General features: G+C 45.7%; 85 protein-coding genes. 61 read left to right on the forward strand and 24 right to left on the reverse strand.

From position 1 onward, the window contains the following. Positions 1–14 precede the first annotated feature (14 nt). The 6 genes from ACE1CM_RS02770 to ACE1CM_RS02795 all read left to right on the forward strand — a co-directional run bounded on the left by ACE1CM_RS02770 (position 15) and on the right by ACE1CM_RS02795 (position 6,734). Positions 15–998, forward strand: a complete 984-nt coding sequence (locus ACE1CM_RS02770; RefSeq protein ID WP_374875875.1) for an HMA2 domain-containing protein — start codon at positions 15–17, stop codon at positions 996–998. Between the two features lie 37 nt (positions 999–1,035). Then, positions 1,036–1,878 (forward strand): hypothetical protein, encoded by an 843-nt coding sequence (locus tag ACE1CM_RS02775; RefSeq protein WP_374875876.1) that lies wholly within the window; start codon positions 1,036–1,038, stop codon positions 1,876–1,878. Between the two features lie 7 nt (positions 1,879–1,885). Further along, the gene (locus ACE1CM_RS02780) at positions 1,886–4,189 is read left to right on the forward strand and encodes a heavy metal translocating P-type ATPase (protein ID WP_374875877.1); all 2,304 of its coding nucleotides are present in this window, start codon (positions 1,886–1,888) and stop codon (positions 4,187–4,189) included. Positions 4,190–4,303: 114 nt separating this feature from the next. Beyond that, positions 4,304–4,597 carry a DUF5132 domain-containing protein gene (locus tag ACE1CM_RS02785; RefSeq protein ID WP_374875878.1) on the forward strand — a complete coding sequence of 98 codons (294 nt, stop codon included), beginning with the start codon at positions 4,304–4,306 and terminating at the stop codon, positions 4,595–4,597. Positions 4,598–4,813: 216 nt separating this feature from the next. After that, complete coding sequence (locus ACE1CM_RS02790; RefSeq protein ID WP_374875879.1) at positions 4,814–5,353, forward strand: HMA2 domain-containing protein; 540 nt, start codon at positions 4,814–4,816, stop codon at positions 5,351–5,353. A gap of 1 nt (position 5,354) precedes the next feature. Beyond that, positions 5,355–6,734 carry a hypothetical protein gene (locus ACE1CM_RS02795; RefSeq protein ID WP_374875880.1) on the forward strand — a complete coding sequence of 460 codons (1,380 nt, stop codon included), beginning with the start codon at positions 5,355–5,357 and terminating at the stop codon, positions 6,732–6,734. Positions 6,735–7,132: 398 nt separating this feature from the next. Here the strand turns inward: ACE1CM_RS02795 and ACE1CM_RS02800 are convergent, their stop codons facing one another. Next, positions 7,133–8,407, reverse strand: a complete 1,275-nt coding sequence (locus ACE1CM_RS02800) for a serpin family protein (RefSeq protein WP_374875881.1) — start codon at positions 8,405–8,407, stop codon at positions 7,133–7,135. A 431-nt stretch (positions 8,408–8,838) separates the two neighbouring features. Beyond that, positions 8,839–9,624 (reverse strand): hypothetical protein, encoded by a 786-nt coding sequence (locus tag ACE1CM_RS02805; RefSeq protein WP_374875882.1) that lies wholly within the window; start codon positions 9,622–9,624, stop codon positions 8,839–8,841. A gap of 379 nt (positions 9,625–10,003) precedes the next feature. Here ACE1CM_RS02805 and ACE1CM_RS02810 point away from each other — a divergent pair, with 379 nt between their 5' ends. Next, positions 10,004–10,222, forward strand: a complete 219-nt coding sequence (locus ACE1CM_RS02810; RefSeq protein ID WP_374875883.1) for a hypothetical protein — start codon at positions 10,004–10,006, stop codon at positions 10,220–10,222. A 1-nt stretch (position 10,223) separates the two neighbouring features. Here the strand turns inward: ACE1CM_RS02810 and ACE1CM_RS02815 are convergent, their stop codons facing one another. Further along, positions 10,224–10,433 carry a hypothetical protein gene (locus tag ACE1CM_RS02815; protein ID WP_374875884.1) on the reverse strand — a complete coding sequence of 70 codons (210 nt, stop codon included), beginning with the start codon at positions 10,431–10,433 and terminating at the stop codon, positions 10,224–10,226. A gap of 572 nt (positions 10,434–11,005) precedes the next feature. On the opposite strand from ACE1CM_RS02815, the gene ACE1CM_RS02820 reads away from it, so the two are divergent. From ACE1CM_RS02820 to ACE1CM_RS02875, 12 genes are all read left to right on the forward strand, one after another. Further along, the gene (locus ACE1CM_RS02820) at positions 11,006–13,468 is read left to right on the forward strand and encodes an ATP-dependent Clp protease ATP-binding subunit (RefSeq protein ID WP_374875885.1); all 2,463 of its coding nucleotides are present in this window, start codon (positions 11,006–11,008) and stop codon (positions 13,466–13,468) included. Positions 13,469–13,471: 3 nt separating this feature from the next. Beyond that, positions 13,472–13,663, forward strand: a complete 192-nt coding sequence (locus tag ACE1CM_RS02825; protein WP_374875886.1) for a hypothetical protein — start codon at positions 13,472–13,474, stop codon at positions 13,661–13,663. Further along, positions 13,660–14,571: a sialate O-acetylesterase gene (locus tag ACE1CM_RS02830; protein WP_374875887.1), complete on the forward strand. Its 912-nt coding sequence runs from the start codon at positions 13,660–13,662 to the stop codon at positions 14,569–14,571. Before ACE1CM_RS02825 ends, ACE1CM_RS02830 begins: the two co-directional genes overlap by 4 nt. 117 nt (positions 14,572–14,688) lie before the next feature. Continuing rightward, positions 14,689–15,372, forward strand: a complete 684-nt coding sequence (locus ACE1CM_RS02835; RefSeq protein WP_374875888.1) for an RNA-guided endonuclease InsQ/TnpB family protein — start codon at positions 14,689–14,691, stop codon at positions 15,370–15,372. A gap of 7 nt (positions 15,373–15,379) precedes the next feature. Then, on the forward strand, positions 15,380–15,673 hold the full coding sequence (locus ACE1CM_RS02840) for a transposase (RefSeq protein ID WP_374875959.1): 294 nt from the start codon (positions 15,380–15,382) through the stop codon (positions 15,671–15,673). Then, complete coding sequence (locus tag ACE1CM_RS02845; RefSeq protein WP_374875889.1) at positions 15,555–15,950, forward strand: zinc ribbon domain-containing protein; 396 nt, start codon at positions 15,555–15,557, stop codon at positions 15,948–15,950. Before ACE1CM_RS02840 ends, ACE1CM_RS02845 begins: the two co-directional genes overlap by 119 nt. A 36-nt stretch (positions 15,951–15,986) precedes the next feature. Continuing rightward, a complete protein-coding gene (locus ACE1CM_RS02850) occupies positions 15,987–16,931 on the forward strand; it encodes a sialate O-acetylesterase (protein ID WP_374875890.1) in 945 nt (314 codons plus the stop codon). 406 nt (positions 16,932–17,337) lie between these two features. Beyond that, complete coding sequence (locus ACE1CM_RS02855) at positions 17,338–17,772, forward strand: protein kinase (RefSeq protein WP_374875891.1); 435 nt, start codon at positions 17,338–17,340, stop codon at positions 17,770–17,772. A gap of 31 nt (positions 17,773–17,803) precedes the next feature. Then, positions 17,804–19,840, forward strand: coding sequence for an AAA family ATPase (locus ACE1CM_RS02860; protein ID WP_374875892.1), 2,037 nt, complete (start codon positions 17,804–17,806; stop codon positions 19,838–19,840). Beyond that, entirely contained in the window at positions 19,822–20,067 is a 246-nt protein-coding gene (locus ACE1CM_RS02865; RefSeq protein ID WP_374875893.1) for a hypothetical protein, read from the forward strand. Before ACE1CM_RS02860 ends, ACE1CM_RS02865 begins: the two co-directional genes overlap by 19 nt. A gap of 4 nt (positions 20,068–20,071) precedes the next feature. Next, positions 20,072–21,046 (forward strand): hypothetical protein, encoded by a 975-nt coding sequence (locus ACE1CM_RS02870; RefSeq protein WP_374875894.1) that lies wholly within the window; start codon positions 20,072–20,074, stop codon positions 21,044–21,046. A gap of 33 nt (positions 21,047–21,079) precedes the next feature. Beyond that, a complete protein-coding gene (locus ACE1CM_RS02875; RefSeq protein ID WP_374875895.1) occupies positions 21,080–21,871 on the forward strand; it encodes a GAF domain-containing protein in 792 nt (263 codons plus the stop codon). Between the two features lie 468 nt (positions 21,872–22,339). On the opposite strand, the gene ACE1CM_RS02880 is transcribed toward ACE1CM_RS02875, so the two are convergent. Beyond that, positions 22,340–26,041: a PAS domain S-box protein gene (locus ACE1CM_RS02880; protein ID WP_374875896.1), complete on the reverse strand. Its 3,702-nt coding sequence runs from the start codon at positions 26,039–26,041 to the stop codon at positions 22,340–22,342. A 143-nt stretch (positions 26,042–26,184) separates the two neighbouring features. On the opposite strand from ACE1CM_RS02880, the gene ACE1CM_RS02885 reads away from it, so the two are divergent. The 16 genes from ACE1CM_RS02885 to ACE1CM_RS02960 all read left to right on the forward strand — a co-directional run bounded on the left by ACE1CM_RS02885 (position 26,185) and on the right by ACE1CM_RS02960 (position 47,513). Next, a complete protein-coding gene (locus tag ACE1CM_RS02885) occupies positions 26,185–27,108 on the forward strand; it encodes a nucleoside hydrolase (RefSeq protein WP_374875897.1) in 924 nt (307 codons plus the stop codon). 317 nt (positions 27,109–27,425) lie between these two features. Next, positions 27,426–28,136 carry a 4'-phosphopantetheinyl transferase family protein gene (locus ACE1CM_RS02890; RefSeq protein ID WP_374875898.1) on the forward strand — a complete coding sequence of 237 codons (711 nt, stop codon included), beginning with the start codon at positions 27,426–27,428 and terminating at the stop codon, positions 28,134–28,136. Positions 28,137–28,600: 464 nt separating this feature from the next. Continuing rightward, entirely contained in the window at positions 28,601–30,442 is a 1,842-nt protein-coding gene (locus ACE1CM_RS02895) for a fatty acyl-AMP ligase (RefSeq protein WP_374875899.1), read from the forward strand. An 82-nt stretch (positions 30,443–30,524) separates the two neighbouring features. Further along, entirely contained in the window at positions 30,525–32,336 is a 1,812-nt protein-coding gene (locus tag ACE1CM_RS02900; protein ID WP_374875900.1) for an acyl-CoA dehydrogenase, read from the forward strand. A gap of 4 nt (positions 32,337–32,340) precedes the next feature. Then, entirely contained in the window at positions 32,341–32,700 is a 360-nt protein-coding gene (locus ACE1CM_RS02905) for an acyl carrier protein (RefSeq protein ID WP_374875901.1), read from the forward strand. Between the two features lie 165 nt (positions 32,701–32,865). After that, positions 32,866–34,323: an MBOAT family O-acyltransferase gene (locus ACE1CM_RS02910; protein WP_374875902.1), complete on the forward strand. Its 1,458-nt coding sequence runs from the start codon at positions 32,866–32,868 to the stop codon at positions 34,321–34,323. Next, on the forward strand, positions 34,323–35,309 hold the full coding sequence (locus tag ACE1CM_RS02915) for a hypothetical protein (protein WP_374875903.1): 987 nt from the start codon (positions 34,323–34,325) through the stop codon (positions 35,307–35,309). Before ACE1CM_RS02910 ends, ACE1CM_RS02915 begins: the two co-directional genes overlap by 1 nt. A gap of 95 nt (positions 35,310–35,404) precedes the next feature. Beyond that, a complete protein-coding gene (locus tag ACE1CM_RS02920; RefSeq protein WP_374875904.1) occupies positions 35,405–36,661 on the forward strand; it encodes an NAD(P)/FAD-dependent oxidoreductase in 1,257 nt (418 codons plus the stop codon). 34 nt (positions 36,662–36,695) lie between these two features. Then, positions 36,696–38,576: a DCC1-like thiol-disulfide oxidoreductase family protein gene (locus tag ACE1CM_RS02925; RefSeq protein ID WP_374875905.1), complete on the forward strand. Its 1,881-nt coding sequence runs from the start codon at positions 36,696–36,698 to the stop codon at positions 38,574–38,576. A 223-nt stretch (positions 38,577–38,799) separates the two neighbouring features. Continuing rightward, positions 38,800–40,344 (forward strand): MBOAT family O-acyltransferase, encoded by a 1,545-nt coding sequence (locus ACE1CM_RS02930; RefSeq protein ID WP_374875906.1) that lies wholly within the window; start codon positions 38,800–38,802, stop codon positions 40,342–40,344. Positions 40,345–40,355: 11 nt separating this feature from the next. Then, positions 40,356–41,582: a hypothetical protein gene (locus ACE1CM_RS02935; protein WP_374875907.1), complete on the forward strand. Its 1,227-nt coding sequence runs from the start codon at positions 40,356–40,358 to the stop codon at positions 41,580–41,582. A gap of 79 nt (positions 41,583–41,661) precedes the next feature. Then, complete coding sequence (locus ACE1CM_RS02940) at positions 41,662–43,290, forward strand: glycosyltransferase family 39 protein (RefSeq protein WP_374875908.1); 1,629 nt, start codon at positions 41,662–41,664, stop codon at positions 43,288–43,290. A gap of 44 nt (positions 43,291–43,334) precedes the next feature. Then, positions 43,335–44,345 (forward strand): glycosyltransferase family 2 protein, encoded by a 1,011-nt coding sequence (locus ACE1CM_RS02945; RefSeq protein WP_374875909.1) that lies wholly within the window; start codon positions 43,335–43,337, stop codon positions 44,343–44,345. A 48-nt stretch (positions 44,346–44,393) separates the two neighbouring features. Next, positions 44,394–45,986 (forward strand): hypothetical protein, encoded by a 1,593-nt coding sequence (locus tag ACE1CM_RS02950; protein ID WP_374875910.1) that lies wholly within the window; start codon positions 44,394–44,396, stop codon positions 45,984–45,986. A gap of 22 nt (positions 45,987–46,008) precedes the next feature. After that, positions 46,009–46,341, forward strand: a complete 333-nt coding sequence (locus tag ACE1CM_RS02955) for an SMR family transporter (protein ID WP_374875911.1) — start codon at positions 46,009–46,011, stop codon at positions 46,339–46,341. A 170-nt stretch (positions 46,342–46,511) separates the two neighbouring features. Next, positions 46,512–47,513, forward strand: a complete 1,002-nt coding sequence (locus ACE1CM_RS02960) for a beta-ketoacyl-ACP synthase III (protein WP_374875912.1) — start codon at positions 46,512–46,514, stop codon at positions 47,511–47,513. A 213-nt stretch (positions 47,514–47,726) separates the two neighbouring features. Here the strand turns inward: ACE1CM_RS02960 and ACE1CM_RS02965 are convergent, their stop codons facing one another. Further along, positions 47,727–49,628 carry an ABC transporter ATP-binding protein gene (locus tag ACE1CM_RS02965; protein WP_374875913.1) on the reverse strand — a complete coding sequence of 634 codons (1,902 nt, stop codon included), beginning with the start codon at positions 49,626–49,628 and terminating at the stop codon, positions 47,727–47,729. 458 nt (positions 49,629–50,086) lie between these two features. Between ACE1CM_RS02965 and ACE1CM_RS02970 the strand changes: the two genes are divergently transcribed. The 5 genes from ACE1CM_RS02970 to ACE1CM_RS02990 all read left to right on the forward strand — a co-directional run bounded on the left by ACE1CM_RS02970 (position 50,087) and on the right by ACE1CM_RS02990 (position 55,307). After that, positions 50,087–50,461, forward strand: coding sequence for a hypothetical protein (locus ACE1CM_RS02970; protein ID WP_374875914.1), 375 nt, complete (start codon positions 50,087–50,089; stop codon positions 50,459–50,461). 27 nt (positions 50,462–50,488) lie between these two features. After that, positions 50,489–51,409 carry a CHAT domain-containing protein gene (locus ACE1CM_RS02975; protein WP_374875915.1) on the forward strand — a complete coding sequence of 307 codons (921 nt, stop codon included), beginning with the start codon at positions 50,489–50,491 and terminating at the stop codon, positions 51,407–51,409. Positions 51,410–51,435: 26 nt separating this feature from the next. Further along, positions 51,436–52,656 carry an RNA-guided endonuclease InsQ/TnpB family protein gene (locus ACE1CM_RS02980; RefSeq protein WP_374875916.1) on the forward strand — a complete coding sequence of 407 codons (1,221 nt, stop codon included), beginning with the start codon at positions 51,436–51,438 and terminating at the stop codon, positions 52,654–52,656. Between the two features lie 85 nt (positions 52,657–52,741). Continuing rightward, the gene (locus tag ACE1CM_RS02985; RefSeq protein WP_374875917.1) at positions 52,742–54,814 is read left to right on the forward strand and encodes a tetratricopeptide repeat protein; all 2,073 of its coding nucleotides are present in this window, start codon (positions 52,742–52,744) and stop codon (positions 54,812–54,814) included. A 31-nt stretch (positions 54,815–54,845) separates the two neighbouring features. Then, positions 54,846–55,307: a hypothetical protein gene (locus ACE1CM_RS02990; RefSeq protein WP_374875918.1), complete on the forward strand. Its 462-nt coding sequence runs from the start codon at positions 54,846–54,848 to the stop codon at positions 55,305–55,307. 123 nt (positions 55,308–55,430) lie between these two features. Here ACE1CM_RS02990 and ACE1CM_RS02995 read toward each other — a convergent pair whose 3' ends face one another. Next, a complete protein-coding gene (locus tag ACE1CM_RS02995; RefSeq protein WP_374875919.1) occupies positions 55,431–55,703 on the reverse strand; it encodes a hypothetical protein in 273 nt (90 codons plus the stop codon). A 711-nt stretch (positions 55,704–56,414) separates the two neighbouring features. Here ACE1CM_RS02995 and ACE1CM_RS03000 point away from each other — a divergent pair. Next, positions 56,415–57,209: a DUF4058 family protein gene (locus ACE1CM_RS03000; protein ID WP_374875920.1), complete on the forward strand. Its 795-nt coding sequence runs from the start codon at positions 56,415–56,417 to the stop codon at positions 57,207–57,209. A gap of 141 nt (positions 57,210–57,350) precedes the next feature. Here ACE1CM_RS03000 and hisG read toward each other — a convergent pair whose 3' ends face one another. Then, entirely contained in the window at positions 57,351–57,995 is a 645-nt protein-coding gene (gene hisG, locus ACE1CM_RS03005; protein ID WP_374875921.1) for an ATP phosphoribosyltransferase, read from the reverse strand. Positions 57,996–58,068: 73 nt separating this feature from the next. Between hisG and rppA the strand changes: the two genes are divergently transcribed. After that, a complete protein-coding gene (gene rppA, locus ACE1CM_RS03010) occupies positions 58,069–58,764 on the forward strand; it encodes a two-component system response regulator RppA (RefSeq protein WP_374875922.1) in 696 nt (231 codons plus the stop codon). Positions 58,765–58,939: 175 nt separating this feature from the next. Here the strand turns inward: rppA and ACE1CM_RS03015 are convergent, their stop codons facing one another. From ACE1CM_RS03015 to ACE1CM_RS03050, 8 genes are all read right to left on the reverse strand, one after another. Then, positions 58,940–59,698, reverse strand: a complete 759-nt coding sequence (locus ACE1CM_RS03015; RefSeq protein WP_374875923.1) for a GUN4 domain-containing protein — start codon at positions 59,696–59,698, stop codon at positions 58,940–58,942. Between the two features lie 48 nt (positions 59,699–59,746). Next, entirely contained in the window at positions 59,747–60,943 is a 1,197-nt protein-coding gene (locus ACE1CM_RS03020; protein ID WP_374875924.1) for a WD40 repeat domain-containing protein, read from the reverse strand. A gap of 356 nt (positions 60,944–61,299) precedes the next feature. Further along, complete coding sequence (locus ACE1CM_RS03025; protein ID WP_374875925.1) at positions 61,300–62,271, reverse strand: 1-acyl-sn-glycerol-3-phosphate acyltransferase; 972 nt, start codon at positions 62,269–62,271, stop codon at positions 61,300–61,302. A gap of 130 nt (positions 62,272–62,401) precedes the next feature. After that, positions 62,402–62,728, reverse strand: coding sequence for a ferredoxin (locus ACE1CM_RS03030; protein ID WP_374875926.1), 327 nt, complete (start codon positions 62,726–62,728; stop codon positions 62,402–62,404). A gap of 38 nt (positions 62,729–62,766) precedes the next feature. Further along, a complete protein-coding gene (locus ACE1CM_RS03035) occupies positions 62,767–63,966 on the reverse strand; it encodes an aspartate aminotransferase (RefSeq protein ID WP_374875927.1) in 1,200 nt (399 codons plus the stop codon). Positions 63,967–64,279: 313 nt separating this feature from the next. After that, positions 64,280–65,473, reverse strand: a complete 1,194-nt coding sequence (locus ACE1CM_RS03040) for an iron-containing alcohol dehydrogenase family protein (protein WP_374875928.1) — start codon at positions 65,471–65,473, stop codon at positions 64,280–64,282. 319 nt (positions 65,474–65,792) lie between these two features. Further along, positions 65,793–66,710, reverse strand: a complete 918-nt coding sequence (locus tag ACE1CM_RS03045; RefSeq protein ID WP_374875929.1) for a branched-chain amino acid transaminase — start codon at positions 66,708–66,710, stop codon at positions 65,793–65,795. A 92-nt stretch (positions 66,711–66,802) separates the two neighbouring features. Then, complete coding sequence (locus ACE1CM_RS03050; protein WP_374875930.1) at positions 66,803–67,315, reverse strand: Ycf51 family protein; 513 nt, start codon at positions 67,313–67,315, stop codon at positions 66,803–66,805. A gap of 325 nt (positions 67,316–67,640) precedes the next feature. On the opposite strand from ACE1CM_RS03050, the gene ACE1CM_RS03055 reads away from it, so the two are divergent. Both ACE1CM_RS03055 and ACE1CM_RS03060 read left to right on the forward strand, forming a co-directional pair. Next, complete coding sequence (locus ACE1CM_RS03055; protein WP_374875931.1) at positions 67,641–70,070, forward strand: MASE1 domain-containing protein; 2,430 nt, start codon at positions 67,641–67,643, stop codon at positions 70,068–70,070. Between the two features lie 3 nt (positions 70,071–70,073). Further along, positions 70,074–71,366 (forward strand): response regulator, encoded by a 1,293-nt coding sequence (locus tag ACE1CM_RS03060; RefSeq protein ID WP_374875932.1) that lies wholly within the window; start codon positions 70,074–70,076, stop codon positions 71,364–71,366. Here the strand turns inward: ACE1CM_RS03060 and ACE1CM_RS03065 are convergent. Together ACE1CM_RS03065 and dnaK are read right to left on the reverse strand one after the other, a co-directional pair. Then, positions 71,363–72,352 (reverse strand): DnaJ C-terminal domain-containing protein, encoded by a 990-nt coding sequence (locus ACE1CM_RS03065; protein WP_374875960.1) that lies wholly within the window; start codon positions 72,350–72,352, stop codon positions 71,363–71,365. The two genes, ACE1CM_RS03060 and ACE1CM_RS03065, sit on opposite strands and share 4 nt — an antisense overlap. Before the next feature lie 187 nt (positions 72,353–72,539). Then, the gene (dnaK, locus tag ACE1CM_RS03070; protein WP_374875933.1) at positions 72,540–74,648 is read right to left on the reverse strand and encodes a molecular chaperone DnaK; all 2,109 of its coding nucleotides are present in this window, start codon (positions 74,646–74,648) and stop codon (positions 72,540–72,542) included. Between the two features lie 148 nt (positions 74,649–74,796). On the opposite strand from dnaK, the gene ACE1CM_RS03075 reads away from it, so the two are divergent. Beyond that, positions 74,797–75,495, forward strand: a complete 699-nt coding sequence (locus ACE1CM_RS03075) for an ATP-dependent Zn protease (RefSeq protein WP_374875934.1) — start codon at positions 74,797–74,799, stop codon at positions 75,493–75,495. Between the two features lie 117 nt (positions 75,496–75,612). Here ACE1CM_RS03075 and ACE1CM_RS03080 read toward each other — a convergent pair whose 3' ends face one another. Further along, positions 75,613–76,602: a diguanylate cyclase gene (locus ACE1CM_RS03080; protein ID WP_374875935.1), complete on the reverse strand. Its 990-nt coding sequence runs from the start codon at positions 76,600–76,602 to the stop codon at positions 75,613–75,615. Positions 76,603–78,097: 1,495 nt separating this feature from the next. On the opposite strand from ACE1CM_RS03080, the gene alaS reads away from it, so the two are divergent. The 4 genes from alaS to ACE1CM_RS03100 all read left to right on the forward strand — a co-directional run bounded on the left by alaS (position 78,098) and on the right by ACE1CM_RS03100 (position 85,466). Further along, on the forward strand, positions 78,098–80,740 hold the full coding sequence (gene alaS, locus ACE1CM_RS03085; protein WP_374875936.1) for an alanine--tRNA ligase: 2,643 nt from the start codon (positions 78,098–78,100) through the stop codon (positions 80,738–80,740). Between the two features lie 83 nt (positions 80,741–80,823). Beyond that, entirely contained in the window at positions 80,824–81,627 is an 804-nt protein-coding gene (locus ACE1CM_RS03090) for a Uma2 family endonuclease (protein ID WP_374875937.1), read from the forward strand. Positions 81,628–81,670: 43 nt separating this feature from the next. After that, positions 81,671–83,425, forward strand: coding sequence for an adenylate/guanylate cyclase domain-containing protein (locus ACE1CM_RS03095; RefSeq protein WP_374875938.1), 1,755 nt, complete (start codon positions 81,671–81,673; stop codon positions 83,423–83,425). Positions 83,426–83,753: 328 nt separating this feature from the next. Continuing rightward, positions 83,754–85,466, forward strand: a complete 1,713-nt coding sequence (locus ACE1CM_RS03100; RefSeq protein WP_374875939.1) for an adenylate/guanylate cyclase domain-containing protein — start codon at positions 83,754–83,756, stop codon at positions 85,464–85,466. 88 nt (positions 85,467–85,554) lie between these two features. Here the strand turns inward: ACE1CM_RS03100 and ACE1CM_RS03105 are convergent, their stop codons facing one another. Continuing rightward, complete coding sequence (locus ACE1CM_RS03105) at positions 85,555–85,845, reverse strand: hypothetical protein (RefSeq protein ID WP_374875940.1); 291 nt, start codon at positions 85,843–85,845, stop codon at positions 85,555–85,557. Between the two features lie 351 nt (positions 85,846–86,196). On the opposite strand from ACE1CM_RS03105, the gene ACE1CM_RS03110 reads away from it, so the two are divergent. Continuing rightward, a complete protein-coding gene (locus tag ACE1CM_RS03110; protein WP_374875941.1) occupies positions 86,197–86,598 on the forward strand; it encodes a VanZ family protein in 402 nt (133 codons plus the stop codon). Positions 86,599–86,622: 24 nt separating this feature from the next. On the opposite strand, the gene ACE1CM_RS03115 is transcribed toward ACE1CM_RS03110, so the two are convergent. Continuing rightward, a complete protein-coding gene (locus ACE1CM_RS03115; protein ID WP_374875942.1) occupies positions 86,623–87,453 on the reverse strand; it encodes a pentapeptide repeat-containing protein in 831 nt (276 codons plus the stop codon). A 29-nt stretch (positions 87,454–87,482) separates the two neighbouring features. On the opposite strand from ACE1CM_RS03115, the gene ACE1CM_RS03120 reads away from it, so the two are divergent. The 10 genes from ACE1CM_RS03120 (at position 87,483) to ACE1CM_RS03165 (ending at position 94,054) form a co-directional block, all read left to right on the forward strand. Further along, positions 87,483–87,656: a hypothetical protein gene (locus tag ACE1CM_RS03120; RefSeq protein WP_374875943.1), complete on the forward strand. Its 174-nt coding sequence runs from the start codon at positions 87,483–87,485 to the stop codon at positions 87,654–87,656. Positions 87,657–87,724: 68 nt separating this feature from the next. After that, positions 87,725–87,916 (forward strand): hypothetical protein, encoded by a 192-nt coding sequence (locus ACE1CM_RS03125; protein ID WP_374875944.1) that lies wholly within the window; start codon positions 87,725–87,727, stop codon positions 87,914–87,916. Then, entirely contained in the window at positions 87,894–88,637 is a 744-nt protein-coding gene (locus ACE1CM_RS03130) for a phosphodiester glycosidase family protein (RefSeq protein WP_374875945.1), read from the forward strand. The genes ACE1CM_RS03125 and ACE1CM_RS03130 overlap by 23 nt, the downstream gene beginning before the upstream one ends. A 30-nt stretch (positions 88,638–88,667) precedes the next feature. Continuing rightward, positions 88,668–90,134, forward strand: a complete 1,467-nt coding sequence (gatB, locus tag ACE1CM_RS03135) for an Asp-tRNA(Asn)/Glu-tRNA(Gln) amidotransferase subunit GatB (RefSeq protein WP_374875946.1) — start codon at positions 88,668–88,670, stop codon at positions 90,132–90,134. A gap of 634 nt (positions 90,135–90,768) precedes the next feature. Then, entirely contained in the window at positions 90,769–92,010 is a 1,242-nt protein-coding gene (argJ, locus tag ACE1CM_RS03140; RefSeq protein ID WP_374875947.1) for a bifunctional ornithine acetyltransferase/N-acetylglutamate synthase, read from the forward strand. Positions 92,011–92,241: 231 nt separating this feature from the next. Then, positions 92,242–92,451, forward strand: a complete 210-nt coding sequence (locus ACE1CM_RS03145; RefSeq protein WP_374875961.1) for a DUF2283 domain-containing protein — start codon at positions 92,242–92,244, stop codon at positions 92,449–92,451. Between the two features lie 179 nt (positions 92,452–92,630). Next, entirely contained in the window at positions 92,631–92,780 is a 150-nt protein-coding gene (locus ACE1CM_RS03150) for a hypothetical protein (RefSeq protein WP_374875948.1), read from the forward strand. Between the two features lie 31 nt (positions 92,781–92,811). Then, positions 92,812–93,147 (forward strand): DUF433 domain-containing protein, encoded by a 336-nt coding sequence (locus tag ACE1CM_RS03155; RefSeq protein WP_374875949.1) that lies wholly within the window; start codon positions 92,812–92,814, stop codon positions 93,145–93,147. Positions 93,148–93,155: 8 nt separating this feature from the next. Further along, a complete protein-coding gene (locus ACE1CM_RS03160; RefSeq protein ID WP_374875950.1) occupies positions 93,156–93,518 on the forward strand; it encodes a DUF5615 family PIN-like protein in 363 nt (120 codons plus the stop codon). Between the two features lie 14 nt (positions 93,519–93,532). Further along, on the forward strand, positions 93,533–94,054 hold the full coding sequence (locus ACE1CM_RS03165; RefSeq protein ID WP_374875951.1) for an AAA family ATPase: 522 nt from the start codon (positions 93,533–93,535) through the stop codon (positions 94,052–94,054). Here the strand turns inward: ACE1CM_RS03165 and ACE1CM_RS03170 are convergent. Beyond that, complete coding sequence (locus tag ACE1CM_RS03170; protein ID WP_374875953.1) at positions 94,049–94,570, reverse strand: DUF29 family protein; 522 nt, start codon at positions 94,568–94,570, stop codon at positions 94,049–94,051. The two genes, ACE1CM_RS03165 and ACE1CM_RS03170, sit on opposite strands and share 6 nt — an antisense overlap. Positions 94,571–94,807: 237 nt before the next feature. On the opposite strand from ACE1CM_RS03170, the gene ACE1CM_RS03175 reads away from it, so the two are divergent. Further along, positions 94,808–95,713, forward strand: coding sequence for an endonuclease I family protein (locus ACE1CM_RS03175; RefSeq protein WP_374875954.1), 906 nt, complete (start codon positions 94,808–94,810; stop codon positions 95,711–95,713). A 200-nt stretch (positions 95,714–95,913) separates the two neighbouring features. Here ACE1CM_RS03175 and ACE1CM_RS03180 read toward each other — a convergent pair whose 3' ends face one another. From ACE1CM_RS03180 to ACE1CM_RS03190, 3 genes are all read right to left on the reverse strand, one after another. Further along, positions 95,914–96,750 (reverse strand): Tab2/Atab2 family RNA-binding protein, encoded by an 837-nt coding sequence (locus ACE1CM_RS03180; RefSeq protein ID WP_374875955.1) that lies wholly within the window; start codon positions 96,748–96,750, stop codon positions 95,914–95,916. A 129-nt stretch (positions 96,751–96,879) separates the two neighbouring features. After that, complete coding sequence (locus ACE1CM_RS03185; RefSeq protein ID WP_374875956.1) at positions 96,880–97,353, reverse strand: hypothetical protein; 474 nt, start codon at positions 97,351–97,353, stop codon at positions 96,880–96,882. Between the two features lie 78 nt (positions 97,354–97,431). Next, positions 97,432–98,803 (reverse strand): RNA-guided endonuclease InsQ/TnpB family protein (locus ACE1CM_RS03190; RefSeq protein ID WP_374875957.1); only part of this gene is annotated, 1,372 nt, incomplete at its 5' end.

The raw sequence follows: 98,803 nt of genomic DNA on the forward strand, positions 1-98,803 counted from the left end.
GAGAAAAACAAAAAATGACTGGGAACACTGTACAGTCCGCTGAGAGTGGGCTAGAAGTTGTACATGCTATGCCTGGTCGAGTGCGACTGCGTGCATCTGGCAGCAGTTTGCTCTTGGCTGATTATTGGGAAAATCGACTGGAAGACTTTGCACAACGACTGCGACAAGAAGAGGGCGTCTGCAACGTCAACGCGAATATACAAACTGGCAGCTTGGTCGTTACGTTTGATGAAAATACGCTGTCTTATTCGCAGATGTTTGCAGTGCTGAAAAAATGCGGCGTTGCAGCAGCGACAGAATTTCCAGATGAAGAAGATGGGACAAATGGGTTTTGGCTGGATTCGACTCAGCTGGAGTCGGTCATCCCTTTAATTGCCGGGGCGCTGATTACTGGCGGTTTGGGAATTGGCGGCTTACCAGCGATTCCAGTTTACCTGCTGGCTGCGGGTACAACTCGTCAGTTGATCGAACAGTTTGAGGAAGGGGAGAAAGAGGAGGACGCGGGGACGCGGGGACGCGGGGACGCGGGGACGATTTCGCTGGTCAAGCAAAAGATTGCTTTCAGCGTTGTTCATGCGGTGCGGGGACGGATACGGTTTCAGGTGTCGCGGCTATTTCAGGACGGTATTTATGCTAGCCGACTGGAAAAACTTGCCGCAGCTGATAGCAATATTACCAGCGTGCGCGTGAATCGAGCGGCGGCTTCGGTGACTTTCACCTACGATGCCAAAGCGGTTGCGGAAACTGAAATCCGTTCTCGTTTGGTCGAGTTAATTCAGCGTGCGGGGGAAGCGTTTAAGCCGACTTCTTATACTGCGACACCTGCTGTGGCAGAAAATACCAACAGCCAAAGCCTTCAGGCGCGTGTAAAGGCAAAATCTCCTCCCATCCGCCCACTTGCCCACCTGCCCCATAACCCCCCAAAAATTACCTATTTAACTGGGCTGAAGCCGCCAGCGCTCAATTTAATTTTGAACTTCATGGCGCACGTTTACTGACAAGCTTGAGTCAGCGTCTTGCATGGGAGGCCAAGCTATGCTAAGAGCGAAGATTAAATCGACGAAACAGACACAACCAATTCTGGATTCGCTTTGGCAAGCGCTTTTATGGTTGTGGCGTGCTTGGAGCAAGACACTAAAGCCAGAGGCGGGGACTAAACGCCAAGTTGCACCGCTGTTCTTTTCTCCTAGCGAGCAAGTAGCCTACAGCGTTGTCCATGCAATTCCCGGACGAGTTCGGTTTCGGGTATCAAGGCTTGTCCACGATGCAGAATATGCCCATCGCTTGCAAATGTTGGCTGAATCTGACAGCAACATTACCGGCGTGCGGATTAACCGCAACGCAGCATCGGTGGCGTTCGATTATCAATCCCCCCCATTGGAAATATCCGATCTTGTGAGTTTGATTCAGTCTGCTGGGAAATATATTGAGAAAGATTGGCTGACTCAACGGCGGAAAGGAGAAACTTTGCAATGGAGAGATGGGGAGATTTTCTCTGTCTCATACCAAAGCCACGGTCACCCTGAAGGGTGGGGCTACACAGGCGAAGCCCGCCGGCGCGGGCTGGAGAATGGCGGCGATCGCTGCCCTCACCCTGAAGGGTGGGGCTATACAGGCGAAGCCCGCCGGCGCGGGCTGAAGAAGAATGAGGGGGAAATATTGCCGGGTTTGGTAATATCTGATGACAGACAAAGTTCAGAAAAAAATTTACTTGAGCCGATTGCTAAGTTGATTATTCTGGCTTGTTCGTTGGAGGTACGAAAAGCTGAAATTCCATCAAGTTGCTGTTTGCTCAAAAGTCAAGCTGGAAAACCGCTTTATGGCGGGGCGAAAGCTTCCCGGATCGTTAAACTTCGCAAACTTCACGTTTTAATTTGAGGGAAAAATGGAAGAAACTTCACAGGTCATGACACTGCATCCGCCACCAGTTGCCCTACATTCGGCGAACGGAAATGGCTTGGCTAACGGTCACAAAAATGGGCATGGTAAGGGGAAAACTTACGCCCTTGCTAAGCAAGAAATAGCGTGTAGCGTTACCCATGCAGTCAAGGGACGGGTGCGGTTTCGAGTCCCTCGACTCGGTTACGATGCAGATTATGCCCAACGGTTGGAAAGTTTAGTCGCATTAGATACTCGAATAAAAACGATACGGATAAACCGCGCGGCGGCTTCGGTGGCATTCACATACGAAAACAAAGGAGTTTCGGATGGAGAAATGGGAAGTCAACTACAAAGGTTGATCGAGTTAGCGAAGACAGCAATTGTATCGGAACATACTCCTGTTCAACAGGCAAAAGCGGAACCGTCAGAGGAGAGCAGCTGCTGGGCGGGGATGAAATTACCAGCGATCGCTTCAACTTTAGCACTCCTGGGCGGGCCGTTGGGTTTACCAATTCCAGCTGCAATTATCGCCGGGACAATTGCAATTACTGCATTGCCAGTGGCAAAACGCGCCTGGGAAAGCATCACCCAAGAACGGCGATTAAATATCGACTTTTTAGACTTATCGGCAATTGTGATTACCACTTGCCAAGGTCACTTTATTACCCCGGCGCTGATGTTGAGTTTAGTCGAATTTGGCGAAGCAATTCGAGAGCGGACGGCGCGAGCTTCTAAGAAACAAACCCTCGATTTACTCGACTCTTTGGGACAATTTGTCTGGGTGGAACGAGACGGGAAAAAACAAGAAATTTCCATCAAAGAAGTGGTGCGGGGCGATACGGTTATTGTTTACCCCGGCGAACAAATTCCCGTGGACGGTCACATTATCCAAGGGAAAGCATTAATTGACCAGCAAAAGCTCACCGGCGAGTCGATGCCGGTAATGCGAGAAACTGGGGAAGAAGTTTATGCTTCAACCTTGGTGCGGGAAGGGCAAATTTATATTCTGGCAGAACGAGTCGGTGCAGATACTAGGGCGGGACAAAGCATCCGGTTAATGCAAGAAGCACCGATTCACGATACCAAGATTGAAAATTACGCGGCGAAAGTTGCCAACCAAGCGGTAATTCCGACATTATTATTAGGCGGGATTGTGTTTGCTGGAACTCGCAACTTGGCGCGGGCAGCTTCAGTTCTCACCCTCGACTTTGCAACGGGGATAAGGGTTTCAGTTCCCACAACTGTTTTGGCAGCGCTGAGTTATGCCGCGCGACGGGGGATTTTAATCCGCAGCGGACGTGCTTTAGAACAGTTAGCTAAAGTCGATGCGGTTGTGTTCGATAAAACAGGCACTCTGACTCAAGGGGATGTGGCAGTTATTGGGGTGAGAACTGTATCTTCGGCGCTGAAAGATTGGGCAAATCCAGAAATGCGGTTGTTAGAACTCGCCGCAGCTGCTGAAAAACGTTTAACTCACCCGGTTGCATCGGCAATTGTGCGCTACGCTGAAGATAAAGGCGTTAATAACCTGACTCGCGGCGAGTGGGAGTATCAAGTGGGTCTGGGCGTCAGGGCAGAAATAGACGGGCAGGTCGTGTTGGTAGGCAGCGATCGCTTCCTGCGCCTTGACCGTGTGAGTACGGAACCTCTGTACGCAGAGCATCCAGAAATCAAAACCAACGGGGTATCGTCGATCTTCGTCGCCAGCAACGGCGAATGTTTGGGGATTGTGGAATATACAGATCCCCTACGGAAAGAAACCCCGGAAGTGATTCGGGCGCTAGCAACGGCAGCAGGTATGGAAATACACATGCTCACCGGGGATAGTCGCCAACGCGCCAACGCCGTAGCTGCCCAATTGGGTATCCCGCCAGCGCAAACCCACGCCGAGGCATTTCCAGAAGATAAAGCAGCTGTAATTAAACAGTTGCACGCAGCAGGCAGAACAGTTGCCTTTGTCGGCGATGGGATTAACGACTCCGCCGCCTTAGCTTATGCCGATGCTTCGGTTTCCTTTGCTGATGGATCGGATGTAGCGCGGGAAACCGCCGATGTGGTGTTGATGAGTAACGATCTGCGGGGTTTGGTGGAAGCTGTTGCGATCGCTAAACAAGCGATGCGATTGATCCATCAAAATACTAGCATCGTGATTGCACCAAACCTGGTTGCCCTCATCGCCGCAGCAGCGGTTGGGATTAGCCCCTTAGCGGCAACTATCGTGAATAATGGAACCAGCGTCGTCGCTGGGGTGAACGGTTTGCGCCCGCTGATGAACGGGAAAAAAAAGCCAAAGTCGTCGCTTGTCTGACGACTGACGGAGGGCGGGTTTAAATAAATTGTGGATAATTGCATCAATAGTAGGTAAAACCCGCCCCTACACCACTGAACCCTTGAAAGATTTGTAACTGTAAGGAGAAACACAATGGCATTTAAACCAATTGAATTAGTCGAAGATATGGGGACCCCCGGTATCGTTGCGGGCGTGGGAGCGATCTTTTTAGCCCCATTACTGATTCCAGCAGTCGCTAAAATTGGCAAACCAATTGCCAAAACAATTATTAAAGGCGGAATTGTCGCCTACGAAAAAAGCAAAGGCGCTTTTGCTGAAGCTGGGGAAGTTTTCGGCGATATCATAGCCGAAGCTAAGTCTGAACTGGCGCTGGACGAGCAAAAGGTACTGGAAACAAATTCTCATCCTGAAGCGCCGAATACGTAAGGTTACTAGGGGTAGGGCAGGGGAAAGTTGTTGATGCCTTGCCCCTATACCGAAAAGATTTTTTAATGAACCACAGAGGCACAGAGTACGCAGAGAGAAGAGGGAAGAAGAGAAAAAAAGAGTTGATTTCAATGGTTAGGGATTTAAGAATTAAGATTTAAAATTAGTTCAATCTAAAGTTTGAAGTTAGATAGTAGGCAGAGAGAATCAAGAGCAATGAATGCAACAGCTTTAGTAAAGAGAGCGACACCAATTGAAAGCCGCATGGTCAGTTCTACCCCTGGGCGGATGCGGTTTAAAGTAGCTCATCAATACCGCAATTCTAAGGCGCTGGAACCGATTACTCAAGCGTTAAAGTCTCAACTGGGGATTTATGATGTGAGGACAAATCCCCAAACCGGCAGCATTACTATTATGCACGCGCCTGAGCATGTTAGCGGTGAAGATGTTTACGCTATGTTGCGAGATTTAGGCGTAATTTTCGCCGATATCGCTGGCGGCAGATCCGAGGTAGCATCGAATATTACGTCTGCTGTTTATGACCTGAATCGGCGAGTGAGAAAAGGAACAAATGGTGTGGTGGATCTGCGGATATTAATGCCCCTGGCACTGGGGGCGCTGTCGATACGACAGTTACTGGTTAGAGGTCTGCAATTAGAGATTATTCCTTGGTACGTTTTAGCATGGTATTCTTTTGATAGCTTTATCAAACTCCACTATACCAGCGAGCCGCAACCGCGCAGGGAGAATGAGTAAAATGGCTCTAAAATCTGGTTTAAAAGTATTACATGCAATGCCGGGGCGGGTGCGTCTTGGCGTTACAGGCGGCAGTAAAACAGATGCATATTTATTGTCTGACCAATTGGATGCCCTGGCGCAACGATTGCAGCAGCAAGAAGGTATCCGCAATGTCAGCGCCAATGCAAAAACTGGCAGTCTGACGGTTAATTTCGATCCCTCGACGCTGTCTTTATCCCGTTTGTTGGAACGACTTCAACAATGGGGTGTTTTGGCAAGTGCTGCGCTACCTTCCCAGCAACCGAAACAAGATTTTTCATTCTTGCAGTCTGGTGATTTTTGGCAAGAGCAACTGACTACAATTATCCCGATTGTGGCGGGATTGCTGATAGTCCGGGCGCTGAAATTACAGGGTTTGTGGACAATTCCTGTTTACGTGATAGCGGCAAGTTTCACCCGCAAGCTGATGCAGCAGGTGGAAAGAGATATTATCATGCCTTTGGCAGTTGGGGAAACTCAAGCAAAATCAAAAGTAAAAGTTTCCCAATCTGAAAATAAGGTTAATCAAAATGGGGATGAACCTGCCTCGATTCAGCCAGAGATAATCCCAGCATCTCAACCGCTACAATTCGATAATGATGGACATTTGGGAAATGCGATCGCTTACCGCCTCGCCCACGCCATTCCCGGAAGGTTGCGCTTCCAGGTAGATCGAGTTGCTACGGATTCCGAGTATGCGCGTCGCCTCGAACTGTTAGCACAAGAAGATCCTTGGGTTACGAGTTTGAGAATCAACCGCAAAGCTGCTTCTGTCACCTTGACTTACGCCGCAGGTGCTTCCAAAGATACTAAGGGTGCAGTTGCCCGCGGGGCAAATTTAATTCAAGCCGCTGGCGAGGTCGCCGTGCCAAGTTTAATGGCACCATTTATACCAACACCACCACCGCCAACAAAGGCAGAAGAGATAGACGCTTCCTCAACGCTTGCAGATCCGGATGCTGGGGAAGAAGCTGTATTAGCTTCTCCCGAATCGACAGCAGCCGAAACTGGGGGCGCTTTAGCGCCTACTACGAACGGTGAAGAAGACGGGGGCGCTAAAGCGCCTACTACGAACGGGGCGATCGCTGATTCACACCCGAGAACAGAAGTATCGGAAAGTACTGATGATGACCGGGATATTACTGAAGCAACAGCAGCGGAAGTCGAACCGCCAACCGAGTCATCAGACAACGAAAGCACAAACTCAAACGAACTCACGGAAGAAGAACCATCGATATTAGCTCCAGCCGTAGCAAAATTTTACTCTCGGTTGAAGCAATGTATCGCCAAGATAGTTAGTCGTTTATCATCCGTTGAATGGTTTCAAGTTCATCCCAGAGATGCACCCAACGCCATTTAATCGCAACAAATAACTGAAATTATTGTGGGGTGGGCCGGAAAGCCCGCCCTATTTTTATTTAAAATTGAACGATAGCTTGAATAGTGTTAATCGCTCAAAATGGATAACGATTTACTAGCATTTATCGCGGGTGTAGGTTTACTGATTCTGTATCTAATCTTTTCTGCCATAACCGAAATGGGAACAAAATTACCTTGGAAAAAATAGGCTATTTAACAATACCTTCGCCAAAATCCGACACCCTTAAGGGTGTCGCTATACAAACAAAGGCTGCCTCCGCAGCCTGTAGGAATTCTAGCCTGCGGAGGCAGGCTTTGTTTGTGTAGCCACATGCTTTCTTCTTGTGGGCGCTTCAGAAAATTGGCGAAGGTATTATTAGAAAAACCGGGTTTCTGATGTTATTGCTGCGGTTCTACAATCGAACCCATAAATAACAAAGTACCCGTTTGATTATCTCGAATTGCCACAAAGAACGGACGATCTACAACCATGTTAAATGGTTCATCTACCGGCATTGCAGATGTTGTCCTAATTTCAACAGAAGTCACCGCTGCGGCTTCGGTTCCTTCTTCATTTATCTCGACAAATGTTTTGTGTTTGACCTCATTAATATTGACAGGAGTCGAGGTCATCCCGGTAAAATTAGCTCGGTCTTGAAACGCGATACCCATCCCCAATGCTGCCAAAGTTTGTTTCAGACTAATGTCATACTCTAATTTAAAGCGGGGTAAAACAATCGAACCTTCTCTATTCCTAAATTGTTTAATCCATTGTTCCCAGTTTTCTAGTGTCAGGTTGCTGTAAAAAGATTGCAGCGTCACGTTAGGTTTGGGTAGAAAAACATACATGCTCATCCGCCGCGATCCGTAGGGCAGACTAATTGCCTGAAACGATTCATTTTCGTAATAGCGAAATCTGCCAAACTGGGACATTAACGGGTGCTGTTTGCGCGTTCCGTTGAGCAAGGTAAAAGGACGTTCTTTAGTGGCGTTTTTGGGGAATTCATCAGTCCAACTGCCTTTAAAGTAAATTGCGTTGATCAGATAAAGCACTGCATTGGGACTAATTCGGTCGATAATGGTAGGAATTTTGCCCTTGGTATTCTGGTTTACCCAATTGTTGATTGTCGATACCGCATTGGGCTTGTTGAAATTTAGATTGGTAATTTGTGCTTTGTAGAAATCTTTGTTTCTTTGGAGGAAATCTGGCTTAAAGTTGATTCCTTCTCGCGCCCAGAGGGAATTGGCAATAGTTAGCTGAACTTTGGGGTCTGGATTGGTTAAAATTTGGCTTAAAGCGAGCTGTGCTTGGTTAATTTCATCCAAACTCATGCCTTGGAATTCTAAAGTTTGAGCTATTGCTTGCTGGGTAGAACCGTTGGCGCCGTTGTAGGTCATGGCGAGAGCGATCGCAACGCTGGTAGGCGAAACAAAAATGTTCTGGCTGCTGTTTTGCTGGAAAATTTCCGAAAACAGTTTAAAGCCAAACTTAGTATTCGCTGCAACTAGCTTTTCATTCATAGTACTTGCCTGCTTAACCAAAGTGGTATTCGTAACATCAGCAGATGCTGGCATTGGTTTTGTCATCGATAACCCTGCAATCGAGCCCAGCGCCGCTAAAGTGATAATAGCCGCAAGCACGATGCCCCTGGGATTGAGTAATTGCTTTTTCATTGCTCAAATATAAAACTTTTTCTGCCAAAGTTGGATAAATAATCAGGCGAATATTGATTCAGGAAAGTTCCCCTCTGTCTTAGAACTGTCAGAAACCGGGTTTCTTGCTTAGCTACATCATTAGATCTATTGCAAAAATATTTGAGGCGGGCGAGACGCCCACCCCACAAGAAATGTATTGCCCGCCCACTCCATAAGAAATGTTGGTCGATTTGTGGGGTGGGTAGTATTGCCCGCCCACTCCATAAGAAATGTTGGTCGATTTGTGGGGTGGGTAGTATTGCCCGCCCACTCCATAAGAAATGTTGGTCGATTTGTGGGGTGGGTAGTATTGCCCGCCCTTGCCAGAAGAATGTGAGTGAATTTGTGGGGTGGGCGTCTCGCCCGCCCTTGCCATCTTCTGAAAAGGACTTTTGCCAGAGGTCTATTGTCTAATCGCTTTCACCTACCCCAAGAGGTATCTTAATCTCAACATCTTCCTGCCTCAAACTTAACCAAGGATGACTGGTAATATCCAACGGGGTGCCAAGTCCTAAGTCGTAGCGGGTTGTGGTTTCTCCTGTTTCCAGGTTTTTGATAAACGGTTTTCCCGTCCAAATTTGGCAACTGCACATCGGTTTTTGTTCCACAAGTTCAAACCCTCCCTCTATGGGTTGTAATGGGAAAAATTCGATGTGCCAATGACCGGGTTCAACTACTACATAGTTTGGGGTTTTTCCTTCTGCTATTGGTACTGGTAATTGGTCGTAGGGATGGGATAAGTTTACTTGCGCGATCGCTGTCGGCATAAAATCAATATCCATCACCTCAGTACTCATCCCCATATTTCGGGCAAATTCCATTACCTGCTGCCAATCATGAACCGACTCGGTATCCCCGTACAAACAAGAGTTTTCCCCAAAACAGTGTCCTCCCAACAACCAAATTAGTTTGGCGAGGATGGTTTCGACTCGTTGGCGATCGCATCGTATAATTTCCACATCTTCCGGTAACAGCATCCGTCCCGGTACGCACCACCAGTACTCCCAAACCGTAGTAGAATTGAGCGGAATCAACCGCCTGACGATACCGGGAATGCGTGAGCGCCGCTGTATCCCCCTAATTTCTTCCGGCGATGCTACTCTGATATCTGGCAGGGGACGCTCCAAGTTCTGCTCTAAGGGATGTTCCGGCGCCAACGCCAATTCCTCTGAAATAAAACTATTGAATTCCAACATAGACTATCTGCTGCTCCTATTTGATAACCCCGCCTATTACCTTTGTTTAGTGTTATTTTCAAGGGGTTAATTGCCCCTTCTTTTCAGTTCAGAATTGTTTTTGTTGTTACAATACGCGCTCCCTCCGAATTAAAACTGCCGTAACTTACGACACTTCCACCCATACATTTTTTCAGCCAACCAGCCACATTTTACTGTCGTTGCGAGCATTTATAGCCAAGAAGCTATTTCATAACTATGTATCAAAATTTACTCATTATAGTTTTAAGTTTTACTACGATTGTTCACAATAAGTTAATTTTAACCTCACATCTTCTTCATAATTTTATCGTATTCTCACAATCAAGCTTTAGACTCTTCGATTCCACGAGAGGTTGCCATGAATACTTGTCCTTGTTGCTCTAATCAACTACTCCGGCACGCTCGACGAAGTGGTGTATACTGGTTTTGCCCCAGATGCTGGCAAGAAATGCCTGTGGTTTCGGAACATATCGCCAATAGCGATCGCGGCTTGCTACCCAAGTCGCGCTTTGGTAATATTTCGGCCTCACTTGGCAGTAATTTATACAAAGAAGTGGCTGCACTTTCGGTAAGCTAATTTAACCATCTTCGTCTTCAATTAGCTCTAATAAAGCAGACAAAGTTTGTTCAAAATCAGCTTCTAACTGTTCTTTGATAGGATTAAATTCGTGAGCGAAAGGTCGATTTTCAATTGGCTCGTTAAAGACTTCAAGCATAGTTTTAATTGCTTGAAGTCTTGCTGCAAGCACTTTAATTTGTTGCCATTTATCATCAGAAAAATTAGTCACTGCTTCTCTATCAAGGGAGGAATAAGGAGGAAATTCGTATCATTCCCTGAATCCAAAATCCAAGTTTATATTTGAAATGCCGCATTTTATTTAAGGATAGTTTAAGAAGAAATTAAGCTAGTTTAAAAACAAAAATGATATCGTTGCCGGTGGCATCGGAATTACGACCTGTAGGGGCAATTAGCAATTAGCAATTAGCAATTACCAATTACCAAGAAAGGCCAATCATTCCGATGCAACCGGATTTGATATTACCGGAGTTTCCCTGACAATTTAGCTCAAAAATACACCCTACTTTTGCGCGTTTCTTTCCCTTGTTGGGGGCGGGTTTATGTAGATTAGTATCGCCATAGATAATCGGTGAAAACCGCCCGCGACATCCCTCTTGCTCTGGCTTTAACCTGTATAAATACTTAGGAAAAAGTGCGGCAACTACCCCCAAGGGCTTACGGGTTTCCTCACTGCAACACGCGCCGGGAAAGGATAAATTAGCAGAAAGTAAACAAAAGTTCATAGAGCGGTTGAAAGACATTCACCCGTTTCAAAGAACCGCTCGGCGAGGTAAACCCACCATGTTTGAATACTTTACAGACAAATCAGTTAAAGCGGTGATGCTAGCCCAGGAAGAAACACGCCGCCTGGGACACAATCTCGTGGGAACCGAGCAAATTCTCTTGGGGTTGATTGCGGAAGGGACGGGTATTGCTGCTAAAGCGCTGTCTAACTCCGGCGTGACGCTGGAAGCGGCGCGCAAAGAGGTACAAAAGATTATAGGTCGGGGGACGGGCTACGTGCCGATGGAAATTCCGTTTACCCCCAAAGTGAAGCGCGTATTCGAGCTATCTTTTGAGGAAGCGCGTCAATTAGGACATAATTACATCGGGCCAGAACACCTGCTGTTAGGATTAATCCGGACTGGGGAAGGCGTCGCCATCAGAGTGTTAGAAAACTTGGGCGTTGACTTATCTAACCTCCGGACGCAGGTGATTAGGATGTTGGGAGAAGTCGCGGCGGTACCTGCGGGTGGTGCGAGGGCGTCGCAAGCAAGCAAAAACAAAACCGCAAAGTTAGACGAGTTTGGAACCAATCTCACCCAACAAGCACTCGAAGGTAAACTCGATCCAGTTGTGGGGCGAGAAAAAGAAATCTCCCGCGCCATCCAAATATTAGGTCGCCGCACCAAGAATAACCCGGTTTTGATTGGCGAACCCGGTGTGGGTAAAACTGCGATCGCAGAAGGATTAGCCCAGCGCATTGCTGATAAAAACATCCCCGATCTGTTAGAAGACAAGCAGGTTTATAGCTTGGATATGGGATTGTTAATCGCAGGGACGCGCTTCCGGGGTGAATTTGAAGAACGCCTGAAAGCGATTGTGGATGAAATCCGTAAAGCTGGAAATATCATCCTAGTCATCGATGAACTCCATACCTTAATTGGTACGGGTGCATCAGAAGGCGGAATGGATGCTGCTAACATGCTCAAACCGGCATTAGCACGGGGCGAATTGCAGTGTATGGGGATGACCACCCTCGATGAATACCGCAAACACATCGAACGGGATGCAGCATTAGAGCGTCGCTTCCAACCGATAATGGTAGGCGAACCCAGCGTTGAAGAAACAATTGAGATTTTGTTTGGGTTGCGAGATCGCTACGAGCAGCACCACAAAGTTAAAATATCAGATGCTGCTTTACATGCGGCTGCTAATCTGTCAGATCGATATATTAGCGATCGATTCTTACCCGATAAAGCGATTGACCTGATTGACGAAGCAGGTTCGAGAGTGCGCTTGAAAAATACGCCAGCTTCTGCTACCAAGGAACTCAAGCAACAACTGCATAAAGTTACCAAAGAGAAAGAAGCAGCAGTCAAAGTGCAGGACTTTGATAGCGCTGGAAAATTGCGCGATCGCGAGTTAGAACTAGAAGGGGAAATTGCCGCAATCCAAAACAATTCTCAACGCCCATCAATTACCCCTGAAGTCACCGAAGAAGACATCGCCCACATTGTCGCATCTTGGACAGGAGTACCAGTCAACAAAATTACCGAAACCGAATCCGCAGTGCTGTTGCATTTAGAAGATACCTTGCACCAGCGCGTCATCGGACAAGATGAAGCAGTCAAAGCCGTTTCTCGCGCCATTCGTCGCGCCAGAGTTGGATTAAAGAGTCCCAACCGACCGATAGCCAGCTTTATTTTCTCCGGCCCTACCGGCGTTGGCAAGACCGAATTAGCCAAAGCACTCGCGGCTCATTTCTTCGGTTCAGAAGAAGCCATGATTCGGTTAGATATGTCCGAATTTATGGAATCTCACACGGTTTCTAAATTAATCGGTTCGCCTCCCGGATACGTAGGTTACGAAGAAGGCGGACAACTAACAGAAGCCGTGCGTCGCAAACCATACTCGGTCATCCTGTTCGACGAAGTTGAAAAAGCTCACCCCGATGTGTTCAACACCCTGTTGCAACTGTTAGACGACGGTCGCTTAACCGACGCCAAAGGTCGCGTGGTAGACTTCAAGAATACCTTACTAATCATGACCTCGAACATCGGTTCTAAAGCGATTGAAAAAGGCGGCGGTGGTTTAGGTTTTGACTTCTCCGACGACAAAACCGAAGCGACTTATCACCGCATTCGCGACCGAGTCAACGACGAACTCAAACAATACTTCCGACCCGAATTCCTCAACCGAGTTGATGAAATTATCGTCTTCCGTCAGTTGGCAAAAGACGAAATCGTGCAAATTGCCGACCTGATGTTGCGCGAAGTTTCTCATCGCTTAACCGAACAAGAAATTAGCCTCGAATTCACCCAACCGTTCAAAGAATTAGTAGTCAAAGAAGGCTACAATCCCAGCTACGGTGCAAGGGAACTGCGGCGAGTAATTATGCGACGTTTAGAAGATAGCTTAGCCGAAGCCATGCTATCAGGTCGCATCCAAAACGGAGATACAGCCATTGTAGATATTGACGAGAGTGGCTCAGTCAAAATTATGGCAAAACAACGAGAGTTGCTGCCTCAATTGGTTGGATAAAATGTGACGCATTCTTCCCCTGGTAGCGATACCGGGGGATTTTTTTATTTACCCCTCGTTACCAGGCTCTTGCCTGGTAACGTAGATCGGCGAGGCAAGAGCCTCAGATTAGTAGGGTGCGTTAACGAAGTAACGCACCGCCGCTGGGTAAGTCCGGCAAAAGATGCACCTAAAAAGCGAGAAGTACAGCAATGAAAGTTTATGCTTTATTATTCAGCGTCCTGCTGTTTTGCCTGTTCGCTTTAACTTCCCGTACCAAGATAGAATCTGGGCTAGTTTTACCGTCCATCATCGGGAATAACATGATTCTTCAGCAACAGATGGACGCGGCTATCTGGGGATGGGATAAACCAGGTACAACGGTTACCGTTACCTTTCGGGAAAACAAGGTATCCACCCACGCCGATTTGGATGGAAAGTGGATGGCGAGGGTAGCGACTGGTGAGGCGGGAGGGCCATTCACGCTGAAAATTGAAGGCACAAACGCTGTCAATTTGGAAAATGTGGCGGTAGGTGAGGTATGGATTGCTGGGGGACAGAGCAATATGTGGTCGCGGGTGAGTCAGAGCAAAGATGCCAATCGGGAAATCGCTAGCGCTAATTATCCCGATATTCGGGTTTGGGATGCTAATACGTCACCGCAGGAAGCGGGTTGGCCAGCAGATACACCCCAGAGAACAGTTCCAGCACAATGGACAATCACCATACCTCAAACCGTTGGGGAATTTCCAGGTACAGCCTACTTCTTCGCGAGGGAACTCCATAAACGATTGCAGGTTCCGGTTGGCATTGTCCACGTCGCTGTGCCGGGACAAGAAATTGAAACATTCCTCAGTAAAGAGTTCATGCAAACTCATTTTGCTCAAACATTGGAGGTTTGGGAAGCTAGGAAAAAACTGTATCCCGAAGCGATGAAGAGATATAAGGCCGAACTGCAAGCCTGGGAAGCGCAAAGGGCGAAAAACGAAGCACAAGGACTGAAACCCTTAGAACCACCTAGAGAACCGATTAATCCTGATACATTTGCCAAGCCGGGAGAGTTGTTTAATGGCATGATTTATCTTTTGTGGGGGTCTGGGGGAGCTATAAGACCCACACTGTAATCTCTGATTCAGTGTGGGATACATGGACTCCCCCAGGTTAATTTTACGGGACTCAATGTCCCTAAAATTAACATTTATACTTTTGCTTGTTACCAGTAAATCCTTTATAATAAAGGAATGCTGACACTCACTCACCGTTACCGAATCTATCCTAATGCCACTCAACAACAGATATTGGTTGAGTGGATGGAAATCTGCCGTGGCGCATTCAATTATGCACTGCGGGAGATAAAAGATTGGTGCGACAGCAGAAAGTGTTTGATTGATAGATGTTCGTTGGAGAAAGAATATATTCTCCCTCCTGACCTGAAATTTCCTAACGAAATTCAGCAGCTTAATAACTTGCCACGAGCCAAGAAAGAATTTCCCAAGTTGGGTAAGGTTCCTTCTCAAGTGCTTCAGCAAGTCATCAAGCAGTTGCATCGCGGTTGGGAATATTTCCTTCATCGGGGATTTGGCTTTCCTCGATTCAAGAAGTACGGGCATTTTAAGTCGCTGCTGTTTCCTCAATTCAAAGAGAATCCAGTAACAAACCTGCATATTAAGTTGCCCAAGATTGGAGCAATTCCCATTAACTTGCACCGACCTATCCCCACGGGATTTGTGGTCAAGCAAGTCAGAATATTGAGGAAAGCGGATATTTGGTATGTGTCTATCTCCCTGCAATGTGATGTCAGCATTCCCGACCGCACTCCTCACGGTCACGCAATAGGGGTTGACGTGGGGTTGGAAAAGTTCTTGGCAACCAGCGACGGCGTTCTCGTAAAACCTCCCAAGTTTTTTAAGCAACTGCTTGCGTAGGCTGAAAGTGCTGCAACGCAGGCTGAGCAGAAAACAGAAGAGGTCGAAAAACTATGAGAAACAACGTCTCAAGGTAGCAAGACTTCACCACAAAACCGACAACACCAGGAAGGACTTTCATTACAAACAAGCTCACATTCTTTGTGATGCTGGAGATATGGTCTTCATGGAAGACCTGGACTATGGAACTAGCGCCAAAGGAATGTTTGGGAAACATATGCTCGACGCTGCGTTCGGACAATTTAGAAGCATCGTTAAGTATGTGTGTTGGAAGCGTGGAAAGTTCTTCGCGCTCAGTTGATGCTAGGGGGACTTCTCAACAGTGTCCTGAATGTGGGGAAGAAGTCAAAAAAGACCTGAGTGTGAGAATCCATGATTGCATCAATTGTGGGTACAAAACAGATAGAGATGTAGCAGCAGGTCAAAATATCAGAAACCGAGGGATAGCTCTCATTAGTACGCTGGGACACAGCGGAATGGAAACTGCCTGTGCAGACGATCTACCGGGGATTGAAGAAACTCAATCTAGGCAAGTGTCGAAAGCCCGTAAGGGAAAAACCAGGAAACCAAGGAAGTGATTCTTTGGAAGCCCACACTGTAATCTTTGATTCAGTGTGGGAGGATGTCACCCCATCATCCCTTTCAGCATCAAGGGTTTTATTTGGTGGCAAGGGGAGGGAAATGCGGAGCGATCGCTACAGTACAAGGTTCTATTTCCCAGTTTAATTGAAGAGTGGCGGCATCTATGGAAACGTAACAATGCTCCCTTTATTTTCGTGGAGTTAGCCAACTTCCTCCCTCAACAGACGCAACCTTCTGAGGATGATTTGTGGCCGGCGGTACGCGATGCCCAGGGCGAAGCCTTGCGACTTCCCGAAACTTATCGGGTTTCTACGATCGATATCTTGGGTGAACAAGAAGATGTTTCCAATATTCATCCTCTCAACAAACAACTTGCAGGGCATCGCCTTTACCTAGCAGCAATGGCAAATGTCTACGGCGATCGCCAATTAGTTGCCAGTGGCCCTGTCTACAAATCGGTTCAGTTTGAGGGAAATCAAGCGATTGTTACCTTTGATAATATCGGCAGCGGACTTACGGTTAAAGATGGGGGGGAATTGAAAGGCTTTGCCCTGGCAGGAAGCGAGCGCAAATTTTTCTGGGCGAAGGGGGAAATTCAAGGCGAGCGAGTCATTTTGACGAGTAAGGATGTGAATCAACCCATTGCCATTCGTTACGCTTGGGCTAACAATCCGATTGGCAACCTCTACAACAAAGAAGGATTACCTGCCTTTCCCTTTCGCAGCGACAACTGGATTTTGGTACTCAAAGCGCCAGATTTTAAAGCGATGGATAGGGCTGAACTTGCTGCCTATATTCAACGGGAATTGATTCCTATAGATCAAACCATTCGGCTTTTGTGGGACAAAACATACAGAGCGATCGCTGAAGGTAAAAATAGCGAGGCAAGGGAAATGATCGAGACGTTGCTCAAGGAACATGTCAAAGAGAAGATATTAACAAAAGCATTGAAAACATTACACGAAAAAATGTCGTGATACCCTGTTCGGTTAAACACCCCTAATATGTGTAGGGGCAAGTTTAGGGATTAATTTGGTCAGGACTTACGCAACTGTCATATGCGATCTGCGATCGAACAAAAAGGGCTAGGTGGTAAAAGCCATATCTGGTGGGTTCTCCAGCTATCTAATTCAACAGCTTAAGCGCCCTGCCCTCCCCATGTTCTTGCTCCAGTTTTGACGCGCGATCGCATGTGACAGTTGCGTAAGTCCCGATCAAGTTGCTCCCCTCAGTATTTTTGCCTAGCTTCCCCTACTGTTAAGCCGGTTTGCGAAAACGATTCATAATTACGCAATTTATCAACAGACTTCACAAAATCTTCACAAGCAGTCACTAAACTCAGGGAACGAGGTTTAAGCGATCGCACAGTCGATCGAGTGAAAAATGCTATTTAATCTCCCCGACTATCTACTCAGCGAATGCCTTTACGAAGGTAGAGATACCATTATTTATCGTGTCCGCAAGAAAACAGACTTTTCCAGCGCGATTGTCAAGAAGATTAACGCCGAGTATCCCACTCTAGAAGAGATCGCTCGTCTACGCCACGAATATAAAATTCTGCGGATTTTGGAGCAGGTGCCTGGAATTATTAAAACCTATGGTTTAGAAAATAACCAGAATGATTTTGCCCTAATTCTGTCAGATGGTGGCGGAATTTCGCTTCAGCAGATATTGGATGCTGATAAAATCCCAGTTCGCACATTTTTACACATAGGGATTCAGCTAGTTGAAATCATCGGAGAAATTCACAAACATAACATTATCCACAAAGATATTAATCCTCAAAATATTCTGATAGATTTAGAAACAGCTAATTGACTTCAGCATTGCTTCTCGACTGTCAAAAGAAGTGCCTGCGATTGGCAATCCGGAAAATCTAGAAGGTACGCTTGCCTACATTTCCCCAGAGCAAACTGGAAGAATGAATCGCGCAGTAGATTATCGCACCGACTTCTACTCGTTGGGAGCTACATTTTACCAGATGCTCACAGGCAAATTACCCTTTACAACAAGCGATGCGCTGGAATTGGTGCATTGTCATATTGCCAAAAATCCCGTTCCGCCCCATCAAGTATGTGCAGAAATTCCCATCGCGGTGTCAGACATCGTGATGAAGCTGATGGCAAAAACCGCTGAAGATCGCTATCAAAGTGCTTTAGGATTGAAGCACGATTTAGAAATTTGCTTGCACCAACTGGAATCCAACGGTGAAATTGCTCATTTTACTCCTGGTAAACTAGATAAATCGGGTCAATTTCTGATTACACAAAAATTATACGGACGTGTAAATGAAGTGCGAAATCTTCTAGAAGCCTTCGATCGCGTCAGTGCTGGCAGTAGCGAACTAATGCTAGTTTCGGGTTACTCTGGGATTGGGAAAACCAGCGTTGTAAACGAGGTTCACAAAGCAATTGTACAACAACGCGGGTACTTTATTGCCGGTAAATTTGACCAGTTAAAACGCAATATTCCCTATGCCGCTCTGATTCAAGCATGTCAAACTATGCTCGAGCAGTTATTAACAGAAACCGATGAGGAAATTGAGCGTTGGAAACAAGCACTTTTAGCAGCATTAGAACAGAATGGACAAGCGATCGTCGATGTGATTCCCGAAGTTGAACACATTATTGGTTCTCAGCCATCTATACCCCAACTCGACGCAGCGGCAACTCAAAATCGCTTCAATCGCGTCTTTCAACAATTTATTGGCGTGTTGGCGAAAGAAGAACATCCCCTAGTTGTATTTTTGGATGATTTGCAGTGGGCAGATTCGGCATCTCTCAAGTTGATTCAGAATATTTTGTGCGATGGGGATACCCATCATTTATTGCTGATTGGTGCGTATCGAGATAATGAAGTTAGTCCGACACATCCTACGGTTATTACTATCAAGAATATTCAGCAAGCCGGGGCTGTTGTAAATCAGATTGTGCTTCAGCCACTCAGCCTTGCTCACGCGAGCGAACTGATCTGCGATACCTTGGGTGAAAGCCTAAAGTTTGAGGGTTCTTCATCACCGGATGGACTTGGTGTCAGGATGCGAAGTCTCATGCGCCTTGCTTACAATAAAACTCAGGGAAACCCATTTTTCCTCACCCAATTGTTGCAAACTCTCCACAGCGAACAACTGCTGCATTTCGACTTTGATCGGGGGGAATGGACGTGGGAACTTGAGCAAATTCAGGCAGTTGGCATTACAGATATCAATGTTGTTGAATTGGTAGCGAGAAATATTCAAAGGCTATCAGAAGAAACGCAGCAATTTCTGAAATTAGCCGCGTGTATGGGAAACCAGTTTAATCTCGACACCCTCACCATTATCAGCGAAAAATCTATTATTAATACCGCCGATAAACTATGGGACGCCCTAGAAGCTGGACTGATTTTGCCACTGTCTCAGGCATACAAAATTCCCATGTTTGTAGATGATGCAGAACAACAAAAATGGCAGTTTGATGCGTTAGGAGTTACCTACAAATTTTTACACGATCGCATCCAACAAGCCGCCTATTCTCTCATCCCAGATGAAGATAAGAAAACCACTCACCTCAAGATTGGTCAATTGCTGTTGCAGAAAACGCCAGAAAGCGCAATTGAAGACAATATCTTTGATATCGTCAATCAACTCAATATAGGCGTTGAACTGATTACTAATTCCGCCGAAAAAGAACAATTGGCAGCCCTAAATTTAATCGCTGGGCGCAAAGCAAAAGCGGCAACTGCCTACGAAGCCGCTGTGCGATATTTATCAGTAGGACTGGGATTGCTAACGGCATCGAGTTGGCAATCTAACTACGATATAACGCTGAATTTGCACGTTGAAGCCGTCGAAGCAGAATATATTACCACCCCGATCGCGCAAAACACTTGGCAGATATCGTTCTAGAAAACGCCAGAGATCCGCTAGAAAAAGTCAAAGTATACGAGACAATCGTTCAGTTTTATATCGCTCAAAACAGGATGCCAGAAGCGATTAAAACAGCGATCGCTGCCTTAAAACTGTTGGGAGTTTCCTTGTCAGAACAACCGAGCAAACTGGGAATTTTGGCAGATTCAATGCGAACGAAATTGACGATTAATAGCGTTCCCACAGAGCCGTGGGAACGAGCGTGAGGAATTGGCAAACCTGCCAGAAATGACCGATCCGTATAAAATTGCGGCAATGCGGTTGTTAATTACCGTTCTTGTACCGGCATTTCTATCAGCCCCCAATTTATTCCCAATCGTCACCTTTAAGATGGTAAATCTCAGCATAAAATATGGCAATTCACCACAGGCAGCTTACGGGTATGCCCTCTATGGCTGGTTGCTGTGCGGAGGATTGGGAGATATTGCCACCGGGTATCGATTTGGACAACTGGCACTCAAGTTGGTGTCACAATTTGATACCAGAGAATTGAAATGCAAAGTTATTAACATCGTGAATGCATTTATCCGGCATTGGAAGGAACATGGGTCACAGACAATTCCAGCATTTGTGGAAGCATTGCAGTCAAGTTTGTCAACCGGAAATATCGAATATGCCGGTTATAGCAGCATTAATTACTGCCACTATACTTTTTTAATTGGGGAAGAACTGGAACAAGTCAGCACTGCCCAACAACCCTACATCGATTTGATGCAAAAACTCAAACAAGAATATGCTTTGCACTCGGTTAGTACGGTGGGGCAAACAGTATTGAACTTGTTAGGAGAGTCGGCGCATCCATGTCAATTGGTGGGCGATCGCTTTGATGAAGCAACAATGCTGCCTGCGATTCAGTCAGCGAATGTCATGACCTCTCTGTTCATGATTTACTTCTATAAATCGATGCTGCTTTACTTGTTCAAGCAATACAACGCTGCGGTAGAGAATGCAGCATTGGCAGAGAAATATACGCCGAGCATTCTCGGTTTCATGACATTGGCGGTTCACAATTTTTACTATTCTCTCGCCTTACTCGCCCAATGTCGCCAGTTTGCCAGCCAAGGCGATCTCGCCGCTCAAAAACAAGCGCTGAAACAGGTGGAATCAAACCAAAAAATTATGAAAAACTGGGCGACTCACGCTCCAGAGAACTATCAGCATAAATCCGACATTGTAGAAGCATAAAAAGCGCGAAGTTTGGGTCGATAACTTCAGGCAATGGAATATTACGATCGCGCGTTCAAAGGAGCTATAAACGCCAAATACACCCAGGAAGAAGCCTTAGCCAACGAACTAGCAGCCGAGTTTTATTTCTCATGCGATCGCAACTCAACCGCAGAAGTTTACCTACTTCAGTCCTACTACAGTTACATTCGTTGGGGAGCCAAAGCAAAAGCCAAAGATCTCGAAACCCGATACGCAGAATTCTTCTCAAAAGTATTGCAGCGAGAACAACGGGAAATCGATATAACTCAAATTTCCACCTTGTCTAAAACGACGGGAAGTATTGCTGCAATAGATTTAGCCACAGTTGCCAGAGCTTTGCAAGCCATTTCTTCTGAAACAAATTCTGACAGACTGCTTTCCCGCCTGATGCACATCGCAGTTCAAGCTGCTGGAGCATCCAAAGGATTGCTTTTCTTGATGGATGGAGGGCGTTTGCAGTTAGTAGCAGAAGGTTCCGTCGATGCTGCAACGCGCTTGGTGTCTCCGGTGGCGATCGTGACGCTGTCAAATTTGCCCATTTCGCTGATTCGCTATGTGGAAAGAACGCGAAAAACTGTAGTGTTAAACCATGCCGCAACCGAGGGAATTTTTACCAACGATTCCTATATCCGCAATACTCAAAGGAAGTCTATTTTCTGCTACCCGCTGCTCCACCAAGAAAAATTTGCTGGCGTTCTTTATTTGGAAAATAACTTGACTACTGGATCGTTTACGCGCACAAATCTAGAAGTGTTGCAACTTTTGGCTTCTCAAGTGTCCGTCTCGCTGTTTTATGTTGCTTGAGCGGGATATCGCATTCGCCTAGCATCACCCTTTTTAGCCCTCACCCTGAAGGGCTTTTCGTTACCCACATCTCACGTTACCCATAAAACCCGCCCTGCAATAAATTCCAAGGGCTTTTAGCCAAAGTCCACTTAAGTGGACTGCTAGAAAATATTAGTCCGTTTTAACGGACTTTCGCTATTAGCCTGGGATTTGAATCCCAGGCGGACTAACGCCGAAACCATTAATCAAACTGGTGAGAAAATGTGGGTAACGACAAGCCCTCAAGCGTGAGGCTACACAAACAAAGACAGCCTGCGCGGTCTATAAAATAAGGGGGTTATCAGAGCGGATTTCGTATCATATCTCTTGCACAAAACGAGGTATAACCTCGAATATCTCGTTCCCATGTAGAACCTGGTAACGAATTAAACCTCGAATATCTCGTTCCCAGGTAGAACCTGGTAACGAATTAATATTACGCGGTTTCTAACTGCTTTTAATCGGCAAATAAATTAAAAACTCCGCACCTTGAACCGGCGAAGAAATACATTTCAATTGACCGCCATGCTTCTCGATAATTTGATAACTGATAGACATTCCCAATCCCGTACCCGAACCCACTGGTTTAGTCGTAAAAAACGGCTCGAATAGCCGCCGCTGCACCTCTTCTGTCATCCCTGGGCCATTGTCAGCAATTTGAATTAAAACTTGATTACCCTCTACAACAGAAGTGCGAATCCGAATTGTAGGTAATTGGTAATTGGTAATTGGTAATTGGTAATTTGAGTTTTGTTCATCTTTACAGTTTACCGTCGTGACCACGGCTCTGCCTGGGAACGCTATTACCTCTTCTAAAGCATCAATCCCATTAACCAGGATATTCATAAACACCTGATTGAGTTGTCCGGCATAACACTCGACTAAGGGTAAATTTCCATACTCTTTGATAATTTGAATACCTGAGAAGCTTCCGACTTTTTTCAAGCGATGTTCTAAAATCATCAAAGTGCTATCGATGCCTTCATGAATATCTATCTCTTTCATATCGGCTTCATCTAGGCGAGAAAACGTTCGCAAGCTACGCACGATGTCTCGGATGCGGGCGGCTCCCACCTGCATCGAATTTAGCAATTTAGGTAAATCTTTGACTAAAAAATCTAAGTCAATGGTTTCTATTTGAACGCGGATTTCCACCGCTGGATCGGGATAATTTTTTTGATACAGTTCCAGCAAGTTAAACAAGTCCTTGATATATTGGCTAGCGGGTTCAATATTACTGTAAATAAAGCTCGTAGGATTGTTGATTTCGTGAGCGATTCCTGCTACCATTTGTCCTAAAGAAGACATTTTTTCGCTTTGAATTAGCTGCGCTTGGGTTTGTTGCAGTTCTTGCAAAGTAACTTCGAGTTGCTTAGCTTTTTCTTGGGCAATACGGGCAGAATTTTGAGTTTGGGCGTAAAGTTCCGCTTGAGAGATTGCGATCAAAAGCTGCACGGCGATCGCTTGCAGCAGTTCTACTTCATCATCTTTCCACCCGCGCCAGTCTATACAAGAACCACAGGCAATCATACCAATTGCACCGCTCTTGGTTTGCAGCGGCACATTCAGTAAAGATTTGTAGCCCAAAGTTAAAAAGAATTGCCGCTCAACTGGATTGGTTACGGCTTCGATATCATCGATGCGGATAATTTCTAAATTAGCGATCGCTCGAAAGCACCTTTTAGTTGCATCAGTCAAGTAGTAACCCAAAAGCGTTGGCAAATCGGAATTCTTAGCTTCATGCACCACATGCCAAGCGGGTAGCTTAGAGCGATCATCTTTGCCATTCGGAAGATACCAGATAAACAAACAGCTATCTAGTTGCAGCAGAGAGCGAATCTCTTGCACCGTAGTTTCTAAAATCGTATTGATATCAAGGGAATTGCGAATCTGGTTTGCTAAGCGATTCAACAGTGCTTCCCGTTCCGCTAATTGTCGGAACTGCGCTTCCGATTTTTGTAGCGCCTCTTCTGCCAATTTGCGAGCAGTAATATCAGTCGCCGCGCCAATACGCTGCTTCGGTTTACCATCAACAGTTCTGCTAAATACGCTTTCCCGACTTACTAACCACCGCCAAGAACCATCTTTGTGCTTCATGCGGTACTCAATCTCAAAAATCTCACCATCTTTTGCCTTCTCAAATTGTTTCCAGTATTCGCCAAGTTGGGCGAAATCATCTGGATGGATCAGATTTGCCAAAACCTGCGTTCCCATTTTTTGCAACTCATCACTCGTGTAGCCAAGAGTCCCATTGAGTTCGCCATTGGCATAAACATTCCGCTGATCGATCATGTCATAGAGATATAAAAAACTAGGGCTTGCTTCGGCAATCTGTTGAATAAAATGCTGGCTTTCCCGCAGTGCTTCCTCGGCTTGTTTGCGAGGTGTAACATTAAGCGTCATGCCGATAATTCTATAGATTCTTCCCTGGAGATCGCGCAACGGGGTTAAAGTTGTATTCCACCAAGTTTCTACACCAAAGAAAAACATCCGTTCCTCATAGGAAATCGAAGCACCTGCTTTTAAACAATCTGTGTAGTGTTGTCGAATTGATGCGGCAATTGGCTCTGGGTAAACTTGTTCTGGAGTCTTGCCGCAAAGTTGCTCGATGGAGGTGCTGCTGACGCTCAATCCCGCTGGGTTCATCCCAGCGAAGCGGAAGTCGCCATCTTCGAGTACATCAATCACAAAAATGGGGTGTTCAACGCCATCGTAAATACTGGCTAAAAACTGTTCGCGCTCTTGCAAAGCTAGTTCGGCTTGTTTGCGATCGCTTATATCCCGCGATATACCAACCACGCCGATAACAGTTCCTTCTGCATCCCGCCAAGGGCATTTCGTTGTCAGCAACGTCCGCATTACTCCGTTTTCCGGTACATCTTCCTCATAAGTCAAAGTTTCGCCCGCGAGCATCATTTTCTGATCCGCTTCCATCAGTTGAAGGGCTATTTCAGGCGGGAATAATTCTGAGTCATCCTTGCCGATAATTTCCTCAATCGCTTTTTCCAGCCAGCGACATCCCGTCGAGTTAATTATTACATACCGCCCCCCAATATCCTTGACAAAAACTACATCGGTTGTACTTTCAATCACCGATCGCAAGATGTTATTGCTTTGCTTTTGTGCCGCTTCAGCTTGTTTGCGCCCGTTAATGTCTTCTACAACGCTAATAAAATACTTCGGTTCCCCAGACACCTCGCGCACTAGCGATACTGTTAAATTCACCCATTGCAGCGACCTATCTTTACGGATATAACGCTTCTCCATAGAGTAAGTAGCAATCTCACCCGCTAAAACTTGACGCAAGTAATCCAAGTCAGCACTCAAATCCTCCGGGTGAGTAATATCTTGGAAAGTTAGCGACAGCATTTCCTCACGGGTGTATCCCACAATCTCGCAAAACTTTTGGTTGAGTTCTAAAAATGTGCCATCCGCTGCTACGCGGGCAATTCCCACAGCAGCTTGCTCAAAAGTAGCGCGAAATAACTCTTCGCTTTCTCGCAGTTTCTTCTCTGCTTCCTGCCTTCGTTTATCGTTGCGATGAGCGGCGATAACATAACTACAACTTAAAAGAAACGGTTGGAGATAAGTTATCATTAACTCATCGTAGCCCCCAGGACTATTGGCAATCCCCACCATGCCAACCAATTGTTTATCTCTGTCAAACAAAGGCAATCCCAAAAATGAATTTAGGGGGGGATGACCATCTGGTAATCCCCCTCGTCGCCCATCGGTCGCCGGGTTGTTTGCTATGACGGGTTCACCTGTTACAATTACAGCCCCAAATAAAGTTTTTAAGTTATAAAATTCCATGACTTTTGACGCCTTTTCTTCAGAGAAATTGCGCGGTGAATCGTTCCAGGCAATATTTGTGAGTGCGTGAGTTTTACAATCAGGATTTCCCCGTAATTTCATGTGAGCTTCGATCTGAGGCTCGCTCTTATCTGCATAGTTAATTTCACCAATAAAGCCGTATTCGCTTTGCGTCAATTCCAAAATAGTTTCAAGTACCCCATCAAATAAATTTCGGGGGTTAGCATCAACAATAAACTGGGATTGGGCTTGAGCTATCGCTTTTAATAACTTGTTACTTGCTTCTAGCTGTTGCACAACGTCTTCCATATTCCCCACTACAGCAATTTGAGGCATTTTTTTCAATTTAACTTGACTTTATGTCACCATCTACTTTATACTTTAATTTCTCAACATTTCATTCAGTAAAACTACTGAACATTGGACATATTTAACACACAAATTCTAGGTTCAATCAGATTCGGGACTGAGTTAGAAAAATGTCAAAACAACTCGTACTAATGGATGGCGACGGCGGCATAGATGATTATCTCTCCACCATACTGCTGATGACGATGGAACATATCCAACCCCTTGGCGTCATAGTCACCCCTGCCGACTGCTATATCCAACCCGCTGTTAGCGCTACGCGCAAAATTCTCGATCTGATGGGTTGTGCTTCAATTCCCGTAGCAGAAAGTACCGTGCGCGGGATTAACCCATTCCCCAGACTTTACCGACGAGATTCTTTTATTGTCGATCATTTACCTATTCTTAACGAAAGGGAAACAATTTCGACACCATTAGTTGAAGAACCCGGTCAAAATTTCATGGTGCGCGCCCTGCAGCAAGCACCAGAACCCGTTACCCTACTTGTTACTGGCCCGATGACAACAGTAGCAACTGCACTAGATATCGCGCCAGAAATTGAAGCAAAAATTAAACAAATTGTCTGGATGGGAGGTGCGTTGAACGTTCCCGGTAATGTGGAAAAATCTATCGAAGCGGGACAAGATGGTTCGGCAGAATGGAATGTATATTGGGATGCTGTTTCTGCTCACCGAGTCTGGCAAACTAACATTCCCATCGTCTTGTGTCCGTTAGATATTACCAACAACGTCCCCGTCACATCGGAATTTGTGCAACGAATTGGCAAACAGCGTCGCTATCCATTATCCGATTTGGCGGGACAATGTTATGCATTAGTAATTCCCCAAGATTATTATTTCTGGGATATCCTAGCAACCGCTTATTTAGCCCACCCGGAATTCTATCAATTGCGAGAATGGGAAACCGCTATCGTCACAGAGGGTAAAAGTCAAGGACGCACAAAAATTCAGCCAGGTGGACGCAAAATTATGGCAATGGATAAGGTAGATACAGAAAGTTTTTATAGCTATATTTTGGAACAATTGAAGCGGTGAAAATGTAGGCGCGGAACGGATTGCACTATGAGTGAGGTATAGCCTTTTGGCGCAAGTTTGTCAAGCGCGCAATTAAAGGGATGGGAATGCCGCAACCAACATTAGAGCAGAAGGAATCAGAATCCTCGCATACGGATGGAACAGCCGTTTCTGCCTTTGGAGGGGAAGTAAGACCAAAACTAGGGCGTAAGTCCAAGTTGAGGCATTCCCCTGTGAGTAAGGAAGCTCTGCCCTCTTACAGGGCAAAGTAGTTCACTTGTCGCTTTTTGTCGAAAATTATTGGTATAACCCGCCCCTACGCTGTTTAAATAAAATCAATGTGGTTACCAGCTGCTGAAAATTTGGTTTTGTCGCAAGATGTCCATATCTGGCGTGCCGATCTCGACCAACCAGAATCGTGTCAGACCCAACTTGCTGCAACGCTTTCTACAGATGAGCAAGCTAGAGCGCAACGGTTTCACTTTGACGTGCATCGGCAGCGCTTTATCGTCGGACGGGGGATACTGAGAAATATTCTGGGGCGCTATTTGGGGAAAGAACCTCGCGAGTTAGAGTTTTGTTATAGCGATCGCGGCAAACCCTCCCTAGGTGGACCTCATACTTCTGTTTGTTTTAACTTGTCGCACTCCCAATCCCTGGCATTGTATGCGATCGCTCGCCGCCCCATCGGCATCGACTTGGAATATATCCGTCCCCTCGACGATGCCTTAAAACTTGCCCAGCGTTTCTTTTCTCCCCGGGAATATGCATTTATTGCAGCACTCCCCCCAGACCAAAAGCAAAAGGCATTTTTCCAGCTTTGGACTTGTAAGGAAGCTTATCTCAAAGCCACTGGTGAGGGATTGGCGGGGTTAGGACAGGTGGAAGTATCCCTCACGTCCGGCGGTGCTGCTCGACTTATTGCCGACAACAAGAGTCAAGAGCAGAATTGCTGGTTTCTCCAACCCTTGACACCCGACCCAAACTATGCTGCTGCTGTGGCAGTAGAAGGACAATCCCAGCTAAGTTGTTGGCACTTCCGGATCTAGACAAAACCTTTACCCAGTTCCCGAGCAAAAAGATGCGGTAATCAAGTCCAAGCTGTTGCACATCAGTATAATTACGCAAAATCAAAATTATTTATGTGATGATTGTCATTTGAGTTACAAATTCATAAAAGTTTAAAGATAGCATAAAGAACTTCGGTGAAATCCCTTAGGTGTAAAATCATATAGAAGTTGCTTATTATAAGGATTTCCACCGAGCTGAGCCTTGGATTTAGCACCAAGCTAAGCAGAATTATTTATAGTTTTGGTGAAAACCTATATTGAACACTTTCCAGTTCCAGACAACCTATGTCAAGATGGTCTAGAAAACAAACGATTAGGAATACTCTAGACCTTCTCCTTAGAGCAGAACAACATAAAATCCTGTGGTAGAGCCACACTGTATTGATCCGTAGCGCCATCTTTGGACGCATCAAACTGAAATTTACCCTTCTCTAGTTACAAAAATGACTCAATGCCTTCCCCAGCAAAGTATTTTAAGCAGTGAACCTGCTACGCTGGTCGATCTTTTACGCCAAAGAGCATTACAGGAGCCGGACAAGCTGGCCTATACCTTTCTGATTGATGGTAAGGTAGAAGGGCCAAAGCTGACCTACGCCGAACTCGATCGCATTGCCAGAGCCATCGGAGCGTTGCTGCAACAGCACGGGGCTAAAGGCGATCGCGCTCTGCTGCTGTATCCTCAAGGATTAGAGGTGATGGCGGCTTTTATCGGTAGCTTGTATGCCGGGACGATCGCGATTCCCGTACCGCCCCCCGAAGCGAATCGCTTGAAGCGAAACCTGCCCAGATTGGTAGCGATCGCTAAAGACGCAGAAGCTTCGTTTGTACTCACCACAGGCAGCATTCTTGCCCTGCTAGACGAATTCCGCGCAGAAATTCCCGAATTTGGCGCGATGCGCTGGATAGACACCGAACAGGTGAATCTGGAACTGGCAGAAACATGGAAAGATCCCGAAGTCACCGGGGATGCGCTGGCTTATCTTCAATACACATCGGGTTCTACTTCGACGCCCAAAGGCGTAACGATCAGTCACTATAATATATTGTTCCACTGCGGCAACCTACAAAAAGCCTGCGGCTACGACTCCGACAGCGTCACCGTCACCTGGATGCCTTACTTCCACGACTACGGACTCGTAGAAGGATTGACGGTTCCCCTCTACAACGGTCATCCCTGCTACGTGATGTCGCCGTTTGCCTTTATTAAACGTCCCTTCCATTGGCTAAACGCAATTTCGCGCTACAAAGGCACTCACAGCCAAGCCCCCAACTTCGCTTACGATCAGTGCGTGCGCCGCGTTACCCCAGATCAATTAGCCCAATTAGATTTAAGCAGTTGGCAAGCAGCAGGTAACGCCGCCGAACCGATTAACCCCAAAGTAATGGAAGCATTCTGCGAAAAATTTGCCCCCGCAGGGTTTAGTTGGAGTAGCTTCGCCCCCGCTTACGGACTAGCAGAAGCGACTCTGTTGGTTTCGACTACGCCCAAAGGCGAAGAACCCGTATTCTTAAAAGTAGACGCAGCAGCACTGGAACAAAATCGCGTCGTTCCCACAACCAAAGACGACGAGATGGTGCGGATGCTACCCGGATGCGGACGCTTGGTATGCGATACCAAAGTCGTCATCGCTAACCCAGAAACCATGACCGAATGCGCCCCAGATCGAGTCGGCGAAATTTGGGTATCCGATCCCAGCGTCGCGGGAGGATACTGGAACCGTACCGAAGAAAGCGACAACACCTTCCGTGCCTATTTAAAAGATACGGGGGAAGGTCCATTTCTGCGGACGGGAGACTTGGGGTTCATGCACGACGGTCAACTTTATATTGGTGGTCGCATCAAAGATCTAATCATTATCCGAGGCACCAATCATTACCCCCAAGACATAGAATGGACGGTACAACAGGTGCATCCAGCACTGCGTCCGGACTACGGGGCAGCATTTTCAGTCGAAATCAACGGCGAAGAAAGATTGGTGGTAGTGCAGGAAGTTGAGCGTCAGCAGCAACAAAACCTGGACTGCGATGAGGTAATAGCGTCGATACGGCAAGCGATCGCCGAACAGCACGAGTTGCAAGTATACGGCGTAGTCCTCGCCAAACCGGGCAATATCCTCAAAACTTCTTCCGGCAAAATCCAGCGCCGCGCTTGCAAAGCAAGTTGGTTGTCGGGAGAATTAGAAGTCTTGGCAGATTGGAGCGAAAATCCCACCCTCACCGCCAAGTACAGAAATTTACAAGCAGAAGTCAATTCGCTTCTCAAACAAGTGCAAACGCCTAAATGAGGAATTGCAGATTTTAGATGGCAGATTGCAAATTTAATCTGAAATCTGAAATCTCAAATCTAAAATTTTCCTGGAGAATCCAATGCAGCAATTAAAACAGTACTGGGTCGCCGAAGCACTCGAACGGGATTTGGGAGATCCTGGCAATCCAGATAATATGATGTCCTGGAAACAGGTGATCGATCTCGATGAGCGCGAAGCATTCCCCCACGAAATTATTGAATGGCTCTATAACTGGAAATTAAGTCATTATTATGTCCCCGAATGGGTAGGCGGCGAGTTTACCTCATTTGAGGAATTCGTTTCGATTGTGCGAGTTTTGTGTCGCCGCGATCAAACCGCAGGCATTGCCTTTACTACTCTGTTTTGGTCTTTCCTGTGCTGGATGGCAGGTACGGAAGAACAAAAACAGAAACTGGCAAGCTTTATTAAAGATCAAAACGGTGCGATGTGCCTTGCCTATTCGGAAAGGGCGCACGGTAGCGATTTGATTGCGGGTGACGTCACTGCGACCAAAGTTCCCGGCGGCTATTTGCTCAACGGGGAAAAATGGCCGATTAACCGCGCCACGATTTCGGGAGTTTCCTTTGTTATCGCTAAAACCGATGCATCGGCAGGCAGTCGCGGCTTATCTTTATTCATGGTAGAGAAAGCTCGACTCGACTCAGCAACTTATTACAATCTGCCCAAAACACTTACTCACGGCGTTCGCGGTTCCGATATCAGCGGGATAGGATTCAAAGATTGCTTTGTCCCCGATGACATGCTGTTAGGAAAAGAGGGAGCGGGTTTAGAATTAGCGCTTAAAGGATTCCAAATTACCCGCCCATTGTGTGCGGCATTTTCTCACGGCGCGGCGGATACCGCCCTGAGAACGACGCTAAAATTTGCCATGGGTCGCGAACTTTACGGCAAAACGGTTTTTGACATTCCTCAACCTAAGAGAACCCTGGTTGATGCTTTCTTGGATATCCTGATCTGCGATTGCGAAACGATTGGCGTCGCCAGAGGATTCCACGTCGTCCCAGAACAATTTAGCGTCTGGGGTGCGGTGGTGAAATATCAGGTAACCGTGGCGCTGGAAAAGATGATTCAAGACGTTTCAGTCGTACTTGGATCGCGTTTTTACATGCGCGACGAACACGATTTCGGCATCTTCCAAAAGCAACTGCGGGATAATGCGATTATCAGCATGTTCGACGGTAGCAGCATCGTCAACTTGCACGCGCTGATTTTGCAAATGCGAAGTCTCGCCAAACACCGCGCCAAACGCAATGACAAGACGATGGAGGCGTTGCAGTCTCGTCTCGAAGTCAACTTCTCGCTAGACAAACCAGTACCGCGTTATGCGCCGGAAAAAATGGATTTGTTCAGTCGCGGTGCAGACGACTCGCTGCAAGGGTTGGAGATTGCAATCGCTCAATTGCACGACCTCAAAGATCAAAGCGATGTGAACGCAGAAGTACTAGAGCAAATTATCACTTTTGCCTCCTGCGCGTTAGAAGAACTTAACGCCCAGGATGAATATTTAGCCACATCCGCGTTTGAATTCGGTCACGACCAATCCCCGGAATTATTTGAGCTAGCGAAGAAGTATTGTGCATTGCACGCAGTGGCAACCTGCTTGCACATGTGGATTTACAACCGGAAAAACTTAGGCGAATTTTTCGCTAAAGGTGAATGGTTGGTACTGAGTCTCGCAAGACTCTTGCGGTCATTCCGACCCTGGCATAACTTGACAATTTCGCCGGTTTATGTTGAAAACGTAGCCCAAGAATTAGTCAAGCTTTACAATGAGGACAAAATGTTCTCGATCGTTCCGTTCCAACTAGCAAAAACCGAAACACAAAAGGATAAAACGAATGCAGCTTCAGAACTCCAGCTCCAAGCCTAGCGATATGGTAACCTCTCCTGTAGAAGCTATTCAAACTTGGCTCGTTGATAAAATTGCCCAAAATCTTTCCCTCGATCCCAAGTCGATTAACGTCAGCGAACCTTTGACCCGCTACGGACTAGATTCGATCGATGCAGTCACCCTCGTTGGCGACTTGGAAGACTGGCTTTCTGCCGAATTTCCCGATACCTTGTTCTGGGATCATCCTACGATTGAAAAAGCCGCTGAATACTTGGTTAACGAGTGCGATGTTTCCGCTTTAAACCTGGGTGGTTCAGCAGAAAAAGTTGAAGCAACTGCTAGCACCAAATCCGAAGAACCCGCTAAAAAAGGTTGGGGTGGTTTCTTCAAAGCTGGTCGTTAGAATTGGCTGATTAAATCAGATAATGGAGGCAGAGCCTCCCATTCGTCGTACCCAGGCTAGAGCCTGGGTACGAGAGCAAGTTCCTCGTACCCAGGCTCCAGCCTGGGTACGATCTCCTAGAGGCTCTGCCTCGATTATTTTCGCTCGGATAAGGGAGGAAGTTAATTGAACTTCTCGGATTTTTCCTTTTGGTGGGTATTGCTGCTGGTTGGCATCCCATTTTTTACGATCAGGTATATCGCCCAGTCGTTGAATCTGTGGCGCAACTTTTTTGACAGCATCGGCTTGATGGCAATCTCGCTGATGCTGTTTGTTAATGCTAGCCGCACCAGCTTTGCTGTCTTCTGCTTTGAAATTATCTTCAACTACGTGATGGTGTACTTTATGTTACGCCGTCAGGGGTGGCAAGCCAAAGCGATCGCTACCGCTGTAGTTGTAATTGATATTGCAATTCTAGCTTATTTTAAGTACGTCAACTTCTTTGTAGAAAGCGTTGTCGGATTGGTGCTTCCGGGAGTAGCCCAAAGTTGGAAAGGAATTCCAGGTTCGGGGGCAATTCCGCCAGGGATTTCTTTCTACACGTTCCAGATGGTTGCCTTTGTCGTCGATTCATTCACCAGCAAGAAAAAGCAACCAATTGGCCCGATTGATTATATCAATTTTGTCTCATTCTTCCCTCAAGTGGTAGCGGGGCCAATCGAACGACGGTCAGATCTGTTCCCGCAAATTCAATCGTTTCGGTTTAAATTCAGTTGGGAAAATTTTGAGATGGGGTTCCAATGGTTGTCATTGGGACTGTTCATGAAATTTGTTCTAGCTGATAACCTGTCACCTTTTATCGACTTAAAAGAAGCAACGAATGCTTGGTTAGTTTGGTTCCACGCTTTCTTATTCACGCTGCGAATTTATTTTGACTTTGGCGGTTACAGCTTTATGGCTGTGGGACTGGGCAGAATTATGGGCGTGAAATTAACCCTAAACTTCCTCGCACCTTACACTTCCCAAAGTATCCAAGAATTTTGGCGTCGGTGGCACGTTACTTTAAGTACTTGGTTCCGCGACTACGTGTTTTTGCCAATGATGGGTGCAAATAAGCGGTTGGCGGAATTTTATCTGTTTCTCACGTTTACCTTATCGGGTTTTTGGCACGGTGCGGCCTGGAATTTTATCCTCTGGGGCGCTTACCACGGCGCTTTATTGTTGTTGCTGCGCTACTTAACCAGACAAAGACAAGCGCCTATAGGAAAGTATGTGGCTCAAATGCCGCCAGTGCTATCTTGGGCGCTGACATTTGGGTCGGTGACTTTGGGCTGTTTGTTCTTCATGGAGACGAATATCGGGCGCTTGGGGCAAAAAATAGTTACCCTGGTGACGCCTTGGGCATATTCCCTTTCTAATTTGACGAGTGCATTCGGCGAGTTCAGCGTCAACCAGCTGTGGACTTTAGGTTTTACCTTGTTTCTTTCTTGTGGGTTGTTGCTGTTAGAACACATGGCAATTTGGCAAAAACGCAAGTCCGAATATGACTTGCTGCTATCGCCTTGGGTGTCTCGCGTTTTACTGGCTTTAACCGTCTTGCTGGCGGCAAATGAACCTTCTAAGTTTATTTACTTCGAGTTCTGATGAAGAAAGTATTACAGTTAGGGAGTTGGTTCGCGATCGCGGGCTTAGCTTGGGGAGCGGGTTATCTTTACAATGCTCGCTACGGCGGCGAGTTAAGCTGGTTGCGAATGATGTACGAACGCAAAATGGCGTTTGCGTCTTTCGTCCAAGCACCTCACCGCCTGCTGATAACCGGCGGCTCGGGGGCGCATTATACCATTAATTCAAAAGTAATTCAAGAGGGATTGGGCATTCCAGTCATCAACTTGGGATTGGATGGCCCGGTGGGTTTAGATGTAATATTGCCCAGCATTCTGCCTCAAGTTCGCAAAGGCGACGTGGTGCTGTTAGTGCCAGAATACCTAATATTGTGGGCCGATGATGGATTAGGCGATCGCTCCGGACAATTCGGCGTCGCCATCGGACGCCCCGGTTTGGGAAACATACCGCCCAAGCGCTTCGCCCAAGACATGTTGATGCTGGGTAACCCCACCCTCAGAGGCGTCACCAAATCAACCATAGACCTATTTGAAAAAGGAAAATTCACCGGGTATTACTCAGATCCGGTAGACGAACGGGGCGACCCTACGGTAACAAAATATCGCACGTCGGCTAAGTGGTGGGAACTGCCCATCGGCGAACCAGCTTCAAAACATGCGATCAACCGAATTGCTAAATTCAAGCAAGAGGTGGAAGCAAGAGGCGGAACGCTGATTTTATCCTTGCCCTGGGTTTATGCCCGCCGGGATGAAAAATCGATTAAGAACGTGAAAAAGACAGCAGCAGAGTTAGCCAAAATTGCGCCAACGATCTACGACAAAGACACGTTGAACATGAAGAATGACTCGAATTTATTTGCCGATACCCACTACCACCTCAAACCAGAAGCCAGAATAATTAGGTCAAAACAGATAGTTGAAGAGCTAAAGGCAGTTCCCCAGCTAAAACCAATACTGGCATCACAACAAAAAGAAACAAAACCAGCCCAAAAGCAGGTGAGCAATTGAGCAGGTGAGCAATGACCAATGACCGATGACCAATTAGCAATTAGCAATTAGCAATTAGCAATGACCAATTAGCAATTAGCAATTAGCAATGACCAATGACTAAAATTTGCATTCTTGGTGGCGGCTTTGGCGGACTTTATACGGCTTTGTACTTGCGGCGGTTTCCCTGGCTGAAATCACCCGATTGCCAAATTACTTTAGTCGATCAAAAAGAGCGTTTCCTGTTTACGCCATTACTCTATGAATTGGTAACGGATGAACTGAAACCTTGGGAAATTGCGCCCTCTTTTGAGAAGTTGCTGGCTAATAAAGATATCCAATTTTGTCAGGCAACAATTGAGGGAGTGGATTTAAAAGCGCGCCAGGTAAAACTATTAGGCGGAGATAGACTCGCTTACGACTACCTGGTTTTAGCTGTGGGGGGAAAGACGCGCACCGATGGCGTACCGGGTGCTGCCGAATACGCGCTGCCATTCCGCACGTTAGCAGATGCGCGGTATCTGGATGAAAGACTGCGCTCGCTGGAAGCTACCGACTTACCCCAAATTCGCGTTGCCACGATCGGCGGTGGCGCTTCTGGGGTAGAGTTAGCTTGTAAAGTCGCGGATCGTTTGGGTAAAAGGGGACACATCTTGCTCGTCGAACGGGGCGATCAAATTCTCAAACCCTTTCCTAGTGGGATTCGCCGGGGGGCTTACCGCGCCTTGCAAGCGCGTCAGATACAGGTAGAATTGCGAACGGGTGTAGATGCGATCGCTCCCAATCAAATTACCTTAGTTCGCGACAATCGCTTTACCCCATTGGCGGTAGATCTAGTGCTTTGGACTGCGGGAACTAAATCAATTGATTGGGTATCCCAGCTGGATTGTCAGCAAAACGATCTAGGACAATTACTGACTTTACCAACATTACAGTTAGTCGATTATCCAGAAGTTTTAGCCTTGGGAGATATGGCAGAAATCCAATATCCCAAAGCGCAACGGATACCAGCAACGGCACAGGTAGCTTATCAACAAGCAGACTGCGCCGCCCACAATCTCAAAGCATTAATGAAGCGTCGCCCATTACGACACTTCCGCTATTTGCACTTGGGAGATATGCTGACATTGGGCGTCAATGCCGCCGTGGTATCGAGTTTTGGCATCAATTTAGAAGGAAGTTTGGCAAGCATCACCAGACAAATGGTTTACCTCCAACGTCTGCCAACGCTGCGCCATCGCCTCCAAGTCTTGTGGCATTGGATTGTTAGCGGATGCAAGAATCTATTGCAGTTATTGTCAAATCGGTTTTCTAGTCAGGGTAAAAGGAGTGCAAATTACTCGCAGGGAGTGAAGAAACTATCCCAAAAGTAGGTTTTTAAACGCAGATAATTAAGGTCTATGGTTTATGGCTCCTAGTCAACAAAAAGGTAAACTAGCTCTCGGTGAAAAACTGGAGCAATTATTTGGACTCGACTTGCGATCGCTTGCAGCATTTCGCATCGGTGTAGCGCTGATTATTATCGCCGATTTAATTATCCGGTTTGGAGATATTCAATCGCTTTATAGCGACGCTGGTGTATTGCCCCTCGCCGCACGCAGAGAAATCGTCAATCCTTTGTATTGGTCGCTACATGCGATTAGCGGTTTGCCTGTAGTCCAAGCAATTTTGTTCGTTTTGGCGATGTTGATCGCCTTGGCGTTTCTGGTAGGGTATCGTACCCGATTGGCAGCGATCGCATCGTGGGCGTTGCTGATATCGTTGCAAAACCGCAACCCCTTCTTGCTATTTGCTGGCGATGACATGTTGCGCGCTTTAATGTTTTGGGCGATGTTTTTACCTCTAGGTGCAGCGTATTCAATCGATAGCGCCCTCAATACATCCACCAAACCTTTACCAAAGCGCATCCTTACCGGGGCTACAATTGCGCTAACGTTACAAGTTTTCTACGTCTACATCTTCTCGGCTGCCTATAAAACCACTAGCACGGTTTGGTGGCCCGATTTAACTGCGGTTTATTATGCGCTAAGTTTCGATCAATACGCCGCCCCGTTGGGTAAATTCTTGCTCAACTTCCCGCCGCTGCTGACAATTTCTACCTTGTTTACCTTGATACTGGAGTGGATCGGGCCGCTGTTGATTTTAGTGCCATTCCGCACAGTATTCTTCCGTACTGCTACGGTGATTACGTTTATCCTGTTACACGTCGGGTTTGGATTAACGCTGCAAATCGGGTTGTTTCCAGCGTTGGGAATCTTTACCTGGTTGGTGTTTATCCCCAGCGAAGTTTGGGATGGAATATATCAGCGAATTTATACCCCGCAGCGGTCAGGACTGAGAATTTATTACGATGCCGATTGCGGTTTTTGTAAGAAAGTCGTCCACCTAATTCGCACGTTCCTGATTTTACCCAAGACGCCCTTGCTGATGGCGCAGGAGGACGAATCGATTTATGCCGACATGCGGGAGAAAAATTCTTGGGTGGTAGTGGATTGGCAGCAAAATCGGCACTATAAATGGGAAGGAATCGCTTATGTGGTCAGTCTATCTCCCATATTATGGTTCCTCGCACCAGTCCTGAGATTACCGCCGTTGATGGCGGTCGGGAATAAATTCTACGAAAAGATTGCAACGAATCGTCGAATAGCCGGTAACTTTACCAAACCTTTGAAATGGCGTCCTCTGGAGGTGAATAATTCGCAAATACTCAATATCGTCACCTTGCTGTTGCTAGCTTACGTCACGGTATGGAATTTTAGAAATTTTGTTGAGTTAACCTCGCAACGAGGTACTCTAAAATCTAAGGCTATACTCTCTACCCAGAGAGTTCTCAAATCTAAGACTTTCAATTCGATAGATTGGATCAGTCGCGTTTTACGCATAGACCAATCTTGGAGTATTTTCGCACCCGCGCCACCCGTAGATGATGGTTGGTACGTAATACCAGGCAAACTTAAGGATGGAAAGCAGGTCGATGTTCTCCAAAATAGCGATAAGGTCAACTGGGAAAAGCCAAGCATTAGCGCCAGGGATGCGCTTTATCGCAATATGCAATGGCGCGGTTATTTTATCAATCTCAATCGTGCGATTGGTAAGAAACTTTTCCCCTACTACGCAAAGTATATCTGTCGCGATTGGAACGCGAGGCATCAGGGTGACAAACAACTCAAGAGTTTTGAAATCTACTTAATGGATGAAGAAACCGTCCCACCCGGTCAAACCCAGACTGTGAAAAAAGAGCGCAAGTGGCCTAAATCCAAAGGGTCGCAATCTTGCGAGAAACTTTAACTGGGAACTCATTCAGATTGGATAGCGGTCCGACGATCCTATCACCTTTGTTTCTACGTATATCTCTAGTTCCAAAGCAAAGATTTTTCACAGAAACAAAGGTGATTTGCGTAACCTATCCCCCTAAATTTCGCTCCTATCACCTTTGTTTCTGGATGCGTTCGCGTAGCGTGCCGGAGGCATATCTCTAGTTCCAAAGCAACGATGTTTCACAGAAACAAAGGTGATTTGCGTAACCTATCCCCCTAAATTTGGCATCACCCCCACTGCTGCACCCATGCTTTTCAACTCTTACATCTTTATCTTTATCTTTTTACCCATTACTCTGGTAGGTTTTTTTAGCTTCTCCAGATTTCGCAAAACTCACCTAGCAGTTGCGTGGTTAACCCTCTGTTCGGTGATTTTTTATGGGTACTGGAATCCCGCCTACCTGCCGATTATCCTGATTTCGATGGCGGTTAATTACCAAGTGGGGTTGCGGATTAGTAACGCTAGACAGACGAGTAAAAAAGCCCAAATCCTGCTGTGGTTAGGGCTGTTTTTTAATTTAGCGTTGCTGGGATATTACAAATACGCCAACTTCTTTGTGTCTAATCTGCCTTTTCCTGCGATCGCTAACTTCATCGAAGCGCAACTCAACACGAAAAGTATCGTTCTCCCCCTGGCAATTTCCTTCTTCACCTTCCAACAAATTGCCTATCTAGTAGACGCCTATCGCGGCGAAACCAAAGAATATAACTTGGTCGATTACTGCTTATTCGTCACCTTTTTCCCCCAGTTAATTGCAGGTCCCATCGTCCATCACAAAGAAGTTATTCCCCAGTTTCGCAAGGCGCGAACCTTCCTATTATCCCACAAAAACCTGGCCTTGGGTATCGCCATGTTTACCTTGGGATTATCCAAAAAAGTCTTAATTGCAGATAATTTATCTCCCTGGGTAGCCCCCGCTTTTAACCATGCTAGCGATCTGAATTTTATCGAAGCATGGGTGGGTGCGTTGAGCTATACCTATCAGCTTTATTTTGATTTTTCCGGTTACTCGGATATGGCGATCGGTTTGGGTTTAATGTTCAACGTCCGTCTATCGATGAATTTTAACTCGCCTTACAAAGCAACTTCCATCAGCGACTTTTGGCGACGCTGGCACATCACTTTATCCAACTTTCTGCGCGACTATTTATACATTCCTTTGGGTGGAAGTCGCCGGGGAGAAATCCGCCGCTACACCAATCTTTTCATCACCATGTTATTAGGCGGACTGTGGCACGGTGCGGGTTGGACTTTTGTCATCTGGGGCGGACTTCACGGGGTGTATCTTTGCATCAACCATGGGTGGCGACAGTTGAATAAACCATTGCCTAAATTTTTAGCATGGACGATAACATTTTTAGCCGTCATCGCTGCTTGGGTATTATTTAGAGCGAAAAACGTGCCAGATGCAATGGAAATTTTGCAGGCAATGGCGGGAATGAAGGGAATAGTATTCCCGGGAGAAGCGCAAGGTAGGTTAGGGATATTAACCCAATTTGGCATCCAGGTTCAGAGTTGGAAAGACATGGTATACGTCCCCGAAGTAAACGGAAATAAAGCCTTGACTTTAGTTGTTTTAGCCGTGGTAACTGTATGCGCTACTAAGTTACCAAATAGCGAGGAAATGCTCAAAAAATTAAAGCCAAACTGGGGATGGGCAATCTGGATAGGTGCTTTAGCCAGTCTGTCTTTACTTTCACTCAACCGCGTGTCTGAATTCCTTTACTTCCAGTTTTAATTTATCCCAATATGACTACAGAACGTCGATTCAATTTAGGTTTCTTAGGTTTCTCCAACCAAAAAAAGCCTCGGGTTTGGGGGAGTAAATACCGTAAGTTTAACTTACTTGTATTAATAGCGGCATTCACTCCGATGGCGGCGGTAGGTTTATTCAATGTCGCCCTCGATCCCTACGGAGTTTTTGATAGTCCGAAAATCGCGGGAATCAATCAATCAAAACCGAGAAAGGGAAACAACGATAGGTTATTCAAAGCTACCGATATTATTCGGATTAAACCGGCGACGCTTTTGTTTGGTTCGTCTAGAACCAGACAAGGTTTAGATCCAAATTATGCGGCTTTAAAGGATAAACAACCAGCGTATAACTTGGGACTAAATGGCGCGAATCCTTACGAACAACTGCGGTATTTGGAACATGCGATCGCTAACAACAAAAACCTGAAGACCGTCATCATCGGCATTGATTTCTTTATGTTCAATGCCTACAACCAAAATCAACCGGGTTTTACGGAAGAAAGATTGGAAAAGCAAAGCATTAGTTTACCAGACACCATGAATGTTGTCTTTTCCATCGATGCCCTTTTTTCCAGTCTAGAAACCCTGGATTCGAGTAAAAATCCCCAAAATAAAGAAGGGGATAGCCTCAAAGGATTTATGCCTTATAAGAACATCGATTTAGGCAAAAAGGTAACTGATTGGAGGTTTGTTAATTCTTATAAGGTTTATTTCAAAAACCATGCCAAGTATCAGCTATCGGAGAAATATTTAGCTGATTTTAAAACATTTGTCGAAACCTGCAAAAAACACGGCATAACCTTAAAAGTCTATATCTCTCCAGGACATGCCACAGATAACGAAGCAATTCGATCAACTGGACATTGGTCAACCCAAGAAAAGTGGAAACGCGAGATTGTAAAAATAGTCCCGGTTTGGGATTTTTCTGGCTATAACAGCATTACGTCCGAACCGATTAAAGCAGGCATGAAAAATTACGCCGACAGTTCCCACTATCGGGAAAATATCGGCAATTTAATCCTGAATCGGGTGCTAAATTATCAATCGAATACAGTGCCTAAAGACTTCGGAGTCCTCATTACTCCAGAAAATCTCGAATCCCATCTAGCTAAAATTAACGCTAACCGGGAAAATTGGTTCGTAAAAAACCAGAAAGAAGCCAAGTTAGTGGAAAATATAAAGCGCGATTATGACAAACTAATTGCCGAAGAAAATAAATAGCAAATTCAACCAATATATAGTCATGAAACAACCCCGGATCTTCGAGATGCTAAATTTGATAAAAAATCAGAAGCTTATTATGACAAGCTGGCAAATTTTGCTCGTTATTATATTAGTCTTAGGGTTGTTTTTCCGATTCGCGAATCTCGACCGTAAAGTCTACTGGAGCGATGAAACTTTTACTTCCATAAGAGTTTCTGGCTACACAGCAGAAGCATATACAAATAAAATTTTGGAGGGGAATGAATTAGGAATAAAAGACTTTCACAAATATCAGCATCTCAATTCAGAAAAGAGTTTGCCTGACTTAGTTAATGGATTGGCAGTAGAAGAACCCCAAAACCCACCCCTTTATTTTATGATGGTGCGATTTTGGGTGCAGTGGTTTGGTGAATCAGCGGCAATTACAAGAAGTTTTTCTGCCGCAATTAGTTTGCTATCATTGCCTTGCATTTATTGGCTATGCCACGAATTATTTGGATTACCTTTAGCTGGTGCGATCGCAATGGCACTACTAGCAAGTTCACCATTGCACGTCTTGTACGCACAGGAAGCGCGACCCCATAGTTTGTGGACGCTGACAATTTTACTATCCGGTGCAGCACTGCTGCGAGCAATTCGCCTGGGAACAAAGCTCAACTGGAGTATTTATGCAGTCGCTCTAGCTTTGAGCCTTTATACTTATATGTTTTCGGCGTTGGTGGCGATTGGACATGGCATTTATGTAGTTGTAAACTCAGGCTTTCGATTCACCAAAACAGTTAAGGATTACTTAATTGCTTCTCTGGCGGGTATTTTACTTTTCTCACCTTGGATATTCGCTATTGTAACCAGCGTTTCAAAAACCCAGGAAACAACTAGCTGGACTAAGTTAAAAGTGTCTTTAATATTGCTAATAAGGACGTGGCTGCTTAACCTGAGTCGGGTTTTTATTGATTTAGATTATAACTTCCTGACGCGCAATGATTTGATGTATTTAGTCATCCCATTAGTGGCAATTTTGTTCTGTTATTCTATTTATTTTTTAGTGAAGATCGCGCCGATAAAAATTTGGTTATTTATTTTAACGTTGATGGGAGTGACGGCGATGGCTTTAATCCTGCCGGATTTAATTGTAGGCGGGAGACGCTCTAGTGTAGTGCGATATGTCATCCCCTGTTATTTGGGAATTCAGTTAGCGATCGCATACCTTTTCGCTGCTAAGATATCTATGTCTTTTCAAATCTGGCAACAGAGGTTATGGCGGATTGCTATGGTCGCACTGATTTCGGGTGGAATTGTCTCTTGTGCAGTCAGTTTTCAAGCACAAAGTTGGTGGAATAAATACAACAGCTTCCATATACCCGATGTCGCTAGCATTATTAATCAATCCGAACGCCCACTTGTTCTCTGGTCGGGTGTACCTCCTCTAGATTTAACTTATTTACTAAATCCAAATGTAAAACTTCAGCCAGTGATGCGTCAAACCATTGATCTGCCCGATGGGGAGAGAGTCCAAAAACATTCATTAAAACCTATTGCTGAAGGATTCAGCGATATTTTTGCCTTCGGTCATAACGACCCGAATTCCCACCTAGTTCAAGAATTTTTGCAGCAACAGCAGTATAAGCTAAAAGAAGTTCATCGCTCGAAGCGATGGATAGATCCGGTTTATGAAACGAAACTCGTACTTTGGAGGGTGTCAAAGGCACAAAAAACCAATAAATAAATTGGCGATAATTCAAAATATAGTTATTAGCAGCAGGTAAAGACATGCTAGACCGCTTACAAGAAATCAAAACACCCTCGCTGAAAAACCAGCGCATTGCCGTTTTGCTACCTTGTCGCAACGAGGGTTTAACTATTGCCCAAGTAGTGGCAGGTTTTCAAGCGGCGCTACCAGAGGCGAAAATCTACGTGTACGATAACCGCTCCACCGATAATACAGCAGAACAGGCAGCGGCGGCGGGTGCGATCGTGCGGTACGAACGCATTCCAGGTAAAGGAAACGTCGTTCGGCGAATGTTTGCCGATATCGAGGCGGATATCTACGTCATGGCAGATGGGGACAACACCTACGAAGCAGCGGCAGTCCGCAGACTGATCCAGTTTTTGTTAGTTGAACGACTGGACATGGTAGTAGGTGCGAGACGCGAGATAGCCAAAGATAGCGAAGCTTACCGTCCCGGTCACCGCTTCGGTAATATATTTCTCAAAACCTGCGTTCAATTACTATTTGGAGCGCGCCTAGTCGATATGCTTTCTGGATATCGGGTCTTCTCCCGTCGATACGTCAAATCTTTTCCCGCACTATCGAATGGGTTCGAGATTGAAACCGAGTTTACAGTACACGCCCTTGAACTGAAAATGCCGTTTATTGAAGAACCGACGTTATATGGTTCGCGTCCGCCCGGTTCAACTAGCAAACTCAGGACATTTCAAGATGGTTGGCGAGTTTTAGGGACGGCAATTTTGTTATTTAAAGAAGCGCGACCTTTTCTATTTTTTGGCATTATCTTTCTGCTGCTGGCAGCATTTTCCATCCTTTTAGGTATTCCCGTTGTCGAAGATTTTTTCCAAACTGGATTAGTACCGCGATTTCCCACTGCAATTTTAGCAGCGTCCACAATGTTGCTCGCTTTTCTCAGCCTCACCTGCGGGATGATTTTAGATTCAGTAGCGCGCGGGCGGCGAGAAACCAAACGCATGGTTTATCTTTCCTATCCCGCACCCGAAGCGGGGATTTATGAAAGTGCAACTGATGAAAGTCATCCCCTCAATTAACAGCCTAATCATCTCTTACGCACCTTATTTAAACCATAGCGAGGCAGGATGAAGACCGTTACAAAAATAGCCCTAATTGCCTTATTATGGCTAACCGTCATCAACTCAGGTAGTCTGGGAAGTTTAGATACCGACCTGAGATTGCAGATGGCTAACGCCTGGTGGACGGGAACTGAAGAAGTAAGAATTCCCCCTGGATATAAACTCAAGGTGCGGGGAGATATCGTCGCCGGAATTATGGGAGTTGGGGGTAAGCGTTACATCGCTTACGAACAAGGACAGTCGGTGCTGATGCTTCCTGGAGATTGGTTGGGAACTCAACTGCATCGCTGGTTTCCCGCAATTCCCGAAAAAGATATGCGGGATTTAGTCGTTAATTTCTTAATTTTTATCCCGTTAAATATCGCTGCTGTAGTTGCTTGTTTTTGGTTGCTGACGCTGTTTAATTTTAGCGAGAGAGTCTCTGGTTTAGCCAGCCTTCTATTATTACTCGGTACGACGTTTTTGCACTACGCCCAAGTGCATCAACATAACAATCAAGTGCTGCTGTTTGTCACGATTGGTTACGCTGGTGCTTTAGCTTGCACGCTGCGGGGAAATCTGCGGATGGCTGCTATTAGCGGGTTGGCTTTGGGTGGGACGGTTTTGCTCAGAATTACCAGCACGATTCATGGCTTTACCATACTAACTTTTCTCGTCGGTTGTATGGCTTATAAAACCCGCGACAAGGATAAAACTATCAAGGCGGCGGGACTTTGGATCGCTGGTTTTATTCCCGTTGCTTTGGTAGGAAGAATTTTTGATTTCATCCGCTACGGCAGCTTTTTTGCCACGGGTAAAAGTGTAGAAAAACAGCAATTAGCCACCGATCCAATGTGGACGGGATTGCCCGATTTACCCGCAAATTATCCCTTGGTAAATGAACCGCATGTCGGGATTTTAGGGGCGCTGATTACACCGGCAAAAAGTATTTTTATTTACGATCCGTTACTGATACCTTGCATAATCTTGGGAATTATTTTCTGGAAACGACTTTCCCCTTATATTCAGTGGTATCTGATTACCGGGTTTTTTAACCTGGGTTTACATTTAGCTGCTTATAGTCGATTCATTTTCTGGCACGGTGATTCAGCTTGGGGTGCAAGGTATCAAGTTACCACGGTTCAGATGATACTGATTCCGCTGCTGGGATTGTTCGTGCATCAAATTTTATCGGAACGGGGGTTAAGGGCTTGGCTGATGCGTGGTATTGTAACGATAGCCATCATGGTGCAAATTGCCTCTGTGACCATGCCAATGAATCTGGAGATCTTTCAAACCCAGGTGGGAATGCCAGGGAGTCGCTTGGACTTCCGGTTAGCTCAACGTTTGACTAATATGGTTTGCTTGGTCAACAGTTCTTTTTCTAGGGGGTGCGTTGAAAGAAATCCTGATAAAAAGCGTTTTGTACAAGAGTGGAATCACATCTATTTTCTGCCGTTTAATTTCAGCCATAAAGCGGCGGAGAATCCAAATTTAGTTAATTTTACCAGGATTTTGTATGGGTTATGGGGATTAGTTTTAGTCGGCGCGATCGCTGCCACTCTCTGGTTCGTTTTTTGGTCATCTGGTCAAGCACCAGAGTTGATGAAATTGAGTTAATTAATGTAAGTAAGGGGTTGAGATGAATAACGTATTAATTCTGATAGCTCTAGTTCCATTCTCGGTTGTCCTGAATACAATGGGTCAGATTTTACTAAAATCAGGCTCGGGTCAAGGAATGGTAAATCTCAACGTGTTCTTGGGACTTGTTGCTTATGCTGTCAGTACTGTTTCCTATATTTTAATCTTAAAAAGACTGAACGTATCGGTGGCTTATCCTTTGGTTTTTGGTTTGACGATTGTTGCCACAACTTTGGCGGGATCCAATATTTTAAAGGAGTCAGTGACGGTGCAACAGTGGATGGGTGTCGGGTTGGTAATTAGCGGAATTTGTGCAATTAGTTTTGGTAAATAAGATAGGGGAATTGGTAATTGGAAATTGGTAATGGCTAATTGCTAATTGCTTAATAAACAGTGTGGAAAATTCAGGCATGATTCCTGAAAAAACTTATGGTAGTTTGAATAAATTGAATAAGATACCAGGGTGAATAGGTTAAGAAACTGATTAATTTGAAAGGAAGAATAATGTTGCAACAACCGATGACAGGAATTGCTATTACGGGTAGTGGTTCGGCTACACCAAGGCTGGCTGTAGATAATTATATGCTCTCGCAGGTGGTCGAAACATCAGATGAATGGATTGCTTCGCGCACGGGGATTAAGCAGCGACGATTGGCAGATCCTCAAACCAGTTTAAGCGCGATCGCAACTATTGCAGCACAGAATGCGATCGCTATGGCAGGCATTACGCCAATGGATATCGATTTAATTATTCTGGCAACATCCAGCGCCGACGATTTATTTGGTAGCGCTTGTCAAGTTCAGGCAGAATTAGGAGCTTCTCGAGCTGTTGCTTTCGACCTCACTGCCGCCTGTTCGGGATTTGTTTTTGGTTTGGTGACCGCAGCACAATATATCAGAACCGGCGTTTATCAAAATATATTGTTAATTGGCGCCGATATGCTTTCTCGCTGGGTAGATTGGTCAGACCGTAGCACTTGTGTATTATTCGGCGATGGAGCGGGTGCTGTAGTACTTCAAGCAAGCGAAAAAGATCGCCTGCTTGGTTTTGAACTCCGCAGCGATGGAACGCAAAATAAATCCCTCAATCTCGCTTATCAAGGACAAGCGAAAGAATTATTTGAAGGCACAACAATTAGTCAGGGAAATTATCACCCGGTTACCATGAACGGTCAAGAAGTGTATCGCTTTGCCGTGCAGAAAGTTCCCGAAGTAATTGAAAAAGCTTTACATCGGGCAAATTTAAGCGTCGAGGGGGTAGACTGGTTACTGTTGCATCAAGCAAATCAACGGATATTGGATGCAATCGCCAACCGTCTCAAAATACCTACCGAAAAAGTTATCAGCAATCTTGCTAACTACGGCAATACTTCCGCCGCTTCTATTCCCCTCGCTTTGGATGAACAAGTAAGACAGGGAAAAATTAAACCAAACGACACAATTGTAACTTCAGGTTTTGGTGCCGGACTGACTTGGGGTGCAGCAATTTTCCAATGGGGAAGGTGACTTGAGCAGGTGAGCAATGCTAGTTATAAACTCGCTAATTGCTAATTGCTAATTGCTAATACAGCATTTCTCCTAACACTAGCCATTAGCCATTAGCCATTAGCTCCAGGTTTGAAATAACTAGCAACTTGAGTTAATAGGTAATTGGTAATTGGATTCATTCGTGCTGGAACCGTGACAATTACCAATTACCAATTACCCATTACCTATTACCTAATTCCCCAACATTTGCAACTTGTACAAACTAGCATAAAGTCCGCCTTGTTGTAGCAATTCCTGATGACTACCCGACTCGATTAATTGCCCCCGCTTTAATACTAAAATCCGATCTACATTGCGAATAGTAGAAAGGCGGTGGGCAATAATAATTGCCGTGCGTCCTACTAAAAGTCGGTCTAAAGCATCTTGAATTAATGCTTCCGTTCGCACATCTAAACTCGCGGTTGCTTCATCTAGCACTAAAATTCTCGGAGCGCGGATCGCAGCACGAGCAAAGGCTAAAAGTTGTTTTTGACCGCCAGATAAATTCGTTCCCCTTTCTCTAAGTTGGGTGTCGTAACCTTGGGGTAATTGTTCGATAAATTGGGCGACATTTGTGTTTTCTGCAGCAGCAACAACTTGCTCAAAAGCATAAGTTTCCCCCAAGGTTATGTTACTTTTCACATCTCCAGCAAACAGAAATCCGTCTTGCAGAATAACGCCCATATAGCGGCGTAATTCCGTCTGCGGTACGTCTCGGATATCGACGCCATCCAAAAGAATCCGACCTTTTGTAGGTTCGTAGAGGCGGCATAATAGCCGGATTATAGAACTTTTACCAGCACCCGTGGGGCCAACTAATGCGACTTTTTCACCCGGATGAATCGTAAAGTCTAAGTCTTGAATAACGTATTCGTCTTGTTTGTAAGCAAACCAAACATGTTCAAATTTGATTTCGCCTGGTAATGGGTAATGGGTAATTGGTAATTGGTAATTCTCATCTGTGCCTCTGCTCTCCCGCTGTCGCGATCCTCTGCTATCCATCTCGAATGGTAATGATTTAGGATTTTCGGGGTCGCGAATTTCGATCGGTTCGTTGAGGATGTCAGCTATGCGTTCTACGGCGGTGAATCCTGCTTGAATTGAGGTGAATTTTTCGGCAAATTGTCTTAAGGGGTCGAAGAGACGTTGGGCATATAAAATAAAGGCAGATAGAGTACCGAAACTGAGTTTATCTTGCAGAATCTGAAGTCCACCTAACCATAAAACGCCTGCGATCGCTACCAACGAAATCCACTCCAGCGTGGCAGATACCGCTGAGTCGTGAAAGATGGTTGCATCTACTTCTTTGATATAGCGTTTGTTGATAGTTCGGAACAGTTCGGCATTGAACTTTTCCCGCCGGAATAGCTGAACGACATTAATCCCCAAAATATTTTCTTGCAGCGTCGCGTTAAGCGCAGAAAGTTCTTCCCTGGCAAAATAATTCGCTTGGCGGTACTGCTGTTGAAAATAAATAATTACACCCGTTACGGGAATCAGCATTAGTACTAGCATTGTCGCCAGTTGCCATTGCAGGGAAAACATAGCGATCGCAATCACCAAAATCGAAAACAAATCGCTCACAATACCGATAGCACCCGTGGTAAACACATCTCCCAACGCTTCCACATCGCTAGTGAGGCGGGTAATCAATTTTCCTACTGGAGTCCGGTCAAAAAATCTGACCGCCAAAGAGGTAACGTGGTCGAACAAATCCTCGCGAATGGCGTTGGTAATTTGTTGTCCCACCTTCTGCACGGTATAACTTTGGGTAGATACAAGCACCAACCGCCCTAATACCGTTAACAGCAGTAAACCGGCTAAAATATTTAACCCGGTTGATAAATCTCTACCTTGGAGAATCGACCAAGTTTGCTCTTTGCGAATTAAAGAAATTGCCTGTCCGATGATTAGGGGTTGAATTGCCCCAGATACCGCCACCGGCACCAATAATATCATCGAAAGCAAAAGCAGGCGTCCGCTACGACGCGCATAAGGGATTAACCGCAGGAATAAACGCCAGTCGCTTTCCCGCCGTTGGCGCTGCGATCGCTTATAATCGAGTTCTTCTGTCTCCCGCGATGACCCCGTCATGTGTATCCCACCCTACAGCACGCTTTCCAACTGTAGCGCAGGAGCGCCCCCAGGGGTGCTACCTCCAGACATAAGTAGGGACGTGGTATTAAGTTATCGATTCCTGGGATAGCATCGCCCTGTTGCTATTTAAACTTTGCTGGAAATTCCTTTAAGCTGGCAGGAACCTTACATCTATCATTGCAATTTTAAAAGCAAAACTTGCCCGATTTCTACAGCCCTAACTGCTCGTTTATCTATATACTTACGATCAAAAGCTTTCTTTGAGTCCACTTGAGTGGACTTGAGCTATTAGCCAGGGAATTTATTCCCTGGCGGGGTAAAACGGCAGGTGCAAGATCTGAGTATTGCAATGCTTCCCCATGCGCGCTATTGATCCCATGTATCCGGACTCCACCCCAATCTGCGTGAATCACTGAGTTAAGATAACAACAACCCGCATAACCACCAAAGCAGACATGGCGAGAAATTGGTTGCGCGTCAATCATGTAGCAAATACGATCCAAATTTCCTGGCAACGCGGACAATCAACCCCTCGATCTGCTCCAGAAGTAGCATTTCAACACCCTTTTGACGAGCAAGCACTGACAGATTTGCGGTGGTATTTAGAACAATACCTGCGCTTTCCCTACGGACTTGAACCCCAAAAAGCAGAACAGATAGAACAGAAATTGCAAGCTTGGGGACAGCAACTATTTGACATCATCTTCCGCAGCAGCGAGGAAGCGCGGACATTTTTTCAGGAGGCGACGCGAGAAGGGCTAGATCGATGCGAACTCAGTATTATTTCGGATGAACCGGAGATACTTAATTTACCTGGGGAATTGCTGTAATCGCCGGATTACCAATTTCTCGCGCCGTTGCTGGCTGGAACTTACCGCAGTCTCAGCAGTTATGCCGTGCGGGCAGAAATGGGGGCAATGTCGGATGAGAAGTTAAATATTTTACTCGTTATCGCGCGACCTTATGGTGAGCAGGATATTAATTTTCAAACGATTGCCCGTCCGGTGCTAGAAGCGCTGCAACCGATTCGGCAGCAGGTGAATCTCAAGGTATTGCGTCCCCCTAGTTTAAAGCAGTTTGAGGCAGAACTTCAGGCGCATAAAGGGTTTTATCAAATCGTCCATTTTGACGGACATGGGGATTTTGAAGCGAATAGCAAAACCGTTCAAACTCAATATGGAAAATTGGGACAAGGGATTTTAGTCTTTGAAGATGCAGAAGGCAACCCGGAAATTGTCACCGCTAGGGAGATTGCCCAATATTTAACCGATTGTCGCGTCCCGATTTTTCTGCTGAATGCTTGCAAATCGGGACAAGCGGGAGAAGAACCCTTTTCATCGGTGGCGGGACAGTTGGTGAAATTGGGTGCCAAAGGCGTGGTAGCAATGGCTTATTCTGTCTACGCGGAAGGGGCGAAACACTTCATGGCACGCCTGTATGGGGAATTGGTGCGGGGGGAAAGCATCGCCAGTGCTGTAGCGGCGGGGCGGAAATCCATGTCCATCCAGAAGCTGCGCCCCAGTCCCAAGGGCGATTTACCGTTGCAAGATTGGCTGGTGCCGGTATTGTATCAGCAAGAACCTTGCACGCCGTTTACTCCTAACACTGCACCGCCCAGCTTTTTAGACTTAATCAACGCCGCAGAAAACGCCCAATCCAAAATCGGCGTTCCCAGGCAGGAGCCAGGGAACGAGTTAAAATCCATCTTGGTTGATTTACCGAAAATTTTGGGTTTAAAGCCCCGCACTTCAGGGCGGCTTTTAGAATCTATGCTATAATCTTATCAGAGGATAAAACGATAAGAATGATTGTCTACGAAAGCAAATTAGAAGGAGAACAAAACCAGTATGAAAAGCTCGACGGGGCTATTCGTACTGGTCGTTTTGTTCGTAATTCTATTATTCGTGCTTGGATGGATAATCTAATCAAAAGTCGTAATGATGCTTATGCCTACTGTAAAACTCTAGGGGATAATCCTAAATTCCCTTGGGCTAAACAATTAAACTCTCAAGCCAGACAAGCTCATGCTGAGAGGGCTTGGGCTTCAATTGAGCGTTTTTATCATAATTGTAGAGCAAAAACACAAGGGAAAAAAGGATACCCGAAGTTTAAAAAATATCAAGTTAGAGACTCGGTTGAATACAAAGTAAGCGGTTGGAAATTATCAGAAGACCTCCGCTACTTAACATTCACCGATGGATTCAAAGCTGGAACTTTTAAACTTTGGGGAAGTAGAAACCTTCACTATTATCAACTAGAACAAATTAAGAGAGTTAGAGTTGTTAGAAGACATGATGGTTATTATGCACAATTTATAATCGACCATAAACGGGAGGAAAGTAAAGAATTAACGGGTAGGCAAATTGGCTTAGACGTTGGGTTAAATCATTTCTATACTGATAGTTTTGGTCAGAAAGTTGATAATCCTAGATTTCTGAGAAAAGACGAACATAGAATCAAAAAACTACAGCGTCGTCTCTCTAAGACAGAAAAAGGTAGTAAAAATAGAGCCAAAGCGAGAACTAAATTAGGTAGAGCGCATCTCAAGGTATCACGCAGACGTAACGACTGGGTTTGTAAATTAGCTCAGCACGTCATACGGTTTAACGACTTAGTAGCAGTTGAGAACCTAAAAGTGCGTAATATGATTAAAAACCACTGTCTAGCTAAATCAATATCTGATGCTGCATGGTATCGTTTTCGAGAGTGGTTAGAGTATTTTGGCGTTGTGTATGGAGTTCCAGTAATAACTGTTAATCCAAAATATACAAGTCAGAATTGCTCTAATTGCGGACAGATAGTGGTTAAAACACTAAGTACCCGTACCCATAAATGTCCTGATTGTGGTTATGTGGCGGACAGGGACGAAAATGCAGCATTGAATATTTTAAAAGCAGCCTTGAAAGAATGGGCAAATACCGTGGGGCGCACGGAATTTGAAGTCTCTGGAGAGATTCCCCTCTGTTTGAATCTGGAAACAGAAACAAATAAGGGAACTCGAAGAAAGAGAAAACCTAAGAAGTGATTCTTAGAATCTCCGCGCGTTCACGCCGGAGAGTACGTCAACGGAAGTCAGCGCCTATGGCTTTATCGGGCGAGGTTACGACATTTTGCGCTTAGAACGCGCTTTTCGCCAAAATTATGTGGTGCTGTTGCAGGGGATGGGCGGGGTTGGCAAAACCGAGTTAGTAGGGGGATTTGCTCGCTGGTTGGATGACACCCAGGGACGCACGGGGGGCATTTTCTTCACTAGCTTTGAGCGCGGTGCGGGGTTGAGTCAGGTGGTGAATCAAATTGGCAGAAGCTTGGGGGGTGAGAAATTCGCCCAGTTAAAGCCAGAACAACAGCAGGCGGTGGTGCGACAATACTTGCAAACCCATCCTTGTCTGCTGATTTGGGATAACTTTGAACCCGTCAATGGGTTTCCCGCCGGAAATCTGCCATTGTTACCCGCCGCCGAAAGAGAAGAATTGAAGCGGTTTCTCAAAGAATTGCGCGGGGGGCAAACTTGGGTACTAATTACCAGTCGGCGGGAAGAAGGTTGGTTAGATTGCGGTTACGCGCTGCTGAGTTTGAAGGGACTGGTAAAACAGGATGGGGAAGAGTTAGCGGCGAAGATTCTGCAATCAGCGGAGATAAACCGGGCGAAACTGCCAAAAGAATATCTGGAGTTGCTGAAACTATTGGGGGGACATCCCCTGTCCTTGCGGGTGGTACTGCCTCACCTGAAAACCCAGACACCCGTGCAGTTAATCGAGGCATTGCGGCGGGGATTGGATACGTTCAAGGGTGCAGAGGAGGAAGGTAGAGAGAAATCTTTGCTGGTGTCGCTGGATTATTCGTTTGCGAAGTTGTCGGAACGGGCGCGGCAGCATTTGCCGTTTTTAGCGCTATTTTCTGAGCGAGTGGATGCAGGTTTCCTCCATCTTTTGTCGGAAAGTTCTGATAATCAGTTTGGACAGGCATATTGGGCGGTGTTTGGAGAAAACTTGCAGAAGCCCGATTGGATGGGATTGCTCAAGGAAGCCGCCGCCGCAGGGATTGTAGAACATTTGATGGGAACTATCTACAAAATTCACCCAGCACTGCCTTGGTATTTGCGACAACAGTTAGATACAAAAGGTTCGCAGGAGGTAATCAATAGCCTAGAAAAAAAGTTGCTACTTTTCTACGCAGAGTTGGCAGATATCTACCATGAGGAACTCATCAGCAATGCGGAATTGGCAACCTTTGCGCTGCGAGTAGAAGAGCCGAACCTATTGCAGCATTTACGACTGGCAGAACAGCAGCAGGATTGGGGTAATGCCAAATTTATTCTGACAGCCTTGGCAGAGGTATATACACGATGGGGGCGCAAACCAGAATTTAAGTCCCTGCGAGAACGGGCGCTGAACCAAATTGGTATCCACTTGGCACAAGCAAAGGCAAAGGGACGAAATGCCTTTGATTTCTGGATTTATCTGCGGGGAGTAGATGCAAATGAAGCTTTTAAAAGTGCCGACTTGGAAACAGCAAGAGCCTTTTATCAAGAAATTCTGGATGAATTGACAGCTTTAAATGACCCCTCCGTCAATGGCAATATCGCCTCTTTTAATCACAATCTTGGCTATATTGCCCAAAGGCAACGACGGTTTGACGATGCGATCGCTTTTTACAATAAAGCTCTCCAAATTAAAGAAGATGCGGGGGCTTTCTACAGTGCTGCTAGCGACTATCACCATCTAGGAATGGTAGCCGAAGATCAACGGCGGTTTGACGATGCGATCGCTTTTTACAATAAATATCTCCAAATTTATGAAGCTGCGGGGGATGCTTACATGGCTGCATATCCCTGTAAGCTTTTAGGAGAAATTGCCAAAGATCAAGGAGATTTTGAGACTGCTGTTGCCTATTTCCAAAAAGCATTTGAAGCCTTAAGTTCAGCAAATGATTGGCACAACGCATCTTTAACCCTAGTTGCATGGGGCGAAACCCTGGAAGCCCAATCAAATTGGACTGAAGCCGCGAAAATTTACATCCACGGCTTGGTCATCGAGGTTAAGCATAATAAAGAGTGGATTGGCTGGTATCTCAAAAATTTAAGGCGAATGCTCAAACAGTTGGGAGACAGCCAATTTGCCACAATTTGGCGCGAGGTAATAGGCGAAGAATTGCCAGAAGAATGGCGTTCAGTTATTCAATAAGCCAGCGAAACAAACGAGGAGTGAAATCGACGTGGAAACCCAATTAACCACCCCCGAAGTCAACGAAAAACGGCAGCTATTGCAAGATTACGAACCCGCTGCCGAGGCATTCGCCATCCTGGAAGAACAGCAAGGCAGACTCGATCTTAGTTTTGACGAACTGTGGGCAAAAAAAACAGGTCAAGTGTTTGAAGATCCCAGCAAACGCCAATCCCTCTGGCAAACCACGCTGCAAGTCCTGCGCCAAGAACTCTGCGGCGATGAAGGCTTTCGCGCCCAATTCAAAGAATATACCAAAAACCCAGGCAGCGCCCCTTTACTCACCGGTTTAATTGTTTCCCTCACCACCCTATCCGGCTTGCCCCTCGACCCGGCAATTTCGACGATTATTGTGTTGTATCTGCTCAAAATTGGCTTGAATATCTTTTGCGAATATACGGAATCTGCGAGTAATTCTGATGGGTCTGGGAGTGCTGATTCACAGGGGAAATGAGGAGAGAATTAACCAAGTTGCTAGGGAAAACGATCCCCCCAAACCCCCCTTGCCAAGGGGGGCTTAAGAGAGTAGTATGTAGGGTGCGTTAGCGATCGCGTAACGCACCATGCTAACTACACGTTACCGTCCCGATTTCCTGGTCGATGAATCGGTGGCAGGTTGCTTCCGGTAGCGAATGAGAATTGTCATCACCAAATCGGTTTTGGGTAATGGCGTCAAGGGACTCCATTCATCCACCTGGGCAAATCCGATAGCGTAAAAATTCTTGATTTCTTCGATTACTCCTTCGCGGGTACCGATAATCAGAAACCGAATCGGTTCGCGTTCGGGCATTTCTGGCGAGGAATTTTCACGCACAGATCCGATAGCATCAGACAAAAACTCTTGTGCCATGATATTTTCTCCTATTTTTTGGATGGGAAACCAAAAAATCTAGCCACCCCGCAAGCAGCGCAAAGCAGGGTGGCTACAGAGAGGTGTTAAAATGCTCTGTTAGCCTCCAGACTGATTTTGGCAGTGTGGGGGTCAAGCTGTCCTTTGCCGCTTCCAACGGCATAGGGCAGCGTACTAGATTTTTAGGCGGACACGGGTTGCTGTGGTTGAACTCAACCAACCTTAAAGAGAGAGCATAGCCCGATTGGGGACAACAGTCAAGATAATAGTTGATTTCGTTACGAAACTTTAGATGGTGGGGCGAATTGCTCGAATTGCAACAAGTTTGAGTTTGCAGTAATACAACATTATTGCCGGGACACGGCAGTCGAAGAATTTTCGCTGACAACAAAACTTACTTTAGCCTTTAGTCCCTACCTGGCGTTGATTTGAATGAAGAAAGAAGGAAGGGATGCGATCGCTTTAATTTCATACACCATATTTTACTATATTTGGGTAATTTATAATTCAAAAGCTTTTTTCAGTAAAATATTGCGTCATATTTATGTATTTCAGTTGATGGTTTCGCTTCGTTGATAGCCCGCCCGCAAATAAATCATCAACCAGAATATGATTGGCAACAGCATCATATTGTTGACGTTCCCTACGAGGAACCATCGGGAATTAATTGGATATGATATAACAAGTAGATAACCAACAGCGAGGATTACTATGCCATCCCCATTTCCCGGCATGAACCCTTATTTAGAAGCTCCTCAATTATGGCCCGATGTCCATCACCGACTCATTACAGCCATTGCTGACTTGTTAGCCCCTCAATTGGAACCTAAATATATTGTCGCAATTGAACGCCGAATTTATGAAGTTATAGACGAAACACCTCTATTAGTAGGACTGCCCGATGTCATGGTGCAGCGTTCTACAACTACTCCAGAGCAAACAAATACTAATGTCGCTACTTTATCACCTCCAGCCCAACCAATTACAGTAACAGTTCCCATACCCGAAACTGTGGGACAAGGTTATTTAGAAATCCGCCTAGTGGGAAGCAATCAAGTCATCACCGCTATAGAAATTCTCTCGCCTGTGAACAAGCGACCGGGGAAAGGGCGGGAAACTTACGAAGCAAAACGGCAAAATGTTCTGACTAGCTTAACCCATTTAGTAGAAATTGATTTACTGCGCCAGTGGCAACCAATGCCAATTTTAGAAACCAATATTAAAAGCCATTATCGCATTTTAGTTAGCCGCAGACAACGCCGACCGCTAGCAGATTTATATGCGTTTAATTTACAAAATTCAATTCCAACATTTCCCTTACCTTTATTACCAGGCGATGCCGAACCTATCATCGATTTGAAAGCATTATTAGATTCAATTTACGACCGCGCCGTTTATCGCTTGCAAATCAACTATAACAACGAACCCATACCCGCCTTGACCGAAGCAGATGCAACCTGGGCAGATCCACTATTAAAAGAACAGGGAAACAGAATTGCAGATTGAAGAAAATTGCAGATTTTAGATCTCAGATGGCAGATTTAATATCAAATCAGTTAACCTCTCTTTTCTTTCTCTGCGTCCTCTGCGCCTGGAGCGGTTCATTCAGATAGCTCAAATCTAAAACCTGCAATCTTCAATCTAAAATCAAACCGCAGATAGAGATTGTTCTCGCAATTGTTCAACCAATGAGTGCAGATTATAACTATCGAGACGATAACTCAAAGGATTGGCAATTAATCGCGCCGTACTTTGATACAAAACCTCAATTTCAACCAAACCATTTTCGCGCAAAGTTTTACCCGTGGAAACTAAGTCTACAATCGCTTCCGACATGCCGGTAATTGGCCCTAATTCCACCGAGCCGTATAAAGGTACAATCTCTACAGGCATATCCAAATTTTGAAAGTATTCGCGGGCGCAGTTAACAAACTTAGACGCAACTCTACCGTGGGGCGGCAATTCCAACGCCGATCGATATGGACTTGATTGCTTCACCGCTACCGACAGGCGACAGCTACCAAACCCCAAATCAGCTAAATGGGCAACTTTAGGTTGTTTTTCCCGCAACACGTCGTAACCGACAATTCCCAGTTGCGCTTGTCCGTATTCTACATAAACCGGGACGTCATGAGTCCGGACTAGCAAAGCTTTGGCGGTATTGGTGGGGTCGGTAATTTGCAGTTGGCGATTGGAGGAGTCGAGAAAGGCGCTAAAGTCTAGTCCTACCGCAGAAAGCAGGCGAATACTATCTTTAAGTAGGGCACCTTTTGGTAATGCAACAGTCAGCATCAGGATTTTAGATTTGAGATTTTAGATTTTTGATTTTAGATTAAATTTGAAGCGAAAATCTAAAACGATCGAGATGCAGATTCTTTTGGTTGACGATGAAGTTGAACTAACCGATCCCCTGAGTCGCGTCTTGACTCGCGAGGGTTATCGGGTTGATGTCGCTTATGATGGCACATCTGGTACTCAAATGGCGTTGCAAGGCGATTATGACTTGCTGATTTTAGATTGGATGCTACCGCAGATGTCCGGGTTAGAGATTTGTCAGAGAGTCCGATCGCACGGACTATCCACACCCGTCCTGTTTCTCACCGCTAAAGATACTTTAGACGATCGCGTGCAAGGTTTAGACGCCGGTGCAGATGATTATCTGATCAAACCCTTTGAACTGCGGGAATTACTAGCGCGAGTCAGGGCGCTATTGCGGCGAAAAACTGTCTCAGACTCAGAAAAATGGCAAAAACGCCTGCGCGTTGGCGATTTAGAACTAGATTGCGACAACCAGCTTGCCTATCGTCGCTTACGCCCCATCGAGTTATCGGAAAAAGAAACCCAACTACTGGAATATTTTATGCGCCATCCCGGTCAATTATTAACCCACGCCCAAATTCACGAACATTTGTGGGGCGAAGGCGAACAACCCAGCAGCAACGTTTTAGCAGCATTAATTCGCCTGCTGCGCCGCAAAATCGAGGGGAAAAATGAAAGTCAGCTAATTCATACAGTTTATGGTAAAGGTTATCGCTTTGGAGAGGTAATGGGTAATGGGTAATTGCTAATTGCCATCAGACCCTGAATTACTCCCTTCTCTCTCCAAAATTACCTACCTCTCCTTTTCTCTTACCTCTGCGTTCTCTGCGTCTCTGCGTTTCAATAAAAGGATTAGATAGAGTAACCCATGCGCATTTTTATCGTCCAAACTGCCATTGATGGAAATAGAGATCAGATCAACTGTTCAATTTGAACAGACTTTCTAAACAAACAACCACGCCAAACCCACCTACAGGTAAAAATGGCAAGTGTCCTGGAGGCGCATTTAAATTGAACTTGAGACGATCGTATTCAACCCAACAATGCTTCACCCGCCATCCGACGCGATCGCAAAACCGATACCAAGTACTATAATCTGCTTTACCATTACCTCCAAGGCTTTTCCAAATCGATGCTTGAACCTGCAAACCAAACTTGCCGTTACTGCATCCATCCCACAACCGATCGATTTTCTTGATTAACTTACCAGACAATCTTTCAATATCTTGCAGTTTGAGGCAAGTTCCATTTTCCCTTCCACCTGCTTTTAGCATGATTGCCGCTGTTTCTTTATCTGCTTCTTGCCAATTTCCCACCGCCAATAAACCCCCCAACCGACTACAGTCGATTTCTCCTGGATAAATTGCCGGTAAATATTCTGTTAAAACCTGCTGAATTCTGGGTTCTGCTTGTTCTAGCAAAATTGCATAAGCTTGCCAACGAACTTGTTCTGAATAGTCTCCTAAAGCTTGAATAACTAAATCTAACCCTGCTTCTCCATAGGTTATAGCTTTTGAGAGAGTTTCTATTTTCTGTTCTGCTGTACAACGCGAGAACCGATGCTTTAGTCCGGCAATTCCGCCTAAAACTGCGCCATCTACCGGCGGTAAAGCTAAAACTTGACCGCCTCCCAAAACAGCATCGTATTCTCTTGGTTGGTTAGGTATATCTGTCACCGCTATTTGACCTTATTTGAATTTAGTATTGACTACAACACCAGTTTCCTAAATTCCCCAAATCTTGATAGTTTTATCATTACTGCCAGCACTCAAACTTTGACCATCCGAACTAAAAGCAAGGCAATTTGGCAAAATATCATCTCCGGTTAAACTATGCATTAATTTACCCGTTCTTACATTCCAAAAATTGATTGATTTTTGATAACCATCCCCGATAACAAGAGTTGTTCCATCTGGACTGAAAGCACTACAACGAAATAGGTAATGTAACAAGTGGGGATGTGGATCTAAAGTTTGAATTATTTTCCCATCCGGTGTTAAAATTGTAATGGTGCCTTTGAAACAACCAGCAGCAAGCATTTGTCCATCTGGACTAATAGCAAGCGAATAACCAACCATATTTAACGTGTGGGGTTCGCTTCTATTTTGCCAGTTCCATAACTTAATCGTTCGACTTATATCGTTACTGATAAGTGTTTTTCCATCTGGGCTAAATGCTAGGCGAATAATGCTTTCTTTATGGGTTCCCCACATCAGTAAAGGACTGATATTTAAAATTAACTTGCCGCTGGTAATATCCCAAATTTTGATACATCTATCGTCGCCGCCAGTGGCAAGGGTTTTAGAGTCATGACTTAGTGCGATCGCTCGAATTTCCCCTTGATGTCCGTAGAGGGTATGCTGTAATTCTCCCTCCACCCAAATTTCCACAAAACTCTTAGCAGCTTTGATGTTTCTTACCAAAATTTCCCCATCATCGCTGATAATAAAAGATTGCTGGTTCCTGGGATATTTAGGAATCGCGTAAAGCAATTCCATCGCGTTCAAATCTACAACTTTTATCGTTCTATTACTCGCTAAAAATGCTGCTTTATCCCCGGTTGAATTTAATGCAATCTGTTCCCCAGCTTTAACGGTGCGGAGGCATTCAAAAAAACGATAATAATTGATTTTGCTCAATGCCTGCTTTACTTCTTCTTCTTTCCTTCTTCGCAATTGTAAATAAGCCGTTTTTTGCACCAATTCCGATTCATCTTCTAAAGCTTTAATCCCTATTTCTAATCCAGCTTTGCCATATTTTTTTGCTTCTTTAACTGCCGCGACTCTGTGTTCCGCAACCGCACTCGCAAAGCGTCTCTTAACTCCAGCAATTCCTCCCAAAACAGCCCCCGTCGCGGGGATTATATTTTGTCCGCCAAGTACAACATCGTACTCTCTAGGTTCCTGGGTATTCTGTGTCATTTCCTCAATTACTGGATTTTAAATCTACGTATTATTATAAATCATCGGTTGACGCTGGTAATAGGTAATGGGTAATGGGTAATTGTCCGTTAAATTGCCAATAATAAAAAAGCCTCACCCCGTTGTTGCGTAGGGACTAAGGCTAAAGAGATATCTCGGACAAACAGATAACGTTAATAATGCCGTGTCCCGGCTTCTAATTATGGGTAATCGACCGGACATGATATTACCAGCCATTCTGTGAAAAGAAACCGGGTTTCTGTGAAAAATGGTTTAGCAAGTAAAGATAGCTACAAAGAAACCCGATTTCTGATTTCGTTAACCCCACCCCTGCTGCCAATCAATCCCATTAACAATTAGCAATTAGCAATTAGCAAGGTATTAATTGTATTTTGCATCTTTTCTCGCAATCTTTGTGCTTGAACGTAATCATTTGAACGATTGCTATCTAAATCAACTGCTGTTTCTGAGTCTGGTTGAATAAAGTAACGCAGGCGAGTTTTCATTGCCCAAACTCCCATTGATGGAAATAGGATAAAGAAAATCATTAAAGGGGAAATTGGCAAGAAAGGCAAGTTTAATCTTTTAGCCAATTTCCGCAAATGCACGGTGAAAGGATGTAAGTATTCATTCCCAATGCAAACAATTGGTAAAATAGGAATTTGATAGATATTGCTCAAGCGAATAAAACTCGGATGAAATGTTTCTAGTTGATAGCGGTTTTGCCAAGCTTTACCGGGTCCGCGCAAACCTTCTGGGGCGTAGAGTAAAATGGTTTTTTGCGCTAATGCTGCTGCAAATTCCTCTTTTTCTGCCCTGACTGCACCCAAAACCTGCGACCATCCAGGTGGTAACCACCAAATCACCCAAGGATGGTCAAATAATGATACTCCAGCTAGGGGTTGCGTTGCCCATCCTCGTGCTTTTCCTAACAAATAAGCCAATATCATAAAATCCCAGGGAAAACACATCCCGGCATGGTTCATCGCCACAATTAACGGACCGTTTTGGGGTAAATTTTCCATTTGTTGCAGTTCGGCGCGATAATAATATTGGGCAATCGGCGCTAAAACTTCTTCCCGGAAAGCTTGCTGATAATTTGGCTCGAATTTAGCCGTTTCTTGGCGCGGTAAACGACAACCAAGGCGCAACCAACGGATTAACAATGCCACATAAAAACCACCGGGAATCAGAAATAGCGGATATTCCAGCCAAGTCCAACCATCGGGGTCGCTATGATAATGTTGCCAGTGGCGGTTAAATAAAATCAACCACCCTGGAGGATACCACAGGCAAAATCTATCAAACCAGCTAAACCGATAGGACATAGGGAATTTCAGATTTTAGATTTTAGATTTTAGATTTGGGATTTGGGATTGAATACAATCTGCCATCTAGAATCCGAAATTGGCAATCGATCTAATTACCTATTACCCATTACCCATTACCCATTACCATTCAAGGAGAAAACATCTCCCAAGATAGATGAACTCTCCGGTTGAGTTTGGCTTCTACAGGTTTTCCACAGCGCAAATGCTGTTCGATGATAACAGGTACGTCATTCGGTTTGACTTGCCAATACCAAGTTTCCTCTGGCAGAATTCGCACGGTAGGGCCAGAACTGCACTGACCCTGACAACCGCTGCTTTCTACCTGCACTCCCGGAATTTTAACAGCACCAAACGCTTCCAGCACCTTGGCGGAGCCGTTTTTTAAGCAAGTTTGGTGCTGACAAACTAACACGCAACGTTCATTAGGTTCGTGGCAGGGGTTGTTGTTTGCCATGAGTTAAGAAATGTTAACGAGCAACGCTGTTTTTATTGTTACCCCAAAACTCCTGCCTCTGCCTGATAGCGAATATTAGCTTGTTTTAAGCGTTTGAGAGCTTCGCCTAAGCGATCGCACTCTGCAATCAAGCTTACCCGCACGTACCCCTCACCGGCAACGCCAAAGGCATTCCCAGGGGTCACCACCACACCCGTCTGCTGCAAAACCGACAGAGCAAAATCCGTCGATCCGACACCGGGAGGCGTTGGTACCCATACATACATCGTAGCCTTGGGTTTGGGAATGCTCCAACCAAGTTGTGCCAATCCATCAATTAAAAAATCCCGCCGCGTGCGATAGCGTTGTTGCACCTGTTGCAAATAACTATCGGGTAACTGAAGTGCGGTTTCCGCCGCGCATTGCAATGCGGCAAATAAACCGTAATCTAAATTAGTTTTTAACGTCCGCAACCCTTGCACGATGCGGCGGTTACCCACAACAAAACCCACGCGCCACCCTGCCATATTGTAAGTTTTGGACATCGTATGAAATTCCACGCCAATATCTTTGGCACCTGGAATTTCTAGCAAGCTGGTAGGTTGATAACCATCAAATGCCAATTCTGCGTAACACAAGTCGTGAACGAGTAATATTTCATACTTGCGGGCAAAGGCGACAATTTCCTCAAAAAATTCGCGGGGGGCGGTGGCGGCGGTAGGATTGCTGGGATAGTTGAAATAGAGTATCTTGGCTTGTTGGGCAACTTCGTCGGGAATTGCCGCTAAATCGATTACCCAGTCGTTTTCCGGTTTTAAAATTAAGCTGTGAACCTTGCCGCCAGCGATCGCCGGACCGCGAAAATGGGGAGGATAGGCAGGAGTTGGCACTAAAATTACATCCCCTGGGTTGATATAAGCAAGTGCCAGATGGGTTAAACCTTCTTTAGAACCCAATAAAGGCAACGCTTCGCTATCCGGATCGAGTTCAACCTCGTAGCGACGCTTGTACCAATTAGTTATAGCGCGGCGGAAGCTAGCGGTGCCTTCAAACGGCGGATAACCGTGATTGGCGGGGTTTTTTAGCGCCGCGATCGCTGCCTCGATCACTGGTTCCGGTGCCGATCCATCCGGGTTGCCCATCCCCAAATCTATTAAATCAAGTCCTTGCTCGCGGGCGCGAGCTTTCAATTCGTCCAAACGGGCAAATACGTAAGGCGGTAGTGCTTGCAGTCGCTCAGCGGGACTAATCCAATCCATTTTATATTTCAGATTTCAGATTTTAGATTTTAGATTGAAACATGGGTAATTGGTAATTGGTAATTGGTAATTGCTAATTGGTCAGGACTTAGGCAACTTCTATATGTAGGGTGCTCTCTTCGCAGTAACGCACCATTTCCACTATATCTGGAGTTGGCTGCCTAAGTACTGTTGGTAATTTTGACGGGAAAGTTATTGCGGGCAAGTTTTGTTCTAGTTGAACCATTGTCGATCAAAATCGCTAACCGGGGCGGGTTTAGTCAAATTGTCTGTTTTTCCCAAATTTTATGGGTAAAACCCGCCCCTACATCTCTCACGCGCTCACTTGCTCCTCTACTCGCCTGCTTCCCTCCCCGCGTCTCCCCGTCTCCCCGTCTCCCCGTCTCCCCACCCCGGATTCAATCGGCGTTGTGGTAGACACCATTGCTGCCATTAGCTGTTCGGGTACGACTTTAAACGGTAGGCGGTGGATATCGGAATTAGGATTGCAGGCAATTTCAGCTGCTTGCCGCAATTCTTTTAAGGTAATATTCCCCAGTGCCAAATCGTCTAAGGTTTGAGGTAAGCCGATTTCGGCATAAAATTTCAACAGTTGCTGTCTGGCAGTTGCTGCTAGTTGATTGCCCTGCACCATTTCTTCCAATCGCAGTTGCACGAGGATACCGTAGGCGACTTTTTCCCCGTGTAAGGCATCGTGGGCGGCGGGGATATGAGTTAATCCATTATGAACCGCGTGGGCGGCGACGGTGCGACACTGGGCGCCTCCCAATCCGCCAATCACTCCCGCCAGCAATACCGTTGCATCCACGACTTCGCGCCAAACTTCGCCCCCCGGTTCTTTAAGGGCATCTGCGGATTTTTGGAACAGGATATCTCGTAAAATTCTGGCTTGTTGTACCGCAGCAATAATCAAAGTTTGCTCTGAAGTGCCGCTGCTTACCGATGCTTCGTACCACTTCGCCAAAGCATCGCCAATTCCAGCGACTAAGGTACGTTGGGGGGCAGTTTGAATCAAACTGTAATCGAGTACCAGCAAGTCGGGACAGCGGTCTAAGGGTACGTCGTAGAGGAATGCGCCCTGTGGGGAATAGACGTTAGAAAGCGCGGTCCAAGCGGCACAGGTAGCGCCAGAAGTGGGGATGGTGACGATGGGTAGGTGGCACTGATGGGCGAGTAATTTAGCGGTATCGAGGGCTTTGCCGCCGCCAACACCGATAATAAAGTCGGCTTGGTGCTGTTCGATTTGCGATCGCAACATCGCCAAACTATCCTCGCTACAATCTGGACTGTAGGATGCCCAAGCCGCAGACAGTTGTTGGCAGGCAATCGCTGGCTGTAATCTAGGATGAACGACAGCTAGCGTCCGATCGCCTCCCACCACCAAAGGACGGTTGCCCATGCGGGCAAGATCGACATTCTCCAATGCCAAGTTCCCCCGTACAACTTGCGCGGGGGCAACGGTCAAAGTCAGCGAACCAGTAGCAGTTAAAGATGACACGTTAGACAAAGTTTAACTGGGACTATAACAATACCATGTTAGCTGCACAACAACAGACTTTTTGCCAAACAAGATTTCACATCAAGTCCCCCCCATCGTTATCGTATCGGTTCGAGCGGGTTTATCTAGAATGAATTTCTGGTTGTAGGGGCACGGCATAGAATAACTTTTGGTTTATCCCAAAGGTTTTAAAATGCCGTGCCCCTACTACAAACATTTTTGGAGATAACATAACCCGTTTTAACGGGTTTTAGATGTAGAGACGTTACATGTAACGTCTCTACATCGTGAAATTTATTTCACCGCTCTTTCACCGTTCCCACCCAATCTAATCCTTAAGCGAAATTGAATAAACCCAACTAGCGTAATTCGGATCGCGGTTTTCTGTAATCGCTGTCAGTTTTTCCCGCAGCTTTTCCGTAATCGGACGGTTATTAGAGAATTCGTACCCTTCAATCCGTTTTACCGGCGTTATTTTTGCCGCCGTCCCGCTTAAGAAGACCTCATCAGCGATGTACAATTCTGATTTATCCACTGGTCTTTCTATCGTTTTAATTCCCATATCTTTAGCCAGGGTCAGGATACTATCGCGCGTAATTCCTTCTAAGATATCCTGTTCGAATCCTGGCGTAATCAGTTGTCCGTTTCGCACCAAAAAGATATTCATTCCCGAAGCTTCGCTGACTTTCCCTTGGGAATTCATTAAAATTGCTTCATCGAATCCCGATTCTACCGCTTCAGTTTTAGCTAAAGAAGAAGTAATGTAAGCGCCGCTGACTTTTCCTCGTAGCGGTAAACTGCGGTCTTCTTGACGATACCAGGAACTGATGCGACAACTCACCCCTTCTGCCGCTAAATAATCTCCTAACTCTAACCCATACACAAAAAAGTCTTTTTCGATTTTATGCAATCTGGGGGCAATTCCCAAATCCGACGTATAAACAAAAGGTCTAATATAAAAAGACGTTTTCGGCTGATTTTTTTTCACCCATGTTACTATAATTTCTTCGATTTTTTCCGCTGGTAAATCGTACCGCAGCAATCTAGCGCTATCGCTTAATCGTTTGCAATGCCGGTCTAATCTAAACAGTAAAATATTGTCTTTATTTTGCGGTTCTGGAATGCCTCGCAATCCGCCAAACGCTGCTGTTCCGTAATGTAAAGCATGGGTAGCGATCGATATTTTAGCGTCTTCAAAATTCACAAATTGATTTTGAAAGTAAGCGATTGGCAGGAAATTGTACATGATTGCAGATTTCTGATTTGAGAATAATTGCAGATTTCTGATTTTATATTGCAGATTTTTTACTTGAAAATCTGCAATCTGAAATCTAAAATCTAAAATTTTGGTATTTGAGCCAACTTTTCCGAATAAATTTCGATATCTAGATTTTGGTCTTCGCGACTGGCGAGACTGCGTTTGACCTGACCCAAATAAAGTGGTTGAGAAACCCCAGGTTTGGGATGGGTAATAGTACGCGCCCGAATCAGCAATTGAGCGTTGGCAGAACCCGCTCTACCGTAGGAAAATAAGTCACCGGCAGCTTGGCGGAGGGTAGCATCCAATTCGGATTGAGTAATTTGATTGGGAACGGCGATCGCAGCCAGGGTCGCCCCATTATCATAAATCACCGAGTAGCGCACTGCACCGGGAATCGCCGTGCGGGTAAACAATCCCAATCCCAAGGCAAACAAACCCGCCGTCAGGACACCCATAAAACTGGTAGCGCCCACCAGCCGAAAGCGGATACCCCATTTTAAAATAAATCCCATCAGGGTGATGGCAGCGCCGACTAAAGTCAGGATACCCGCCCACTGGGAAGCTTGGAAAAAATCAGTTGTTGCTGGCATTGGCGATCTGGCTAATGGCTAATGGATCATGGCGGTGCAAGACAAAACTTACTCAAAGCGAGCATTTCGCGCGCTTTGAGGTTTGCTTCCTGCAACTGCGGCTCTGAGTCGGATCCTAACCTGTCCACAGGCGTAAATTCCGCGCTTGCCGCACGTACTTAGTCTTTGTCATTATCAGTCAAAAGTTGTTTGTCCAGCAAGCTTTCTCGCTCAAAGTTTGAGCGAGATTTGATTGCGTTGCGGTGTTTGCTGCATAATTTTGGCGGGAATCCTTTAAATACAAGGGTAAACTGCCCAATGCCATACTGGGGGTAAAGTACCAACCATGCAAATCAGTCAAATCGCCCGAAAATCCAGATTCGTTCTAGATGGAACGGTACTGATAGCGTTATTAATTTTACCTGGGATTCACTACAGCCTTGCTATTTTATGCCGAGATCTGTACTTCCAGGATGGTACGACCGCTATTTGGCCTTCAACAGCTGTATATTTGGCGGCAGTGCTGCTGTTGGGATATCGCATCTGGCCTGCTATCCTGGTGAGCGAACTGATTGCCAATCACTTAATTTTTTATCAAAATAATATATTGTTCGGCACTAGCCAAGCTTTGATTGCTCTGATCGACCCGCTAGTAGCTGGTTTTCTGATTAATCGCTTTACCCTTCGCCGCCCTATCCTGGAGAAAACTGGAGATGTTTTCCAATTCGTTGTCCTCCTGATGCCGAGTTTGGTGGTTAGTACCACGCTTTGCATTACTAGCTTGTGTTTGGTGGGTAAAATGGCTTGGGCAGAATATGGTGACAATTGGTGGGGTTGGTACACTGCCACCTATGCCGGTCAACTGATCGTCACCCCAGCGATACTGGCGTGGTTTTCGCCATCAAGAGGGCAAAAAAGATATAGCTGGGGAAAGTTTAACGAGTTGTTACTGCTGGTGTTATGCGCGATCGCCATCTGTCGAATTGCGTTTTGGGGCGGCTATCCCTTGGAGTATATCATCATTGCCCTGCTGATCTGGTCGGCGTTTCGGTTTGGGGCGCCCTTATCGACTTTAATGGTGGTGGTGGTGAGTGCGATTGCAATTTATGGCACTTCCCACGGTTTCGGATCGTTCTACCGTCAGTCAATCAAAGAATCTTTGTTACTTTTGCAATCGTTTATCAGCGTTGTTGCCTTAACCACCTATATTTTATGCGCCGCAATTGAAGATAATAGAATAGCTCAAGCCAAACTGAGAAACTCCAAAAATGAATTAGAACTCCGCGTCGAAGAACGCACCGCCGAACTAAGACAAGCTAAACTTATCGCCGACCAAGCAAACCAAGCCAAAAGCGAATTCCTAGCCAACATGAGTCACGAACTGCGTACCCCCCTTAACGGTATCCTTGGGTACGCCCAAATTCTGCAAAACTCCCAAAATTTTAGCCAAAAAGAACGCAAAGGCATCGACATTATTTACCAGTGCGGTTCCCACCTGCTCACGCTAATTAACGATATCCTAGACCTGTCTAAAATTGAAGCCCGGAAAATGGAACTTTACCCCAAATATTTCCATTTTTCCTCCTTTCTTGACGGGGTAGCAGAAATTTGCCGCCTCAAAGCCGAGCAAAAAGAAATTGAATTCAACTATCAACCATCCCCTCAACTGCCCTCTGCCATACATGCCGATGAAAAACGCCTGCGTCAAGTTTTAATTAACCTCTTAGGCAACGCCATTAAATTCACCAACCAAGGAAAAGTAACCTTCAAAATCGAAGTAATAAATCCTGGTTCAAGTGAATCTAAAATCTGCCATCTGCCATCTGCAATCTGCCATCCCCTTATTCGCTTTCAAATCGAAGACACTGGCGTTGGCATAAGCGAGGAACAACTCGATAAAATTTTCTTACCTTTCGAGCAGGTTGGCAACACAGAAAAGCGGATGGAAGGCACTGGATTGGGATTAGCCATCAGTCAAAAAATTGTATCTTTAATGTCCAGCACAATCTTTGTAAAAAGTCAACCAGAAAAGGGAAGCATTTTCTGGTTTGAGGTAGAATTACCCCCAGCGTTAAACCTAGAAAGAAATTATAAAAGAATTGAGCAACCCAGCAGCATTATTGGATTTGAAGGCAAAAAACGCAAAATCTTAATTGTCGATGACCATTGGGAAAATCGCTCGGTTGTGGTTAATTTACTTTTCCCCCTGGGGTTTGAAGTTTTTGCAGCTAATAACGGTCAAGAAGGGTTAGATAAAGCCAGAGAAATTCAGCCGGATTTAATTATCACCGATTTGAGAATGCCAGTGATGGATGGGTTAACGATGACCCAGCATATAAGAGAGTCGCCAAATCTGCAAAATGTAGCGATCGTTGCTTCCTCTGCAAGCGTGTTTGACTACCACCAGCAACAAGCTTTGGCAGCAGGTTGTAATGATTTTCTTCCCAAACCTATCCAAGTCGCACAGTTACTAGGGCAATTACAACAACACTTGCAGTTGACCTGGATTTATCAAACTGAAACTGACTATTCAATCAAGGAAAAATCAGCCGCAGATTTAACCAGTGAAATCCTGTTTCCTCCCGGCGAAGAACTTGTTAAACTGTATCAAGCCGCTGTGAGGTGCGACGTAAATTTGGTTGAGGCAGAAGCAAAACGCATCAAGCAATTAGACTCTAAATATAAAGCTATTGCCGATAAGTTATTGGCAAGAGCTGACGAGTTTGACGTAGAAGCGATAGCAGAATTATTAGAACCCTATCTTGCCAGCAACTAACCTATGGTAGACGCTCAAAAAAACACGATTCTAATTGTCGATGACAACCCTAACAACATCCGGGTGTTATTTGAGTTTTTACACCAATCTGGCTTCAAAGTTTCAGTTGTTAAAAGCGGTGAAGCAGCAATAGAAAAAATTGCATTGATTCAGCCAGACTTGATTTTGTTAGATGTGATGATGCCTGGAATTGATGGGTTTGAAACCTGCCGCCGTTTGAAAGCAGATCCGAAGGCAAAAGATATCCCAGTCATTTTTATGACTGCCCTCGCCGATACAGAACATAAGGTAAAAGGGTTGCAAATTGGAGCGGTAGATTACATTACCAAACCATTCCATTTCAGCGAAGTTTTAGCGCGGGTTAACGTGCATTTGGCACTCAGAAACGCGCGAGTTCAGTTAATTAATGAAGTCGCAGAACGCAAGCAGATTCAAAAGCAGCTTCAGCAAACGCTAAAAGAGTTAAAAAAAGCCCAAACCCAGCTAATTCAAAATGAGAAAATGTCTAGCTTGGGTCAACTGGTGGCAGGGGTGGCACACGAAATTAACAATCCAGTTAACTTTATTTACGGCAACATTACCCATGCAGAGGAATATATCCAAGACTTGTTGAGACTGCTGCAACGCTATCAACAGTACTATCCTAATCCCGTGTCTCAGGTGCAGGCTGAATTAGAGGCAATTGACATAGATTTCTTACTCGAAGATCTGCCTAAAATACTAGACTCGATGAAACTTGGAACGGATCGCATTCGACAAATTGTGCAGTCTTTGCGAATCTTCTCCCGCACCGATGAAGCTGAAATCAAATCTGTAGATATTCACGAGGGAATTGATAGCACTTTGATGATTTTGTCACATAGATTAAAGGCTTTCTCTAATCGCCCTAACATTGAAATTATTAAAAAATACGGCAATTTACCGCTAGTGGAATGCTACCCCGGACAACTTAACCAAGTGTTTATGAATATCCTCAACAATGCAATTGATGCTTTAGAGGAAGCGATTGATATGCAGAAAATATCCACACCTTCGATTGCAATTCGTACCGAAGTTGTGGAGAGCAAAAGCATAGCCATTAGCATTACCGATAACGGAATGGGAATGGCTGAAGATATTAAACAAAAGATATTTGACCCCTTTTTTACAACTAAACCCGTGGGTAAAGGAACGGGTATGGGGCTTTCGATTTGCTACCAAATTATAACGGAGAAGCACGGCGGAACGCTGTCTTGTGCTTCACAACCGGGACAAGGTACCGAGTTGGCGATCGCAATTCCCCTGACTCAAACCTAAACAGGTAAGTCAGTCCTGGGATTAAATGTTTCAATTTGCCGCAACTTTTCATACAGTTCCCTCTCCCGCAGACTGGGATTTCTGGGAACTACGATCTGAATTTCCACTAACTGATCGCCCTTGTCGCCCTCATCAACAGGATAGCCTTTATTTGCCAGTCGCAAACGCTGACCCGACTTCACTCCAGGCGGAACCGACATTTTGACTCGTCCATCGAGGGTGGGGACTTCAATTTGTCCGCCCAAAACAGCTTCGCTGGGAGTCACCGGGACAGAACAAACAATATCCGCACCTTCTATCTTAAAGAACGGATGCGGTTCAACTGTAATTTTCAGGAATAGGTCGCCGCCTTCAATCCCTTGACCGCGCAGGCGGATGCGCTGATCGCTTACCATACCGGGAGGCATGTTAACTTCAATCGATCGCCCATCTTCCAAGCGAATGCGTTGCGCTCCTCCCACATAAGCTTTTTCTAGGGGTATCGTTAGTCGCGCTTCAATATCTTTGCGGGCGGGACGCGGGGATACAGTATAAGCTACTTTAGTTGTACCGGGACGGAACGGATCGGCTGTTGATACCGATGCGCGGGAATTGAAATCAGCTGGGGTGGCGACGCGGCTTTCTTTACGCCGTCCCAACAGTTGGTCGAGAAAGCTCTCAAAGTCTTCAAACTGACCGTAATCGAATTTGTCCCCAGATCGCTCTTTGCCATTTTCCCAGGGTTTAGCGGGGCGCGTAGCTTTGCCTGGGAAGCCTTTTTTGTGCCAATAGCGGCTGTATTGGTCGTACTCTGCCCGCTTATCGGCGTCAGAGAGGACTGCATATGCTTCGCTAATATCTTTAAATTTTTCCTCAGCTTCTTTATCACCCTGATTCATATCGGGGTGATATTGCCTAGCTAAACGCCGATAAACTTTTTTAATTTCTTCTGCCGGAGCATCTCGATCAACACCCAGAATTGCGTAGTAGTCCCGATAGTTTTGCATTGTCTTAGTCATTAGTGGGTGGTAATGGGTAATGGGTAATGGGTAATGGGTAATGGGTAATGGGTAATGGGTTTTCTATTACCTACTACTGTAAGGGAGAGGCATTCCGGTAAAAAGACTTGATACCGAAATGCGTCACCCCTCTGATTCAACTACCAATTAGCAATGACCAATTACCAATGACCAATTAGAACCATTCATCATCATCATCATCCCAATCATCGTTTTGGTAATTTTTGCGCGAGCGACTTGACCCGATGCTGTCGGAAGTCTGGCGACGACTTGACCCGGTATCGTAATAGGGGCGGGACTCAGAGCGATCGCGTCCGTAGAGGCGGGAGTCTTCGCGATTGTTGTAATAGGAGCGGGAGTCTTCGCGATTATTGTAATAGGGGCGCGAGTCTTCCCGGTAGTCTTCGTCGTCATCATCTCCAGCGAAGACGCGACGAATTGAGCCAAAAAAGTCGTCGTCTTCCTCGGTGAAGCGTTCGCGGATTTCGCGATTCAAGTCTGCGATCGCATCTTGCAAGTCTGACTGGGATCTGTCAATACCCCTGTCGTCGTTTTTAGCCAAACTGTCCCGCAACTCCCGAATCGCGCTTTCGATGCGGTAGCGGTAACTGCTGGAAAACTGGGAGCCATAATCAAGCGTTACTTCTCTCAATTGCCGTTCTGCCTGGGAAATCAACGATTCCGAACGGTTACGCTTATCTATGCGTTCTCTTGTCAGTCGGTCTTGTGCGGCATATTGTTCCGCATCTCGCAGCATCCTGCTAACTTCTTCCTCGCTCAAGGTAGAAGCGCCTTGGATCGTGATAGTTTGTTCCCTGCCCGTACTTCTATCTTGCGCGGTTACTTGTAAAATGCCGTTGGCATCGATATCAAACGCTACCTGAATCTGGGGGATGCCTCGCGGTGCGGGGGGAATGCCCAGCAGCTTCACCCGTCCCAAAGATTTATTATCCTTCGCCATTTCCCGTTCTCCCTGGAGGACGTGAATTTCCACCAGAGTTTGATTGTTTTCTGCGGTGGAAAAGGTATCCGAACGCCGCACCGGGATTGTAGTATTGCGGGGAATCAATTTTTTCATCACGCCGCCGATGGTTTCCAGACCCAGGGACAAGGGTGTAACATCCAACAGCAGGACATCTTTGAGTTCGCCCCCTAAAATGCCTGCCTGAATTGCTGCTCCCACTGCGACGACTTCATCTGCGTTAATATTTTGATTCGGCTCGATGTCAATTAAACTGCGAACCAGTTCTTGCACCATTGGCATTCGGGTTGAGCCGCCAACCAACACGACCTCATCAATTTGATCTGGACTTAGATTAGCATCGCCCAGCGCTCTTTTTACAGGGCGGCGCAGGCGGCTAACCAAGTCGCCGCACATGCTTTCAAATTCAGACCGATTCAGTCGATATTCTAGGTGAACCGGGCCGTCTTCGGTAGCTGCGATAAAGGGTAAATTAATCTCAGTGCTGCTGACGCCAGACAGCTCTATTTTGGCTTTTTCTGCGGCTTCGGTCAGCCGTTGCAAAGCTTGACGGTTCCGCCGTAAATCTATTCCTTGTTGTTCTAGAAATTTATCTGCCAACCAATCAACGATTTTTGTATCAAAATCATTACCGCCTAGCTGGGTGTCGCCGCTAGTGGCTTTCACTTCAAATACCCCATCTCCCACATCCAAAATCGATACGTCAAACGTGCCGCCGCCGAGATCGAATACTAAAATCGTTTGATTTTGTTTGCGGTCGAGTCCGTAAGCTAACGCCGCTGCGGTCGGTTCGTTTAAAATCCGTTTAACTTCCAGTCCGGCAATGCGGCCTGCATCCCGCGTTGCTTGTCGCTGAGAATCGTTAAAATAAGCCGGAACTGTAATTACCGCCCCCGTCACTGGCTGCCCTAGATAGCGACTGGCTTCATCTGCCAACTTCCGCAGCACCATTGCCGAAATTTCTTCGGTGGCAAATTCTTTATTCAGACGGGGACACTTAATTTTCAGGTTGCCTTGTTCGTCTTTGCGAATGCCGTAGGGGACTCGCCTTAATTCCGGGTTGATTTCGTCGTACTTGCGACCGATGAAGCGCTTGACGGCGTAAAAGGTATTTTGGGGGTTCAGAACAGCTTGTCGCCTCGCCATCTGTCCGACGATGCGTTCTCCTTCTTTGCTAAACGCTACTACAGAGGGAGTTGTCCGCATTCCTTCGGCATTGGCGATGACAACCGGCTTGCCACCCTCCATCACGGCTACCACTGAGTTGGTTGTACCCAGGTCAATGCCGACTACTTTGCCCATGCGTTGCTGTTCTCCTGGTGAGTCTTAATAAAATGTTGAGAACCTTTGCTTGGATTCATTCTATCTTGCGCTTGGGTATGCACGGTGGCAAGGGGTGAAGAGGCGCACATAATAAGAAAGAATTGGGATTTTTTACTTTTGTGCCAACATGAGCAAGACTGCCCTGAATTTAATTGCCATTTCTGTTTTTGCGATGACGCTTTCGGTGTTGCTGGGGCCGTTGATTAATTTATCACTAACGGTTCCGGCGATCGCAACTGCCGGTATTCTGGGACTGGCTACGTTAGATTCTTTCACCTGGCAAGGACAGGGAGCGACCTTGCTTTTAGATTGGCTGGCAAATTTAGACCCAAAGCATCGCGCCCGCGTACTCCGCCACGAAGCCGGACATTTTCTGGTTGCTTACCTGTTAGCCATTCCGGTCACGGGTTACGCACTGAGTGCTTGGGAAGCTTACAAGCAAGGTCGTGCAGCCTATGGAGGCGTTGCGTTTGACGACCTGGAATTATCCGCGCAAATCCAAACAGGTATCTTATCGGCACAGATGTTAAACCGTTACGGCACTGTTTGGATGGCGGGAGCGGTTGCCGAAGATTTAGTATACGGCAACGTTGAAGGTGGCGCGGAAGACCGGGAGAAACTCCGCACGGTTTTAGCTCAGATCGGGCGTTCCCCTGCTGCCTATCTCCAGCAAGAACGCGCTTTTGCCCTGCAAGCGCGTACCCTGTTGCAAGCACACTGGTCTGCCTACGAAGCCCTCGTGGCAGCAATGGAACGCGGCGACGATGTGGCGTCTTGTTGTACCATAATCGAGCAATATTGTCAAATAGCAAGTGTTAATGGCTAATGGCTAATGGCTAATGGCTAATTGGTAATGGTAATGGTAATTGCCGAGTTTTTGAATATGCTCCTCTTGCCCCCCTGCTCACCTGCCCCCCTGCTCACCTGCTCACCTGCTCAAGATTTAATCTCCGGCAACGACTTGGTTGCGCCCAGAGGTTTTAGCCTTGAGTAGATTTTGATCGGCGCGGTTGATTAAACTGATGCCGTTGGCGTCATCAGTTGGTTGTAGCGTGGCGACGCCGATGCTGACGGTAACTGGCAGCGCTAAGTTGGCGTCAATCGCAAAAGGTTGTTTGCCGATCAGACTGTTGAGGCGATGGGCAACTGCTTGTCCTTCCTCCAGGGTGGTGTTGCTGAGAATTATCACGAATTCTTCGCCACCGTAGCGAAAAGGCGTGTCTTGAAACCGCAGGTTGTGTCGCAGGCGTGCCGAGAGCAGCTTTAGCAACCGATCGCCTACTAAATGACCGTATGTATCGTTGACCGACTTGAAATAATCTATATCTAAGATCAGCAAGCTTAAAGGTGTGGTGCGGTGGCGCGCGTTCTGAATTTGCCGGGGTAATTCCCAGTCTAGGGCTCGCCGGTTGCTCAGTTCCGTCAGGGGATCTGATAGTGCGATCGCGCTGAGCAAATCGTTGGTACGCATCATGCTGCGGTATATTTGCACCCGCCCGATCCCCGCTCGTATTTGCGCTTGCAATAAATGATTTTCCAGCTTCCACCCGGTTAGTGACAGTACATCTTCGCTTTTCTGCAACGACAGCAGCAGAAAGGCATCTGCCCCCCCTTCCAGGGCGGCTGTTCTATAGGCTAACTCCCAATTCCAGCCAGGAACGATTTCTTCGCTCTGGTTTTGAGGTTGATCGGCGATCAAAATACAATATATCCAAGCCAGACTGGTCTGTTGTTTGATCTGCCGACAAAGCTCCAAATTGCCTACCAGGCTTGCTTGTAAAATCAGCACGTCAGGCTGTTGTGCTTGAATTAGATGCTGTGCCTCTTTCGGGCTGGATGCCACATCTACATCACAAGCTGGTAACGTTGGAAGGCGGTCTAAAATTGTCGCTTGGAAGTCATTGCCGCCAACTACAAGAATGGAACCATCCATTGGCGTGAGGCGCTGGGTGGGAAGGTATACGATTTGACCCTGGTCAGGCGAGATAACATTCACGGTTAGTAGAACATAAAGTGGTGACCCAAACAAGAGCAACAAGACACCCCGACCGATGTTTTATCAGTATATCTTCTGCGTTTAGTTCAGCCACCGATTGTCTTTTTAACGTTTTTTTTGTTGGTTCTACAACGAGTCTGATTGATTTCTCGGATAATCAGTATAAATTCACACAATCTTTATCAAATATAATTTGGCAAGCTAAAAGCTGATTGGCAAAATTTATAGTAGTTATAGGTTACACAAATAACCGTTTTTTTGCCTAAGTACAATCCACAGATGACGCGGTCATAGATATTGCTAATGGCTAGTTGCTAATGGCTAATTGCTAATGGCGAACTTCATCGTAGGACACGGTGACGTGGGGAATGTCTCTGCAAAACTCTCCGCGAAGGCGATCGCATTCTTGGTGATAATAATTACATGACTTACGCAAGGGCGTTCCTAGAAACCCGGTTTTTTTGGGTAAGTCCTGATTATTTTGCCGGGCTAGGGAAGATTTTTTTGCGCGTTTTATGTATCATTAATTACTTTTAAAACTTAAAAGATCCGAAAAAACCGATTGTGCCAGTTGAGGGTGACGCTTTCCCAAAAACAGCTTTCCCAAAAACACTGTGAGCCTAGCCGAAGGCAGCTAGACTCACCAAAATGCGTTGTTCGATTTTTCAAGGGTTAATCGTCAACTAGGACAAATAATCAACAGTCTACTACTAAGGTGTACAAGCATTGCAGCTTCACAACCACGGCCTATAAGGAGTTGTTTTTTACCAGACTTAGGTTTGGCTCGGCTTTCGCTGGGAGAGCGTTTTGCCACCGACAACAATCTTTATCCTTGGTGCAAGACAAAAATTACTCAAATCAAGCATTTCGCTCCCTTTGAGGGAAAGCTTCCTGTTTCTACCAGGGGAGTCTCCTCCTAACCTGTCCACAGGCGTAAATTCCGCGCTTGCCGCACTTACAAGGGTTTTTGGGGCATTTTCCTTTCTTAATCGCAGCGTTTAAGTCACGCTCGATGGAAACGCCGCAGTGATTGCATTGGTAAAAATGCTCTAGCTGCAACTGGGTCCCAGACGGGAGACACCGGGTCTTGACCCTTCAAGTTCCGTTCTTTTGGTATCCAATATCAAATTAACATGACGATTCCTGCCCGATCTACCCCATTAATCAAACTTGATGAGTCTTAACGAACTGCAAAAATAGGGCAGACGCGGGGACGCCCCGACGCGGGGATGGGGAGAGTTTTAATTATGGGTGAGTTGCCTGACATCATATGAGACTCCAGGCGCACCAGGGGCATAGTGAAAAAATGGTCATTAGCTAGCAATTCTTCGCCATTAGCAATTAGCCATTAGCAATTACCCATTACCGATGACCAAAATGTAAAAATAAATAAAGCGTTGAAATTCTAGTTCTTAGTTTGTTATAGAAATCCATGTCTTTTTTTCCCCAGTTCGAGAGTGGTAGCGAAATCCGGCAAAAATTCCTCGATTTTTACTCCCAGCGGGGACATCAAGTCCTCCCTAGCGCTTCTTTGGTGCCAGAAGATCCCACCGTACTGCTGACGATCGCTGGGATGCTACCGTTTAAACCTATATTCTTGGGACAGCGCGCGCCCCAATTCCCCCGCGCTACTACGTCCCAAAAGTGCGTCCGGACTAACGATATCGAGAATGTGGGACGCACCGCCAGACACCACACCTTTTTCGAGATGCTGGGGAACTTCAGCTTTGGGGATTATTTTAAAGAACAAGCGATTGCATGGGGTTGGGAACTCTCCACCCAAGTCTTTGGTTTACCCCCACAACGCCTCGTGGTCAGCGTGTTTGAGGAAGATGACGAAGCTTTTGCCCTTTGGCGCGATAAAATTGGCGTCCCGGAAGCGCGCATTAAGCGCATGGGTAAAGATGATAATTTTTGGGCATCTGGTCCAACTGGTCCTTGCGGCCCTTGTTCGGAAATATACTATGATTTTCACCCGGAACGCGGAGATGAAAATATCGATTTAAACGACGATTCCCGTTTTATCGAGTTCTACAACCTGGTATTCATGCAATATAACCGGGATGCAGATGGGAATTTAACCTTGTTAGCAAGTCAGAATATCGATACGGGGATGGGTTTGGAACGGATGGCGCAAATTTTGCAACAGGTTCCCAACAACTACGAAACCGATTTAATTTTCCCGATTATTAAAACGGCGGCGGAAATTGCTGGCATCGATTACAGCAAAGCAGATGAGAAAATTAAAGTATCTCTGAAAGTAATTGGCGACCACGTTCGCGCAGTGGTTCACATGATTGCTGATGAAATTCGCGCGTCGAATATCGGACGGGGATACGTACTGCGCCGCCTGATTCGTCGCGTGGTGCGTCACGGGCGGTTAATTGGGATTGAAGGGGAATTTACTACTAAAGTCGCAGAGACGGCGATCGCTCTCTCCGAATCCGCCTATCCCAATGTCCGCATCAGGGAAGCGCAAATTAAAGCCGAATTGCAACGGGAAGAATCTCGCTTCCTCAAAACTTTGGAACGCGGCGAAAAACTGCTGGCTGAAATTATCGAACAGCTTCAGAAGGAAGGCAAAACGGAAATCAGCGGGGAAAGTGCTTTTACCCTTTACGATACTTACGGGTTTCCCTTAGAACTAACCCAAGAAATTGCGGAAGAAAATCACCTCACCGTCGATAATGCCGGGTTCGATGCGGAAATGAAAAAGCAGGTGGAACGCGCTAAAGACGCCCACGAAACAATCGACTTGACGGTGCAAGGTTCGCTGGATAAGTTAGCCGAACAAATTAAAGTTACCGAGTTTTTGGGATATTCTCAAGCATCGAGTCAAAGCGCTGTGGAAGCGATTTTGGTCGGGGGAAAATCCGTAGAAGAAGCAGACGCCGGAACAAACGTGCAAATTGTTTTGGATCGCACGCCATTTTATGCCGAATCTGGCGGACAAATCGGCGATCGCGGCTATATTTCCGGTAGCGATCTGCTAATTCGGATCGAAGATGTGAAAAAGGAATCCGATTTCTTTGTCCACTTCGGACGCATCGAACGCGGTACTTTAAGGGTAGGCGATAAAGTATCCGCGCAAATCGATCGCTCTTGTCGTCGTCGCGCTCAAGCTAATCATACCGCGACTCACTTGTTGCAAGCGGCGCTGAAAAAGATAATCGATGATTCCATCTCTCAAGCAGGTTCTTTAGTCGCGTTCGATCGCTTGCGGTTTGATTTTAACTGTCCTCGACCTTTGACATCAGAAGAAGTGCAACAAGTTGAGGAACAAGTTAATACTTGGATCGGCGAAGCACATTCTGCCCATGTTTCTATTTTGCCCATCGAAGAAGCTAAGGCGAAAGGCGCGATCGCTATGTTTGGGGAAAAATACGGAGACGAAGTCCGCGTCTTAGACTTCCCCGGTGTATCTATGGAATTGTGCGGCGGGACTCACGTCAGTAATACTGCGGAAATCGGCGTGTTTAAAATCGTCGCCGAAGCAGGCGTGGCGTCGGGTGTGCGGCGAATCGAAGCCGTTGCGGGGCCTGCGGTATTAGATTATCTCAACGTTCGGGATAAAGTGGTTAAGGAGTTGAGCGATCGCTTTAAAGTCCAACCCGAAGAACTCCCCGACCGCATCACCAAACTGCAAAACGAAGTAAAATCCACCCAGAAACAACTTGATGCAGTCAAGGGGGAATTGGCGATCGCCAAATCCGACCAATTGCTAGCACAAGCTGAGTTTGTCGGTGACAGCAAAATCATCGTTGCACAACTCGGAGACGTTGACGCCGAATCTCTCAAAACCGCCGCAGAAAGATTGCAGCAAAAATTGGGTAACGCTGCGGTAGTTTTGGGGTCAATTCCCGAACCAGATAAGGTGAGTTTGGTAGCATGTTTTAGCCCAGAAGTCAATAAAAAAGGGCTGCAAGCTGGCAAATTTGTCGGGGGAATTGCCAAAATCTGCGGCGGCGGTGGCGGCGGACGCCCGAATTTAGCCCAAGCAGGAGGACGGGATTCGAGTAAGTTAAAAGAAGCCTTAGAAACGGCTCGAAATCAGTTAATTGAAGCGTTGAATTAGTCTAGAAATTGTGACAGAAACCCGGTTTTTTCAAAAAAACCGGGTTTCTAGTGGCGAACTGTAGACAAGGAGTAGACAAATATATGGTGAAATCTTCACTTCCACCACCAAAAATCCAGACTGAACTCACTGAGGAACTAGCTGAACGAGGATGGCGGACTCAAACCCTAATTCAACCGGATGGCACAACCAAAAAAACTCAAATACCGCTGACATCAGCCGAGTTTTTGCACCCAGAGGAAGGATATCAATTGCCCATTAGCACATTTCACAGCAACATCTGTAGAGACGCTGAAGATATACTATTACGTCGCTACGCCAAAGATGCAACAGTTGTCGTATTTCGGGATCTGATAATTGTTTGGGATGACGAAGATATTAAACCTCACTGTCCCGATGTGTGTGTAGTTTTTGGCGTGCAGAACAAAGAGCAAAATCGTCCCCGTTTTATTGTGGCAGATGAAGGTGTAAAACCGGCTTTAATTATTGAAGTTGTATCCCCTCGCTATCGCAAAGAAGACAGGGAAATAAAAGTTATCGAGTACGAACAAGCGGGGGTGCAAGAATATGTCATTATCGATCGCCGCACCCAACGGGGTGAGGAAATAGATGAAATACTAGGCTATCGGTTAATTAACGAACGCTATCGCTTGCTAACTCCCGACGATGATGGACGAATTTTGTGCGAAACGATTGGACTGTGGATTAGTTTGCGCGATGGTAGTTTGATGATGGAAGATGCTGAAACGGGTGAGCGTTTGCTGACTTCCGGTGAATTAGAAGAACGAGCTACCCAAGCTGAAACCAGAGCTACCCAAGCTGAGCGTCGGGTAGCCCAATTGGCGGAACTTTTGCGCGCCCAAGGCATCGATCCAGACCAAGTTTAAGCGCTTCCTAGTGGGATAGTAAACTCAAAACGCCAAAATTTTTATGACTTTACGCCAGAAGACATTGCTGCTGATTGGCGTCACCCTCATCGGGTTACTTGGGGTGCTATACGCTACTTTATCTACGATCCTGCTGAGCTACCTTTATGACTTGGAGGTCAGAAAGACTCAAAAGGAATTGAAACGCGCACTGGATTCTTTGTCAGAAGAGGTGGCACAACTCAGCGTTGTGGCGCGTCAGTGGGGTGTGTGGGACCATGCTTACAAGTTTATGGAAAATGGCGATGGCAACTTTATTAAAACCAATTTCAGCGACTCGCTGTTATTCGATTTCAGGCTGAATTTAGTACTGCTTAGCCGTCCTTCCGGTCAAGTCGTTTTCAGCCAAGGCTTGAATCTGAGGCAACAAAAAGCGATGCCGATGCCACAAGGGCTGATTGATGCTAACTTTGGGCTGCAAAGCACCGATTTAAGCAGCGGTTATCGAGGTATCCTGCTAGTGCCGGAAGGTACGCTGATTGTTGCTTCACAGCCGATTATTACCACGAATGGTAGAGGACCTAGTCGCGGTAGTTTAGCGATCGCGCGCTACCTCAACACTGCTGAACTCAATCGCTTAAAGGCGCTGAACCAATTATCTATTACTATCCACAAGGTTAACAACCCTCGCTTACCAACTGATTTTCAACAAGCGCGTTCTGAATTTGAGCTTTCTCAAGAAAATTTGCTCAATATTGCATCAAACCGCTTACTCAGTACCGAGGAGTTCATAATCCGTCCGCTAAACAACGATACCATGTCGGGCTATGCCTTACTCCGGGATATCTACAACAAACCTGCTGTGCTATTGCGAGTAGACAGTCCCAGAGTTATTTACAAGCAAGGTTTAGTGGGTCTGCGCTATCTAATTTTATCCTTGTTTGGAGTTGGCTTAATTTTTGTTTTTGCGACGCTATTGCTGTTAGAAAAGTTAGGATTGTTACGGTTAGCTAGCCTCAGTAAAGATGTCAAATATATCGGGACGACCAATGACTTATCGATGCGGTTGTTCAGCAATGGAGCAGATGAATTATCAAGTTTAGGTAAAACGATTAACTGGATGTTGTCAGCTTTAGAATCTTCTTTAAAAGATTTAAAATCGGAACGGGAAAAAGTCGAACAACTGCTGCTTAACATTTTACCCCAACCGATTGCCAATCGTTTGAAGAAAGAGGAACGCACCATCGCTGATAGTTTCAACGAAGCGACGGTTTTATTCGCCGATATCGTTGGTTTTACCAAATTATCTGCTCATACACCCCCGGTGGAATTAGTCAACTTGCTCAAACAAATATTTTCGGCTTTTGATCGATTAGCCGAACAGCATGGATTGGAGAAAATTAAAACAATTGGCGACGCTTATATGGTGGTTGGCGGTATTCCCACTCCTGGAAGCGAACGCGCCCAAGCCGTTGCGGAAATGGCGCTGGATATGCTCAAAGCAATTCAAGAATTCAATGCGGCTAATCATGGTAAGTTTAATATGCGAATTGGCGTCAATACTGGGCCAGTTGTCGCAGGAGTTATTGGCCTCAAAAAGTTTATTTACGATTTGTGGGGCGATACCGTTAATATTGCTAGCCGCATGGAGTATCAGGGTATTCCCGGATGCATTCAGGTTACCGATGATACTTATGATCGTTTAAAATATCAGTATGAATTTGAGCGGAGAGGCGTTATTCAGGTAAAAGGAAAGCGAGAAATGATCGCTTATTTGCTACTGGGAAGAAAATCAGAAATTTGTGCGTTAGTATACTAGGTAATGGGGTGCTTGTTTAGGGGTCAATTCCGCAGACAGATAGGTTGAGTTTGGTATCATGTTTTAGGCAAAAAGTCAATGAAAAAGTGTTAAAAATGGGATTGTTTGTGGCAGCATACGCCCCAACCTCGCGCCAGGGGGAGGGTGCAATCCGACTAAGTTAAAACAAGCCCTCAAAAGCGCCCGAACTTAGTTTTACTCAGCCTGGAAATAATTTTTGCAATTAATCCGGATTAGGTCATCGGTCATCGGTCATAGGTATGGTCATGGTTCGTTAAAAGAAAATCTATAGATATATGACCTATAGGGATCATCTGGGGGAGCTTAAATGAAACTGTATCAAAAAACACTGCTTACGATTGGCATTACGCTTTCAGGTCTAATTGGGGTTTTGTATGCTACGACATCATCGATTTTGGTGAACGGCTTTACCCAATTGGAAAAAAGAGAGGTACGACAGAACGTTCAACGAGTTCAAAACGCCTACTCTAATTACCTGAACGAGTTTAATGCCTTAAATTATCAATGGGCGGCTTGGGATGAAACTTATGGCTTCATCCAAAATGGCAACCCGGATTACATTAAACGCAATCTCCGCCCAGCAGATTTCCAGACGCTAAATATCAATTTGATTTTGTATCTCAACGCCTCTGGGAAACTGGTTTATGGGCGGGGATTCAATCTCAAACAACGCCAGTTTAAGCCAGTGCCAACAGGATTTTTGCCCAGCCTGAGATCTAAAATGAACCTGCGACAGCAGCCAAACAATATGAGCCGCTTCAGCGGTATTGTGCTGTTGCCTGAAGGCGCGCTAGTGCTTTCGGCATTGCCAATTCTTACAGGTCAAGGAAAAGGCCCTGTTCGAGGCACTTTAATCATGGGACGCTACTTAAACAGTGACGAAATCAAGCGTCTGAGTCAATTAACCCGCTTAAATATTACAGCGTACAAGGTAACCGATCCCAAGTTGCCGAGCGACGTTTCTGCTGTGAAAGCTGCTTTGTCGTCCCAGGTACAGTCCTCTGAAACTTCAATTGTTGTTCAGCCAAGTTCAACTGATACGATCAGAGGATACACGCTGCTGCAAGATATCTACAATCAGCCGGCGCTGCTATTGCGGGTAGACCTGCCGAGAGATATTTATAAGCAAGGCCGAGTCAGCCTGAATTATTTCATCGTATCCCTACTGGTGGTTGGGTTTGTATTTACCGTTGCGACTTTATTGTTGTTAAGGAGATTGGTGTTGTCCCGCTTGGCGCGTCTGAGTAATGAAGTCAAGAGCATTGGCACGACGGGCGATTTTTCAATGCGCGTAGCGGTTTCTGGTGCGGATGAACTGTCGAGTCTGGGTAGCACAATTAATTGGATGTTAGAAGCATTGGAATCTTTTTTAAAAGAACTATCAGCAGAACGAGAAAAAGCCGACCAATTGCTACTAAATGTCTTACCCCACCCAATCGCAGATCGGTTGAAAAACAAGCAAAGCACTATCGCTGACAGCTTCGCCGAGGCAACTGTTTTATTTGCCGATATTGTTGGCTTTACCGCAATGGCTAGTCATACATCTCCGGTAGAACTGGTCAGCTTGCTCAATCAGATATTTTCAGCCTTCGATCGGCTGGCTGAACAGCATGGTTTAGAGAAAATTAAGACGATTGGCGATGCCTATATGGTGGTGGGTGGAATTCCCGTGCATAGAGAAGATCACGTTGAATCTGTTGCCCAAATGGCGCTGGATATGCAAGAGGCAATTAGCCTATTTAATCAGGAGAAAAATTCTGAATTTACCATGAGGATCGGTATCAGCACTGGTCCAGTCGTCGCGGGGGTGATTGGCATCAAAAAGTTTATTTACGATTTATGGGGCGATACGGTTAATATTGCCAGTCGCATGGAATCACACGGCCTTCCTGGATGCATTCAAGTTACTGCTGCCACTTATGAGCGGTTAAAAGATAAGTTTAAGTTGGAGAAGCGAGGCGTTATTCAGGTAAAAGGTAAGGGAGAAATGACGACTTATTTGCTGCTGGGAAGAAAATAAGAAAATCCCAGATTCTTAGATGACATTTTAAACTAAATATTTAGCAAAAGTAGGGTGCGCTAACCCACCCTACTTTTGAGATAGCTCGCTACCCCTTAGATAAAATATCAGATAAACTATCGGGTAATAGTGACGGAGCGATCGCTTTGTCAATTTCTTGGTTAAAATCTAGGTTGGCGAGTGGGTTGGAAGTGAGTTCAACCCATTTATTTGTTTCTAAATTAAAATTTTGATTCAACAACAGTTGAAGCATGGAATCTGTAGTAGGTAGCGCAGCAGTTGCGAAGCCCTTTGTGGGGTTAGATACGAGCTTGTTGCCAATCGCTAGTCCAAAGAATAGCAGAAATAGCAGGACAAAAGTGAATACGCGCTTGTGCATTGCTTGTAAGTTGACCTTAGCTAAACGACAATTTCTGGTAACTAATTTTATATTTCCCAGATTGTTTCAGAAAATAACATTGTAGGGGCACGGCATTAAATATTTTGCCCCGATTCAAAACATTTATCTATGCCGTACCCCTACTGTCCCCTTTCGCCTTGGCGGAAAACTTGCTCGTGTTATCAGAAATGCGCCAAGTTGGATTTGTAGTAGTAGGGGCACGGCATCAACCATTTTTGCATTCATTAACAATATTGGTCGCCCGCCGTGCCCCTACTTCGGACAGCAGGCGAAAAGGTTTATTTAGCTCGCCTGTAGCAGTCGTTTGGACTAAAATTGAGGAATTACCAGATGAAATCTTCCAACAAAGGCTGGGTGTTTGCTTTTTGGTTTTACTTTGGTATCTTGATGACCATTTCTGCTTCGGCTTATTTAAAAATTCTCCCAGTCAAATCGTCAACTCTTCCATTTTACGATACAATAGGGCATTTTGTTTTAGTAGGATTGGCTGCTTTCTTCAGTCATCTAGCACTTAACAAGCGGCGGATTAACTGTTTAAATTTTTCCCTGCCATTGGCTCCAAGTTTAGTTGTAATTTGTTCGATTGTAGATGAACTGCTTCAGCGACTTTCACCTAATAGAAGTTTCGACTTAACTGACTTAGCGGCTAATTTCGTCGGCATCTTATTTTTTTATTGGGTAGCCGAACGTTGGCATCTTAATAAATCTTCGGCTCATCCGGATGCTAGATAGTTAAAATCCCCGCTGAAATTGCACCTATATGTTGTCTTTGATCCCCATTGTACCCGACAAATCTGTATTTTTCAATATGGCAGAGTCAAAGACAGCATTGGTTAAATCGGCATTGATAAAAGACGTTACCGCATATTTTTTGATGCCTTTGAAAGTTAAAACCAGCGAGTTAAATGTCAACGCCAAGTAAGTTAGCGAGAGCATAGTCAAGCCAATTCCCCAAACTAATTGTTTTCCGGTTAGGTAAGAAAGCGCAACTGCCCATAGCCAAAAGGCTAATCCATATCCCGTTACCGCACCTGCGCTTGCAACTGCAACGGCTACAATTCGAGTGGGAAACCTCCCTCTGGAAAATGCCATCAATAATCCGCAGATTGTTGCACCTAATATTGCTATTTGGGGATTTTTATCGGCAGCCAATCCGGCATAAACAAACCCAATAAAAGCAGCGGATGCAGTTGCCGAGAATACAAAAGTTAATTTGGAAAACTGGGTTGTAATGACATTGATTATCCCCGAACCTGCTCCAGAAATACCCAAGCTTACTATCAAAGCGACGATGTATGACCAATTTTTTCCTCCTACAGGTTCTCCCAGACTAGGAAATACGGTGCGAATCACAGCATTAGCGGTTAAAATGATGGTGAAAAGAGCAATTATTCCCCCAAGTATCACCCGTTTAAAAGTCATTCCAGTCCGCACGCGCTCAAAATTGGCTCCTGCAAGTATTGCATAACTGAAATCGCACCCGCGAATATCCGCTTTGCTGAAGTTTGCCCCTTTGAGGTTGCGGCTTTTAAACGAGCGGTTTCGCAAGTCTTTATTGGTAAAATTGTACGAGCGAGCGCTAGTCATAATCTCCATGTCACAGATAACTTAGATAAATGCGCCAAATTAATTTTAACCAGGCTAACCGGGGCGGGTTAAAATTAATTGGTATAGATATTTGGTCAGGACTTAGGCTCATATTCCGGGTTTCTCTGAAAAATCGTCGCTTGCCAACTAAAGATATGCCTCCCTTCCGCACTCGCGTTCGCAGCAAGAAACCCGGTTTCTAAGCTCGTAGTGTGTAATAAGTCCTGTTGGTAAAACCCGCCCCTACACAATTACCAATTACCAATTACCCATGACCCATTCCACAAAACGTTGGCTAGCTGCATTAGTTTTTGAACTGTTAATATTACCCTTCCTATTTTATGGGTATCTCTACTTACTTCGTCCACCCCGCAACGATTTAAAAACAACTTTATTTCAGGGAATTATCTATCAAGGAGAGATCGACGCCAAGGCATTATATGCTTCACATCGTCAGTATTGACTTGAATGCAACGGGAATTGGGGTTTTGGTAACGCCGGGAAAACCAATGCCACAATACGGAGAAAGTAGGGCTAGGACTACTTCTGAATTGGTCAAAGAATTCAAATTGCAACTGGCGATCAATGCCAATTATTTTGGCCCTTTTCGCGAAGAACACCCCTGGGATTTTTATCCCCATAGTGGAGATAAAACTAACGTAATAGGACAAGCAATTTCCCAGGGATTTGTCTACTCTCCCCCCAGAGCGGGGTGGCCTGTATTATGCTTTGATACTAACAATCGCGCCCAAATTGTTGAAAGTGGGCGTTGTCCTGATGGTACGCTTCAAGCTGTAGCAGGGATTGATATGTTGGTAAGTGGGGGCAAGACAGTAAAATCAGATGCGAGTGATGGGGAAAAACCGTATGGGCGCGTGGCAGTGGCGGTCGGCAAAAAATTATGGCTAATTGCGGTAGATGGGAAGCAACCCCATTACAGCGAAGGGGTAACTTTAGCAGAACTGAGCGAGATAATAGTCAATTTGGGTGCTGAGACGGCGCTAAATTTAGATGGGGGCGGTTCTACTACAATGGTTGTGAGCGATCGCAAAGGCATCCGTGGATTAAATGCACCGATTCATACTAAGTTACCGATGCGCGAGCGTCCCGTTGCCAATCATTTAGGATTTTATGTCCGAAAAAACCCTCGTGCAGCCCTGACTCTCCCTGCCCGTAAGATATAATCCAAGCTTCGGATGCTATCATTAAGCATTATGACTACAGCCGCTCCGGTTAAAACCCAATACGAAGCCGTCATCGGTTTAGAAACCCACTGTCAACTCAGTACCGCTACCAAAATATTCTGTAACTGTTCCACAGAATTCGATTCGCCCCCCAACACCAATGTCTGTCCCATCTGTATGGGAATGCCTGGGGTGTTGCCGGTACTCAATCAAAAGGTGCTAGAGTATGCCGTTAAAGCGGGTTTAGCCCTGAATTGCGAAATTGCACCATACAGCAAATTCGACCGGAAACAATATTTTTACCCGGATTTGCCGAAAAACTATCAAATTTCCCAGTACGACTTGCCGATTGCTCAGCATGGATGGCTGGAAATAGAGTTAGTGGATGAAAATGGCAATCCGATTCGCAAGCGGATTGGCATTACTCGCCTGCATATGGAAGAAGATGCGGGGAAACTCGTACATGCGGGAAGCGATCGCCTAGCCGGATCCACTCACTCCCTGGTAGACTACAACCGCACGGGCGTACCTCTGGTGGAAATTGTATCCGAACCCGATATCCGCTCCGGGACTGAAGCTGCCGAATATGCCCAAGAATTGCGGCGAATTATGCGCTATCTCGGCGTCAGCGATGGCAACATGCAAGAAGGTTCCCTCCGCTGCGACGTGAATATCTCCGTGCGCCCGGTAGGACAAAAGGAATTTGGCACGAAGGTAGAAATCAAAAACATGAACTCCTTCTCTGCCATCCAAAAAGCAATTGAATACGAAATCGAGCGCCAAATTGAAGCGATTGAAGCAGGAGAAAGAATCGTCCAAGAAACCCGACTCTGGGAAGAAGGTAGCCAACGCACTGTAAGTATGCGGAGTAAGGAAGGTTCTAGCGATTACCGCTATTTCCCCGAACCCGACTTAACGCCAATTCAAGTATCTGCCGAAACGCTCCAACAATGGAAGTCGGAACTGCCAGAACTTCCAGCGCAAAAGCGCCATCGGTACGAAAGCGAATTGGGACTTTCCGCTTACGATGCGCGGGTATTGACCGACGATCGCTCGGTGGCAGAATATTTTGAAGCCACCGTTACCGGAGGTGCAAATTCCAAGCAAGCGGCTAACTGGGTGATGGGCGATATCGCGGCATATCTCAATGCCAACAAACTCAGTATCGCGGATTTGGCCTTTAAACCTTCCAGTTTAGCTGAGCTAGTTTCCCTGATTGAAACGGGAGAACTCACCGGCAAAATTGTCAAAGAGTCTCTGCCGAAGTTGCTTTCCGGCGATATTTCAATCGATAAGCTACCGCGTCCGATTGACTCTTCGGCGCTAGAACCCATCATCGATGAAATTATCGCAGCCAATCCCAAAGAACTGGAACAGTACCGTAACGGTAAAACCAAGCTTTTGGGCTTCTTCGTCGGACAGGTGATGAAGAAAACCGAAGGAAGAGCCGATCCCAAGTTAACTAACCAGTTGTTGGCTCAAAAGCTCAACGGTTAACCCAGGACAAGAATATCATGTCGATCCCCTATTCGGATCGGCGTATATGGTGGTAGGGAGAGCGGATGGTACTTCTCCCTACCAATTTTTATGTATAAATACTTATTTCATCAATTTTCATCATAACTTAATAGTTTGTTCATGAAAACTTTTTAGATAGGGGGTGACACCCCTCATACCCAAGGTGCTATATTTTGTTAAGTAGATGCACCCTGATGATCAGGAGAGTCGTCCAAGCGACTCCCCTTTTTTTTTTGGCTATTGGGTGATGGCTAATTGCTAATGGCTAATTGCTAATAGGTTAGAATCCCCCCTTGCGGGGGGCAGGCGGGGATCGTTGTTTCCCCCCAAGGCATTGGGGGCAGGCGGGGATCGTTGTTTCCCCCCAAGGCATTGGGGGCAGGCGGGGATCGTTGTTTCCCCCCAAGGCATTGGGGGCAGGGGGGATCGTTGTTTCCCCCCAAGGCATTGGGGGCAGGCGGGGATCGTTGTTTCCCCCCAAGGCATTGGGGGCAGGCGGGGATCGTTGTTTCCCCCCAAGGCATTGGGGGATCGATGCACAAGTCCTGACCAATTACCAATTACCAATTACCAATTGGTATAATCTGCCTGCTAAAGGTTGTAGGGAAAAACGATGGCAGACTGGCAGGTAATTAGCGGTAGCGTGACGGCACCTCGCGGGTATCGGGCGGCGGGAATTACGGCAGGATTGAAACCTTCGGGATTGCCGGATTTAGCGTTAATTGTGTCGGATGTGGAAGCAATCGCAGCGGGAGTCTTCACCACCTCAGTTGTGCGCGCCGCCCCGATTGACTACTGTCGCCAGCGCCTGCAAGCAAAGCACAGCGCCCGCGCCATCCTGTGCAATGCTGGACAAGCAAACGCCGCCACCGGAGATCAAGGGTGGGCGGATGCGTTAGAAAGCGCCCAATTATTGGGTGAAGCGCTAAATATTGACCCAGAATCAATCTTATTGGCGTCTACCGGCGTCATCGGACAGCGAATTAAAATGGATGCCCTGCGGGCAGGTATTCCCAAATTAGTCGCAGCGGCGTCGGAAACGGGGGGCGATGCAGCAGCAGGGGCGATTATTACAACAGATTTAGTCCCCAAATCGATTGCCCTAGAAACGATGATAGACGGGCGTCCGGTACGAATGGGCGGTATTGCCAAAGGTTCTGGGATGATTCATCCGAATATGGCGACGATGTTGTCATTTGTAACTTGCGATGCAGCGGTTTCTACTTCCCTGTGGCAGGAAATGTTAAGTCGGGCGGCGGATAAAAGCTTCAATCAAATTACCGTTGATGGGGATACGAGTACCAACGATACTTTGATGGCATTGGCAAACGGTCAATCTCGCACCCCAGCGATTACCGAAATGGGGGCGGATGCGGAGAAATTGGAGGCGATGCTAACCGAAGTATGCCAGTATTTGGCGAAAGCGATCGCCCGCGACGGCGAAGGCGCAACTTGTTTAATAGAAGTGCAAGTAAGTGGCGCACATACAGACGAAGACGCGCGCAAAGTTGCCCGAACAATTGCCGGATCCTCATTAGCAAAATCAGCCGTATTTGGACGCGATCCGAATTGGGGACGAATTGCAGCAGCAGCAGGAAGGGCGGGCGTGCATTTCGACCAACAAGATTTGCGAATTCAATTGGGCGATTTCTTATTAATGGAAAACGGTCAACCTTTGCCCTTCGATCGAAAGGCGGCGAGTAATTATTTGAAAACAGCCGCAGCAGGTGCTTACTTAAAAGAAGATACCGTTTTAATTTCAGTAAGTATCGGCAACGGTTCTGGTTCTGGTAAAGCTTGGGGCTGCGATTTGAGCTACGACTACGTGAAAATTAACGCCGAGTATACAACATAACTTCTTGTGGGGTAGGCATCTTGCCTGCCCTTACCCCATAGCGGTATCCGGTTTCTGTGCCAAAATTAAGAAGATTACCTATCTCTTCTTTCCTCTTCTCTCTGTGTTCTCTGTGCCTCTGTGGTTCGTTAAATAGGTATTTTTTGGGCAGGAAAGGAGTAATATTAGTCAATGTAAATTAAAATTGAAACGCATACATATAAGTTTTTTATCTAAAATTGCGATCTGCAGATTTTCTATGACAGCAAATCAGATTTACTTTACCTGCGTTTAGATAATCGAAAGCAGCAGGTAATTAATCAGCGTCTTTCCGAGGATATTGTTCTAGATATTGGGGAAGACAACAAGATTGTCGGCATTGAAATTATGGATGCTTCGTTAAAAGTAAATCTGGAAAATATACTGCCTGTTAAACATGAAGTTGTGCCTAAAGCAGGTTAGTTAAAATGCCAACAGAGGAATGGAGTGCAGCCTGATTGCAGCAAGATAAATTCTTGTGGGGTAGGCATCTTGCCTGCCATTTGTGGGGCGGGCAAGATGCCCACCCCACAAAACCTGCTCAAGATACCCACCCCACCATACTTGTGTCATAATCAACCCAGGTGTCTGGAAAGCGCGACATGGTTTGGGCAGCAAGACAAAGGTTACAGAATGGTAACTATATTATCGAGAAAATTCTGGAACAGCGCGGTTTCGGGATTACTTACAAAGCTTTGCATACCAAGCTGAATAAACCTGTTGTGATTAAAACTCCCAATGCGAGTCTGTAAAACTCCTAGAAGTAGAACTAGAGGAATAACCATGCAAGTACTAGAAGATTATTTTGACTTTCAAAGACCTGACGATATCCGCGTCAAAGGAACCCGCGTCGGTATCGAGCATATTCTGTACGAATACATTCATAACAACAAAACCCCAGAAGAAATAGAGCAAAACTTCCGCACAGTAACTCTGGAACAAGTGTATGCCACAATTTTGTACTATCTTGCCAATAAAGAAACCGTTGGACAATATTTCCAAGATTGGTTAGATTACTGCGAAAAAGCTCAAGCAGAATTTGATAAAAATCCTCCAGCTTTTGTGGCAAAAGTCCTTGAGTGGAAAGAGAAGCAAAAAGCAGCTAAACAAACAGAGTAACATCAATCATGACAATTAAGTACTTGATTGATGAAAATATGTCGCCTCTGTATAAAGAGCAACTACAGCTTCAGCAGCCAGATTTAATAGTTTGCGCGGTTGGTGACTCAGACGTTCCACCAAAAAGTACGAAAGATCCAGAAATTTTATGCTGGTGTGAGGAAAACGGATACATACTTGTCACCAATAACCGCACTTCTATGCCTGTACATCTAGTCGATCATCTCGCTGAAGGTCGTCACATACCAGGCATTTTGGTGCTGCGTCCAAACATGAGTATAGGTCGAATCATTGAGGATTTAATTGCTATTGCTGGGGCATCTTTTGAAGATGAATATAAAGACCAAATTACTTATATACCGCTGACATAAGCAAGAGTAAATAAATGCAACGCATTTCTGTTGTTGGTACGACTGGGTCTGGTAAGACAACTTTGGCGCGGCAAATTTGCCAGCGTCTTGCGATTCCTCATGTGGAATTAGATGCTTTGCATTGGGAACCAAATTGGACTGAAGTCCCGGATGAGGTGATGCGCGATCGCGTTTCACAAGCACTTTCTGGCAACCGTTGGGTTGTAGATGGCAATTTAAACAATGATGAACGTAATATCGTTTGGTCAAAAGCCGATACAGTTGTTTGGTTGGACTATTCTTTGCCAGTAATTATGAGTCGTATAATATGGCGGACATTTTGGCGGGTAGTGACGAAAGAAAACGTATGTAATGGCAACCGGGAAACTTGGAAAACAACATTTAGTCGCGATTCAATTATATTATGGGCGCTGCAAACTTACGGCAAAAGGCGAAGAGAATATCCGATTTTATTGCAGAAACCTGAGTATGCTCATCTTGAGGTTTTGTGTATGCGATCGCCTAAATCTACCCAAGATTGGTTATCCAGTTTATAACCTCCTACCCGCTTTCCAATCTTCCCCACCCGGAAGCTGAGTTAAGCGATCGTTAATCACTGAAGATAATTCTTTTGCCGAATAATCATAAGTGAGAGACAGCAAGCTTTTAGCCGTTGCAATAATTTGGTCTTTATTTACTAACTCTGCCAGCTGAAAAGGGCTGTAAGTTCCCTCCATCACTTCCTGACTCGCCAGGGAAACCGCTTCTTCAAATTCATCTTCAAGGTTTGATTCCCATTCATCTATTTTGACGTAGTAAGATTTTTTATTGTCTTGCAAGTTCAGTTTCTTGATTTCTCGAATAGAATTTCGCATTGAGTTCGCCCAAGAGTTTGTTAATCGTTGCTCAACTTGATTTTTAATCAAGTGAATCAGCAAAATCCTTAAAAATGATTGGATAGTACGTAGTATTGCTTGTCTACTCATGCCTTCTAGTTCATCCACAATTGCCAACGCATCGGCGTAGCGTCCCTCCAGGATACTAGCTCTTAAATCTATCAGTTCTTGAGTCATATTCTTGCCTCAATTTTTTTATTAAAGTTATAGGCGCGATCGCTTAATTTAATTAGCTTGTAATTATACCATATTTTCGATATTTTGAGCCAGAAAACCTATTTGTTGAAAAAACCGGGTTTGTTTTATTCTTTTAAAGAAACTCAATATTTGGTTTCCGGAAAAGTAGCCGCGCCTGTTGAAATATAAACATAGAAGTTAAATCAATAAAATTCATTCAAGTTAAGAGGTAAAAAAATGTTGGAAGAGCAGCTATTTCCACAATTCGAGACATCTGCTACAGATCTTGAGAAAGCTTTGAGGACATTGGCGTCGTCGCGGACTAAAAAATACTACGACGAAACGAGCGATCGCATCAACCGCGATAACTATTACGCAAGTCTCCCAAGCATTAATTCTCTCAATCCAAGTGAGTTGTTCCTGGCGCTGAAAAACCTACTGGCTCAGACGCATAAAAACAAGCTAAGCTATAAACCAGCCGCTCGACTTTACCCTTGGGTTGACCTTTACCCCGATCTGAAGCTCAGAAGCATTTACTCCGGGGAAGTTTTCAACCCTGAAGAAATTATTCGAGAAGATTTCCGCACCGAGCAAATCAGGAATTTACAGATTCAAAGGCTAAATAAGACTGTATCGGCGATGAGTGCGGTAGAGACGAGGCAAGTATTGGCTTTAATCGAGGCAAGATTGCCCTATAATTGCGAGCATGTAGTTCCCCAGTCGTGGTTCGGTAAGCGAGAACCGATGAAAGGCGATTTGCACCATCTGTTTACCTGCGAAGCGAAATGCAACAGTTACCGGGGAAATCATCCATTTTTCGACTTTCCGGATTTTGGGGAAAGTATAAGCGATCGCTGCGGCAAACTATCACAAGATAAATTTGAGCCGAGTGCCGGAAAGGGCGCTGTAGCGCGCGCTACACTTTACTTCTTACTGCGCTATCCAGGAGAAATCGATCCAACTGAAAAAGAATACAAGGTAGAGAGTTTAAAGACTTTGTTGCAGTGGCATCATTCTTATCGGGTCACCGAATACGAAAAACACAGAAACATGGCAATTTTCGAGCAGCAAGGAAATCGCAATCCGCTGATTGATTTCCCCGATTGGGCAGATAAAATTGCTTTTCGCTTAGGTATTGAATAAGACAGGACTTACGCAAAGCTTCTATATGTAGGGTGCGTTAGACGAGAGTACGGCACCAGCAACACCATATATGGTATTCCTGCGCGTAAGTCCTGTAAGAAAAACCATTCGTAGGTTGGGTTGAGGGACGAAACCCAACCTACAACTACAACTTCATCATTCTCCGCGTCCCCGCGTCTTTGCGTCTTTGCATCTCTTCTTCAATCCTCTCCTCGCAATAGCCAAAACCCAGTGTAAGTCATTCCCGAATCATCTGGTTGCACTAATAAAAAGTGCAATCCTTTACTTAACCCCTTGCGTTGTTCGTACATTTGCGCTGACTGAGAAACTTCCTTATCCTCAAATGTGGCAACTATCCAACGGTCAATTAATCCCGCTTCTAAAATTAACCCATCTGGCTCACCGGCAATGTAGTTTAATGCAAAGGGTCGAGATTCCTCTAACCAGCGTGCCAAGCGCATCGATTGCCGTCCGCCATAAATTATGACACCCGGAACGGACACTGTTGAAGCGATACCCAAATTAAAGGGCAACAAAAATTCTGGCATCTCTAAAATCGGAATTGGTTTTTCGGCAAACGCATCCTTTATATCACCTGCTGGTAGCGTCGCAAATCGCCATTGTTCTCCCCAAAGATTTTCTGGTAGCGGCACTGGGGGCGGTTTATCTAATGTTATTGATTGGTAAGGTTCCCCTGTGTAATTGCTCATATGGGGGTATTGTTGCGCTTTTTCTTGCAACCATTGTTTTAAGGCATCGGTGCGGCGCGTTGCTTCTACTGCAATTCCCAATTGTTGCGCTGCGGTTTCGATTAAACTCAACGATTGGGGACGAAAGACTTGAATCTTATCTGGTAACTTGCCAGATGATGCTATGGGAAATTGATTTGCTAGCCAAGTTGCATTCGCTTCAGATTGCGGACATAAGGCTTGGTATTTAAAGCTACCCGTCGGATTGCAAATCAATAATTCCCAGAGTGATCGCCCCAAATCGTCCTTTAACGGACGCCGATAAAAATCAGCTTGCCAAACTCTCATTTCAAATTTTGTAGACGCGCTTTAGAGTCCATAATTGAGAAAAAAGCGGCTCAAATAGAGCAGGTCAACTTCTCTAATCAACGAGTTGATTGCGATCTTTTTTTGAACCGATTAAACAGATTTAACTGTTTATTTTTCTATTGATTCCTGCTGTTTATGTTTGAGCTTCAGTGCTGAAGCAGCGCCTAAGACACCAAAAACTAATAAACCCAAAGTAAAAGTAGGTTCAGGAACAGGTTGTGGGTTTTGGCGTGTTGCCGTCCACACCCCACCGCCATAAATCGGAACACGACCAGGAACAGATGGTTGCGGTACCCACCCAGACCAGTTTCCTGTCCAAACGTCATCCGATATCGGTTCCATATTATCAAGAGCTAATTGCCGAGTCCCCAAAAACGGATCGCCAAATAACCAGACTCCCTGGCTGATATCGGGCCTAACCGAACCCCTAGCGAAGACTTGTTGTCCTGGCGGTCTAGAACCGTCAGCCCACCAAGTGAGAAAAATTGCAGGTCTCCATTGCTCACCTAAAACATCAGCCCAAAAGCTGTCTAACGCGGTGCGAACATAAAATCCTGACGGAGGTAGAGATGAACCTAACATACTTGTTTGGATAAAGGTAGTCTTATCGGGGTTATAAGTGACGCTCCTACACCTCCCTAGCGGGTAGGTGTAGGCTTCTCAGATATTCCGAAGAATATGGAGAACTTCCTTAGAGGTATCATCGGTAATAGAACCAACTATCACGATGCCACCTTTACGGCGTTTTATCGTGGGGAACAGGTCCAGCCCCACTCTCTTGATATTAATCGCGGCGTTAATGTCGCGGTCAACCCAGAGTTTTAGATCCGCGTCCCAATACTCACGAATCTTGGTATCGGTAAAAATCACTTCATCGCGATACGAAAGCAATTGAGACGTATAAGCAGGATTCTTTGCAATTACGATGGCTCCAGCTTTTCCAGCTATGTGACCGAGCAATTGAAAGAATTGACCAAACGCCGCATCCGACCAAGAGAGATTGAGTCCAGACTTGGCCGATTGACCGTTTGGGAGATACGCGCCCGATTCGTCTTGTTTGGGCGCACAGCGTTTTGTCAGACCTTTGAGATTGAGGTCTTCATGAAAGAAAACTTTCTTACCCGTTCTCACCAATTGATGAGCGGTTTTGTATTGGAAGTCCTTACGACATCTAGCAATCTTTTGATGCTGCCGTCCTTCTCGTTTTGCCAGTTTGCGACGTGATGACGACCCGCGCTCAAGGGCATTCTTTTTCTGCGAAACACGAGTGAGTTTGTGCTGGCTTTTCCGTAGCACTTTTAATGATGGAAGCTTAACGCCTTCAGAGGTTGCCAGGTAATCGTCCTCATGCAACACGGCATCCATGCCGAGCGAATTGTCCCAAGTCGGAATGATGTCATTCTTGCTCACGGGAACAGTCGGATCTTCTAGTCGCAAATTGACAAACCAACCATCAGTCTTCTTGACGAATTGAAGCTGTTTGAGGATTGATCCATCGGGCAAATGACGGTGCGACCGAATTTTAATCAATCCAACTTTGGGGACTTTGACATACAAATATTTGCCACCCACAGAACAAGAATGTAATTCAAGTCCAGCACCTTCAATCACAAAAGACCGATAGCGAGATTGAGCCTTAAATCGTGGTTTCCCGCTTCGATTCCCGTTAGAGTCACCCGAAATGAATCGCTCAAACGCGATATCAACCCGCTTACAAACTTCTTGCAGCGTGTTCGCTGGAACCCGCGACAAATCCAACGCTTCACCCGACCATTGCACCGTTACCACGTCTTTCTTCAGGTCTGGCAAATACTTTTTCTGGCTGTAATAGTTGGGCTTGTCGCGCAATTCAGGAAGATGGCAGACCAACGGGCAAGCATTCACAGGAGAACGATTAAAGTCAGTGACTCTCTTGCGAGAGCCACTGCTCTCCAGAACGGAACGTGAGACTTTCACCTCATTCCGCTCCTCATTTAACCTATCCTTTGACAATGGGCTTATCCAGACTGCCATCATTTGCAGTTTTCTTATC

It is taken from the genome of Microseira sp. BLCC-F43, from assembly GCF_041929235.1.
GTDB lineage: Bacteria > Cyanobacteriota > Cyanobacteriia > Cyanobacteriales > Aerosakkonemataceae > Microseira.

What these genes read in the sequence shown, in the direction of transcription:
- ACE1CM_RS02770 (WP_374875875.1), top strand. Translation starts at nt 15, where the DNA reads ATGACTGGGAACACTGTACAGTCCGCTGAGAGTGGGCTAGAAGTTGTA.
- ACE1CM_RS02775 (WP_374875876.1), top strand. Translation starts at nt 1,036, where the DNA reads ATGCTAAGAGCGAAGATTAAATCGACGAAACAGACACAACCAATTCTG.
- ACE1CM_RS02780 (WP_374875877.1), top strand. Translation starts at nt 1,886, where the DNA reads ATGGAAGAAACTTCACAGGTCATGACACTGCATCCGCCACCAGTTGCC.
- ACE1CM_RS02785 (WP_374875878.1), top strand. Translation starts at nt 4,304, where the DNA reads ATGGCATTTAAACCAATTGAATTAGTCGAAGATATGGGGACCCCCGGT.
- ACE1CM_RS02790 (WP_374875879.1), top strand. Translation starts at nt 4,814, where the DNA reads ATGAATGCAACAGCTTTAGTAAAGAGAGCGACACCAATTGAAAGCCGC.
- ACE1CM_RS02795 (WP_374875880.1), top strand. Translation starts at nt 5,355, where the DNA reads ATGGCTCTAAAATCTGGTTTAAAAGTATTACATGCAATGCCGGGGCGG.
- ACE1CM_RS02800 (WP_374875881.1), bottom strand. Translation starts at nt 8,407, where the DNA reads ATGAAAAAGCAATTACTCAATCCCAGGGGCATCGTGCTTGCGGCTATT.
- ACE1CM_RS02805 (WP_374875882.1), bottom strand. Translation starts at nt 9,624, where the DNA reads ATGTTGGAATTCAATAGTTTTATTTCAGAGGAATTGGCGTTGGCGCCG.
- ACE1CM_RS02810 (WP_374875883.1), top strand. Translation starts at nt 10,004, where the DNA reads ATGAATACTTGTCCTTGTTGCTCTAATCAACTACTCCGGCACGCTCGA.
- ACE1CM_RS02820 (WP_374875885.1), top strand. Translation starts at nt 11,006, where the DNA reads ATGTTTGAATACTTTACAGACAAATCAGTTAAAGCGGTGATGCTAGCC.
- ACE1CM_RS02830 (WP_374875887.1), top strand. Translation starts at nt 13,660, where the DNA reads ATGAAAGTTTATGCTTTATTATTCAGCGTCCTGCTGTTTTGCCTGTTC.
- ACE1CM_RS02835 (WP_374875888.1), top strand. Translation starts at nt 14,689, where the DNA reads ATGCTGACACTCACTCACCGTTACCGAATCTATCCTAATGCCACTCAA.
- ACE1CM_RS02845 (WP_374875889.1), top strand. Translation starts at nt 15,555, where the DNA reads ATGGAACTAGCGCCAAAGGAATGTTTGGGAAACATATGCTCGACGCTG.
- ACE1CM_RS02855 (WP_374875891.1), top strand. Translation starts at nt 17,338, where the DNA reads ATGCTATTTAATCTCCCCGACTATCTACTCAGCGAATGCCTTTACGAA.
- ACE1CM_RS02875 (WP_374875895.1), top strand. Translation starts at nt 21,080, where the DNA reads ATGGAATATTACGATCGCGCGTTCAAAGGAGCTATAAACGCCAAATAC.
- ACE1CM_RS02880 (WP_374875896.1), bottom strand. Translation starts at nt 26,041, where the DNA reads ATGCCTCAAATTGCTGTAGTGGGGAATATGGAAGACGTTGTGCAACAG.
- ACE1CM_RS02885 (WP_374875897.1), top strand. Translation starts at nt 26,185, where the DNA reads ATGTCAAAACAACTCGTACTAATGGATGGCGACGGCGGCATAGATGAT.
- ACE1CM_RS02890 (WP_374875898.1), top strand. Translation starts at nt 27,426, where the DNA reads ATGTGGTTACCAGCTGCTGAAAATTTGGTTTTGTCGCAAGATGTCCAT.
- ACE1CM_RS02895 (WP_374875899.1), top strand. Translation starts at nt 28,601, where the DNA reads ATGACTCAATGCCTTCCCCAGCAAAGTATTTTAAGCAGTGAACCTGCT.
- ACE1CM_RS02900 (WP_374875900.1), top strand. Translation starts at nt 30,525, where the DNA reads ATGCAGCAATTAAAACAGTACTGGGTCGCCGAAGCACTCGAACGGGAT.
- ACE1CM_RS02905 (WP_374875901.1), top strand. Translation starts at nt 32,341, where the DNA reads ATGGTAACCTCTCCTGTAGAAGCTATTCAAACTTGGCTCGTTGATAAA.
- ACE1CM_RS02915 (WP_374875903.1), top strand. Translation starts at nt 34,323, where the DNA reads ATGAAGAAAGTATTACAGTTAGGGAGTTGGTTCGCGATCGCGGGCTTA.
- ACE1CM_RS02920 (WP_374875904.1), top strand. Translation starts at nt 35,405, where the DNA reads ATGACTAAAATTTGCATTCTTGGTGGCGGCTTTGGCGGACTTTATACG.
- ACE1CM_RS02925 (WP_374875905.1), top strand. Translation starts at nt 36,696, where the DNA reads ATGGCTCCTAGTCAACAAAAAGGTAAACTAGCTCTCGGTGAAAAACTG.
- ACE1CM_RS02935 (WP_374875907.1), top strand. Translation starts at nt 40,356, where the DNA reads ATGACTACAGAACGTCGATTCAATTTAGGTTTCTTAGGTTTCTCCAAC.
- ACE1CM_RS02940 (WP_374875908.1), top strand. Translation starts at nt 41,662, where the DNA reads ATGACAAGCTGGCAAATTTTGCTCGTTATTATATTAGTCTTAGGGTTG.
- ACE1CM_RS02945 (WP_374875909.1), top strand. Translation starts at nt 43,335, where the DNA reads ATGCTAGACCGCTTACAAGAAATCAAAACACCCTCGCTGAAAAACCAG.
- ACE1CM_RS02950 (WP_374875910.1), top strand. Translation starts at nt 44,394, where the DNA reads ATGAAGACCGTTACAAAAATAGCCCTAATTGCCTTATTATGGCTAACC.
- ACE1CM_RS02955 (WP_374875911.1), top strand. Translation starts at nt 46,009, where the DNA reads ATGAATAACGTATTAATTCTGATAGCTCTAGTTCCATTCTCGGTTGTC.
- ACE1CM_RS02960 (WP_374875912.1), top strand. Translation starts at nt 46,512, where the DNA reads ATGTTGCAACAACCGATGACAGGAATTGCTATTACGGGTAGTGGTTCG.
- ACE1CM_RS02965 (WP_374875913.1), bottom strand. Translation starts at nt 49,628, where the DNA reads ATGACGGGGTCATCGCGGGAGACAGAAGAACTCGATTATAAGCGATCG.
- ACE1CM_RS02970 (WP_374875914.1), top strand. Translation starts at nt 50,087, where the DNA reads ATGGCGAGAAATTGGTTGCGCGTCAATCATGTAGCAAATACGATCCAA.
- ACE1CM_RS02980 (WP_374875916.1), top strand. Translation starts at nt 51,436, where the DNA reads ATGATTGTCTACGAAAGCAAATTAGAAGGAGAACAAAACCAGTATGAA.
- ACE1CM_RS02995 (WP_374875919.1), bottom strand. Translation starts at nt 55,703, where the DNA reads ATGGCACAAGAGTTTTTGTCTGATGCTATCGGATCTGTGCGTGAAAAT.
- ACE1CM_RS03000 (WP_374875920.1), top strand. Translation starts at nt 56,415, where the DNA reads ATGCCATCCCCATTTCCCGGCATGAACCCTTATTTAGAAGCTCCTCAA.
- hisG (WP_374875921.1), bottom strand. Translation starts at nt 57,995, where the DNA reads ATGCTGACTGTTGCATTACCAAAAGGTGCCCTACTTAAAGATAGTATT.
- rppA (WP_374875922.1), top strand. Translation starts at nt 58,069, where the DNA reads ATGCAGATTCTTTTGGTTGACGATGAAGTTGAACTAACCGATCCCCTG.
- ACE1CM_RS03020 (WP_374875924.1), bottom strand. Translation starts at nt 60,943, where the DNA reads ATGACACAGAATACCCAGGAACCTAGAGAGTACGATGTTGTACTTGGC.
- ACE1CM_RS03025 (WP_374875925.1), bottom strand. Translation starts at nt 62,271, where the DNA reads ATGTCCTATCGGTTTAGCTGGTTTGATAGATTTTGCCTGTGGTATCCT.
- ACE1CM_RS03030 (WP_374875926.1), bottom strand. Translation starts at nt 62,728, where the DNA reads ATGGCAAACAACAACCCCTGCCACGAACCTAATGAACGTTGCGTGTTA.
- ACE1CM_RS03035 (WP_374875927.1), bottom strand. Translation starts at nt 63,966, where the DNA reads ATGGATTGGATTAGTCCCGCTGAGCGACTGCAAGCACTACCGCCTTAC.
- ACE1CM_RS03045 (WP_374875929.1), bottom strand. Translation starts at nt 66,710, where the DNA reads ATGTACAATTTCCTGCCAATCGCTTACTTTCAAAATCAATTTGTGAAT.
- ACE1CM_RS03050 (WP_374875930.1), bottom strand. Translation starts at nt 67,315, where the DNA reads ATGCCAGCAACAACTGATTTTTTCCAAGCTTCCCAGTGGGCGGGTATC.
- ACE1CM_RS03055 (WP_374875931.1), top strand. Translation starts at nt 67,641, where the DNA reads ATGCAAATCAGTCAAATCGCCCGAAAATCCAGATTCGTTCTAGATGGA.
- ACE1CM_RS03060 (WP_374875932.1), top strand. Translation starts at nt 70,074, where the DNA reads ATGGTAGACGCTCAAAAAAACACGATTCTAATTGTCGATGACAACCCT.
- ACE1CM_RS03065 (WP_374875960.1), bottom strand. Translation starts at nt 72,352, where the DNA reads ATGCAAAACTATCGGGACTACTACGCAATTCTGGGTGTTGATCGAGAT.
- dnaK (WP_374875933.1), bottom strand. Translation starts at nt 74,648, where the DNA reads ATGGGCAAAGTAGTCGGCATTGACCTGGGTACAACCAACTCAGTGGTA.
- ACE1CM_RS03075 (WP_374875934.1), top strand. Translation starts at nt 74,797, where the DNA reads ATGAGCAAGACTGCCCTGAATTTAATTGCCATTTCTGTTTTTGCGATG.
- ACE1CM_RS03080 (WP_374875935.1), bottom strand. Translation starts at nt 76,602, where the DNA reads ATGGATGGTTCCATTCTTGTAGTTGGCGGCAATGACTTCCAAGCGACA.
- alaS (WP_374875936.1), top strand. Translation starts at nt 78,098, where the DNA reads ATGTCTTTTTTTCCCCAGTTCGAGAGTGGTAGCGAAATCCGGCAAAAA.
- ACE1CM_RS03090 (WP_374875937.1), top strand. Translation starts at nt 80,824, where the DNA reads ATGGTGAAATCTTCACTTCCACCACCAAAAATCCAGACTGAACTCACT.
- ACE1CM_RS03095 (WP_374875938.1), top strand. Translation starts at nt 81,671, where the DNA reads ATGACTTTACGCCAGAAGACATTGCTGCTGATTGGCGTCACCCTCATC.
- ACE1CM_RS03100 (WP_374875939.1), top strand. Translation starts at nt 83,754, where the DNA reads ATGAAACTGTATCAAAAAACACTGCTTACGATTGGCATTACGCTTTCA.
- ACE1CM_RS03105 (WP_374875940.1), bottom strand. Translation starts at nt 85,845, where the DNA reads ATGCACAAGCGCGTATTCACTTTTGTCCTGCTATTTCTGCTATTCTTT.
- ACE1CM_RS03110 (WP_374875941.1), top strand. Translation starts at nt 86,197, where the DNA reads ATGAAATCTTCCAACAAAGGCTGGGTGTTTGCTTTTTGGTTTTACTTT.
- ACE1CM_RS03115 (WP_374875942.1), bottom strand. Translation starts at nt 87,453, where the DNA reads ATGACTAGCGCTCGCTCGTACAATTTTACCAATAAAGACTTGCGAAAC.
- ACE1CM_RS03120 (WP_374875943.1), top strand. Translation starts at nt 87,483, where the DNA reads ATGCGCCAAATTAATTTTAACCAGGCTAACCGGGGCGGGTTAAAATTA.
- ACE1CM_RS03125 (WP_374875944.1), top strand. Translation starts at nt 87,725, where the DNA reads ATGACCCATTCCACAAAACGTTGGCTAGCTGCATTAGTTTTTGAACTG.
- ACE1CM_RS03130 (WP_374875945.1), top strand. Translation starts at nt 87,894, where the DNA reads ATGCTTCACATCGTCAGTATTGACTTGAATGCAACGGGAATTGGGGTT.
- gatB (WP_374875946.1), top strand. Translation starts at nt 88,668, where the DNA reads ATGACTACAGCCGCTCCGGTTAAAACCCAATACGAAGCCGTCATCGGT.
- argJ (WP_374875947.1), top strand. Translation starts at nt 90,769, where the DNA reads ATGGCAGACTGGCAGGTAATTAGCGGTAGCGTGACGGCACCTCGCGGG.
- ACE1CM_RS03150 (WP_374875948.1), top strand. Translation starts at nt 92,631, where the DNA reads ATGGTTTGGGCAGCAAGACAAAGGTTACAGAATGGTAACTATATTATC.
- ACE1CM_RS03155 (WP_374875949.1), top strand. Translation starts at nt 92,812, where the DNA reads ATGCAAGTACTAGAAGATTATTTTGACTTTCAAAGACCTGACGATATC.
- ACE1CM_RS03160 (WP_374875950.1), top strand. Translation starts at nt 93,156, where the DNA reads ATGACAATTAAGTACTTGATTGATGAAAATATGTCGCCTCTGTATAAA.
- ACE1CM_RS03165 (WP_374875951.1), top strand. Translation starts at nt 93,533, where the DNA reads ATGCAACGCATTTCTGTTGTTGGTACGACTGGGTCTGGTAAGACAACT.
- ACE1CM_RS03170 (WP_374875953.1), bottom strand. Translation starts at nt 94,570, where the DNA reads ATGACTCAAGAACTGATAGATTTAAGAGCTAGTATCCTGGAGGGACGC.
- ACE1CM_RS03175 (WP_374875954.1), top strand. Translation starts at nt 94,808, where the DNA reads ATGTTGGAAGAGCAGCTATTTCCACAATTCGAGACATCTGCTACAGAT.
- ACE1CM_RS03180 (WP_374875955.1), bottom strand. Translation starts at nt 96,750, where the DNA reads ATGAGAGTTTGGCAAGCTGATTTTTATCGGCGTCCGTTAAAGGACGAT.
- ACE1CM_RS03185 (WP_374875956.1), bottom strand. Translation starts at nt 97,353, where the DNA reads ATGTTAGGTTCATCTCTACCTCCGTCAGGATTTTATGTTCGCACCGCG.